The organism is Sphingomonas telluris (assembly GCF_022568775.1).
GTDB classification, from domain to species: domain Bacteria; phylum Pseudomonadota; class Alphaproteobacteria; order Sphingomonadales; family Sphingomonadaceae; genus Sphingomicrobium; species Sphingomicrobium telluris.
This window is the reverse complement of sequence record NZ_JAKZHW010000001.1, coordinates 2,016,849-2,125,363: the sequence shown is the minus strand read 5'-3', so window position 1 is coordinate 2,125,363 and position 108,515 is coordinate 2,016,849. Positions and strand designations below refer to the sequence as shown.

122 protein-coding genes, 1 tRNA gene and 2 pseudogenes (2 of these 125 cut by a window edge) are annotated in these 108,515 nt (G+C 63.0%); 59 read left to right on the top strand and 66 right to left on the bottom strand.

Going from position 1 to position 108,515, the window contains the following annotated elements; translation table 11 throughout:
• On the top strand, positions 1-273 hold the 3' portion of the coding sequence (locus LZ016_RS10810) for a potassium channel family protein (RefSeq protein WP_241447381.1). 411 nt of this gene lie to the left of the window's left edge; 273 of the gene's 684 nt are visible here — the last part of the coding sequence; the start codon falls outside the window, past its left edge; it ends in the stop codon at positions 271-273.
• Positions 274-277: 4 nt separating this feature from the next.
• On the opposite strand, the gene LZ016_RS10805 is transcribed toward LZ016_RS10810, so the two are convergent.
• Positions 278-1,381: an AI-2E family transporter gene (locus LZ016_RS10805; RefSeq protein ID WP_241447380.1), complete on the bottom strand. Its 1,104-nt coding sequence runs from the start codon at positions 1,379-1,381 to the stop codon at positions 278-280.
• 159 nt (positions 1,382-1,540) lie between these two features.
• On the opposite strand from LZ016_RS10805, the gene LZ016_RS10800 reads away from it, so the two are divergent.
• A complete protein-coding gene (locus tag LZ016_RS10800) occupies positions 1,541-2,635 on the top strand; it encodes an AraC family transcriptional regulator (RefSeq protein WP_241447379.1) in 1,095 nt (364 codons plus the stop codon).
• Here the strand turns inward: LZ016_RS10800 and LZ016_RS10795 are convergent.
• Together LZ016_RS10795 and LZ016_RS10790 are read right to left on the bottom strand one after the other, a co-directional pair.
• On the bottom strand, positions 2,625-2,822 hold the full coding sequence (locus tag LZ016_RS10795) for a hypothetical protein (protein ID WP_241447378.1): 198 nt from the start codon (positions 2,820-2,822) through the stop codon (positions 2,625-2,627). The genes LZ016_RS10800 and LZ016_RS10795 overlap by 11 nt on opposite strands.
• 28 nt (positions 2,823-2,850) lie before the next feature.
• On the bottom strand, positions 2,851-3,525 hold the full coding sequence (locus tag LZ016_RS10790; RefSeq protein WP_241447377.1) for a DUF3313 family protein: 675 nt from the start codon (positions 3,523-3,525) through the stop codon (positions 2,851-2,853).
• Between the two features lie 611 nt (positions 3,526-4,136).
• Between LZ016_RS10790 and LZ016_RS10785 the strand changes: the two genes are divergently transcribed.
• Positions 4,137-4,919 carry an OmpA family protein gene (locus LZ016_RS10785; protein WP_241447376.1) on the top strand — a complete coding sequence of 261 codons (783 nt, stop codon included), beginning with the start codon at positions 4,137-4,139 and terminating at the stop codon, positions 4,917-4,919.
• Positions 4,920-5,304: 385 nt separating this feature from the next.
• On the opposite strand, the gene LZ016_RS10780 is transcribed toward LZ016_RS10785, so the two are convergent.
• The 3 genes from LZ016_RS10780 to LZ016_RS10770 all read right to left on the bottom strand — a co-directional run bounded on the left by LZ016_RS10780 (position 5,305) and on the right by LZ016_RS10770 (position 6,938).
• Positions 5,305-6,078, bottom strand: a complete 774-nt coding sequence (locus tag LZ016_RS10780) for a hypothetical protein (RefSeq protein ID WP_241447375.1) — start codon at positions 6,076-6,078, stop codon at positions 5,305-5,307.
• Between the two features lie 79 nt (positions 6,079-6,157).
• Positions 6,158-6,451 carry a hypothetical protein gene (locus tag LZ016_RS10775; protein WP_241447374.1) on the bottom strand — a complete coding sequence of 98 codons (294 nt, stop codon included), beginning with the start codon at positions 6,449-6,451 and terminating at the stop codon, positions 6,158-6,160.
• A gap of 157 nt (positions 6,452-6,608) precedes the next feature.
• Positions 6,609-6,938, bottom strand: a complete 330-nt coding sequence (locus LZ016_RS10770) for a hypothetical protein (protein ID WP_241447373.1) — start codon at positions 6,936-6,938, stop codon at positions 6,609-6,611.
• An 88-nt stretch (positions 6,939-7,026) separates the two neighbouring features.
• Between LZ016_RS10770 and LZ016_RS10765 the strand changes: the two genes are divergently transcribed.
• Together LZ016_RS10765 and LZ016_RS10760 are read left to right on the top strand one after the other, a co-directional pair.
• Complete coding sequence (locus LZ016_RS10765) at positions 7,027-9,381, top strand: PAS domain S-box protein (protein ID WP_241447372.1); 2,355 nt, start codon at positions 7,027-7,029, stop codon at positions 9,379-9,381.
• A 29-nt stretch (positions 9,382-9,410) separates the two neighbouring features.
• The gene (locus tag LZ016_RS10760; protein ID WP_241447371.1) at positions 9,411-9,713 is read left to right on the top strand and encodes an EF-hand domain-containing protein; all 303 of its coding nucleotides are present in this window, start codon (positions 9,411-9,413) and stop codon (positions 9,711-9,713) included.
• 6 nt (positions 9,714-9,719) lie between these two features.
• Here LZ016_RS10760 and LZ016_RS10755 read toward each other — a convergent pair whose 3' ends face one another.
• From LZ016_RS10755 to LZ016_RS10745, 3 genes are all read right to left on the bottom strand, one after another.
• Positions 9,720-12,056, bottom strand: a complete 2,337-nt coding sequence (locus tag LZ016_RS10755) for a putative bifunctional diguanylate cyclase/phosphodiesterase (protein WP_241447370.1) — start codon at positions 12,054-12,056, stop codon at positions 9,720-9,722.
• Positions 12,057-12,127: 71 nt separating this feature from the next.
• Entirely contained in the window at positions 12,128-14,050 is a 1,923-nt protein-coding gene (locus LZ016_RS10750; RefSeq protein WP_241447369.1) for a M1 family metallopeptidase, read from the bottom strand.
• A 9-nt stretch (positions 14,051-14,059) separates the two neighbouring features.
• Entirely contained in the window at positions 14,060-14,641 is a 582-nt protein-coding gene (locus LZ016_RS10745; RefSeq protein WP_241447368.1) for an HD domain-containing protein, read from the bottom strand.
• A gap of 84 nt (positions 14,642-14,725) precedes the next feature.
• On the opposite strand from LZ016_RS10745, the gene LZ016_RS10740 reads away from it, so the two are divergent.
• Together LZ016_RS10740 and LZ016_RS10735 are read left to right on the top strand one after the other, a co-directional pair.
• On the top strand, positions 14,726-15,907 hold the full coding sequence (locus tag LZ016_RS10740; protein ID WP_241447367.1) for a sensor histidine kinase: 1,182 nt from the start codon (positions 14,726-14,728) through the stop codon (positions 15,905-15,907).
• Positions 15,904-16,707: a LytR/AlgR family response regulator transcription factor gene (locus LZ016_RS10735; protein ID WP_241447366.1), complete on the top strand. Its 804-nt coding sequence runs from the start codon at positions 15,904-15,906 to the stop codon at positions 16,705-16,707. Before LZ016_RS10740 ends, LZ016_RS10735 begins: the two co-directional genes overlap by 4 nt.
• Positions 16,708-16,797: 90 nt before the next feature.
• Here LZ016_RS10735 and LZ016_RS10730 read toward each other — a convergent pair whose 3' ends face one another.
• The 3 genes from LZ016_RS10730 to LZ016_RS10720 all read right to left on the bottom strand — a co-directional run bounded on the left by LZ016_RS10730 (position 16,798) and on the right by LZ016_RS10720 (position 18,248).
• Positions 16,798-17,067 carry a hypothetical protein gene (locus LZ016_RS10730; protein ID WP_241447365.1) on the bottom strand — a complete coding sequence of 90 codons (270 nt, stop codon included), beginning with the start codon at positions 17,065-17,067 and terminating at the stop codon, positions 16,798-16,800.
• A 119-nt stretch (positions 17,068-17,186) separates the two neighbouring features.
• Positions 17,187-17,687, bottom strand: coding sequence for a hypothetical protein (locus LZ016_RS10725; RefSeq protein ID WP_241447364.1), 501 nt, complete (start codon positions 17,685-17,687; stop codon positions 17,187-17,189).
• Between the two features lie 18 nt (positions 17,688-17,705).
• Positions 17,706-18,248 carry a hypothetical protein gene (locus LZ016_RS10720; RefSeq protein ID WP_241447363.1) on the bottom strand — a complete coding sequence of 181 codons (543 nt, stop codon included), beginning with the start codon at positions 18,246-18,248 and terminating at the stop codon, positions 17,706-17,708.
• Positions 18,249-18,332: 84 nt separating this feature from the next.
• Between LZ016_RS10720 and LZ016_RS10715 the strand changes: the two genes are divergently transcribed.
• Together LZ016_RS10715 and LZ016_RS10710 are read left to right on the top strand one after the other, a co-directional pair.
• Entirely contained in the window at positions 18,333-19,076 is a 744-nt protein-coding gene (locus LZ016_RS10715; protein WP_241447362.1) for an isocitrate lyase/PEP mutase family protein, read from the top strand.
• Between the two features lie 80 nt (positions 19,077-19,156).
• Positions 19,157-19,675 (top strand): PilZ domain-containing protein, encoded by a 519-nt coding sequence (locus LZ016_RS10710; RefSeq protein ID WP_241447361.1) that lies wholly within the window; start codon positions 19,157-19,159, stop codon positions 19,673-19,675.
• 8 nt (positions 19,676-19,683) lie between these two features.
• Here the strand turns inward: LZ016_RS10710 and LZ016_RS10705 are convergent, their stop codons facing one another.
• Positions 19,684-20,886 (bottom strand): ABC transporter permease, encoded by a 1,203-nt coding sequence (locus LZ016_RS10705; protein WP_241447360.1) that lies wholly within the window; start codon positions 20,884-20,886, stop codon positions 19,684-19,686.
• A complete protein-coding gene (locus LZ016_RS10700; RefSeq protein WP_241447359.1) occupies positions 20,883-21,851 on the bottom strand; it encodes an ABC transporter ATP-binding protein in 969 nt (322 codons plus the stop codon). The genes LZ016_RS10705 and LZ016_RS10700 overlap by 4 nt, the downstream gene beginning before the upstream one ends.
• Positions 21,852-21,886: 35 nt before the next feature.
• Here LZ016_RS10700 and queG point away from each other — a divergent pair, with 35 nt between their 5' ends.
• Positions 21,887-22,975 (top strand): tRNA epoxyqueuosine(34) reductase QueG, encoded by a 1,089-nt coding sequence (gene queG, locus LZ016_RS10695; protein ID WP_241447358.1) that lies wholly within the window; start codon positions 21,887-21,889, stop codon positions 22,973-22,975.
• Here the strand turns inward: queG and LZ016_RS10690 are convergent.
• Positions 22,939-23,289 carry a hypothetical protein gene (locus tag LZ016_RS10690; protein WP_241447357.1) on the bottom strand — a complete coding sequence of 117 codons (351 nt, stop codon included), beginning with the start codon at positions 23,287-23,289 and terminating at the stop codon, positions 22,939-22,941. The genes queG and LZ016_RS10690 overlap by 37 nt on opposite strands.
• Positions 23,290-23,386: 97 nt before the next feature.
• Here LZ016_RS10690 and LZ016_RS10685 point away from each other — a divergent pair, with 97 nt between their 5' ends.
• Positions 23,387-24,382: an adenosine kinase gene (locus LZ016_RS10685; RefSeq protein WP_241447356.1), complete on the top strand. Its 996-nt coding sequence runs from the start codon at positions 23,387-23,389 to the stop codon at positions 24,380-24,382.
• A gap of 50 nt (positions 24,383-24,432) precedes the next feature.
• On the opposite strand, the gene LZ016_RS10680 is transcribed toward LZ016_RS10685, so the two are convergent.
• Together LZ016_RS10680 and LZ016_RS10675 are read right to left on the bottom strand one after the other, a co-directional pair.
• Complete coding sequence (locus LZ016_RS10680; protein WP_241447355.1) at positions 24,433-26,007, bottom strand: amino acid permease; 1,575 nt, start codon at positions 26,005-26,007, stop codon at positions 24,433-24,435.
• 70 nt (positions 26,008-26,077) lie between these two features.
• A complete protein-coding gene (locus LZ016_RS10675; RefSeq protein ID WP_241447354.1) occupies positions 26,078-26,455 on the bottom strand; it encodes a histidine triad nucleotide-binding protein in 378 nt (125 codons plus the stop codon).
• Between the two features lie 49 nt (positions 26,456-26,504).
• Between LZ016_RS10675 and LZ016_RS10670 the strand changes: the two genes are divergently transcribed.
• From LZ016_RS10670 to LZ016_RS10660, 3 genes are all read left to right on the top strand, one after another.
• Positions 26,505-26,987: an SspB family protein gene (locus tag LZ016_RS10670; RefSeq protein ID WP_241447353.1), complete on the top strand. Its 483-nt coding sequence runs from the start codon at positions 26,505-26,507 to the stop codon at positions 26,985-26,987.
• A gap of 98 nt (positions 26,988-27,085) precedes the next feature.
• Positions 27,086-28,477 (top strand): class II fumarate hydratase, encoded by a 1,392-nt coding sequence (fumC, locus tag LZ016_RS10665; protein ID WP_241447352.1) that lies wholly within the window; start codon positions 27,086-27,088, stop codon positions 28,475-28,477.
• Positions 28,477-28,881, top strand: a complete 405-nt coding sequence (locus LZ016_RS10660; RefSeq protein WP_241447351.1) for a hypothetical protein — start codon at positions 28,477-28,479, stop codon at positions 28,879-28,881. The genes fumC and LZ016_RS10660 overlap by 1 nt, the downstream gene beginning before the upstream one ends.
• Here the strand turns inward: LZ016_RS10660 and LZ016_RS10655 are convergent, their stop codons facing one another.
• Together LZ016_RS10655 and LZ016_RS10650 are read right to left on the bottom strand one after the other, a co-directional pair.
• Positions 28,882-29,406: an acyloxyacyl hydrolase gene (locus LZ016_RS10655; protein ID WP_241447350.1), complete on the bottom strand. Its 525-nt coding sequence runs from the start codon at positions 29,404-29,406 to the stop codon at positions 28,882-28,884. It lies immediately after the preceding gene.
• Between the two features lie 30 nt (positions 29,407-29,436).
• A complete protein-coding gene (locus LZ016_RS10650) occupies positions 29,437-30,030 on the bottom strand; it encodes a DUF2585 family protein (protein ID WP_241447349.1) in 594 nt (197 codons plus the stop codon).
• Positions 30,031-30,096: 66 nt separating this feature from the next.
• Between LZ016_RS10650 and LZ016_RS10645 the strand changes: the two genes are divergently transcribed.
• The 3 genes from LZ016_RS10645 (at position 30,097) to LZ016_RS10635 (ending at position 34,113) form a co-directional block, all read left to right on the top strand.
• Positions 30,097-31,077, top strand: coding sequence for a magnesium transporter CorA family protein (locus LZ016_RS10645; protein ID WP_241447348.1), 981 nt, complete (start codon positions 30,097-30,099; stop codon positions 31,075-31,077).
• 94 nt (positions 31,078-31,171) lie between these two features.
• Positions 31,172-33,850, top strand: coding sequence for an aconitate hydratase AcnA (gene acnA, locus LZ016_RS10640; protein WP_241447347.1), 2,679 nt, complete (start codon positions 31,172-31,174; stop codon positions 33,848-33,850).
• A 17-nt stretch (positions 33,851-33,867) separates the two neighbouring features.
• Entirely contained in the window at positions 33,868-34,113 is a 246-nt protein-coding gene (locus tag LZ016_RS10635; protein WP_241447346.1) for a CBU_0592 family membrane protein, read from the top strand.
• Here LZ016_RS10635 and ygfZ read toward each other — a convergent pair.
• Entirely contained in the window at positions 34,073-34,777 is a 705-nt protein-coding gene (ygfZ, locus tag LZ016_RS10630; protein ID WP_241447345.1) for a CAF17-like 4Fe-4S cluster assembly/insertion protein YgfZ, read from the bottom strand. The genes LZ016_RS10635 and ygfZ overlap by 41 nt on opposite strands.
• A 29-nt stretch (positions 34,778-34,806) precedes the next feature.
• On the opposite strand from ygfZ, the gene pyrC reads away from it, so the two are divergent.
• Complete coding sequence (gene pyrC, locus LZ016_RS10625; RefSeq protein WP_241447513.1) at positions 34,807-35,835, top strand: dihydroorotase; 1,029 nt, start codon at positions 34,807-34,809, stop codon at positions 35,833-35,835.
• A gap of 11 nt (positions 35,836-35,846) precedes the next feature.
• Here the strand turns inward: pyrC and LZ016_RS10620 are convergent, their stop codons facing one another.
• The 4 genes from LZ016_RS10620 to LZ016_RS10605 all read right to left on the bottom strand — a co-directional run bounded on the left by LZ016_RS10620 (position 35,847) and on the right by LZ016_RS10605 (position 39,157).
• A complete protein-coding gene (locus tag LZ016_RS10620) occupies positions 35,847-36,599 on the bottom strand; it encodes a Crp/Fnr family transcriptional regulator (RefSeq protein ID WP_241447512.1) in 753 nt (250 codons plus the stop codon).
• 86 nt (positions 36,600-36,685) lie between these two features.
• Complete coding sequence (locus LZ016_RS10615; RefSeq protein ID WP_241447344.1) at positions 36,686-37,615, bottom strand: Gfo/Idh/MocA family protein; 930 nt, start codon at positions 37,613-37,615, stop codon at positions 36,686-36,688.
• Positions 37,615-38,244: a 2-dehydro-3-deoxy-6-phosphogalactonate aldolase gene (locus LZ016_RS10610; RefSeq protein WP_241447343.1), complete on the bottom strand. Its 630-nt coding sequence runs from the start codon at positions 38,242-38,244 to the stop codon at positions 37,615-37,617. The genes LZ016_RS10615 and LZ016_RS10610 overlap by 1 nt, the downstream gene beginning before the upstream one ends.
• Complete coding sequence (locus LZ016_RS10605) at positions 38,231-39,157, bottom strand: 2-dehydro-3-deoxygalactonokinase (protein WP_241447342.1); 927 nt, start codon at positions 39,155-39,157, stop codon at positions 38,231-38,233. Before LZ016_RS10605 ends, LZ016_RS10610 begins: the two co-directional genes overlap by 14 nt.
• 146 nt (positions 39,158-39,303) lie before the next feature.
• Here LZ016_RS10605 and LZ016_RS10600 point away from each other — a divergent pair, with 146 nt between their 5' ends.
• Together LZ016_RS10600 and dgoD are read left to right on the top strand one after the other, a co-directional pair.
• Entirely contained in the window at positions 39,304-40,611 is a 1,308-nt protein-coding gene (locus tag LZ016_RS10600) for a family 1 glycosylhydrolase (RefSeq protein ID WP_241447341.1), read from the top strand.
• Complete coding sequence (gene dgoD / locus LZ016_RS10595; protein ID WP_241447340.1) at positions 40,608-41,750, top strand: galactonate dehydratase; 1,143 nt, start codon at positions 40,608-40,610, stop codon at positions 41,748-41,750. The genes LZ016_RS10600 and dgoD overlap by 4 nt, the downstream gene beginning before the upstream one ends.
• A gap of 27 nt (positions 41,751-41,777) precedes the next feature.
• Here the strand turns inward: dgoD and LZ016_RS10590 are convergent, their stop codons facing one another.
• Positions 41,778-42,107, bottom strand: coding sequence for a hypothetical protein (locus LZ016_RS10590; RefSeq protein ID WP_241447339.1), 330 nt, complete (start codon positions 42,105-42,107; stop codon positions 41,778-41,780).
• A 129-nt stretch (positions 42,108-42,236) separates the two neighbouring features.
• On the opposite strand from LZ016_RS10590, the gene LZ016_RS10585 reads away from it, so the two are divergent.
• The 7 genes from LZ016_RS10585 to LZ016_RS10560 all read left to right on the top strand — a co-directional run bounded on the left by LZ016_RS10585 (position 42,237) and on the right by LZ016_RS10560 (position 47,456).
• The gene (locus tag LZ016_RS10585; protein WP_241447338.1) at positions 42,237-43,124 is read left to right on the top strand and encodes an aldose 1-epimerase; all 888 of its coding nucleotides are present in this window, start codon (positions 42,237-42,239) and stop codon (positions 43,122-43,124) included.
• A gap of 85 nt (positions 43,125-43,209) precedes the next feature.
• A tRNA-Ser gene (locus tag LZ016_RS10580) sits at positions 43,210-43,302 on the top strand.
• Positions 43,303-43,434: 132 nt separating this feature from the next.
• Positions 43,435-44,667 carry a tyrosine-type recombinase/integrase gene (locus tag LZ016_RS10575; RefSeq protein ID WP_366512904.1) on the top strand — a complete coding sequence of 411 codons (1,233 nt, stop codon included), beginning with the start codon at positions 43,435-43,437 and terminating at the stop codon, positions 44,665-44,667.
• Positions 44,664-45,410 (top strand): hypothetical protein, encoded by a 747-nt coding sequence (locus LZ016_RS10570; RefSeq protein WP_241447336.1) that lies wholly within the window; start codon positions 44,664-44,666, stop codon positions 45,408-45,410. The genes LZ016_RS10575 and LZ016_RS10570 overlap by 4 nt, the downstream gene beginning before the upstream one ends.
• 626 nt (positions 45,411-46,036) lie before the next feature.
• Positions 46,037-46,810: a hypothetical protein gene (locus LZ016_RS10565; protein WP_241447335.1), complete on the top strand. Its 774-nt coding sequence runs from the start codon at positions 46,037-46,039 to the stop codon at positions 46,808-46,810.
• On the top strand, positions 46,740-46,913 hold the full coding sequence (locus tag LZ016_RS15710; protein ID WP_366512912.1) for a hypothetical protein: 174 nt from the start codon (positions 46,740-46,742) through the stop codon (positions 46,911-46,913). Before LZ016_RS10565 ends, LZ016_RS15710 begins: the two co-directional genes overlap by 71 nt.
• A gap of 360 nt (positions 46,914-47,273) precedes the next feature.
• Entirely contained in the window at positions 47,274-47,456 is a 183-nt protein-coding gene (locus LZ016_RS10560; protein WP_241447334.1) for a hypothetical protein, read from the top strand.
• Positions 47,457-47,928: 472 nt separating this feature from the next.
• On the opposite strand, the gene LZ016_RS10555 is transcribed toward LZ016_RS10560, so the two are convergent.
• The 3 genes from LZ016_RS10555 to LZ016_RS10545 all read right to left on the bottom strand — a co-directional run bounded on the left by LZ016_RS10555 (position 47,929) and on the right by LZ016_RS10545 (position 49,086).
• The gene (locus tag LZ016_RS10555; RefSeq protein WP_241447333.1) at positions 47,929-48,117 is read right to left on the bottom strand and encodes a hypothetical protein; all 189 of its coding nucleotides are present in this window, start codon (positions 48,115-48,117) and stop codon (positions 47,929-47,931) included.
• Positions 48,118-48,286: 169 nt separating this feature from the next.
• The gene (locus tag LZ016_RS10550; RefSeq protein WP_241447332.1) at positions 48,287-48,520 is read right to left on the bottom strand and encodes a hypothetical protein; all 234 of its coding nucleotides are present in this window, start codon (positions 48,518-48,520) and stop codon (positions 48,287-48,289) included.
• Between the two features lie 257 nt (positions 48,521-48,777).
• The gene (locus LZ016_RS10545) at positions 48,778-49,086 is read right to left on the bottom strand and encodes a hypothetical protein (RefSeq protein ID WP_241447331.1); all 309 of its coding nucleotides are present in this window, start codon (positions 49,084-49,086) and stop codon (positions 48,778-48,780) included.
• A gap of 724 nt (positions 49,087-49,810) precedes the next feature.
• Here LZ016_RS10545 and LZ016_RS10540 point away from each other — a divergent pair.
• The 4 genes and pseudogenes from LZ016_RS10540 to LZ016_RS10525 form a co-directional block, all read left to right on the top strand.
• Positions 49,811-50,011 (top strand): annotated as a pseudogene (locus LZ016_RS10540) (cold-shock protein); the annotation flags it as partial.
• Between the two features lie 581 nt (positions 50,012-50,592).
• Entirely contained in the window at positions 50,593-51,111 is a 519-nt protein-coding gene (locus LZ016_RS10535; protein WP_241447330.1) for a hemerythrin domain-containing protein, read from the top strand.
• 730 nt (positions 51,112-51,841) lie between these two features.
• The gene (locus tag LZ016_RS10530) at positions 51,842-52,051 is read left to right on the top strand and encodes a hypothetical protein (protein ID WP_241447329.1); all 210 of its coding nucleotides are present in this window, start codon (positions 51,842-51,844) and stop codon (positions 52,049-52,051) included.
• A 108-nt stretch (positions 52,052-52,159) separates the two neighbouring features.
• The gene (locus tag LZ016_RS10525) at positions 52,160-52,801 is read left to right on the top strand and encodes a hypothetical protein (protein WP_241447328.1); all 642 of its coding nucleotides are present in this window, start codon (positions 52,160-52,162) and stop codon (positions 52,799-52,801) included.
• 54 nt (positions 52,802-52,855) lie between these two features.
• Here the strand turns inward: LZ016_RS10525 and LZ016_RS10520 are convergent, their stop codons facing one another.
• Entirely contained in the window at positions 52,856-53,929 is a 1,074-nt protein-coding gene (locus LZ016_RS10520; protein ID WP_241447327.1) for a sensor histidine kinase, read from the bottom strand.
• Between the two features lie 217 nt (positions 53,930-54,146).
• Here LZ016_RS10520 and LZ016_RS10515 point away from each other — a divergent pair, with 217 nt between their 5' ends.
• On the top strand, positions 54,147-54,494 hold the full coding sequence (locus LZ016_RS10515) for a response regulator (protein WP_241447326.1): 348 nt from the start codon (positions 54,147-54,149) through the stop codon (positions 54,492-54,494).
• A 254-nt stretch (positions 54,495-54,748) separates the two neighbouring features.
• Positions 54,749-55,117 (top strand): PilZ domain-containing protein, encoded by a 369-nt coding sequence (locus LZ016_RS10510; protein WP_241447511.1) that lies wholly within the window; start codon positions 54,749-54,751, stop codon positions 55,115-55,117.
• 622 nt (positions 55,118-55,739) lie between these two features.
• Here the strand turns inward: LZ016_RS10510 and LZ016_RS10505 are convergent.
• Genes LZ016_RS10505 through LZ016_RS10495 form a run of 3 tightly spaced genes read right to left on the bottom strand, consistent with a single transcriptional unit; the run spans position 55,740 to position 57,690 of the window.
• Entirely contained in the window at positions 55,740-56,549 is an 810-nt protein-coding gene (locus tag LZ016_RS10505) for an alpha/beta fold hydrolase (protein WP_241447325.1), read from the bottom strand.
• Positions 56,550-56,575: 26 nt separating this feature from the next.
• Positions 56,576-57,364 carry an SDR family oxidoreductase gene (locus tag LZ016_RS10500; protein ID WP_241447324.1) on the bottom strand — a complete coding sequence of 263 codons (789 nt, stop codon included), beginning with the start codon at positions 57,362-57,364 and terminating at the stop codon, positions 56,576-56,578.
• The gene (locus tag LZ016_RS10495; protein ID WP_241447323.1) at positions 57,361-57,690 is read right to left on the bottom strand and encodes a nuclear transport factor 2 family protein; all 330 of its coding nucleotides are present in this window, start codon (positions 57,688-57,690) and stop codon (positions 57,361-57,363) included. Before LZ016_RS10495 ends, LZ016_RS10500 begins: the two co-directional genes overlap by 4 nt.
• Before the next feature lie 97 nt (positions 57,691-57,787).
• On the opposite strand from LZ016_RS10495, the gene LZ016_RS10490 reads away from it, so the two are divergent.
• The gene (locus tag LZ016_RS10490) at positions 57,788-58,711 is read left to right on the top strand and encodes a LysR family transcriptional regulator (protein WP_241447322.1); all 924 of its coding nucleotides are present in this window, start codon (positions 57,788-57,790) and stop codon (positions 58,709-58,711) included.
• Between the two features lie 542 nt (positions 58,712-59,253).
• On the opposite strand, the gene LZ016_RS10485 is transcribed toward LZ016_RS10490, so the two are convergent.
• On the bottom strand, positions 59,254-59,613 hold the full coding sequence (locus LZ016_RS10485; protein ID WP_241447321.1) for a hypothetical protein: 360 nt from the start codon (positions 59,611-59,613) through the stop codon (positions 59,254-59,256).
• A 208-nt stretch (positions 59,614-59,821) separates the two neighbouring features.
• On the opposite strand from LZ016_RS10485, the pseudogene LZ016_RS10480 reads away from it, so the two are divergent.
• Positions 59,822-60,246: pseudogene (locus tag LZ016_RS10480) on the top strand (class I SAM-dependent methyltransferase); the annotation flags it as partial.
• Between the two features lie 71 nt (positions 60,247-60,317).
• Here the strand turns inward: LZ016_RS10480 and LZ016_RS10475 are convergent.
• From LZ016_RS10475 to LZ016_RS10445, 7 genes are all read right to left on the bottom strand, one after another.
• Positions 60,318-60,482 (bottom strand): hypothetical protein, encoded by a 165-nt coding sequence (locus tag LZ016_RS10475; protein ID WP_241447320.1) that lies wholly within the window; start codon positions 60,480-60,482, stop codon positions 60,318-60,320.
• Positions 60,483-61,384: 902 nt separating this feature from the next.
• On the bottom strand, positions 61,385-62,185 hold the full coding sequence (locus LZ016_RS10470) for a GAF domain-containing protein (protein WP_241447319.1): 801 nt from the start codon (positions 62,183-62,185) through the stop codon (positions 61,385-61,387).
• A 168-nt stretch (positions 62,186-62,353) separates the two neighbouring features.
• On the bottom strand, positions 62,354-62,689 hold the full coding sequence (locus LZ016_RS10465; RefSeq protein WP_241447318.1) for a histidine kinase: 336 nt from the start codon (positions 62,687-62,689) through the stop codon (positions 62,354-62,356).
• A gap of 493 nt (positions 62,690-63,182) precedes the next feature.
• Positions 63,183-63,383 carry a hypothetical protein gene (locus tag LZ016_RS10460; protein WP_241447317.1) on the bottom strand — a complete coding sequence of 67 codons (201 nt, stop codon included), beginning with the start codon at positions 63,381-63,383 and terminating at the stop codon, positions 63,183-63,185.
• A gap of 151 nt (positions 63,384-63,534) precedes the next feature.
• Entirely contained in the window at positions 63,535-64,086 is a 552-nt protein-coding gene (locus tag LZ016_RS10455) for a hypothetical protein (RefSeq protein ID WP_241447316.1), read from the bottom strand.
• Positions 64,087-64,209: 123 nt separating this feature from the next.
• Positions 64,210-64,878: a response regulator gene (locus LZ016_RS10450; RefSeq protein WP_241447315.1), complete on the bottom strand. Its 669-nt coding sequence runs from the start codon at positions 64,876-64,878 to the stop codon at positions 64,210-64,212.
• Positions 64,875-65,063 (bottom strand): hypothetical protein, encoded by a 189-nt coding sequence (locus LZ016_RS10445; RefSeq protein ID WP_241447314.1) that lies wholly within the window; start codon positions 65,061-65,063, stop codon positions 64,875-64,877. Before LZ016_RS10445 ends, LZ016_RS10450 begins: the two co-directional genes overlap by 4 nt.
• A gap of 819 nt (positions 65,064-65,882) precedes the next feature.
• On the opposite strand from LZ016_RS10445, the gene LZ016_RS10440 reads away from it, so the two are divergent.
• From LZ016_RS10440 to LZ016_RS10400, 9 genes are all read left to right on the top strand, one after another.
• Positions 65,883-66,083: a hypothetical protein gene (locus LZ016_RS10440; protein ID WP_241447313.1), complete on the top strand. Its 201-nt coding sequence runs from the start codon at positions 65,883-65,885 to the stop codon at positions 66,081-66,083.
• Between the two features lie 428 nt (positions 66,084-66,511).
• Positions 66,512-66,988 (top strand): nuclear transport factor 2 family protein, encoded by a 477-nt coding sequence (locus LZ016_RS10435; RefSeq protein ID WP_241447312.1) that lies wholly within the window; start codon positions 66,512-66,514, stop codon positions 66,986-66,988.
• A gap of 383 nt (positions 66,989-67,371) precedes the next feature.
• Positions 67,372-68,268 carry a DUF2092 domain-containing protein gene (locus tag LZ016_RS10430; protein ID WP_277622539.1) on the top strand — a complete coding sequence of 299 codons (897 nt, stop codon included), beginning with the start codon at positions 67,372-67,374 and terminating at the stop codon, positions 68,266-68,268.
• On the top strand, positions 68,265-68,480 hold the full coding sequence (locus tag LZ016_RS10425) for a hypothetical protein (RefSeq protein ID WP_241447310.1): 216 nt from the start codon (positions 68,265-68,267) through the stop codon (positions 68,478-68,480). Before LZ016_RS10430 ends, LZ016_RS10425 begins: the two co-directional genes overlap by 4 nt.
• Before the next feature lie 40 nt (positions 68,481-68,520).
• Positions 68,521-68,925 carry a DUF2147 domain-containing protein gene (locus tag LZ016_RS10420; RefSeq protein WP_241447309.1) on the top strand — a complete coding sequence of 135 codons (405 nt, stop codon included), beginning with the start codon at positions 68,521-68,523 and terminating at the stop codon, positions 68,923-68,925.
• A gap of 107 nt (positions 68,926-69,032) precedes the next feature.
• Complete coding sequence (locus tag LZ016_RS10415) at positions 69,033-69,455, top strand: YidH family protein (protein WP_241447308.1); 423 nt, start codon at positions 69,033-69,035, stop codon at positions 69,453-69,455.
• A 7-nt stretch (positions 69,456-69,462) separates the two neighbouring features.
• Positions 69,463-70,233, top strand: a complete 771-nt coding sequence (locus tag LZ016_RS10410; protein ID WP_241447307.1) for a bestrophin-like domain — start codon at positions 69,463-69,465, stop codon at positions 70,231-70,233.
• 102 nt (positions 70,234-70,335) lie between these two features.
• Positions 70,336-71,886: an arylsulfatase gene (locus LZ016_RS10405; RefSeq protein ID WP_241447306.1), complete on the top strand. Its 1,551-nt coding sequence runs from the start codon at positions 70,336-70,338 to the stop codon at positions 71,884-71,886.
• Positions 71,887-71,953: 67 nt separating this feature from the next.
• The gene (locus LZ016_RS10400; protein ID WP_494546176.1) at positions 71,954-72,910 is read left to right on the top strand and encodes a formylglycine-generating enzyme family protein; all 957 of its coding nucleotides are present in this window, start codon (positions 71,954-71,956) and stop codon (positions 72,908-72,910) included.
• On the opposite strand, the gene LZ016_RS10395 is transcribed toward LZ016_RS10400, so the two are convergent.
• The 4 genes from LZ016_RS10395 to LZ016_RS10380 form a co-directional block, all read right to left on the bottom strand.
• Positions 72,907-73,452, bottom strand: coding sequence for a DUF4136 domain-containing protein (locus tag LZ016_RS10395; protein WP_241447305.1), 546 nt, complete (start codon positions 73,450-73,452; stop codon positions 72,907-72,909). The genes LZ016_RS10400 and LZ016_RS10395 overlap by 4 nt on opposite strands.
• Before the next feature lie 86 nt (positions 73,453-73,538).
• Positions 73,539-74,381 (bottom strand): acid phosphatase, encoded by an 843-nt coding sequence (locus tag LZ016_RS10390; RefSeq protein ID WP_241447304.1) that lies wholly within the window; start codon positions 74,379-74,381, stop codon positions 73,539-73,541.
• Between the two features lie 5 nt (positions 74,382-74,386).
• Entirely contained in the window at positions 74,387-75,196 is an 810-nt protein-coding gene (locus tag LZ016_RS10385; protein ID WP_241447303.1) for a hypothetical protein, read from the bottom strand.
• A gap of 62 nt (positions 75,197-75,258) precedes the next feature.
• Positions 75,259-76,797, bottom strand: coding sequence for an arylsulfatase (locus LZ016_RS10380; RefSeq protein ID WP_241447302.1), 1,539 nt, complete (start codon positions 76,795-76,797; stop codon positions 75,259-75,261).
• Positions 76,798-77,046: 249 nt separating this feature from the next.
• Here LZ016_RS10380 and LZ016_RS10375 point away from each other — a divergent pair, with 249 nt between their 5' ends.
• Complete coding sequence (locus LZ016_RS10375; RefSeq protein WP_241447301.1) at positions 77,047-77,265, top strand: hypothetical protein; 219 nt, start codon at positions 77,047-77,049, stop codon at positions 77,263-77,265.
• On the opposite strand, the gene LZ016_RS10370 is transcribed toward LZ016_RS10375, so the two are convergent.
• Together LZ016_RS10370 and LZ016_RS10365 are read right to left on the bottom strand one after the other, a co-directional pair.
• On the bottom strand, positions 77,262-77,615 hold the full coding sequence (locus LZ016_RS10370) for a DUF1622 domain-containing protein (protein ID WP_241447300.1): 354 nt from the start codon (positions 77,613-77,615) through the stop codon (positions 77,262-77,264). The genes LZ016_RS10375 and LZ016_RS10370 overlap by 4 nt on opposite strands.
• A gap of 5 nt (positions 77,616-77,620) precedes the next feature.
• Positions 77,621-78,628 (bottom strand): SphA family protein, encoded by a 1,008-nt coding sequence (locus tag LZ016_RS10365; protein WP_241447299.1) that lies wholly within the window; start codon positions 78,626-78,628, stop codon positions 77,621-77,623.
• A 115-nt stretch (positions 78,629-78,743) separates the two neighbouring features.
• Between LZ016_RS10365 and LZ016_RS10360 the strand changes: the two genes are divergently transcribed.
• On the top strand, positions 78,744-79,214 hold the full coding sequence (locus tag LZ016_RS10360) for a YidH family protein (RefSeq protein WP_241447298.1): 471 nt from the start codon (positions 78,744-78,746) through the stop codon (positions 79,212-79,214).
• A 14-nt stretch (positions 79,215-79,228) separates the two neighbouring features.
• The gene (locus LZ016_RS10355; RefSeq protein ID WP_241447297.1) at positions 79,229-80,080 is read left to right on the top strand and encodes a bile acid:sodium symporter family protein; all 852 of its coding nucleotides are present in this window, start codon (positions 79,229-79,231) and stop codon (positions 80,078-80,080) included.
• On the opposite strand, the gene LZ016_RS10350 is transcribed toward LZ016_RS10355, so the two are convergent.
• Complete coding sequence (locus LZ016_RS10350; RefSeq protein WP_241447296.1) at positions 80,077-82,380, bottom strand: bifunctional salicylyl-CoA 5-hydroxylase/oxidoreductase; 2,304 nt, start codon at positions 82,378-82,380, stop codon at positions 80,077-80,079. The genes LZ016_RS10355 and LZ016_RS10350 overlap by 4 nt on opposite strands.
• Before the next feature lie 260 nt (positions 82,381-82,640).
• On the opposite strand from LZ016_RS10350, the gene LZ016_RS10345 reads away from it, so the two are divergent.
• The gene (locus LZ016_RS10345) at positions 82,641-82,946 is read left to right on the top strand and encodes a hypothetical protein (protein WP_241447295.1); all 306 of its coding nucleotides are present in this window, start codon (positions 82,641-82,643) and stop codon (positions 82,944-82,946) included.
• A gap of 39 nt (positions 82,947-82,985) precedes the next feature.
• Here the strand turns inward: LZ016_RS10345 and LZ016_RS10340 are convergent, their stop codons facing one another.
• A complete protein-coding gene (locus LZ016_RS10340) occupies positions 82,986-83,168 on the bottom strand; it encodes a hypothetical protein (RefSeq protein WP_241447294.1) in 183 nt (60 codons plus the stop codon).
• A gap of 154 nt (positions 83,169-83,322) precedes the next feature.
• Between LZ016_RS10340 and LZ016_RS10335 the strand changes: the two genes are divergently transcribed.
• Complete coding sequence (locus LZ016_RS10335; protein WP_241447293.1) at positions 83,323-83,502, top strand: hypothetical protein; 180 nt, start codon at positions 83,323-83,325, stop codon at positions 83,500-83,502.
• 244 nt (positions 83,503-83,746) lie between these two features.
• Here the strand turns inward: LZ016_RS10335 and LZ016_RS10330 are convergent, their stop codons facing one another.
• Genes LZ016_RS10330 through LZ016_RS10315 form a run of 4 tightly spaced genes read right to left on the bottom strand, consistent with a single transcriptional unit; the run spans position 83,747 to position 86,815 of the window.
• Complete coding sequence (locus LZ016_RS10330) at positions 83,747-84,511, bottom strand: isocitrate lyase/PEP mutase family protein (protein WP_241447292.1); 765 nt, start codon at positions 84,509-84,511, stop codon at positions 83,747-83,749.
• Between the two features lie 18 nt (positions 84,512-84,529).
• Positions 84,530-84,841: a 2Fe-2S iron-sulfur cluster-binding protein gene (locus LZ016_RS10325; RefSeq protein WP_241447291.1), complete on the bottom strand. Its 312-nt coding sequence runs from the start codon at positions 84,839-84,841 to the stop codon at positions 84,530-84,532.
• A gap of 3 nt (positions 84,842-84,844) precedes the next feature.
• On the bottom strand, positions 84,845-86,005 hold the full coding sequence (locus LZ016_RS10320) for an acetyl-CoA C-acetyltransferase (protein ID WP_241447290.1): 1,161 nt from the start codon (positions 86,003-86,005) through the stop codon (positions 84,845-84,847).
• A gap of 33 nt (positions 86,006-86,038) precedes the next feature.
• Positions 86,039-86,815, bottom strand: coding sequence for an alpha/beta fold hydrolase (locus tag LZ016_RS10315; protein ID WP_241447289.1), 777 nt, complete (start codon positions 86,813-86,815; stop codon positions 86,039-86,041).
• 126 nt (positions 86,816-86,941) lie between these two features.
• Between LZ016_RS10315 and LZ016_RS10310 the strand changes: the two genes are divergently transcribed.
• Both LZ016_RS10310 and LZ016_RS10305 read left to right on the top strand, forming a co-directional pair.
• The gene (locus LZ016_RS10310; RefSeq protein ID WP_241447288.1) at positions 86,942-87,934 is read left to right on the top strand and encodes an RcnB family protein; all 993 of its coding nucleotides are present in this window, start codon (positions 86,942-86,944) and stop codon (positions 87,932-87,934) included.
• Between the two features lie 83 nt (positions 87,935-88,017).
• The gene (locus tag LZ016_RS10305; RefSeq protein ID WP_241447287.1) at positions 88,018-89,877 is read left to right on the top strand and encodes a DUF885 domain-containing protein; all 1,860 of its coding nucleotides are present in this window, start codon (positions 88,018-88,020) and stop codon (positions 89,875-89,877) included.
• Here LZ016_RS10305 and LZ016_RS10300 read toward each other — a convergent pair whose 3' ends face one another.
• Positions 89,878-90,357, bottom strand: a complete 480-nt coding sequence (locus tag LZ016_RS10300) for an Lrp/AsnC family transcriptional regulator (RefSeq protein WP_241447286.1) — start codon at positions 90,355-90,357, stop codon at positions 89,878-89,880.
• Between the two features lie 105 nt (positions 90,358-90,462).
• On the opposite strand from LZ016_RS10300, the gene LZ016_RS10295 reads away from it, so the two are divergent.
• On the top strand, positions 90,463-91,575 hold the full coding sequence (locus LZ016_RS10295; protein WP_241447285.1) for a S41 family peptidase: 1,113 nt from the start codon (positions 90,463-90,465) through the stop codon (positions 91,573-91,575).
• A 96-nt stretch (positions 91,576-91,671) separates the two neighbouring features.
• Positions 91,672-91,917 (top strand): hypothetical protein, encoded by a 246-nt coding sequence (locus LZ016_RS10290; RefSeq protein ID WP_241447284.1) that lies wholly within the window; start codon positions 91,672-91,674, stop codon positions 91,915-91,917.
• Here the strand turns inward: LZ016_RS10290 and LZ016_RS10285 are convergent.
• The gene (locus LZ016_RS10285; RefSeq protein ID WP_241447283.1) at positions 91,914-93,500 is read right to left on the bottom strand and encodes a lysine--tRNA ligase; all 1,587 of its coding nucleotides are present in this window, start codon (positions 93,498-93,500) and stop codon (positions 91,914-91,916) included. The two genes, LZ016_RS10290 and LZ016_RS10285, sit on opposite strands and share 4 nt — an antisense overlap.
• Positions 93,501-93,547: 47 nt before the next feature.
• Between LZ016_RS10285 and LZ016_RS10280 the strand changes: the two genes are divergently transcribed.
• Genes LZ016_RS10280 through LZ016_RS10270 form a run of 3 tightly spaced genes read left to right on the top strand, consistent with a single transcriptional unit; the run spans position 93,548 to position 97,802 of the window.
• Positions 93,548-94,555, top strand: a complete 1,008-nt coding sequence (locus LZ016_RS10280; protein WP_241447282.1) for a cupin-like domain-containing protein — start codon at positions 93,548-93,550, stop codon at positions 94,553-94,555.
• Positions 94,556-94,599: 44 nt separating this feature from the next.
• Complete coding sequence (locus LZ016_RS10275) at positions 94,600-97,299, top strand: ATP-dependent DNA helicase (RefSeq protein WP_241447281.1); 2,700 nt, start codon at positions 94,600-94,602, stop codon at positions 97,297-97,299.
• The gene (locus LZ016_RS10270) at positions 97,296-97,802 is read left to right on the top strand and encodes a SixA phosphatase family protein (protein WP_241447280.1); all 507 of its coding nucleotides are present in this window, start codon (positions 97,296-97,298) and stop codon (positions 97,800-97,802) included. The genes LZ016_RS10275 and LZ016_RS10270 overlap by 4 nt, the downstream gene beginning before the upstream one ends.
• On the opposite strand, the gene LZ016_RS10265 is transcribed toward LZ016_RS10270, so the two are convergent.
• From LZ016_RS10265 to rpmF, 5 genes are all read right to left on the bottom strand, one after another.
• On the bottom strand, positions 97,799-98,194 hold the full coding sequence (locus LZ016_RS10265; protein WP_241447279.1) for a MerR family transcriptional regulator: 396 nt from the start codon (positions 98,192-98,194) through the stop codon (positions 97,799-97,801). The two genes, LZ016_RS10270 and LZ016_RS10265, sit on opposite strands and share 4 nt — an antisense overlap.
• A 7-nt stretch (positions 98,195-98,201) precedes the next feature.
• Complete coding sequence (locus tag LZ016_RS10260; RefSeq protein WP_241447278.1) at positions 98,202-98,531, bottom strand: integration host factor subunit alpha; 330 nt, start codon at positions 98,529-98,531, stop codon at positions 98,202-98,204.
• A gap of 114 nt (positions 98,532-98,645) precedes the next feature.
• Positions 98,646-99,605, bottom strand: a complete 960-nt coding sequence (locus LZ016_RS10255) for a beta-ketoacyl-ACP synthase III (RefSeq protein WP_366512902.1) — start codon at positions 99,603-99,605, stop codon at positions 98,646-98,648.
• Positions 99,602-100,648: a phosphate acyltransferase PlsX gene (gene plsX / locus LZ016_RS10250; protein ID WP_241447277.1), complete on the bottom strand. Its 1,047-nt coding sequence runs from the start codon at positions 100,646-100,648 to the stop codon at positions 99,602-99,604. Before plsX ends, LZ016_RS10255 begins: the two co-directional genes overlap by 4 nt.
• A gap of 29 nt (positions 100,649-100,677) precedes the next feature.
• A complete protein-coding gene (gene rpmF, locus LZ016_RS10245) occupies positions 100,678-100,857 on the bottom strand; it encodes a 50S ribosomal protein L32 (protein WP_187708782.1) in 180 nt (59 codons plus the stop codon).
• Positions 100,858-101,056: 199 nt separating this feature from the next.
• Here rpmF and LZ016_RS10240 point away from each other — a divergent pair, with 199 nt between their 5' ends.
• Positions 101,057-101,311: a YdeI/OmpD-associated family protein gene (locus LZ016_RS10240; RefSeq protein ID WP_241447276.1), complete on the top strand. Its 255-nt coding sequence runs from the start codon at positions 101,057-101,059 to the stop codon at positions 101,309-101,311.
• 12 nt (positions 101,312-101,323) lie between these two features.
• Here the strand turns inward: LZ016_RS10240 and LZ016_RS10235 are convergent, their stop codons facing one another.
• From LZ016_RS10235 to LZ016_RS10225, 3 genes are read right to left on the bottom strand one after another with little or no spacing between them, the layout of a single operon-like run.
• Positions 101,324-101,854, bottom strand: a complete 531-nt coding sequence (locus LZ016_RS10235; protein ID WP_241447275.1) for a dihydrofolate reductase family protein — start codon at positions 101,852-101,854, stop codon at positions 101,324-101,326.
• Positions 101,855-101,879: 25 nt separating this feature from the next.
• Positions 101,880-102,539, bottom strand: coding sequence for an MBL fold metallo-hydrolase (locus LZ016_RS10230; protein ID WP_241447274.1), 660 nt, complete (start codon positions 102,537-102,539; stop codon positions 101,880-101,882).
• Entirely contained in the window at positions 102,536-103,822 is a 1,287-nt protein-coding gene (locus LZ016_RS10225; RefSeq protein WP_241447273.1) for a dipeptidase, read from the bottom strand. Before LZ016_RS10225 ends, LZ016_RS10230 begins: the two co-directional genes overlap by 4 nt.
• A 60-nt stretch (positions 103,823-103,882) precedes the next feature.
• Between LZ016_RS10225 and LZ016_RS10220 the strand changes: the two genes are divergently transcribed.
• Positions 103,883-104,146, top strand: a complete 264-nt coding sequence (locus LZ016_RS10220) for an aminotransferase class IV (protein WP_241447272.1) — start codon at positions 103,883-103,885, stop codon at positions 104,144-104,146.
• On the opposite strand, the gene pdeM is transcribed toward LZ016_RS10220, so the two are convergent.
• On the bottom strand, positions 104,143-104,805 hold the full coding sequence (pdeM, locus tag LZ016_RS10215; protein ID WP_241447271.1) for a ligase-associated DNA damage response endonuclease PdeM: 663 nt from the start codon (positions 104,803-104,805) through the stop codon (positions 104,143-104,145). The two genes, LZ016_RS10220 and pdeM, sit on opposite strands and share 4 nt — an antisense overlap.
• A gap of 23 nt (positions 104,806-104,828) precedes the next feature.
• The gene (locus LZ016_RS10210; RefSeq protein WP_241447270.1) at positions 104,829-105,281 is read right to left on the bottom strand and encodes a 3'-5' exoribonuclease; all 453 of its coding nucleotides are present in this window, start codon (positions 105,279-105,281) and stop codon (positions 104,829-104,831) included.
• Between the two features lie 102 nt (positions 105,282-105,383).
• On the opposite strand from LZ016_RS10210, the gene LZ016_RS10205 reads away from it, so the two are divergent.
• Entirely contained in the window at positions 105,384-106,880 is a 1,497-nt protein-coding gene (locus LZ016_RS10205; protein ID WP_241447269.1) for a M20/M25/M40 family metallo-hydrolase, read from the top strand.
• On the opposite strand, the gene LZ016_RS10200 is transcribed toward LZ016_RS10205, so the two are convergent.
• Together LZ016_RS10200 and LZ016_RS10195 are read right to left on the bottom strand one after the other, a co-directional pair.
• Entirely contained in the window at positions 106,877-107,158 is a 282-nt protein-coding gene (locus tag LZ016_RS10200; protein WP_241447268.1) for a hypothetical protein, read from the bottom strand. The genes LZ016_RS10205 and LZ016_RS10200 overlap by 4 nt on opposite strands.
• A 46-nt stretch (positions 107,159-107,204) precedes the next feature.
• Positions 107,205-108,515: the 3' portion of a ligase-associated DNA damage response DEXH box helicase gene (locus LZ016_RS10195; protein ID WP_277622757.1), read on the bottom strand. Its footprint extends 1,107 nt past the window's final position; only the last 1,311 of its 2,418 coding nucleotides appear in the window; its start codon lies off the right edge, out of view — the gene reads right to left on this strand; its stop codon occupies positions 107,205-107,207.

The following is a 108,515-nucleotide window of genomic DNA, read 5'->3' as shown; positions in this document are numbered from 1 at the left end:
TACCTTCTCGCCGGCATATTCTTTGGACAACTCCACCTATCCGTCGAGTCATATTGGCCGGGAAGCTACAGCGGCCCAAGTGCCTTCACAGAGGTTAGCGCCCTCTACTTCAGCTTCGTCACCCTTGCGACGCTGGGATACGGCGACTTTCTTCCGAAGAGCGATCTCGCGCGCGGACTAACCATTTTCGAGGTCATCGGCGGACAGCTTTATCTCGCGGTCATGGTCGCCCGGCTGATCGGACTCTTCCCGACCATCAAGGACGAGCTTTGATCCGCTATTCGGCTGCCTGGAGCGTCGACTTCTCCGAACCGGTCTCCGCAGCGGGCGAGCCCAGCCACTCGCGGAAGAGGACGTATCCGACGGCCAGCAGGACCGCGCCAATGAAGAGGCCCACGAGCCCATAGGCGATCACGCCGCCGATGACGCCGAGGAGGATGATGGGCATCGGCACTTCAAGGCCGTGACCAATCATCAGCGGCTTGAGCACCGCGTCGCTCAGCCCTGAAATGATGAACCAGACCGTGAAGAGCAGGGCCACTGTGGTCGACTTCACGGCGAACGCGAAAACAATCGCCGGCAGAGTGACGAGCAGCACTGGCACCTGAAGGACGCCGAGCACCATTGCGAGTAGCGACAGGATGCCGGCGCCCGGGATGCCGACAAGGAAGAAACCGATCCCGCACAGGAGTGCCTGGACGAAGGCCACGCCGATGACGCCGTTCGCAACGGAGCGCACCGTCGCACCGATCACGTCCATATAGTGCTGGCCCCGCTCACGGCTTCCGGTCAGGCGCGCCATGATCGAGAGCATGAACGCGCGCGCGCTGTCGGCGTACGCGAGTGTGATCGCCGCGAAGATGACGGCTAGGACAAGTGCCAGCACGGCGCCGATCATCCCGCCGGCGACGCCAAGCAGCCACTTGGTGAAGCTGGTGAGTTGCGGCCCGAACTGCTTTGCGAACGCCGGCATGTCGTTGGATGCCTGCGCCCAGATCGCATGGGCTTTCGCGCCGATGACCGGAACTTCCTTAAGGCGGTCCGGTGGAGGCCGGAGGTGCTGCTGACCGGACATCAAACCGCTCGCGAGCTCAGGAATGGAGCTTGCAGCGTGGATTGCGGCGATCGCCGTCGGTACGAGGATCAGGGCGGCTAGTCCGACACCAATGATGATGGCGGACATGCGGTTGCTCGTGCCCCGACCGACCAGCTTTCGATGCACCGGGTAGAAGCAGATCGTGAGGATCAAGGTCCACAGCAGTAGCCCCACGAACGGGATGAGCAGCTGCACGCACAATGCGATGAGGATTGCGAGCAGAAGTAGCGGCAGGCCGACGTCGACAATCTTGCCGGTGATCTTCGCGTTGGTTTCGAGTGCCATGTTCGCCACCTTCAGATCCGCGCGGTCGCGGCGCGCAGGAGCGTAGATGCTTCCCCCAGAAGTCGCGCATCCTAGGACAGGCGAGCGCGGAGCATATCGGGTGTTCCCCTAAGAGCGGACCGCGATTGACTTCAGTACTGATTGCGAAGGAGGCGCACCTTGCTGGCACGTGCTCGCGCGGTCATGCTGACCAACTACACCGAAGTCGCGAAGCACTTCGGGCTGGATCCTTACGCCATGCTCGGCCGCGCCGGCCTGCATCCGAGCTCACTGCGCGACCCTGAGAACTGGCTTCCCGCCAGCCGCATTCTCAGCCTGCTCGAGGACAGCGCCGCGCAATCGGGCCGGGACGATTTCAGCGTAGTGCTTGGCGAATTCCGGACGTTCGCCAGCCTGGGACCCGTCAGCCTGCTGCTGCGTCACGAAGCGACGATGCGCGATATCATCGACGCGGCGATCGAATATCGCCGCCTGATCAATGAAATCGTCCATACGACGCTTCGCGACGACGGCGAGCATGCGACGCTTGAATGGAATCTCATTCCAGGATTGCGTGGCATGCAGGGCGTGAATCTGCTCGCGACGATCGCTTACCGGGTTCTCGTCGACGGCGCGGGATGCAACTGGCAGCCCGACTGCATCCACTTTCGGCATTCGGCGCCGGAGCACATTGCCACGTTCAAACGCGTGTTCCGTTGCCCACTGGAGTTCGACAGCAGCTTCGACGGTATGTCATGCAGCTCGGCTAGCCTCGATGCCCCGAACGAGTTCGCGGACCCAGAACTCATCGTGCACGCGCGCAGGCTCCTGAACCTGATGCCGGGCGTTCGGCACGACGACACGATGACGGAGCGTGTGCGCAGTGCGATCCCGTTTCTGATGTCGGACGGGCAGGCACATGCGGAAGGCGTAGCGAGATATCTCGGGATTCCGCTGCGCACGCTGCAACGCAGGCTCATCAGCGAGGGGCAGCCGTTCAGCACCTTGCTCAACGATGCGCGGCGCGAACTCGCGGCCCGCTATCTCAGCAATTCGAACCAGCCGATCACGGCGGTGGCGCACCTCACCGGCTACTCGGCGTTGAGCTCGTTCACGCGCTGGTTCACGACCGAGTTCGGAATGTCACCGGCACGGTGGCGCCGGATGATGCGCGAGCGCGACGCGCTGCATCTCAGGGCGAGCGTCGTCGCGCCGATCGAACGCAGGTTCAGCGGCGGCTCGCCGGAGCAGCCGCTTCAACGGCTCAGCCGCTGACGCGTCCGCTGCCGCGGAACAGGATGAGGGCGAGCGCGGCGCAGATCACGAACGCGAAGAAAGTCGCCACCTGACCGATCTCGACGCCCCCGATAACCACCGGGAAACCGACGAGCAGCCGGTAGAGGCTGCCCAGCGCAAGCGCCAGGAACACGATTGCGGCGATGAGGGATGCTGACCTGTGCATGGATTCGTCCTCGCTCTCGGTAGGATGTTTAGGGTTTGATTGGCGACAGCGCCTTGAGTTCGGTCATTCCGCGAACGCCGGCCTTGGCCCAGTCCTCCACCAGGTACCGGAAGTCCGCACGGTTGCTGACGCTCGTCCGCCAGGCTGCCGAATTGTCCCCGGCTACGCCCTGATCCACGGCCCGGCCAAGCAGTGCACCGGTCATGGAGTCGCGCGCTTCCACAAACAGGGTTGCGTATCCGGCCTCGCCGGAAAAGGAATAGCTGCGCCCGGCGGTGGGCTGATCGGGCGCATTCACGGTGATGTTCACGATGCCCGTCTGGACTCGCAACACGTCGGGGCCTGGCTCCGTCACGACCATGTAGCCGCCCTTCGTCCACGCTTCGGTGAAGATGTCGTCGGCCGCCTTTACGGCTTTCGTCAGCGCCTGCTGCACGTCGCTGTCGGACACCCGCCCGCTGAGAGATGATGCGGTCCGGTTGTAGTCGCGCTGCCAATTCTTCGCGAAAGCAACCTCGGTCGGTTCAATCATGACCTTGGTGTAGACACGGAAGTCCGCTCCCGGCTGCAGGTAGACCAGGTTCAGACGCTTCGATTTGACTTGGACGAGCCCGTCCCACGTGGTTGGCGCCTTGGCGGCGGCCGGCCCTCCAAACAGTAACGCCGCGACGAGTACGAGCGTGAAATGCCGGTGGCGTTTCACCTGAGCCTCCTGACTTCGAAGTCAGCCCCGTTGTTCCGGCTCAGGGGGGCATCAAGTCTATCGGAGGAAACCCTTAGGAGTTCGCGGTCGCCCCGCTCGCTCCGCTTGGAGCGCGCATCAGATCCAGAAGCGATTCGCTCAGTTCGAGCCCTCTTGCCGCAGCCGCTCTGGCCTGAAGCAAATGGGAGCGACTTTCGGCGTCGGTCAACTGCTCGAGCTGCCGATCGAAGATGTCGAGAAGGCTCGTGAAGTCGGCTCGAACCGATTGCGCGGTAGACCTCGGGTCAACTTGCGGATCTGTCTCTGAAACGTCGGTGAAACGCCTGTACTCGTCCATCATGCCTCACTGCCAACGCCGCGCCGTGTTCCAAATATCCAAATACGCATGCCCGAAGGTTTGCCTTATGCGAGCGAGCCTTAACGCAGGTGAAACGAGGGATCGGGACCTCACCGCGCTTGTGTGGCGCAACGGATGCCGAGCCAATTGCACCTCCTGATTTCTGGTCAGGGCGGGAAGGGTTTTCACGGATGGAAGGTCTCCGCCACCGGGCCCTACCTCGGCTCTTCGACCGGGTCCGCATCCGGCGTGACAGGATCGAAGGAGATCGAAGATGGCAGGACTCGCATTCCGCATTCTCGCCGTCGGCGCCTGCGCCGCGGCACTTTACGTAACTCCGGCCTCGGCGGAGCCCCGTGAAATTCAGGGCATCGTTGTCACCAACCAGAACGGTCAGCTGACCATCAAGACGCCGGCCGGCAACCAGACCTATTCGCTCCCGGCGGATGCGCGAATTCGCTCGGTTTCCGGTCCGCTCGGCGGCCAGAAGGAAACCGTTCCGGCGGCGTCGCTACTGCCGGGCCTCCCAGTCGTCCTCGACGGCGACGATGCGGGCGGCCAGTTCGTGATCAAGGACATCGAGTACAAGGCGAAGGACTACAAGACGGCGGCCCAGATCCAGGCCGGTGTCGAAGAGACCGCACGCCGCAGCGATGAGCTCCGGTCGGCCTATTCGAAGATGGGCGAGTGGGACATCCGCGCCGAAGAGAACATCTACTTCAAGAGCGGCAGCGCGGTAGTCTCCGCGTCCGACAAGCAGAAGCTCTCGGCCCTCGCCGGCAACGCGGCGAGCATGAAGGGCTACGTGATTTCCGTACTCGGCTACGCCGATCCGACGGGGAATGCCGCCGCGAACCAGAAGCTGAGCGATCGCCGCGCGCAGACAGTGATCAACTATCTGAAGCAGAGCGGGAAGGTGCTTCCAGGCCGCGTCCTTGGCGCGTCGGCCATGGGCCAGATGAACATCCCGGTTGAGAAGGCCAACTCGGCTTCGATGCAAGGAGCTCGCAAGGTAACGGTTCGCGTCCTGACCAGCGCAGCGCATCTGCAGAACTGACGGCAAAGCCAAAAAAGAAGGCCCGCTCGATCCGTACGTCCGAGCGGGCCTTCCTTTTAACCCGGGCATTTACACGCCCACGTAACCCGACCGGCTTGGGGGCTCCGGTCGACTTGCGCGGGCCGTAGTCGTTCGCCGCCAAACAAACTTTTCCATATGAACCATGTGATTAGCACTTCTGGCCAATTGGCCCCGTGCGGAACGACGAGGCCCGCAAACGTGCTTCAGAGGGGGTTTCGCAGGATTGCGGGCCTCGCGCGAGTCCTGAACCCAATCGGGAGGTTGGGCTCCTAGGATCTCTGAGGTTTTAAATACTTCGAGTTGGCGCCGTGAAATATCCGGACAAGTTCCTAGTTGTTTCCAAACGCTTCCCGGCGATGAGGAGTCAGAAGGATCCCGGTGCCCGCGCTGGCGTCAACCGAGCGTTAAAGGCCAGGAAGACTTCCTGAAGCGGCCGGGTTTCGGGAAGGATGTAGACGACCCCGCTGGTGCCGGTGAAAAGCGGCTCGACAACGCTCCTGTAGAACTTCCGCGGCACGTTGATGCATCCATAGGTGATCCGGTTGTCGTCCGGCGTGACGGACTCGAGGCGCTGGCGCCTGTGCTCTTTCTTGTTCGACGTGATCACGGGATGCATCGAGATCGACGTGTGATAGTCGACCCACAGCACCTTCTGGTTGCCGTAGGCGTGACCGAACTTCGCGACGAAGCGGCCCGCCGGGGTCGTCCGATCTTCTGGAGCGATGTTGGAAAGCTCGCGATCGCCCACGCCCGGCGATGAATCGTCCCCAACTGCCGATCCGACCAATGCGGCCGTCTTGCCTACGAATTCGCCTTTCGCATCGAAGACGAAGACTTCGGCCGCGACCTTGTCGATGACCATGAAGGGCACTTCGCCGTTGTCGCGGGAGGCGAGGACCCAATTGATGATTTGGACGGCCTCTGCAGATGGACCATCCGGCTTGGCGTCAGCGTCGGCAAGCGGCGCAAGCGGATCCACCTGCGGGAGCTCCGGGCTCGAAACGCTTGCGGAAGCGGGCAGAGGAGCAAGCGTGTCGACGGGCGGTCCCATGTCGACCGGCTGCGCCGCGCTTGCCGAGCACAATCCGACGTTCGCAGCCGCGACTGCGGCCAGGAAAGCCGTCGCGCGAAGGCGCATTCTCAAACTCAGTACCTCAATCGAAAATCTTCACCGCGGAGTCCGCCATGCGACAGTGACGAACCCCGCGGGTGTAAGATCAGTTCCGCGGCTTCTTGGAAGCCAGTTGCTGCTCGATGCCGTCCACACGGGCCGTCAGCTGGTCAAGCCGCTGATTGGCGGTCTGTGCAGCACCTGCGGCAGCCTGAGCCGCAGCGTTTGCCTGCTGGGCCGACTGATCGACGGTGTTCACTCTCGCTTCCAGCGCGCTGATGCGGTCGTTCACCGTCGCGATGTGCTTGTCGACATAGTCTTCGGTCGCGCACGCGCTCAGGCTTAGCCCGCTCGCAATGATCAATCCGGCCGATGCGATGCTCTTACCTAGCAAGGGCATTATCCTCCTCCTCTGTTTTAGAGCTTGCCGGGCGAAGCCAGGCACGCCTGAGATGCAACGGAAACAACACGAGGCCGCAAAAATGCGACCGTTGGCCATTGTGGTGCCCGCGCAGCCATTTTCATTAGGAAGAAGTCCGGAGGGGAAGGGCGGGTTTTTACGGAGCCGCGTCACCTGAACGAAGTCCGGATTTCCGCCGTTTCTGGAAACGTCGACCAATCAGTGCGGCGAGGATGACGGCCAGTGTGGGCACTATCCAGTCGAGCCACGGATCGGCGCGGGTCCACACCTTCGGATCGAGACCGCCCCACCAAGGCATATTCGCCCGCAGGCCGTTTCCCAAATGCTCGATCCAACGGTACTCGGCCTGGGTGATCTCGCGTGAGATGACCCAGGCCGCAGCGGTGAACGCGCCGGCTGCCCAACTGCGTATCACCGCAACGACTAGCAGTTGAAGGACGAGGGCCAGGAGAACGTGCTGGATCATCGCGCCTAATCCTTGTTTATGAATTTCGTCAGCATGCCTGCCTCTAACACATCGACTTGCGGGCATTTTTGGGCAAGCATGAGCATCCATGAATGACGGTGGCGAGGTGAAGAGAGCGGCAAAGACGCCGCGAGCGGCCGCCCGGCCCTTTGCGGGAGGTTTCGACTTCTCCAGCATGCTGGCGGTCGCCGACATGCTGCCCGTCATGGTCATCTATTTCGACCAGGATCTCGTCTACCGTTTCGTCAACAAGCCCTATGCCGACTGGTTCGAACGCCCACGCGCCGAGGTCCTGGGCCGCCACATATCTGAGGTCATCGGCGAAGAAGCATACGAGTTTCGCAAGACAATGCTCGCTGGCGCCCTGGCCGGCGAGCCGCAATTCTTCGTCACCGACTTCGATCACCCGACGCGCGGCAAGGTCGCCGTCCAGACGAACTACATGCCGTGGTCCGATGAACGGACCGGCGTGCGCGGAATCATTGCGCTCATCACCGACATCACCGAACAGAGGGTAGCTGAGCGAGCGCTGAAAGAGAGCGAAGAGCGGTTCCGCCGTATCGCCAATCAGGCGCCGGTGATGATGTGGGTGACGCGGCTCGACCGCACCCGCGACTTCGTGAACGAAGCCTATGTCGCATTCACGGGTGTCAGCCGGGAGAAGGCTCGGACACTCGACTGGCGCGAGCGCATCCATCCCGAAGACCACGACCGCATCGTCCAGGAATCGGTCGCGGGCGAAGCGGCGCGCGAGACCTTCACGCTGGAGGGGCGGTACAAACGGGGCGATGGCGAGTGGCGCTGGTTGAAGAGCACGAGCTCACCGCGCTTCGGCGCGGATGGCGAGCTTGCCGGCTTTATCGGAGCGGCGACGGACATCACTGTCGCCAAGGAAGCGGAACTCGATCTGAAACGGCAGGTCGAGGAGCGCACGGCCGAACTCGCGAAGCGGGAGGCGCAGTTCCGCGCAGTCTTTGAAGCGGCGTTGGAAGTCATGGTCCTGCTTGCGCCGGATGGGACCGTGCTCGCCGTGAACAATCGCCGGGAAATGTGGCGCGATCCGACACCCGAGAACGCGATCGGGCAAAAGCTGTGGGACGCGCCCACGATGCGCGCTTACCCGCAGCACATTGAGGTGATGAAGAAGGGCATCGCCAAGGCGGCCAAGGGCGAGATCTTCATCACCGAAGTCCGAATGGAGCGTGAAGGCATTCCAACGGCCTATCTCGACGTTTCGGTCCAGCCGGTGAAGGCCGAGGACGGCGAGATCATCTATCTGTTGTTCGAAGCCCGCGACATAACCGAGCTCAAGGCGGCGCAGGAGCAGCTTCGTCAAAGCCAGAAGATGGAAGCGCTCGGCCAGCTCACCGGCGGCATCGCGCACGACTTCAACAACTTGCTGACCGTGGTCGTCGGCGGCCTGGACCTGCTCGCCAAGCGCATCGAAGACGCGAAGTTGAAGCGCTACGCCTCCAACGCCTTGACCGCTGCAGAGCGTGGAGCGCGACTGACCGGACAGCTGCTCGCCTTCAGCCGCGTCCAGCGGCTGGAGCTTCGCACGACGAAGATAGCGCCGCTGATCCAGAACATGCGCCCGCTGCTAAGAAACGTGCTCGGCCCCGGCATCGAAAAGAAATTCGACCTCGATGAGGAATTGCTCCCGGTCCTCGCCGACCCGACGCAGGTCGAAGTCGCCGTCCTCAATCTCGCCATCAACGCCCGCGACGCCATGCCCGAGGGAGGCGTCCTGACTTTCGCGACCCGGCCCGTCGAACTGGACGACGATCCGGATCTCGAGGCAGGCCGCTATGTCGAATTGTGCATCAGCGACACCGGGGTCGGAATGACCCGCGACGTTGTTGAACGAGCGTTCGAGCCGTTCTTCACGACGAAGGAAGTCGGGAAAGGCACCGGCCTAGGTCTCTCGATGGTCTACGGCATGGCGCGCCAATCCGGAGGTGTGGCGAGGATCGACAGCGAGCCCGGCAAGGGCACCACGGTGCGGCTCTATTTCAAGGTCGCCGCGGACGCTGCGGAGCAGGTTGCGGGGAACGCAGAGGACCAGGAGCCGACGGATGAGCCCTCCGCCGAGAAGGTCCTCGTGATCGACGACGATCCCGACGTCCGCGAGTTCATCGCCGAAGCCCTGAAGGACCAGGGCTATGAGGTGAGCCAAGCGGTCGACGGCAAAACTGGCCTGTCGGCCTTTGCATCCGAAAGGCCGGACCTCGTAGTGCTCGACTTCATCATGCCGGGCCTGTCGGGTGCCGACGTCGCCAGCAAAATCCTAGCGACGCACCCACATCAGGCGATCCTGTTCGTGTCCGGTTATAGCGAAACGGAATCGATCAAACGCATCGCGCCCAACGCTCCGCTGCTGACCAAGCCGTTTCGTGCGGAGGCCTTGAGCAAGGCCGTAAGGGGCGCCCTAGCAAGCACCTGATTGAAACAGCCGCAACGTCGGGTGGCGACGTGCGTTCTGGCGTCGTGCTCTACGCCGTCCTTATGCTTGCTGCCGCAGCCGACCCCGCAGTCGCGCCGTCCGCGGCGAGCGCTACGGTCAATCCTCGCGCGGTCGAGCTGTTCGATCGCGACTGGGTGCTGAACCAGTGGGCGCGGCGCATGTTCGACGCGGACGGTGACGGCATCATTTCCGTCTCGGAGGCTCAGCCCGCCGCGCGCGCCTTCAAGGAAATCGCGGACGCTGATGGCGACGGTCGGGTGACGCCCTACGAATATGATCGCGCGCGGGAGTTCATCCTCGCGCGCTACTAGCGCTGGTCAGCCGGCCATCCGCTTCGCGCCGAGGCCGACCACCATCTGGTTCGCCCGCTCGTAGGACAGCGGCTTGCCGAACAGATAGCCCTGGATCGTGTCGCAACCGAGCTCGCGCATGCGCTCGAAATCCTCGGCCGTTTCGACGCCCTCGGCGGTTACCGACATGCGGAAGCTCTTCGCCAGCTGCACGATCGACTTGATGATGGCGACGTTTTCGGGACGCGAGCCGCAATCGCGGACGAAGCTGCCGTCGATCTTCAGCTTGTGGAAGATCGCCTTGTTCAGATAGCCGATGGACGAATAGCCCGTGCCGAAGTCGTCGAGCGCGATACCCACGCCGAGTGCACGCAGACGGCCGAGGACGTCGACGGTCTTGCCGCTGTCGCCCAGGAACACGCCCTCCGTGACTTCCAGCTCCAGCCTGTTGCCCGGGATCTTGTGGCGGGCGAGCGCTTCGCTGACGACGTTCGGGAGCGCCGGGACGAGGATCTGCTTCGGGCTGATGTTCACCGCGACGGTGACGGCTTCCGGCCAGGTCGCGAGCGCCCGGCACGCCTCGTCGATGATCCAATTGCCGAGCTGCGGCATTAGGCCGTTTTCTTCGGCCACCGGGATGAACACGTTCGGCGGGATGAAGCCGCGCTGCGGGTGGTTCCAGCGGATCAGCGCCTCGAACCCGATCAGCTTCTGCGACTTCGCGCTGACCAGCGGCTGGAAGACGAGATGGAACTGCTGCGCAGTGATCGCCTGCCTCAGATCCGTCTCGAGGCGGACGCGGTCTTCCTGCTCGGACTGAAGTTCCGACGAGAAGTAGCGAGCGACACCGCGCCCGGCATCCTTCGCCTGGTAAAGTGCGAGGTCGGCCTTCAGGATCAAATCATCGACGGTGGCCCCGTCGATCGGACCGAACGAGGCACCGATTGAAACGCCGATGCGGATCTCGGTCTGGTCGATCATGTACGGCTCTTTGATCGACTTGATGATCCGTTCGGACATCTGCTCGACCTTCTTGCGGCTCTGCGCATCGGTCACGACGATCGCGAACTCGTCGCCGCCCATGCGGCCGACATGGCCGTCCGCACCGACTTCATCGACGAGGCGCTTGGCCACTGCGCGAAGGACGGCATCGCCCTTCGGGTGCCCGAACGTGTCGTTGACCGGCTTGAACCCATCCAGGTCGAGGAAGAGGATCGCGCAGGGCACGTTCGTCGATGTTGCGGTGCGTAGCGCTTCGCCGAGCAGCTGACGGACACGGCCGCGGTTCGGCAGCCCCGAAAGCACATCCATGTTCGCCAGGTGGGTCAGCCGCTCCTGCGTCTGCCGCATCTCGGTGATGTCGCTGCCGACGCCGCGGAAGCCTTCGAAACGGCCAGCGGTGTCGATGATCGGGTCGCCGGCGATCGAGATCCAGCGGGGGCCACGAGCCGTCTGAAGCTCCATTTCGAGCGCGTTGAACGGCTGCTTCTCAAGGAGCTTGCGGCCGAGTTCGGCATTGCCGCCGAGCAGGGAGGGCATTGAATGGCCGACGAGCTGGCTCGCCGGGCGGCCGAGCAGGGCGGTCATTCGCGAGCTGATGTAGGTTACGCGGTTCTCGCCATCGACCTGCCACAGCCAACCCACGCCGCGTTGCTCATATTCCTGCAAAAGCAGTGCCGCGCTCTCGCTCTGGGCGCTGAAATCGGCGTTGGTCTTGAGCTGCTCGAAAGCCCAGCGGGCGACATTGAGGACGCCGAAGATGGCCACGCCCAACGTGAACAGGATCGACAGCATGTGCTGGAAGGGCACCGTGTCGCGGCCGAGCAACAGCACTCCGACCAGGCCGCCAGTGAAGGACGACATCCAGGCAATGGCGGCTCGCGGGACCACGACGAGGCCAAGCCCGGCCACGCCAAGGCCAGCCGCGATCGAGGCGACGATGACCTGCGAGCCTGGGTCGATCGAGGTGAAGACCCAGAGCGGCAGCGAGAGCCACACGACGGCGCGGACGATGACTTCGCCGATCATCTGCCACGGTGGGACCCTGCGTCCCGAACGGCCGATGTGGGTGATCGCCTGCATGCGCGCGAGCTGCATGGCGCCGAAATTGACCAGCGCGACGGCGCCCAGCCATGGGAAGAGGAGGATGGTGCTGACCACGCCCCAAAGCGGCGCGATGGTCATGATCGCGGCAACGACGTTGGCCGCCGCGAAGAAGGGCGCAAGCTGGGCGCGGGACGTGAGCTGCACGTCCTTGAGCGGAGTGCTCGAAATATCCACCGGTTCGCTGGCCAGCCCGAGGGACTCACCATCGGGCAGTCGAGCGGCGGTTATCCGCTTAAATCGGTCGGGAGCTTCGTACATTCCCACTCGCTAAATCTGGTCTCAGCGAGCGGTAGCCGAAGAGGGTTGAGAGGCGGTTAAGGGGCCACCGACTATTCGGCTAACTTGAGTTTATCCAAATCGCGCTGGGTTACCGGGTGATAGGACGCCCGGGCCTCTCCATAAACGCGCGCTGCGATGGGCCTTCCCCACTGCCGATCCTCGGCAAGTGATTGAATTAGCGGCTTTACGAACTTGCGGCGGCCCTGTGTCGTCAGGAAGTGCTCAAGCGCGGGTACGGCAGGATCGAAGCGATTGGCGACGGCGAGATTGAGCCAGGCGAACAATACTTCCTGGTTGCCAGCCTCGTTGAGCTTCAGCTTGTTTTCGAGCTCCGTCAGGCGCGCCGTCGACAATTTCCGCGGTAATTTGTTAATGAATCGCAACTTCTCGGCCGTCGTCCAGCCGCTGAAGGCTGCGGGGGCCGGGCTTCCGCCGGCAAAGGCCTTCACGGCCCTATCCACCGTCGCGAAGGCCTTCGGGTCCGGCAACGCGGCGTTCGAGGGCAGGCCTGGCTTGTAGATCCAATTGTCGAGCTGAAGCTTCTGCTCGAGCGCCTTGTCGCCCTTCACCAGGTTTTGCCGCACGTCCGCCAGGAACAGCGCGGATGTCATCGGCTGGAAGGCATGGCGGTCGAAATAGGAGCGGAGATACGCATCCCACTTCTCGCGCCCGACAATCCTTTCGATGGTGCGCAGGAAATCGGCGCCCTTGTCGTAGATGATTCCGCCTGCGCCGCCGTCCGGTCGTGCTTCCTTCGGGGGCAAGTGCAGGGATGTGATCGGCGCGTTGCGGCCCTCTTCGGCGAAGGCTTTCTCCATATCATCGAAGCTGAGCGCTGCTTCCTGTGATGCGCGCTTGGGACCGTAGAGCTCCTCCATGATCCGGTTCTCGAAGTACGAGGTTACGCCTTCGTTGAGCCAGCTGTCGGCCCAGTTCGCATTGGTGACGAGATTGCCTGACCAGCTGTGCGCCAGCTCATGCGCGACTAGGCCGTTGAGGCTCTTGTCGCCGGCGATGAAGGTCGGCGTGAGGAAGGTCAGCGTCGGGTTCTCCATCCCGCCGAACGGGAAGGAAGGAGGCAGGACGAGCAGGTCATAGCGGCCCCAGCGATAGGGTCCATAGAGCTTCTCGGCCGCGCTCACCATCTTCTCGGTGTCGGACAACTCCTTCGCGGCGGCGTCGAGCATGACCGGCTCGGTCCACACGCCCGTGCGCGGCCCGAGCGACTTGAACGCGAGATCGCCGACGCCGATCGCGATCATGTAGGGCGCGACGCTGTGCTCCATGCGGAAGCTGAAGATGCTCTCTCCGCCCTGGGTCATCGGCTCGGATGAACGGGGCGCACTCATCACAGCGGTCAGGCCGGCGGGGACGCGGATCGTCGCGTCCCATGCCTGTCGGATACCCGGCGAATCCTGCGTCGGAATCCAGCTACGGTTCTCGATCGCCTGACCTTGGCTGAAGAGGTATGGCTTCTTCTTTCCGGCTGTCTGCTCGGGCGTGAGCCACTGGAGCGCTCCTGCGTCCGGCGCACTCTTGTACTTGATGACGAGTTGCTTCGTGTCCGGCTTCAGCGCGACGATGAGCGGCGCGCCTAGACTGGGATCGCCGGTGCCCACCTTCCAGGTCAACGGCTCGCCGGACCCGTCTGTGATGCTTTCGATCTCCAGACCCTTGTCGTCGAGGACGATCTCCTTGGCATCGGGCTTGCGGTCGATGTCCAGCTTCGCCGTCCCACCGATGCGCTTGGTGTCGAAGTCGACACTGAGATCGAGACCGACGTGATAGACCCGCGCCTCCAGCGGCTTCGCGTAGCTCGCGGGATCAAGCGCGTCCGGCGTGGTCAAAACCGGGGCGATCTGCACCTCCTTCGGCTCCGCAGCATTCGACGAGGCGGTCGTGTTGTCTTCCGAGGACTGGCAGGCACTCAGCAGCAGAGCGGCCGCCGCAACGGCGGTTCGGAACGAAATCATTGAGGATCCTTATTCGGCGGTAACGTAGATCGAGCGCTTCGGTGCCGCGAAGACGCGGCGGACCATCGGCTCGAAGAAGTCCAGCGGCGCGCTTTGATAGTCCGGATCGAACGCCGTCTGGTCATAGATCTCGCAGAACCGCGCCGTGTCTTCAAAGTGGGGGTGACCCCGGAACGCCTCCCGCATGTCGCGGTCGAGGCCGATGTAGTGGAAGAAGTAATAGCCCTGGAACACGCCGTGATGCTCGACCATCCAGTGCAGCCGCTCGTCCATGAACGGCTTGAGGATCGCCGCCGCGATGTCGGGATGATTGTAGCTGCCGAGCGTGTCGCCGATGTCGTGGAGCAGCGCCATTACGACATAATCCTCGCTTTCGCCTCCGCGGTGGGCGCGCGTCGCGGTCTGCAGGGAGTGCTGCAGGCGATCGACCGGGAAGCCGCCGTAATCCCCATCGAGCAGCTTCAAATGCCCCAGGACGCGATCGGCGAGGCCTTGTGCGTAAGGGAAGAAATGGCTGCCGATGATGGCCCAGTCGGCTTGCGTGCCTTCGTCCATGCTGCGGAAGCTCGCGCGTGAAGCTTCTTCGTTCATCCGTGTTTCTCCCGTGGCGGAAGGGAATGCCGCGAGCGGCCATCGCTCGCAATGGCCGAATTGCCTGCTTATATCGGATCGCGAATGGCCACCGATAGCGCGGCATTGAAGGCTCGGGCTCCCTTGCGGAGCGGACGAAGGACGTCGGACACGGCGGCAGTTCGCTCGCCTGCGGCGCCGATCGCGCGCGGAATCGGGCTCGATCAGCCCTTCTTCGACGACAAGAACCGCGCATTTTGGATCCTGCAGAGCGCGGGCTGGACCGGCTACTTCATCCTACGCTCGCTGTCGGGCTTCGCCAACAGCATGGGCGCGATCTGGATCATCCACACCGCGCTGCTGACGGCGACCGGCTATTCGCTGACCCTGTTGATGGGGTCGCTGTTCCGGCGCCTCATCGCCATGCGACCGCTCTTCACCCTGGTCCTGTCCCTTGCTGTCGTGATTTTGGCGTCGGCGATCTTCTCGATCATCGAGACGTGGAGCGTTGCGACATTCCTGAAGCCGGGCCTGAGGCCGACGGGCGTCGCTTACTTCGGCGCCATCCTACTGAACTTCGCACTTCTCGCCGCCTGGGCAGCGCTCTACTATGGCATCAATTACTTCCTGCTGCTTGAAGGGGAGATCAAGCAGCGCGAGCGGCTGGAAAGCCAGGCCTCGACGGCGCAGCTCGCGATGCTGCGCTATCAGCTCAACCCGCACTTCCTGTTCAACACGCTGAACTCGATCTCGACTTTGGTGCTGCTGAAGCAGACGGAGCGGGCGAACGCGATGCTGGCCCGTCTTTCCTCCTTCCTGCGTTACACGCTCGCCAACGAGCCGACCGCGAAGGTGACGCTGGCGCAGGAGGTCGAGACCCTGAAGCTCTATCTCGAAATCGAGAAGATGCGGTTCGAGGATCGGCTGCGGCCCCATTTCCGCATCGATGCGGACACGATCGGGGCCCGCCTGCCCTCGCTGCTGCTGCAGCCGCTGATCGAAAATGCGATCAAATATGCCGTGACCCCGAGCGAGAATGGGGCGGACATTTGGATCACCGCTAGCCGCGAGGGACAGGCTGTGCGTCTCGAAGTCGCGGATAATGGCAGCGGCGAAGGGTCGGACCTTGCGGCCTCGCCATCGACCGGGGTCGGACTGGCGAACATTCGCGACCGTCTGGCGCAGGCCTATGGCGCGACGCACGGCTTTACGACCAGACAGAACGACCAGGGGGGCTTCAGCGTTATCTTAGAAATTCCCTACGAAACCGGAGACAGAGACTCATGACCATCCGCACCGTGCTCGTCGACGACGAGCCGCTTGCGACCCAGGGACTTCAGCTGCGGCTTGAAGCCCACGACGATGTCGAAGTGGTCGCGACCGCGGCCAATGGGCGGGAGGCGATCCGGGCCATCAAGACCCACAAGCCTGATCTCGTTTTCCTCGACATCCAGATGCCGGGTTTCGACGGCTTTTCCGTCATCCAGGGGCTGATGGACGTCGAACCGCCGCTGTTCGTCTTCGTCACGGCCTACGGCGACCATGCCTTGCGCGCGTTCGAAGCGCAGGCTGTCGACTATCTGATGAAGCCCGTTGACGAGGACCGCTTGTCGGCGACCCTGGAACGGGTGCGCCAGCGGCTATCCGAGAAGCGCAGCGCCGGCGAAAACGAGCGGTTGAAGGAAGTGCTTGCCGAACATGCTCCGGCCGCGGCCGAGGAATTGGCGGACGCTGCGCCTGAGGGGCCGGCTCCCGAGCGTTTCGAGAAGATGATCAACATCAAGGATCAGGGCCAGATCTTCCGGGTCGATGTCGACACGATCGAGCGGATCGATGCCGCCGGCGACTACATGTGCATCCAGACTGGCGACAACACGCTCATCCTGCGCGAGACGATGAAGGATCTGGAGAAGCGCCTCGATCCGCGCCGCTTCCAGCGAGTGCACCGTTCGACCATCGTCAATCTGGATCTGGTTCGGCAGGTGAAGCCGCACACCAACGGCGAATGCTTCCTGGTGCTTGATTCAGGTGCGCAGGTGAAAGTCAGCCGGTCGTACCGCGACGTGGTCGCCCGCTTCGTTCACTAAGCCGGACTGATTGCCCAAAAAAGATAAGGGGCGCTCCCGCGAGGGAGCGCCCCTTCTCGAACCACCTGCGTGCGAGTGGTTCGATTGGACTTAGTTGGTGCTGTTGCCGTCGGCGTCCGCACCGTTGCGAACTGCGTCGGCAGCATTCTCACCCTCGGCGCGAACTGCGTCGGCAGCGTTGTCGGCAGTGTCGTTGAGCGTCACGCCGGGTACGTTGTCGGCATTCGCTTCGATCGCGTCGGCCGTGTTCTCGGCATTCGCCTCGATGTTGTCGGCAGCCTGCTCCTGCGGGCTTTGCTTGCACGCCGACAGAGAAACAACACCCACGGCGATTGCGATGGCGGTCGAAATTTTCTTCATGAATACTCTTCCCCGTTATGGTGAGAGCCGCACCGAGGCGGCTAAGCTCTCGGAGACAGCAATACGCTTACTGCCGTCCTCTGTTCCAGAAACGCAACGTTTTTCTTCGCCTGCCAGGCTCAGTTGCCCGGCGGAGGCGGGACATTCGTGTTCTGATCGCCGCCAGTTACGGAGCCGCCGGTTGAGATTTGCTGCTGAACGACCTGGGTGAGCTGAGGGCTCGAGGTGGTGGCGGTGCAGGTCGCATTGCCGCTGGCGACGGAGGCGGCCAGCGCATCGACGGAAACGCCGCACACGGTCGCCGCGACGTCGACCGGGACCTGCGCAGTCACTGGAATGCTGTCGCGGTTCACCTGCAGCGACACGGACAAATCGTTGAGCACGTTCTGAAGGTTCACGTTGACGAGGGTCGGGATGCTTCCCGACCCCGAACCGCTGCCGGTGCCGGTGCTGCCGCCTGTCGATCCCGCGGTGCCGCCAGTGGTCGTGCCAGTGCTGCCCGAAGTGCTTGCGGAGCCCGCGCCGCTCGCGCTCGCGGGGGCGGTATCACCCGTCGTCTTGCACGCCGACACCATCGCAACGGACGCCACGAGGGCGGCAAACTTCCATGCCTTGGTCATTCTGATTCCTCCCGAAAATTACTGGGGCGGTTGGGTGTTGGGATCCGGCTGACTCGTCGTCGTACCGGTCGTCGTGCCGGTGCCGGTCGTTGTGCCCGTGCTGGTCGTCGTTCCGGTCGTAGTGCCCGTAGTCGTGCCCGTGCTGGAGCCTGTCGTCGTCTGAGCGCCACCACCGACCGAACCGTTCGCGGCGAGCTGCTGCTGGACGGCCTGGGTCAGCTCGGGCGACGTCGTGGTCGCGGTGCAGCCCTTGCTCGAACCGCCGCCGGCGCCGATCGATAGAATGTTGATCGATACGCCGCACACATTCGCGGCGACAGTGATCGGGATCTGCGCGTTGATTGGGATGTTGGCCTTGTCGATCTTGAGGTCGAGCGCCAGATCGTTGAGGACGTTGCTGAGGTTGACGTTGATGAGCGAGGTTCCGGCGCTTGCGACGTCGGACACGCCGTCCGCAACAGCGCTTCCCGCGCTCTTTACTCCATCGGTCATGTCGTTGGTTTTGCAGCCAGCGAGCAGCGCGAGCGCCGCCAGCGGAATTGCCACATGTACGCGTGTCATAACTTTCCCCTGTCTGTCCGCTCGCTAACGCTTCAAAGAGCGGCTTTGTTTCGACCTCGCAGGATTGCTGGTATGGGCCCGGCCATGGCTTCCAAATTCGAGACGTTCGCCGCGCTGCACGTGCCCGGCCACCCCGTGATTCTCTATAATATCTGGGACGTCGGAAGCGCTGCCGCGGTCGTGAAAGCGGGCGCCAAGGCTCTCGCGACCGGCAGCCACCCGGTTGCGGATGCCGCTGGCTGGCCGGACGGCCAAGGCGTTCCCATCGAATTCGTCTTCGCCAATGCGAAGCGCATTGCCGACTCCACTGACTTACCGCTGACCGTCGACTTCGAGGGAGCCTATTCCGACGACCCCGATCAGGGAGCCGCAAACGTCGTTCGCCTGGCGGCGACCGGCGCGATCGGCTGCAACTTCGAGGACCAGGTAATCGGCGGTGAGGGCCTTCACCCGCTCGACCTGCAGGTGCGCCGCATCCAGGCGATCCGCAGCGCCGTGGGCGACGCCTTCTTCATCAATGCCCGCACCGACGCCTTCCTGAAGACGCAGACCTACGACGACGCGCTGATCGACGAGGTGGTCCGCCGCGGGAAGGCCTTCGCCGACGCAGGCGCGAGCGGCTTCTTCGTTCCTCGGATGGCCGACAGCCGTCACATCGAGCGAGTCGTTCGCGAGGTTCCTCTGCCGCTCAACCTCATCGCGTTCCCCGGCGCTCCGCCGAAGCAGGAATGGGCGGATGCGGGTGTTGCGCGCATCAGCCATGGGCCGTTCCCGCATCGCGCGCTGATGACGAAGCTCGAAGAAATGGCCCGCGAGGCAATCGCTTAATTCCACCTCGCGGTAATCTCTCGGCAATTCCCTGAGCGTACACACTGAGCTTTGACGCTCGCTTGGGGAGGGCACGAAGGATGGCACAGGTAATGGTCTTCGAACGGGCTTCGGTCCCGTTTTCGGCGACCCTGGCTAATCGTGGCCATCACATCGTCTATCGAGCGAACGCGTCCAACCATTGCCCCGGCTGCGGGCGGTCGCAATGGTTCGTCGGTCGCGTCAGCGCCGAGTGCGGCTTCTGCGGAACGGCAGTTCCACTTGCCGAAGCGCGCCACGACGATTCCGGGGGTGTGAGCGTCGGCAGGCGTCCCGCCGGCACGGCCAATCAACGCCGCCACGAGCGGATGCCGGCCAAGGGCCGCAACCTGCAACTCCTGATCGACGGTTCTCCAACCAGCTTCGCGCTGCACAACATCTCGGAGGGCGGCGCGATGGGCGGCGGCGTTCCGGATCTGGGTCCGGGCGCGGACGTCTTCGTCCGCTTCGAGGGCGGCATTCTCGTGCCGGCAGTCGTGAAGTGGGCTGAGGACGGCCTCGTCGGACTCGCCTTCTCCGCGCCGGTCATGCTCGACAGGTCGACCGACCCGGCGAATTGAGGATTCGCCTAGGCCCTCGCGGGCTTGCGCGGCTTTACCTTCACGCGGCCGGACTTGAGCACGCTCTTGCGGAAGACGCCCGAGGCAACCCGCAGGAACAGGGCAACCCAGAGCAATTGCCAAGCGACTGCCACAAGGTGCGGCCAAAGCCCCGGCACTTCGGCGGCTCGCGCGATCATCACGTAGGGCGAGGACAGCGGGAACGCCGCGGCCGCCATCGCCTTCGTGCTGTCCGGCTGGCCCACCGCCACCGACGCCAAAGCGAAGATGACGACCTGAGCCATGGTCACGGGCATCGACAAGGTCTGGACCTCACGGGCGCTCGACGCGTGCGCGCCGATGCCAAGGAAGATGGCGCCAAGCAGAAGGTAGCTCATGGCGAAATAGACGAGGCCAAGCAGGATGAACGCGGGCCATCCCACCGCTGGCACCGGCAGGTTCTGCAGCCCATGGCTGGAAACTGCGGCGATCACCGCTGCGCCGACCGATGTCCAGACAGCGATGCCGACGAGCGATGCCGTGAGCATCGCCAGCAGCTTGCCGAGGAAGATCGAGTCGACGGGCACGGCGGCCGCGAGCACCTCGATGACCTTGTTCGATTTCTCTTCGATCAGCTGGGACAGCAGCATGCCCGCGAGCAGCAGCGTCAGCAGGAACAGCAACGACTGGCCGCCTCTCGCGGTCATGGCCTGCGCTCCCGCCGGAACGGCTGGCGCTTGCTCCGTCCGGAGCACAGGGAGGTTCACCGGTCCGTTCGATTCCCTGTGCCGCCGGGCCTCGGCGATGAAGACGCGCATTTGCCTCGCGGTCCCGCTGGCGGCTCCGACGCTGCCGACAAGCCGCGGGTCATCGAGACCGCCGACAAGGACAGCGACATAGCCTGGCTTCCTCGCCTGCAACACGTTTGCCGCCTGCTGCGGGTCGCCGGTCGGCTCGACGTGCGCGATGTTGACCAGGGTCGCCGGACTGATTGCCTCATCCAGCCGTTGCCGCGCCTGCTCCAGCGCCTCGAACTCCGCAGCCGACGAGATGACTGCAACGGTCGGCTTCTCGTTGACGTCGCCCATCGGCGCGGTCGCCGCGCCGAAGACAAGGATCATCAGGACGGGAAAGAAGGGTCCGAGCAGGAACAGCAGGAAGGCGCGCGACAGGACCGTCGCCGTGAAGTCGCGGCGGGCGATCACGAAGGCGGCGCGAAGAAGCTCTCTCATGGCGCGACCTCCGGTGGCGGCTCATCCATCGCCCGGGCGGTCGCATCGCCCGCGATGGCGACAAAGGCCTCGTGCAGTCCTGGCCGCTCGATCGCCAGCGTTTCGATACCCGCGTTGCCGTCGATCAGCGCTTTCAGGAGGGGCTCGGGCCCGGACTCGGGAAGTTCGAAGACCCATTCGCCGCGATCGCAGCGCGCAGTTTCGGGAAAGGAGGAGCGCCATGCGCCCTCGCTCGCTCGCGTGCGCAGGCGGACGATCGGACGGAGCCGGGCTCTCGCCTCGTCCACCCGGCCCTCGAAGGCGACCTTGCCGGCGGCGATGATGGCGATTCGCTCGCACAGCCGCTCGGCGTGAGCGATGACGTGGGTCGAAAAGATGATGGTCGTGCCGTTCTCGGCACGGTCGCGGATGATCCGTTCAAGCTTGCCCTGGTTCATCGGGTCGAGACCCGAGAAGGGCTCGTCGAGAACGATGAGCTGTGGCTCGTGGATGAGGGTGCCGAGCACCTGCACGGTCTGCGCCATGCCCTTCGACAAGGTGCGGATCGGCTTCCGCGCCCAGTCCGAAAGACCATTTTCATTGAGCAGTTCGTCGGCGCGCCGCCGCGCATCGGACAAGCGCATGCCCCGCAGCGCGCCGAGGAAGGCGATCGCCTCCCGCGCGTGCATCGACGGATAAAGGCCGCGCTCCTCCGGCAGATAGCCGATCTGATGAGCAGCCTCGATCGGCCGTGTGTGGCCGAGAACGCAGCGCTCGCCCTCCGACGGTTCGATGATTCCCAGCAGCATCCGGAGCGTGGTCGTCTTGCCCGCGCCGTTCGGTCCGAGGAGTCCGAAGATGGTTCCGGTCGGCACTTCCAGGCTGACCCCGTCGACCGCGCGTTTCTCGGCGAAATCCTTGACGAGGTGACGGGCTTCGACGGCGAGATCGCCAGACCAGATTTTGGCCGAAACCTGTCGAAGCACCGGAATTCCCTACAGAAAGCCACAATATGCAGTGTATGGCGCCGCCTGTGGATAGGGGCCAAACCCTCAAGGACGCAATACGCGCCGAAGCCGAACGCCTCGGCTTCGTTGCCTGCGGTTTTGCGCGTGCCGATGGGGCGGACGTCGCGGGCATCGACCTGAGGCGCTGGCTGGAGGCCGGCCATCACGGAACCATGGGCTGGATGGAGGAGCGGGCGCACCATCGCGTCTCGCCCCAAGCGCTGTGGCCCGAAGCGAAGTCGGCGATCGCGCTGGGCATGAGCTACGCGCCTGCGAGGAACCCGTTGGCGCTTGCTGATCAGGCGGATCGAGCCCGGATTTCGGTCTATGCGCAGGGCGGCGACTATCACAAGACGGTCAAGAATGCGCTGAAGGCGCTCGCGCGCTTCATCGTCGATGCCGCTCCGAGCGAGCTGAAGGTCTTCGTCGACACGGCGCCGGTGATGGAGAAGCCGCTGGCGCAGGCGGCGGGCATCGGGTGGCAGGGCAAGCACACGAACGTCGTCAGCCGCGAGCACGGAAGCTGGCTGTTCCTCGGGGTGATCCTGACCGAGCTGGAGCTGGAGCCCGACGCCCCGGCGGAGCAGGGCGTGCATTGCGGAAGCTGCACCCGCTGCCTCGATGCCTGCCCCACGCAAGCCATCGGGCCGGAGCATCGCATCGATGCCCGGCGCTGCATCTCCTACCTGACGATCGAGCATGACGGGCCGATCCCGCTCGAATTCCGTGAAGCGCTGGGCAACCGCATCTACGGCTGCGACGACTGCCTCGCAGTCTGTCCGTGGAATCGGTTCGCTGAAGCAGCCGCCGCGAATCGCGCCTTCGTCCCGAGGGCGGAGCTGGTCGCACCCAGCCTGGCCGATCTGCTGAAGCTCGATGACGCGGCGTTCCGCGAAATGTTCGCGGGATCGCCAATCAAGCGGATCGGCCGCAACCGGTTGATCCGCAATTGCCTCATCTCCGCGGGGAACAGCCGGGACGCGGCCTTAGCGCCGTCGGTTGCCAATCATCTCGGCGACGCCGACCCGGTCATCGCCGAGGCCGCCGCCTGGGCGATGGAGCGGCTTCACCCGCGAGTCAGCGAGGCAATGCACGCCGCCTGAGGCGTGTCGCTCCCGTTCGAAAGGCGCGTATCGACGGACAGGACCTTCTCGACGCCAACGCTTCCGACGGGCGGATAGAGATAGGCGTCCAGGATGCAGGTCCGACCGCGAAATTGCAGCTTGAGGCTCTGGCCTTCGCGCACCTGCAGCGCCGGCTGACCGAAACGCTGGATGAGCTCGCCGGAAGTGAGCCCCATGATATCGGTCTTCACCTCTGGTTTCGGCGGAGGGGCCTGAGGCTCGGGGGTGGGCTCGGGAGCAGTGGCGCAGCCGGCAAGCAGCATAGCGGCGGCGAATGGAAGAATGCGGCGCATGGCCGTTTCATGACCGCGGCGAGCGTGCGAGGCAAGCTTGCCGCTGGCCCTTCGCGCGGCTAGGCGCGCGCTTTCTCCGACAGATTTGGATCTCAGAATGACCGAACGCCGCCTCGACGTGCTCTGCATCGGCAATGCCATCGTCGACGTGATTTCCGACACGACCGACGCCTTCCTGGAAAAGGAGGGGCTGACCAAGGGATCGATGCGGCTGATCGACGCCGAAGAGGCCGAGCGGCTCTATTCGCACATGGGTCGGGCGCGCGAGATCAGCGGCGGATCGGCTGCGAACACGGCCGCCGGCATCGCGGCATTTGGCGCTCGCGCTGGCTTCATCGGACAGGTCGCGCCCGACCAGCTCGGCCAGTTCTATCGCCACGACCTGACGGCGGCAGGCGTCGAGTTCACGACGCCGGAAGCAAACTTCGGCGTTCCTACGGCGCGCTCGATGGTGCTGGTGACACCCGACGGCCACCGTACGATGAACACCTTCCTCGGCGCTGCGCAGCACCTGCCGCCAACGGCGCTCGACGAGCAGCAGATTGCCTCCGCGGCGATCCTCTACCTCGAAGGATATCTCTGGGACCCAGAGGTTCCGCGGAACGCGATGGTCCGCGCAATCGAGGTCGCCCACGCAGCGGGGCGCAAGGTCGCCTTCACCTTGTCGGATACCTTCTGCGTAGACCGCCACCGCGACGGCTTCACCCAGCTGATCGACGGCGGACACATCGACATCCTCTTTGCGAACGAGGCGGAGATCCTCGCCATGGGGGGGGTCCCGCACCTCGACACCGCGATCGGCGCGATCAAGGACAAGGTCGAAACCCTCGTCGTCACGCGCAGCGAGCATGGCGCCGTCGCCACCCAGCGCGGCGACAGGGCACATGTGCCTGCGCAGCCGATCGACAAGCTGGTCGATACGACCGGAGCCGGCGATCTGTTCGCAGCCGGCTTCCTGACCGGGCAGGCCAAGGGCCTCAGCCTCGAACAGTCGCTGACGCTCGGCGCCATCGCCGCCGCCGAGGTCATCCAGCACTACGGAGCCCGTCCAGAAGCGGACCTCAAGGCGCTCGCAGGCGCGGTTCTCGCATAAGAAAAGGGCGGCCCCGAAGGACCGCCCTCAACTCACGACCCCCGTCGCCCTTACGGGCGAACGGTAGGCTGTCCGCTTTCGTCCCGAGGAGCATCCTCCGGGAACAGCGGGAACTTGCCTTCGCCAGCTTCGAAGCGGCCCTTCGCCAGCTCGGAATTACGCATGCCGTAGACGAAATAGAGAATGATCATCGCGCCCGTGTACCAGGCGAAGAAGATCAACACGCGTGTCTCCACCGTGAAGATCAGCGCGAAGCAGCTGAGGATGCCGAGCGCCGGAAGCACCGGATACAGCGGCACGCGGTAGCCGCGCGGAATGTCCGGATGGGTACGGCGCAGCCAGATCACCGTCAGGCAGACGATGCCGAAAGCTGCGAGCGTTCCGACCGAGGTCATGTCGCCCAGCGTGTTGATGTCGAAGAAGCCGGCCGCGCATGCGACGATCACGCCGACCAGCATCGTGTTGATGTAGGGCGTGCGGAACTTCGGGTGGACCTTGGCGAACGGCTTCGGAAGGAGGCCGTCGCGGGCCATCGTGTAGAAGATGCGGGTCTGGCCGTACATCAGCACGAGGATGACCGAGGTGAGGCCGATGATCGCGCCGACCTTGATGGTCTTGGCGAACCATGCCCACTGCGGACCGAAGGCATCGACGGCTACCGCGACCGGATCCGGCACGTTCAGCATCTTGTAGTTTACGACCATCGTCAGGACGATCGAGACGAGGATGTAGATCACCGTGCAGGCCAGCAGCGAGCCGATGATGCCGATCGGCATGTCCTTGCCCGGATCCTTGGCTTCCTGGCCGGCGGTCGAGACGGCTTCGAACCCGATGTAAGCGAAGAACACGATCGACGCGGCGCGAAGGATTCCGCTCCAGCCGAACTCGCCCTTCTCACCCGTCGGCGCGGGGATGAACGGGTCCCAGTTTACCGTGTAGGTGGGCAGGTCCTTCAGGATGATGAAGCCGCCGACAATGATGAAGGCGACCAGCACCGTCACCTTGATGGCGACGATGACGTTGTTGAACTTCGCCGATTCCGAAACGCCGATGCAGAGCAGTAGAGCAAGCGCCCCGCACACCAGGAACGCCGGAAGGTTGAAGAGATAGGTGCCGCCGGTGGCGACGCCGTCGACCATGATCGGATGGCCGCTTGGGCCCGTCAAATCGACCGGAATGTGAAGGCCCATGTCGCCGAGAAGGCTGACCATGTAGCCCGACCAGCCCACCGCCACGACCGATGCCGCGAGACCATATTCGAGGAGCAGGAGGGCGCCCATCACCCACGCCGCGAACTCACCGATGGTGGTATAGCTATAGGTATAGGCGGAGCCGGAGACCGGCAGCGTCGAGGCGAGCTCGGCGTAGCAGAGGCCCGCGAACGCGCAGACGACGCCGGCGATGAGGTAGGAAATCAGGACAGCCGGGCCTGCATGCAGCGCGGCGGCATTGCCCGTGCGGACGAAGATGCCGGCGCCGATGATGCAGCCGATGCCGAGGAACACGAGGTTCCATGGACCGAGCGACCTCTTGAGCTCGCTGGTCCGCGTTTCTTCCTGTACCTGGGCAACGCTCTTGCGCAGCATCATGCGCCCGAGCACACCCTTTGGTGCGGCAGTCGCCATTATGACTCCCCTATGATGGCGGTGTGTGTTTGGGCGGAGCCTAGCGCCTCCGCCTAGGAGGGCAATCCCCCTAGCGCGCCAGCATCGGGCCGAGCGGCTCGCCTCCGAAGATGTGCGCGTGAAGGTGCGGGACCTCCTGGCCTCCGCGCATGCCGATGTTGGCGAGCACCCGGTACCCCTGCGCGACAAGTCCCTCTTCGCGCGCGACCTTGCCGACGGCGCGGATGAAGCCCGCGATTTCCGCGTCCGATGCCTTCTGCGAGAAATCGTCCCAGGACACGTAGGACCCTTTCGGGATCACCAGGATGTGGACCGGTGCGAGCGGATTGATGTCGTGGAAGGCGAGCGCGGAGTCGTCTTCGTAAACCGTCTTTGACGGCAGCTCTCCGCGAAGGATGCGGGCAAAGATATTATTGTCGTCATAGGGTTGGGTCGGATCGATCGGCATGCGCTGACTCCGCTTGACCGGGGGCGCTGCCTCGCTACCACCTTTGAATATGAGCGACGAGACTCCGGAAAGCCTCATTCCGTACGACGAGATCGTGCAGGAAGCTTTGCGCGACGTCGTCGGCCGCGTGCTGCGGGAAGTGGAAGCGACGGGCGCCCTGCCGGGCGAGCATCATTTCTACATCACGTTCAAGACGAAGATGCCGGACGTCAGCATTCCGAAGCATTTGATCGAACGTTTTCCGGACGAGATGACCATCGTCCTTCAGCATCGCTTCTGGGACCTCAAGGTCGGGGACGACTGGTTCAGCGTCGGCCTTTCGTTCGGAGGCGTGCCTTCGACGCTTCACGTTCCCTTCGCGGCCGTAACCGATTTCGTCGACCCGGCGGTCGACTTCAGCCTGAAATTCCAGGCGAATAGCGGCGACGAGCTTCACGAGGAGCATGAGGAAGCGGAGAACGACGCTCCGGTCAGCGAGCCAAGCGAAGACGGCTCCAACGTCGTCAATGTCGACTTCACGCGCAAGAAGTAGCCGCGGCGGCCAGCGGGCCGCGCTTGTTTCCCCATACCTTTAGGCGCTAGGCGCGCCCTCGAAACGTCCCGGCATTCGGGCCTCGAGCGAGGGATTCCATGAAGACGACGCGCACCGAAACGGACAGCTTTGGCCCGATCGAGGTTCCGGCGGATTCCTATTGGGGGGCACAGACCGAGCGATCGATCGAGAACTTCCCCTTCGGCCCCCGCGAGCAGATGCCGCTGGAGATCGTCCACGCCCTCGGCTTCATCAAGCAGGCGGCCGCGAGGGTGAACGCCCGCATCGGCGGGCTCGACCCGAACATCGCGGAGGCGATTCAGCAGGCCGCGGCGGAGGTCGCGCGCGGCGATCTCGACAACCAGTTCCCGCTGGTCATCTGGCAAACCGGTTCCGGCACGCAGTCCAACATGAACGCCAACGAGGTGATTGCCGGCCGCGCCAACGAAAAGCTGACCGGCAATCGTGGCGGCAAGGAGCCGGTTCACCCCAACGATCACGTCAACAAGGGGCAGTCGTCGAACGATAGCTTCCCGACGGCGCTCCACGTAGCAGCGGCCTGTTCGGTCAATTCACGGCTTTTGCCGGCCCTTCGGACGATACAGGCGAAGCTGTCGGAGCTTTCCCAGCGCTGGGATGGCATCGTGAAGATCGGCCGCACCCACCTTCAGGATGCAACCCCGCTGACGCTCGGCCAGGAGTTCTCCGGTTACGCCCAGCAGGTCGCGGACGACATCGATCGTGTCGAGGGCGTCATGCCGCGCGTCTATCGGCTGGCGCAGGGCGGTACCGCTGTGGGCACCGGCCTCAACGCGCCGAAGGGTTTCGGAGAGGAGTTCGCCAAGGAAATCGCGAACCTGACGCGCCTTCCCTTCACCAGCGCGCCGAACAAGTTCGCCGAAATGGCGGCTCACGACACGATGGTCGAGCTGTCCGGAGTGCTGAACGTCATCGCCGTCTCGCTGACGAAGATCGCCAATGACATTCGCCTACTCGGCTCCGGGCCTCGCTCAGGCCTTGGCGAGCTGATCCTTCCGGAGAACGAGCCGGGCAGCTCGATCATGCCGGGGAAGGTCAACCCGACCCAGGCGGAGATGCTGACGATGGTCGCGGCGCAGGTGATGGGCAATCACGTCGCCGTGACGGTCGGCGGCATGCAGGGCCATTTCGAGCTCAACGTGTTCAAGCCTTTGATTGGCGCGAACGTCATTCGCTCGATCAACCTGCTCAGCGTCGGCGCCGAGAGCTTCACCAAGCGGACGCTCGACGGGCTCGAAGCCAACGAGAACCGTATCAGCGAGCTAATGGGCCGCTCGCTCATGCTCGTCACGGCTCTTGCGCCGGAGATCGGCTACGACAATGCTGCAGCCATCGCGAAGCATGCGCACAAGACGGGCAAGACCTTGAAGGAGGCGGGCTTGGAACTGGGGCTGGTGGACGAACAGACCTTCGACCGTGTGGTGAAGGCCGAAAACATGATCGGCCGCTGATGCGCCGAGGGTTCGCTCTCGTGGCGCTGCCGTTGGCTTTGGCGGCGTGCGATACGATCGCGCCCGACCTGAAACCCGCCTACGGCCATTTTGGGGGCCCGCAGGTTGGCGTCGTGCTGGAAGGCGGCAGTGGCAAGGTCGACTTCGACTGCGCTTCCGGCACGGTCGACGAGCCGATTTTCGATGCCAAGGAAGGCGTTTTCAGCGTCAAGGGCACCTACCGGACCGGCCATAGCGGCCAAATCAAGGTGGGGCAGATCTTCCGCTCTCAGCCGGCGACCTATTCGGGCACGCTGGTGAAGGACGACATGATGCTGACCGTCACGCTTGAGGACGGCGAGGTGCTGGGGCCTTACAAGCTGCAGCGCGGCGTGCCGCCGCAGCTGACGCGCTGCCCCGACTAGCTATCGCAGCTTGTAGGCGAAGCGGATCCCGAGGTTGTCGATGCCGGGGTTCTGGTCGGTGAATAGCTGGCCGTGGCTCATGTGGACCCAGCTCGCCTCCACCGTCAGGCGGTCGTTCACCCGGGCGCCAATCCCGAGTTCCGGCTCGATCAGAACGCGGGTGCCGAACTCCAGCTCGTCATTCCCTTCGATCTGGTAGTCCTTGGTCGATCCGTTGTGAATCGCCAGGCCGACGCCAGGCCGGATGAAAACCTTGTCGCCGAACTTCATTGAGAAGCCGGCCGCAGCGTAGCTTGTGGCGCCGGACGAGTTCAGGGCCACGAAGACGTGCGGCTGGAGCGGCGTCTTCCCAATGCGGCCGCCGCGATAGCCAAGCTGGAAGTCCACTCCTGGCTCGACGCCGGCAATGGTGACGAACGTGTCGACGTCATGGACGTAAAGTCCGCCGATGATCTCGCCCGCATGTGCCGGCGTTGCGAAGGCGAGTCCGATCCCGATCGGAATCGCGACGCGTATAAATTTCAAAGTCATGCTCCCAAGGCGTGTGTCAGGGCCTCAATGCGCAAAGGCCGAGAAGAGTGCCGAAGCCGATCCTCCGGACTGCCACGCCTTAATTGCATCATTCGGCGCGAGAAGCATCCATACATTGAGCGTCAGATTGTCGCGAATCACGAAAAGGGGGATCAGCTCCAGCGCAAGGACGATGGCGATAGACCAGCGTACGGACAGTCTCCGCGCGAGCGAGAAGCCGAGCACCATCATGGCGATGTCCGACATCGAATTGATGACGCTGTCTCCGGTATAGCCGAGGGCGGCCGTCTCCTCCCGATAGCGGTTGATGACCATCGGCGTGTTCTCGACCACCTCCCACGCTGCCTCGATCGCCAGCGCCACGAGGAAGCGACGTTCCAGCGGCCATTTGCGGAACGCCAGCCAGAGGATCGCGAAGAATAGGAACCCGTGAACGACGTGGCTGAGGCTGTACCAGTCGCTCAGCATCTGGCTCGTGCGCGAGCTGTTCGCCTGGGCAACCCACAGGCCGATCTTGCCGCACGTGCAGATGGGTGGCCGCCCCATCAGGAACAGGAGCGCGGCCGTCGCTGCGAGGATGAGGAGCGCGGCGACTGCCGTGCGCGTGGTTCGGTTCATTCCGTCTAGGCTTAGCAGAGCGAAGCGGCTTGCAAAGCACTGCTGCAGGGTCGATCAATCGCTGCCATGCTGCGTGCCTACGGCCCCAATTGCGATGGAAGCATCATCGATCCGAACAAGGGCCAGCTGATCCCGGACGACGCCACCTGGATCGATCTCGAAGAGCCCACGCGGGAAGAGGACAAACTCGTCGAGCAATGCGTCCGCGTCCAGGTTCCCACTCGGGAGGACATGAGCGAGATCGAGCCGTCGAGCAGGCTCTACGAGCAGAATGGCGCGCTCTACATGACCTTGGCGGCCCTTTACGGCGTCGAGGAGGGACACCCCAAGAGCGATCCGATCGGCTTGGTCCTGACCTCCGATCGGCTGGTCACCGTTCGCTACGTCACGCCTAAGCCGATCCGCGCGTTCCAGCACCATGCGCGGCAGGACAAGTCCCTCGTCCGGGACGCTCTGACAGCCACATACCATCTGCTGGACTCGATCATTGACCGTCTTGCCGATGAGATTGAAGAAGTGAGCCGTGAGGTCGAGAAGATTTCCACGCACATCTTCATCCGTCAGCCGAACGCACGGCGGATTCCCGCGGACCGCTTGACTGCTCTGCTGAGTCGGATCGGCCGGGCTCAGTCGCTTCTGGCGCATATTCGTGTGACGGGGCTCAGCACGGCCAGACTGCTGAGCTTCTTCCTCGCCTCCGATAGGCTCCACTCGGCAGATGCGAATGGCATTCGGGGCCACATCGAGGCGCTTCTCAGCGACACCAAGGCTCTAGCCGATCACAGCGCGTTCCTCGGCGACAACCTCACCTTCCTGCTGGACGCCTCGCTCGGCCTGATCAGTATCGAACAGAACGCCGCGATGAAGCTCTTCTCCTGGGCGGCGCTGATTTTCCTTCCGCCGACCCTGATTGCTGGCGTCTACGGAATGAATTTCGAGCATATGCCGGAACTCAAGTGGATCTTCGGCTATCCGATGGCTCTGCTGCTGATGCTCGCCAGCGCTGTTCTGCCTCTCTGGTACCTGAAGCGCCGCGGCTGGATTTAGGCGCGTTTGCCGCTTGCCTGTGTGATTGCTAAGGGCCTCCCCGCTGCCCATCTAGCGGGCGCCCCCACCTAAACACGCACACAGGACCCCTTCGATGATTCCGACTGGACAGGACAGCCTCAAAACTCGCTCAAGCCTGGCCATCGGGGACCGAACTTACTTCTATTACTCGCTGCCGAAGGCGGCGGCGCAGCTCGGCGACGTCAGCCATCTGCCCTTCTCGATGAAGGTGCTGCTCGAGAACCTGCTCCGCTTTGAGGATGGCGCGACCGTCACACGCGACGACCTCCAGGCGATGGTTGACTGGCAGAAGGAGCGGACGATCTCCCGCGAGATCCAGTACCGCCCGGCGCGCGTGCTGATGCAGGACTTCACCGGCGTTCCCGCAGTGGTGGACCTCGCCGCGATGCGCGATGCGATGAAGCACCTCGGCGGCGATCCGCAGAAGATCAATCCGCTGGTCCCCGTTCACCTCGTCATCGACCACAGCGTGATGGTCGACGAATTCGGCACGCCAAAGGCGTTCGACCGCAACGTGGAGCTGGAATATGCCCGCAATGGCGAGCGCTACGAGTTCCTGAAGTGGGGCAGCCAGGCGTTCGACAACTTCAAGGTCGTCCCGCCGGGCACGGGCATCTGCCACCAGGTCAACCTGGAGCACATCGCCCGCGGCGTCTGGTCGGATCAGGACGACAATGGCGAGACGGTCGCGTTCCCCGACACGCTCGTCGGGACCGACAGCCACACGACCATGGTCAACGGTCTTGGCGTTCTCGGCTGGGGTGTGGGCGGCATCGAGGCGGAAGCTGCCATGCTGGGCCAGCCCGTTTCCATGCTCATCCCGGACGTCGTCGGCTTCCGCCTGTCAGGCGCCCTCAACGAGGGCATCACGGCGACCGACCTCGTTCTGACCGTGACCCAGATGCTGCGCGCCAAGGGCGTCGTCGGACGTTTCGTGGAATTCTACGGTCCGGGCCTCGACACCATGAGCGTCGCTGATCGCGCGACCATCGCCAACATGGCGCCGGAATATGGTGCGACCTGCGGCTTCTTCCCGATCGACGACCGCACCATCGAATATATGCGCCTGACCGGTCGTCCCGAGGAGGACATCGAGCTGACGCGCGCCTACTGCCAGGCGCAGGGCCTCTGGCGCGACAGCTCCAGCCCGGATCCGGTCTTCACCGACACGCTTGAGCTCGACATGAGCACGATCGAGCCGTCGCTCGCGGGCCCGAAGCGTCCGCAGGACCGCGTCGTGCTTTCCGACGTCGACGACCAGTTCAACGCTGAGCTGGAGGGGACTTACAAGAAGCATAACGACCCGCGCGTTGCGGTCGAGGGTGAGGAATTCGAGGTCGGCAATGGCGACGTAGTCATCGCCGCGATCACGAGCTGCACGAACACCTCCAACCCGTCAGTGCTGGTTGCGGCCGGTCTCGTTGCCCGCAAGGCGCGCGAGTTCGGCCTCGAGCCGAAGCCGTGGGTAAAGACCAGCCTCGCTCCGGGAAGTCAGGTGGTGACGGATTACCTGAAGGCGAGCGGTCTGCAGGAAGACCTCGACGCCATCGGCTTCGACCTTGTCGGCTACGGCTGCACGACGTGCATCGGCAACTCGGGTCCCCTGCCGGAAGCGATCAGCAAGGCAATCAACGAAAACGACCTGGTTGCGGTCAGCGTCCTGTCGGGCAACCGCAACTTCGAGGGTCGGGTGTCGCCGGACTGCCGCGCGAACTACCTCGCTTCGCCGCCGCTGGTCGTCGCCTACGCCCTGAAGGGCACGGTTCGTGCGGATCTGGCTCACGAGCCGATCGGAAAGGCTCGCAACGGGCAGGACGTGTTCCTCAAGGACATCTGGCCGTCCAACGAGGAAATCCGTGCGCTGATCGATGCGCACGTCCATTCCGACATGTTCCGTAATCGCTACGCCGACGTCTATCGCGGCGACGAGCGCTGGCAGAAAATTCCGGTCTCGGGTGGCGACACTTACGGCTGGCCGGCGAGCTCCACCTACATCCAGAACCCGCCGTACTTCACGGGCATGACGATGGAGCCGGTTCCGCCAGGCGATATCGAACGCGCCCGGCCGCTTGCGGTGTTCGGCGACTCGATCACGACCGACCACATCTCGCCGGCGGGCGCGATCAAGCCGGACAGCCCTGCGGGCCGATACCTGCTGGAGCGCCAAGTCAGCCGCGGCGAGTTCAACAGCTACGGCTCACGCCGCGGCAACCATGAAGTGATGATGCGCGGCACCTTCGCCAACATCCGCATCCGCAACCGCATGCTCGACGGCGTAGAGGGCGGCTTCACCCGGTATGCGCCGAGTGGCGAAACCATGGCGATCTATGATGCCGCAATGCTGTACAAGCAGGACGGCCGTCCGCTCGTGATCATTGCCGGCAAGGAATATGGCACCGGCAGCTCGCGGGACTGGGCGGCCAAGGGCACGGTCCTGCTCGGCGTCCGGGCCGTGATTGCCGAGAGCTTCGAGCGTATTCACCGCTCGAACCTCGTCGGCATGGGCGTCCTCCCGCTTCAGTTCCAGCCGGGTGAGAGTGCGGACAGCCTCGGCCTCGACGGCACCGAGAAGTATACGATCGATGGGATCGGCGAGCTGAGGCCGCGCCAGGACGTCACGGTGCAGGTCATCAAGGACGACAGCCGCGAGTTCACGTTCACGGCTCGGTGCCGCATCGATACCTACAACGAGCTGGAGTATTTCAAGTCGGGCGGCATCCTGCCCTACGTGCTGCGGAAGCTGGCGGCCTGAGCGCCGTCGAGATCGCGGTGGAGGTCGCCGGCTGGTCCGGCGCCATCCTCATCCTTCTCGCCTATCTGCTGCTTTCGATGGGCAAGCTGACGGGTCAGTCGCTTGCCTATCAGGCCATGAATATCGTCGGAGCGGCCGGGTTCGCCATCAATGGATGGTGGCATCGTGCGCTGCCGTCCGCTGCCTTGAACGTGATCTGGATGCTGATCGGCGCCATCGCCTTCAGTCGGCTGTGGCGGCGAGGTCGAGCCACGGCGGAATGATCGCATCGCCGAGGTCCTCTACCCGGCGATGCTCCACGGCTAGCCCGAGGTTCTCGTAAAACACGCGGGTGCGGGGACCTGCTTCGGTGGCGGGCACGACCACTAGACGGCGATTTACCTTTTGCCGCCAATTCATGCGAGCCGTGTTTTCCTGCCCGACGAAGCAGCCCTTGGTGAAGCTGACGCCGTTCAGCTCGGCGGCGTTGCATTCGAGCCAGAGGATGTCGCCTAGCTCCGCCCGCCCTTCGCAGACGCCGAGGCGGAGGCGATGCTCCAGCCATCCCGATGCAGGCTCGCCTTGCGAGGCAAGCCAGCGGCGGCCGAGGTTTTGCAACCTCGGATCGGGAACGCCTTCGTTGTCATCCAGGGACCAATGCATGGCCAGTGACGGATCGGGCTCGATGCGGATCGGACGGCGCAAGCGGTACACCGTCAGCCGCTTTACGAGGTCGTCGGCCGCCTTCGCCTCGCAGTCGAGCAGCAGGTCGTCGCCATCGGCCCAGACGAGGAAGTCGAACAGGCACTTACCCTGCGGCGTCAGCAGCCCCGTCCACACCGGCAAATCGGCGGCGACGTCACTGGTGACTAGGCCTTGCAGGAAACCGCGAACGTCATCGCCGGAGAGGCGGATGAGGGCGCGGTCGGTGAGGGTGGTCGCGGGCATGGGCTTCAGTTAGGGAGCCCGCAGTGACGATGCAAAGCCTCACCATCCGCCGCCCCGACGATTGGCACGTTCACCTGCGCGACGGCGACATGCTGCGCGTGGTCGCTCCATTCACCGCCCGGCAGTTCGCGCGGGCGATCGTGATGCCGAACCTTGTCCCGCCCATCACCACACTCGGAGCCGCCGTCGATTATCGCGAGCGGATTTGGGACGCGGCGGGCCGGGAGTTCACGCCACTCCTGACCTATTACCTGACGGACGACGCGGACGCCGAGGTCATCGACCATGGCTTCAATGACAATGTCTGGACAGCGGCGAAGCTTTATCCCGCCAACGCGACCACCAACTCCGCCTTCGGAGTGACGGACCTTCGCAATATCTATCCAGCGCTTGAGCGGATGCAGACGATCGGCATGGTGCTGTGCATCCATGGCGAGGTCACCGACCCCGACGTGGACGTGTTCGACCGAGAGTCGGTCTTCATCGACCGCATCCTGACCGGGTTGGTGAGGGACTTCCCGAACCTCAAGATCGTGCTCGAGCACATCACGACGGCCGAAGCCGCTCAGTTCGTCCGGGATGCGTCCGAGAATGTCGCGGCGACCATCACTCCGCAGCACCTTCACCTCAACCGTAACGCGCTCTTTCACGGCGGGCTCAGGCCGCACGCCTACTGTCTGCCGGTCGTGAAGCGGGAGAAGCATCGGCTTGCGGTTCGCGCGGCCGCGACCTCCGGCTCACCCAAATTCTTCCTCGGCACGGACAGCGCTCCCCATCCACGTCACGCGAAGGAATCCGCGTGCGGATGCGCGGGGATCTTCAACGCGCCGTACGCTCTCGAAAGTTACGTGGAGGTGTTCGAGGAGGAGGGCGCGCTGGACAAGCTGGAGGGCTTCGCGTCCGAGCATGGCGCTCGCTTCTACGGCCTGCCGCTGAACGAGGGGACAGTGACGCTTAACCGGGAAGCGAATGACGTGCCCGATCGCTTGGGCGTTGGGGACATCGATCTGACGCCATTTCACGCGGGCTCGGAGCTGCGCTGGACTTTCGTCGACTAACTCAGTCGCATTTACCCGCTATTGCCTGAACCGGACTCGCCGATCACCGCAGCGAAATGTTTCTCGACAGCTGCGTAACATTCGCAGGCGTTCCGTTCGAGGCCGCGACGGTCGAGCACGATGATGCGGCCACGCTTGATCGTGATCAGTCCCTCATCCTGCAACGTCCTGACGACCGCGTTCAGGGTCGTCCGCTGGACCCCTAGCAGTCCCGCAAGTGCTTCCTGCGTCAGTTCGATCCGATCGCCTGCGCGATCCTGCGCGGTCAGCAGCCATCGCGCGGCACGCTGGTTGATGGGGTGCAACGCGTTGCAGGCAGCCGACTGTTGAACCTGCGCGAGGAGGTAGTCCGAGTAGCGGCAGAAGATGTTGGAGATGAACCCCGACTGCCGCTTCGCCCGCTCGATGGCTTCCATGGGCACGCGCATCGCAGAGCCGGAAACCTGGACTCGCGCATCGCCGAACGCCGGTGCGTGACCGCAGCTGATGATTCCCCCGACCGCCCCTTCACGGCCGATCGAAGCGACTTCAATGGAACGACCATCCGACAGCTGGACGACCAGTGAGATCATGGTCGACCCGAACGGGAAGTAGCTCCATTCAACGTCCTGCCCGCGCGTCTGCACGCGCTCGCCGACCGGAAGCTCGACCCGTTCACCGACGGCCAGAAGGAGTTCGCGGATTTCCTGAGAAACGGTCTTCAGCAGGAGATTGCCCGCAAAAGCCTCTTCGAGCGGATTTAGCTCGGCTACGGAATCGAGCATTTTCAACTGGTGCCCCATCGACTCACACGCAGGTCATTACGCCTGCGGTATGTCTTATAACAGGGGTTATTCACGAATGTCATAACCTACATCGTAATGGGCTCGACCTTTCGCTGGCTCGCGGTCAGGTAGCAGTCTGCGACCAAGCGCAGTGGTCGGACATCAACGGAACTCCTGCGCTCGTCGATCAGGTCCACGAATTCGCGATAAATATCCGGATATTCGCCCGCTCCTGCGAGATTTTGCTCCTCGCCGTCGATGAACAGCCGGGCTCCGCCGTCCTCCAGCAAGACCGTCCGCCCGTCGCTTGTGCGGATGTCGATCGTCCATTCCTCGCCCTCGGTGCGGCGGAAATCGAGGCTGGCGTGGAGAGCCCCGTCGGCAACCTCACTCGCAAAGTCGATTTCTGCGGCAATGGGCGTCTGAGCGTTGGACGGGACGCTTAGGTCCGCCGAGCGAACGAACAGCGCACCCGGGAAGATGGCGGTGACGATGGAGAAGGCGTTGATGCCGGGATCGAACACACCGAACCCGCCGGCCTCCCAAATCCACTGCTGGCCGGGATGCCACTTGTGGACGTCTTCTTGCCAACTGATCTGCATGCTCGCGATCCGCTTGCCGGCGAGTGCCTCGGCGGCGACCGGCACCGACGGATTGTGCCGTGAGTGCCAGGTTGCATAGAGCGTCACGCCTTTAGCTTCCGCCAGCGAGGCCAGATCGTCGATCTCGCTGAGCGTGACTGCAGGCGGCTTTTCCAGGAGGACGTGCAGCCCCTTCTCGATGCAGGTGGCAGCGATCTCGTGGCGGACCGACGGTGGCGTGGTGATGGCGACCGCCTCGAGGCCCTCGGCCTTGTCCAGCAGCTCGCGCCAGTCGACAAAGATCGGTTCGACCCCCTGTCCGGAGCGGCTCGACGTGGCGACCAATTCGAAGCGCGGATTGCCGGCTAGGGACGGGACGTGCTGGTCGGCGGCAATCTTGCCGTACCCGATAATGGCGATCTTGATCGGTTTCATCAGCCTCTCACTGCAGTGACGTAAGCGCGGGCCTTTTCGAGAGTGGCTGCGGCGTCCTGGCCGGGCTTGTAGAGCCCACCTCCTAGACCGAAGCCGTCGGCTCCTGCGGCCAGCCATTCGGGCACGGATTCGGGCGTGACTCCGCCGACGACGATGAGCGGCACGTCCTTGGGAAGCACCGCCTTCTGCGCCTTCACGACGGCGGGAGACGCTGCCTCGGCGGGGAATAGCTTGATCGATTGCGCTCCGGCGCGGATGGCGGCGAACGCCTCCGACGGGGTGAAATAACCCGGTGAGGACACCATTCCTGCGGCCACCGTCGCTTCGATGACGGGGGCGCTGGTGTTGGGGGACACCACGAGCCGCCCGCCGGCCTCCGCGACCCTTGGAACGTCCGCTGCGTCAAGCACCGTACCCGCGCCAACGAGGGCGCGATCGCCGTAGGCTTGCGAGATGATCCGGATGCTCTCGAAGGGATCGGGCGAATTGAGCGGAACCTCGATGATTCGGATACCGCCCTCGTAGAGCGCTCCCGCAATCGCCTCCGCATCTACCGGGGTGACGCCGCGGATGATCGCGACGAGCGGGCATTCGGCGAAGTAGCGACGGAAGTCTTCAGCTGCGCTCATCGATCAGCTCCACGATCTTTCTTGCCCCCGCCAGGAATGCCCTCTCGCCATCGACCTCACGCGGCTGTCGGCCTGCAATGCGCAGCGCCTCGGCATAAAGCCGCGTCAGCTCAGGACGGCCCATTACGACGATCTCGCTGTCGGAGCCCTCACGAAGGCCTGTCCGGACATCGGTACCGATCAGCAGCCCGCTTCCGTACGACGATGCATCCTCGGCATTTGCCTGCCCTAGAAGGACCCGCGCGCGGATCTTGAACAATTCGGCGGTCAGGCAATCGTTGGCCAAGGCGTGGCGAACCCCGTGCGCGAAGGCCTCGTCGGGTTCGACCGGCCTCGAAAGCAGGTCGGACAGGATGCTGTGCCCCTTGAGGAGATTGAACAGCTCGCCCGTCATCACGGTCATGAAACGCGCGATCTTGCCGCCCAGAAGCCGCGCCCATTTGTTGTGGGTGCCCGGGTGGCAGACCAGCGCATCGGGTGAGACCAGTCCCGCGGCGAACGCGCCGAGCAGCTGGACCTCTTCGCCGCGCATGACATCGGCTTCATCCGGATCCACTAAGGAAACGCCTGGCACGATCGCGGTGCGGCCTTCCTCCGGCCAGACCAGGGCGGCCGTCAGGTCGTCGAGACCCGCTGGGCATGGGACGTACGGAGCCTCGATCCAGCCACGGTTGGATCCGACCATCCCCGCGAGCAGCAATGGCTTGTCGCCAAGGCGCTCGCGAATCTGGCCCACGGCCTTGCCGAAGCCATCCTTGCCGAAGCCATCCTTGCCGAAGCCATCCTTGCCGACGGACAAGATGCCCTTGTCATCCTCGAACTCGTCGACGCAATTGCCGTCGCCATCGAGGAGGTAGGCGCGGCGGTTCGTGGTGCCCCAGTCGGCCGCGATAAATGCATCTGCCCAGCGCATGAACTTGTCCCGATAGCGAAAAACCGCGGGAACGCGACATAGCTCCCACGGTTTTCTTTTCGGACCACGAAGCTATCGGGACGCGGGGCGAACGCGAATCGTAACCGCCGGCGGGCGGCCAAGGAGAGTGGACAATCGCAAACTTCATGTTCGCGACCGGGATCGAAAACAGCATCCCGACGATCAACAATGGAAAGACCCGTGTCGACCAGATGGAGCTCTGCGGGCACTACGAACGCTGGCGGGACGATTTCGACTGCGTCCAGGATATCGGGATCGAATATCTCCGCTACGGACCGCCGATCCACAAGACGTACCTAGGGCCCGGCAAGTATGACTGGGAATTCGCGGACATCACCTTCGCGGAGCTGAGGAAGCGCGACATCACGCCGATCGTGGACCTCTGCCACTTCGGCGTTCCCGATTGGATCGGCAATTTCCAGAACCCGGATTTTCCGCTGCTCTTCGCGCGCTACGCCTCGGCGTTCGCCGAACGCTACCCCTGGGTGCAGCTGTACACGCCGGTGAACGAGATGTTCATCTGCGCCATCTTCTCGGCCAAGTACGGCTGGTGGAACGAGCAGATGAAGACGGACAAGTCGTTCGTCACGGCGCTCAAGCACATCGTCAAAGCCAATGTCCTGGCGATGCTCGAGATCCTGAAGCATCGCGCGGACGCGATCTTCATCCAGTCAGAATCGTCAGAATATTTCCACGCCGACAGCCCCGCCGCGATCCACGGGGCGGAGCTGATGAACGCCCGCCGTTTTCTCAGCCTCGACCTCAACTACGGCCGTCGCGTCGACAGCGACATGTACGAATATCTGATGGATAATGGGATGACCCGGGAAGAGTACCACTTCTTCCTGAGCAACCGGCTGAAGCAGCACTGCATCCTCGGCAACGACTACTACCGCACCAATGAGCACCGCGTGTTCGAGAACGGCCACACGACGGCGTCGGGCGAGGTGTTCGGCTACACCGAGATTACGCGGCAATATTACAACCGCTACCGCCTTCCGATCATGCACACGGAGACGAACCTGGTCGAAGGGCCGGTGGGCGACGAGGCCGTGCACTGGCTCTGGAAGGAATGGGCGAACGTCCTCCGCCTGCGCAACGTCGGCATCCCGACCGTCGGCTTCACCTGGTACTCGCTGACCGACCAGGTCGATTGGGATACCGCGCTTCGTGAGCAGAACGGCAACGTCAACGCGCTTGGCCTGTTCGACCTCGACCGCAACATCCGCAACGTCGGCCGCGCCTACAAGCGCCTGATCCGCGACTGGCGCGAGGTCCTTCCGGCCTCGAGCCTCTGCCTGACCGTCCCCATCGTTCCGCCGTCGCATTACGACATGGCGCATGCGCGCGAGCAGGAAGAAGCGGCCCGCCGTCGCCTGAGCAAGGAACAGATCGACCTCGGCGCGCGCAACAGCTCGGCGGACTACGCATGAAGATCGGCAAGATCGAAACCTTCTACGCTCCGCCCCGGTGGCTGTTCGTCCGCGTGGAGTCGGACGACGGCTCGTTCGGCTGGGGCGAAGCCAGCCTCGAAGGCTGGGCGGAAGCCGTGGACGGCGCCTTCGCCGCCTTTCGCGACCGCTTCATCGGCGCCGATCCGTTCCGTATCGAGGACATCTGGCAGGTCGGCTATCGCGGCGGCTTCTACCGCGGCGGCGCCGTGCTGATGTCGGCACTGGCCGGGCTGGAGCAGGCGCTGTGGGACCTGAAGGGCCGTGCGCTCGGCCTGCCGGCGTGGCAGATGCTTGGTGGCAAGGTCCGCGATCGGGTGCGCTCGTACGCGTGGATCGGCGGCGATCGTCCGCACGAGATCGCGGAGGCCGCGGAGGTCCGGAAGAAGCAGGGCTTCAACGCGGTCAAGATGAACGCGACCGCCGAGCTCGACTGGATAGGCACGCCCAAGGCGTTCGACGAAGTGGTGAGGCGCGTCGAAGCGGCGCAGGCGCAGGGCATGGACGTCGGTCTCGACTTCCACGGCCGCGTCCACCGGCCTCTCGCGAAGCAGCTCGCCAAAGCGCTGGAGCCGCTTGGACTGCTCTTTATCGAAGAGCCTCTGCTCTCGGAAAATCCCGAAGGCCTGGCGGAAATCGCAGCCCATACGGCGACGCCGATTGCGCTCGGGGAGCGGCTCTACAGCCGTTGGGACTTCAAACCCTTCTTCGAATCGCGGGCCGTAGACATCATCCAGCCCGACCTCAGCCACGCGGGCGGGATTCTAGAAGTGCGCAAAATCGCTGCGATGGCGGAGGCATACGACATCGCCGTCGCGCCGCACTGCCCGCTCGGTCCGCTGGCGCTGGGCGCATGCCTGCAGATAGCAGCGTGCACGCCGAACCATGCGATCCAGGAGATCAGCCTCGGCATCCACTACAATACCGGCGGGCACGATCTCCTGAACTTCTGCACGAACAAGGAAGCGCTGACGCCGATCGACGGCTACCTGCCAGTTCCCGAAGGTCCGGGCCTGGGAGTCGACATTGACGAGGCCGCGGTGCGCGAAGCCGACAAGGACCGCCATCGATGGCGCAATCCCATCTTCCGTACGAAGGACGGCAGTTTCGCGGAGTGGTGAGCCGGCGCTGTGGTCACGCCCGGGTGCTCAGGCTACGCGGCGAATCCGGCGCTTGGCGACATGGTCCTCGCGTTCGAACTCGACGTCGTCGAGCTTGCCGCGCAGCTTCTCGATCTCCGGATCCGGTGCCGGCAACGTCGTGCTTGAATAGCGCTGCTCGCACTCGGCCTCCTCGGGCGTCAGCTCGCGGAAGTAGCTGACGGAAAGACGACGGCCGAACACATCGTCGCCTTTCATGCGAAGCTCAGGATCGGATTCCGGCGGAAGATTGTCGCGGATGGCCGTGAGCGTGTTGATCAGCTGATCGAGCGAGGTGTACTCGCTGATCTCGATAAAGTCCTTGACGCGTCTACCCATTTTCCTCTCCCCGGACCCCGGGGCCTCAATTACCGTTTGCCTGAATTGCGGCGCAACATTTGATGCGGATTTATCCCCAACGAAGTTGCCGCTCTGTGAATGTTTTCTTTGGGTTAGGTTTAGATTGCCATGTCCTCAGACCTGCTGATCCTGAATTCGACGGACCTCGAACTTGGGCTTAGTCCTTCAATTGGCGGCGCAATTTCGCATTTCCGCTACAAAGGCCCATCGGGCCAAACCCCAATATTGCGCGAGGGCCACAGTCAGCTGGAAAACGTCCTCGAGGCGGGGAGTTTTCCGCTCGTGCCCTTCGTTAACCGAATTCGGGGCGGCACGTTTTCCTTTCGCGGCCAGCAGGTTACCCTTTCGCCCAACATGGCCGGCGACCCTAGCCCGCTTCATGGCGACGGCTGGCTCAACCCATGGTCGGTCGACCGGGCTGACGAAGGATCGGCCACGCTCAGCTACCGTCACGAGCCCGCGGAATGGCCCTGGGCCTACGAAGCGACGCAGGAGTTTCGGCTCGACGGGCCGGTGCTCGATGCGCGACTGACCTGCCGCAATGTCTCGGACAGGCCGATGCCGTGCGGGCTGGGCCATCACCCCTACTTCTTCTGCACGTCGCAGACGCGGCTACTCACGCAGGCGAGCCATGTCTGGACGATCGACGAAAGGGTGCTCCCCGTTGCGCAAGTGCCCGCTACCGGCCGATACGATCTGACGGACCGGCTGATCTGCGGGCAGGATCTCGACAACGGCTGGGGCGGATGGTGCGGCGAGGCGCTGATCACCGATCCGTCCTGGCCGTTCGAGGTTCAGATGAGCTCTCCGCAGGCCCGCTTCTTCCAGGTTTACTCGCCGCCGACCGGCGGAATCTTCGTTGCAGAGCCGGTGAGCCACGCGAACGCCGCGCTCAACGCGCCGGAAGGCGACTGGGCGATGCTGGGGCTGAGGATTCTCGAACCCGGAGAGGCGATGGAACTCGATATGCGCCTCGAGATTCGCGCTACGGCGTAGTTTGGCGCCTAAGCCGAACTGAGAGCGGCAAGCGGTTGAAGCTTCGCGAAGCGCCCTATATAGCCGCGCCGCTAGCGCCGCTTCCGGAGACGTGGGTGAGTGGCTGAAACCAGCGGTTTGCTAAACCGCCGTACGGGGGATTCCCGTACCGAGGGTTCGAATCCCTCCGTCTCCGCCACGACGTCATCCGTCGCCATTCGCGGCAGTTCAGATTAGCCCGGTAATCCGCCAACGTTCTAGCGATGTTCCGCCACTGGGGTTCGTTGACCTTCGCCTATAGCCGCTGCATATTGGGGTAATAGGCGAGGGAATGCGGATGGCCCTAACCGTAAAGCAAGTTCTGAACGCTAAGCCCGGCCGGCATTCTGATGGGAAAGGGCTCTATCTCCTCGTTAAGCCGAGTGGATCGAGGTCATGGGTGCTCCGAGTTCAACACCGGGGTCGTCGACAGGACTTCGGCTTGGGATCGGTGGCTATGGCGCCGATTGATGTGGCGATACCTCTTCACAAGCGACGTTCACTGACGCTTGGAGAGGCGAGGGAAAAGGCCCGGATCGGTCGGGAACTCGCAAAAGCCGGCATCAACCCGTCCGCCGAGTGGCGTCAAGAAGAAGAGCGAATCCCGACTTTCACAGACGTCGCGGAGGAGTATCACGCACAAGTCTCAAAGTCTTGGCGAAACGGAAAGCATGGCGATCAGTGGCTCAACACACTTCGAGCCTATGCCTTTCCCACGATGGGTAAACTGAAGGTCGATGAGATCGATGCAGCCACGGTGCACCGGGCGCTACTTCCAATCTGGCTTTCCAAAGGCGAGACCGCCCGACGCGTCCGTCAGAGAATTGGCGTGGTTCTGGATTACGCGCACGGGAAAGGCTGGCGATCGTCGGAAGCGCCGATGCGCGCACTCGCTCAATTAATGAGCGGCATCAAGCAGCCTAAGGGCAATAACTTTGCTGCCATGCCCTACAGGGATGTGCCCACTTTCATGAGCAAGCTGGAAGCGAGCGACTTTTCGGTAGGACGCAAGGCTTTGCACTTCCTCATTTTGACCGCGGCGCGCTCAGGCGAGGTTCGCAAGGCACGGTGGCGCGATGTAGACCTGGAAGCGCGCGAGTGGCGGATACCCCCAGAGAATTCGAAGACCGCCCGTCTACACATCGTCCCGTTAGTTCCAGCCGCAGCCGCAGTTCTGCAAGACCTTCGGGAAGCATTTCCTGGCAAGCCGAACGACTTGGTTTTCCCCGGGTTGAACGGGCTCATGAGCGATGCCACGCTCGCCAAAGCGCTTCGAGTTGCGGGCGGAGATCAATTCACTGTGCACGGTTTCCGCTCGGCGTTTCGCGATTGGGCCGCGGAAACGGGTTTCGCCGATGCTTGGGCTGAAGCCGCACTGGCACACACCAACCCCAACCGCACCGAGAGCGCCTACAAGCGGACGACTTTTTTCGAACAACGTAGAGACAAGCTCATGCCTGCGTGGGCGTCCTTCGTGACGAACAAATCGTCAAACATCATTTCGTTGGCGGAGAGTCGTGCGTGACATCCAGCACGCGAGAAGATGATCTGTTCACGCAGCTCCTCCTTACCGAACCGCGCATCGCGAGACTCACCCAGACAGCCGTAGCGACCGCCTTGGCCGGATTTCGTTTGGACCCGCTCCGCGAGCTCAAATGGGTTGCCCGAGCTATTCAGGGGGCGCTGTACACCAGTCTTAGGTCGGCCGACGAAAGTGCGGAGCGCCCCTCCAACGCTGATACGCGAGACGAATTGCTCAAGCTATCCACTCAGGCCGCCAAGCTATGGGCCGCACTCGTCGAGCGATCGGATGCCGCTGATAGCGCCATATGGGACCATGCCTTCGGGCGCTGGACCGGCGAAGGGGGCGTCGAGGTCGACGGAATAAGCATCGGTGAGCCGACGGAATATGGAAAATTCAGGGAAGCCGTTTCTCATGTCGAGGCACTGGCGGGACTGTTGCGACGGTCAGCCGATGAGTTGAAACCCCAAGTCCCAAACTGGAGACGTGCCGAGCAACGGGAGGAAAGGATATTCCGAGCGCAGTGCCTCTCACCAATTTATCAGTCAGCGTTCGGTCAGGAGCCAACCGTGAATACCTGGCCCGGAACGAAGTCATTGGGGCCATGGCCAGACTTTTACCAACGCATTGTCTCCATGGCCTTTGGGGAGCAAGCAACGCCCGATTTGGAAGGCGTGCTCGATGAGGCTCGTCGACGCGATAAGATGTTCAGGGTGACATTCGCAGCAGGCGTGATCCCCGACTAACCCCTTTAGAGGCGACCGGCGAGATACCGTATAATTCGCTCTAGTTCGAAGGGCTTTGGCCCTGCGTCTGAACTGGAGGGAATATTGATTGAGGAGCCTCTTGCCGTCCCGCCCAAAGTCGCATTCGCCGCTATCGGCGTAGGCAACACGCGCGGATACGAACTCATCAATGAAGGCTTGCTTGAAGCCTTCAAGATTGGCCGGTCGACAAGGATCACGTGGGTAAGCGTGAAACGCCTAGTCGAAGGCTCACCTCGCGTGGCGCGCAGCATGTGAAATCGTGAGGTTCCTGCTGGGAGGCTAGAAACGCTGGCAGCAGGAACGACACGCCATACCAGCGGGGTCCGGTCATAGTGGCAAGCCCAGTCCGAAAGGTGGAGGGGCGGCCGGCGGCGCGAAGGACAGCGTCGAAAGCAACCACCGAGTTTCTGGCTACCTTCAGACCAGAAGCGCCTTTGTCGCTCGTCCCGGCTCCGAAGCCATGAACGAAGTGGGCATAGGCCGGACTGCCTTCGCCAAATGGCGGGGGTAGTCGTCCTATGCCCGGAGCGCTGAGCCCTTCCAAAGCCATGAATACTGGGGAGTAGTTGATGTTAGACGGTGATGGCGCCCGCGAAAGACCGAGGATGTCGGCGGTCCTGAAGAAGTTGAGCGCGAAGGCAACGGATCGGCTGATGAAGCGTCCGGCAACCCCGGAGATTGAGATCGGACAGACAGACGGTTCCTGGGAGTTTCAGTCGCCATACCATATCGAGGACCATGACGACTGGGAGGCATTGTTGTTCGATGCCTTCGCAACTCGATCCGCTCCTGCGTTCCACGCATTCACGACGCAACTCTCGCATCTCTGTTCGACAGAATGGCGAGGGGATCAGCAGACATGGAACCCCGTTCAGTGGGAGTTGAGGGCCGCGATTCAGATTGTTCGGAGCTTGCGCCCACGCAACGAGGCCGAGGCATGTCTCGCGGCTCAGATGGTGGCGGTGCACCTGATGCAGTTAAAACTGAGCGCCCAGGCCCTAAACAACGGATACCCAGAACCACGTAGCTGCGCGATCGCCGGCAAACTCGCGCGCACTTACGCAATGCAACTCGAAACGATGGCGCGGCTCAAGGGTAAGGGGACCCGCCAGCGCATCACCGTCCGCAAGACATCGACGCATGAACACAGGCACATTGATTTGCACCAGGGGGATATCGAAAATGGGGACCAACCCCATGGACCAAGAGGAGCGCAAGCAGCGGAAATCAAAGCGGTTAGCCAACCTGAGAGCTGCGCAGCGCTGCTTAGCCCGCACGCGTCAGGGCACGCCCTGCCAATGCCCAGCGATCACGGGAAAAACGCGGTGTCGTCTTCACGGCGGAGCAGACGGAGCGGGGGCGCCAATCGGCACCGATAACGGGGCATACCGTCACGGGGGGTGGACCAAAGGGGCGGTCCGAGCACGCCGGCAAGCTGCGAGGCTTCTGAAGGCCTTGCAGGCAGCAGGCCCCTCATGCTGATTGTGCCGACAGGCGAGTTCGCGAGGATTCGGACTTCGCCAAGGGGGTTCCGCGTGTTTGAACAGACTTTCCGAAATATTGATGACGTCCTCTGGAAAGAGGAAGGCTGCACCACAGAGCTGGACTACGTCGAACAAACCGCTGGCTTCTGTTTCTCAAGTACCTGGATGACCTCGAGAACGAGCGGGCGCTAGAAGCAGACCTCGCTGGACGAACGTACTCGCCGATCATCGATGCAGCACACCGCTGGGGTCGTTGGACTGCTTCGGGGTCGCATTTACGACGGCGCATGTGGATCGGCCGGTTTCCTTTGCGAGGCATCTCTTCCTGACCGTCGGACATCAACCATTTGGCATCCTGATGCGGGCGTCGACGTGGTGCTCGCTAACCCGCCATTCGGCGGCAAAGAGCGGCCCGAGATCACTGTTCTTCGAGAAGGGCGAGGCCACACGGCAGGTCTGGTATCTCGATCCGGGCCGCACCCTGGGCAAGACCAATCCACTCAACGATGCGGAGGATCAAATAGGGGGTGGGCAGACATAGAGGCGGCAAGCTACGGCCCTGAATGGGGACGGCTTCGTCTGGATCTGCTCGCCGCAGGTCGCCAGATGTGGTGCCACAACCTAGGGCCCAGTGAGCAGGTCGCGGAGATCCTTGCGCAATGGCTCGGATCGATCGACTGCGGAGAGCAGGAGATGGACATGTCGGAGCGCAAACCTCACGGCGCAGTGCCGCGCGAAATGAGAGAGAAGCGCGTTGAGGAGCGGGAACAGAAGCGCGACGAGGATGCGAGGGCTGAAGATGAGGCTTTGGATGACGCTGTGAGACGCAGCATTAAGGACCATGGAGCCTGAAATGAATGAGGCTCTCCGCCAATATGGATATTTGATCGCGCTAGTCGCAGTTGGCGCGGTTCTCGTTGCCTACATCGCCCGGCACCGACAGCGCCCCTGACGGGCCGCGCTGGGATGCGGCGCCAGCAGACAGAGCGGTTGGCAGCGGCCGCAGTCCCCGGCTAAGCCGCAACGTGAAGACTGGGTCGCATGTGCGCCTCGAGGAGCGCGTCGTATCGCTGAGCCATTTCTTCATGGGCCGCGATTGCACGGGGGTGCATGGCGGCCTTCGCCATCTGGCGCTCCGTGATCGCGCGCTCGAGGAAATACTCGCTGTCATTCGGGAACATGGCGCTCTCATGCGGGAACATTGCACATACCCCTGAGATCGGGCGGGAGCGCGACGACTTGTCTCTCAGGCGCTGCATTGCCCAGTCGGGAGCAGCGATGCCGTCTGCCTAGCACCTAGTTCATTGCTCTACGCTGATGTGGGTTACATCGTGCTCGTCGGCTATAGCTCATGGCCCGTCGCTCGCGCTCTCAGGCGTTGGACACAAAATCGCCTCCCGGCCCGTGCCGTTCTGTGGCGAGATCGGCTTTCATCAGGCGGGACTTCAGCTCGCGGCGTATCTGCCCGGCACCCGCGACGCTCATGCACACCAGCCGCGTCCCGCCCATCGGCAATCTGCCGATGGCGGAAACGCCGATTTTCGCGCTTTCGCAGTGCAGAATGATATCCCGTTCGCTCATGTTGAGGAAAACTGCGCGGCTCATTAAGACGCTGCCCGTTTCGCGGCGGCGATGGCGTCGTGGGCATTCGTGTATCGATAGCCGCTCCATTCGAAAGTTCTGGTCTGAATGCATGAGATGCCGAGCGCAGCGAGTTCGTCGTTGATGCTGGCCTCGCTTGATCGCCGTGCGGGAGGCGGTCCGCCCTCGTTTTCCATTCGCGCGCGGCCTGATTCTTCGGAACCACTCATTTCTGTTCTCCTGCAGTGCAAACGCCCCCGAAGACCGGCCTGCCAGCGCTCCTAAAGCCGAACTTGATCGTTCTCATACTGTTCGTGCGCGCGGTCGATCGCATCCCGCTTGTCGAAACTCTTGTTCACCCGGTCCAAAAAGGCAGCCCGGACCGTCCAGCTTTCGGCGCTGCGCTCGAGGCGCCGGCGTTGGTTCGCCGTCACCACAGTCACCGCTTCCAGAAGGTCCGCGCTTGCTCTGTCGCGGCAACCCTGGACCGTGTTCTCCGGAAGTTTGAGTGTTCGCCTTCTGGCGGGGATGGATTTCACGTTGCGTGGCGGCGCCGAATCAGTGGCGGGAGGCAGGTCACTGGGGGTCACGATGAAGATACCTTTCGGCGATAATGGATGCGATCAATCATCTGAACGCGACGGCTAATGCCGAACCAATGATGACGAGCGTCAGCAAGGAGGCGACGATGGCAGTTCGAGCGCTTTCGCGGGCGGTGAGGTCGGTCATGAAAAAACTCCAAAACGGGGCTGAGCATCACGCTCGCCGCCGGGCACGCCTGCTTAGATTGTTGCGACGTTCGCAGCGTTTGGCTGCCCGCTCGCGTGGTGAAGGTCATATGACAGGCGCTGACCGACACGGGGCGGCGCAACTCGGTTCCAGGACCCTACCTGCGCGAAGCTCAGATCGGGGCCGTCTGTGTCCGGCGAGATCGAACCGTGGCCACTTGTCTCGTCAAATGACTTGACGGTGCCGAAATATTTCATGGATTTTGTCCTACTTGCCGAGAGGTTCTTGATCGAACTTCCGGGGCTGGGAGGCGCTAAAGATGGAAAAAGCGAAACAAACCCTCCGCTTACAACCGTCGATACCGACCGTAGCAAAATATATATACGCGGAGTGCAAAGATTTACCAGTAAGCATTCTTAAGAAATATTTAGCGCAACCACTTTTCAACTACCTACCGACAGCCTACGGAAGCCTAGCTATCAGTCGAATATTGAAAGTTTCCAGCGCTTCTCGGCGCTGCTTTTCCTTCTCGCACTCCTAGCCGCCTCGGGCCGAAACCCGGCTCAAAATAGAAGGAAAAGTGACATGCCCATTGGCACCGTAAAGTTCTTCAATGACTCCAAAGGCTACGGCTTCATCCAGCAGGATGGCGGCGGTAGCGACGCGTTCGTGCACGTCAGCGCGGTGGAACGCGCCGGAATGCGCAGCCTGCGCGAAAACCAGCGCCTCTCGTTCGATCTGGAGCAGGACAACCGCGGCAAGAGCAGCGCCGTGAACCTTCAGTCGGTCGAGACTGAGCCAGCGGCACAACCCATCGAAGGGGCCGAGTATTCCACACAATTGGCGCAAGCGGCTGATCAGGCCGAGCGGGCTCTCTAGCGCGATGTTCCGGCAGGGGCGTGACACGCTCCTGCCCCTTCAAAGGATGGCCCATGGCAATCACCCACAGAATCTTGGATGCGTTCCGAGCTAATCCGCGAACTCGGCATTCCGCGCAGCTCGTACGGGAGGATGGTTCAGAGGATCCCGTCACAGTCACCGAATGTACCGACCGCGGCTTCCGCCTCTTAGTTACTCTGAGGCCGAACCTGGGCGAACGAGTCCTGATCCGGCTGGATGGCGTCAGCGACCTGCCAGCCCGGATTCGGTGGGCCCATGGATCAGAAGCGGGTGGCTCGTTCTAATGTCTGCAACGTGTCGAAGGCTGCCACTCGTCGCCTAGCGGCAGGAATGGGTGGAAAGCTGACACGAAGCAGACGTTGATAGGGGCCGGAGCACTTCCTGGTCCGCGGCGTGTGCCCTGCGAACGACTCTTAAGAGGAACGGCTAGCAGCCCAACTGGTTCAGATTCCGAAGGGAATTTCAATATGCCGGATTATAAGCCCAAGGACGCGATTGCCTTGCTGAAGGCGGATCACCGCAGTGTCGAAGACCTGTTCGAGCAATTCGAAAAATCAAGCGGCGATGGGAAGAAGCAGAAACTGGCGCTGCAAATTTGTGCTGAGCTGACTGTGCACGCGAAGATCGAAGAAGAGATTTTCTATCCGGCATGTGAGGGAAAGGTCGAAGAGGACCTAATGCGTGAGGCCTACGTCGAGCATGACGGAGCTAAGGTCCTGATCGCCGAGATTGAAGGCGGTGAGCCGTCCGACGAGTACTACGACGCTAAGGTAAAAGTTTTGCAGGAGCAGATCGAACATCACGTAGAAGAGGAAGAACAGCGCTTGGAGGGCATGTTTGCCCAGGCTCGTAAAGCCGGTCTGGATATGGACGCGCTGGGGAGTGAGCTGGCTGCCCGAAAGGAGCAGTTGATGACAGAGATTCAGGCCACCGGCCTACCGAAACCGGAGCTCGCGACCCTCACCGAAACTACGATCTCATCCTAAAATTAGTTTGGAAACCAGCGGGGCGGCTTTCGGGTCGCCCTAGATTTCAAAGCTATGTGTCGATGCACCGACGACTGCCGGCGGGCTCATCAGCCTGCGGAGTAATCAATTGATGAATTACTTGAAACGGCTCCTGAGAAAATGGTCGAATGGCCTAAGTGGAAGAGGCTTACCCCGACGAGTGACCGCTCCGGACGGAAGCGCTCGCTGGCAGGATTCCACTGGTAAGAGCTTCGACACATACAAAGAGGCCTGTCACGCCTGAGCATCGGACGCCCTCCGAAACGAAAGGCACTGGCCCGGACCCGCGGCCGCGCATAGGTCTCATAAACACCTTAAACCGATATGATCTCGCTCTCTTGTTGCTGACGCTCGCCTTCGTGCCACTCTTCTACATCAGCAGCTGGCAAGGCGCGCTCGCTGTGGCTGCGATTTATTGTCTCACCGCAGATGCTGAAAGAGATCACTATTCTCCTTCGCAAATCACGAAATGAGACAACGGTTAATTACCGTTTACTAATCATTCTAATCGCGGTTATTTCAGACTTTCAGAAGAGCTGCGCGAGTTATATTTAGTCAAGGGCTTGTTTACCTGACCAATAGCGTCTATTTCTTCGCTGCTACCAGTCGCAATCGACGGTTTCGGGCGCTAAGCCGCACCTCTCTCCATCCTTGACGTCTCCTAGCGGCAGAGCGCCATTTCCGGCGCGTGCCAACAAAGGAACTCACCATGAAGTATTTTGGAACCGTCAGCTCGTTCGACACTGTTGAGGGCCACGGCGAGATCAAGCCGGAAACCGGTGGCGACATGCTCCGCTTTGAGCGCGGCGCCTTCTCCTCGGAAAAGAATACCGTCCCCACCGTCGGTCAGCGCCTCTCGTATGATGTTGGCACGAATAGCCAGCGCCAGCGCTGCGCGCTGAACCTGCAAACCATCTAACGAGGACTGGGGCGGAGGCGATCGTCGCCTCCGCTCTGCGTTCAATGCTGCGGCAGTTCGATCTGCTTACCAGCCGCGCCCCCACGAGGGGACCCAAGGAGAAATTCAATGCGACCGATCTACATGACTATGGCAGCCGTCGCCGGCCTTTCCGTGGCCGCGCCTGGCTCCGCACAGTGGGCACATGAACCGACTTACAGCAATACACCGGAAGCGCCTTACGCCGCGCAGTGGGGCCATAGCCGCACCTACAGCCGCGAGCTTCAGCTTCAGCTTGAAGCGGGCATCAGCCAGGGCACGATCTCAAAGCGCGAAAGCATCAGCCTTCGCGAGGAGCTGAGGCGACTGGTGCGCCTTGAGCGACGGCTCAGCCCGAACGGGATAAGCGGTGGCGAGCACGCTGAGCTGCTGCGGCGCAGCACTGCCCTCGACAATGACATCCGAGATGCGAGCCGGCCTCATAACGGTTTCCGCAATGAGACGGCAAATTGGGAAAGTGGGAGTGTCAACGGCCATTGGGCGCCAGATGCTCGGTTTGCCGGCTTGCATTCCGGCGATCGTTTCGACGGCGACGCGAGGATCGGCCAGCACATTGCCCCCAGCATGGTCAGTCTGCCCCCCGAGTACCGCACCCAGTATATCGACGACGCTCGGGTCTATTACGGTTACGACAACGGCCGGATCTATCAGATCGATCGGCAGTCGCAGATGATCCTAGCCCTCTTGGACCTACCGCCCTCAGCAAGATAATTTGTCGCGTGAGAGACGCCTGGCTTCGGCCGGGCGTCTTTTGGTTACGAGCGCCTAGGCCACCTTTGGCAAGCGGGATTCAAAGGTCGCTTTCGTCACCGAGACAGCCAAACCCTTGTTTGAGGAGGTTTCCGAGACCTGAGCCTTAAGCTGCTTAGCCAAGGCAGCGACGAGAGCCGTTCCCAGCCCCGTCACAGCGCTCGGCTCGTTTGCCTGCTGACGGCCTGAGCCATTGTCCGCGACCGTTAACTTCCAGTCTGACTTTGCGATCTCGAACGTCACTAAGATACTCGCTGATGAACGGGCGTGTGGAAAAGCGTATTTTACCGCGTTGATGATGAGTTCGGTGACGATCAGACCGATGCTCACCGCGTGACTGGTGGGAAGCACGCCCGGATCTGCACTGACGGCAATGGCAATGTGTTGCCGTGGATCCACCATCGATGAGGCGAGGCCGGAACTCAACTTCGTAAGATAGGGCCCCATCTCGATCTGCTCTATGCCGTCTGACGCCTGCAGGTGGCTCTGCACCGCAGCCACCGACATCACCCTCTGATGAGCCGCACGAAGCTCGTTCTTGGTTTCTTCGGATGTTACTGCCCCGGCTTTCAGCAGGAGGATGCTGGCAATAATCTGGAGGCTGTTGGCGATCCGATGTCGCATCTCGCGCAGAAGCGTTGTTTGCTGCTCAAGTAGTTCTTCGGCGTGCTCCAGCAATTGCTGCTTTTCTTGTTCGGCAACGCGACGCTCCGTTATGTCCTTGATGGCGACGAGCACCATCCGTCCCAATCCGCTTTCATCACGAATGGGCAGGGCGTTTAGATGGAGCGTGCGCTTGCCGAGCCCAGTAAAAACGCGCTCGAACTCGAACCCTTCAATGCTCGTCCGATCGTCCACAACTGCCGTTAGCAGTTGCCGCAGGCCAGGGATGTCCCATTGTCCTCCCGACAGCTCGAACATTGAGCGGCCGCGGGCGTGAGCGGGGTTTTCGCCGTAGACCTCATAAAAGCACCGGCTGCCGGCGAGCAGCAGCAACGAGTCGTCGAGGACGAGGAACGGCTCAGGCAAGGTATCGACGATAGCCAGCGCAAGCGCCTGCGCCTGGGCAAGATCGGAAAACTCTTTCATGGATTTGCTCCGTTCGGCGGGAGCGTCGCACTTCTCTCAGCCACCGCCGCGCCTGCGATTGTCCGGTGGTCCGGCCACCTTACACCGTTCCGCGACAAAGCTAACCTAAATAAAGTTGGCCTGTTCGCCGCTGCGGGGAGTTTAGCTATCACCATCGGCGCCACCGAGAACCGCTGCTGGCGTGCAATCGCACCCCTCGTCCTCGGCGGAGCGACGCATGCACGCCCTAATCATCGAGGACGAGGACCTGATCGCGATCGCGATCGAGGAGGTCCTTCGGGAGTGCGGGTTCACTTCCTTTCATTTCGCAGTGTCATTCGACGAGGCAGTCGCCGCGGCTCGAGAAAGGTGCCCCCAATTGATCACGGCAGACGTGGAGTTGAGGCCCGGTTCGGGGATCGACGCGGTCCAGACTATCTGCACGGACAATCCTATACCCGTCATCTTCATCACGGGGCGAGTGGACGCGGCGCGTTCGCGCATGCCTCAACACCCCGTCATGAGCAAACCTTTCCGCATCAGCGATGTTGAGTCCGCCGTGCGGCAGATCATGAGCCAGCAGTAGGAGCTCAGTCGGGATTGACCCCCAGGAGAGATCCACGCGAACGGCGACGCGAACGCAAGAGGTACGTGCCAGTCAGCCATCGGAGTGCACGTTGTCGGAGTTGCAAGAGAGGGGTGACGGAAGCGGCAGAGGCAATCCGCTAACCAATCTGAGGCAAATAACGACTTCTGAACCATGTCCAGCAAATCGGACTTAAGCACGATCGGGCTAACCCGAGCTTGGCGTGGGGGCCTGTTGTAAAAGGGCCTTGAGTGATGAGTACATTTGGTAAAAGCGAAGGTGGCGGCCGTCGCTTTGCCCCGCGTTCAGCGGCTCCGTTGGTCGGCTTGCTAACGACCATGCAAGGAACCCGCTCAGCGGTCATAGTTGATGTCTCTGCGACAGGGGCTCGCCTGCGCGGCAAGGACTTGCCCGGCAAATGGTCGGACTTCTTCATCAGCCTCGATGGCGTTGTGACGTTTGGCACCGTTCAGTGGGAAGATGGAGACGAACGAGGTGTTGAATTTGATGCGCGCCTAGATCCTGGCGACGAGAAAATTCTCCTGGACAAAATACGAGACGCAAGAGGCATCCCCGAGTTTAAGGCTGCGTTCGAGGACTGGACGTCGGGACTCGCGCATTGAGACAACAAGGCGGTCCCGCTCGCTCCGGATGGGTCGCCTTCTTCCTCACTTATCGCCGCGTCAACGAACGTTGGCGCACGTTAATTCACCAGTCATAACAAAGGCATAGTCTAAATCAGCTGCGCCACGCGTCGCTCGGCGCAGTGGCGGCCTGGATTTTGGTTACCCCCTCTGTCCAGGCCGCCTTTCGCGACTGCGACGGAGGAGCCATGGAACGACCCGGGACGCGATACAGGGCCTTGGCAACACGATGCCGGCAGTCGGCAGCCATCACGCCGGACCCGCGCGACAGGGCTGCACTGCTCCAAATGGCCACGGCCTATGATCGCCGAGCTGCGGAAATTGAAGAAGACTGGAAGTCGCGAAAGGTGTTCGTCGAGGGCGGTTTGGACACCTGATGCAATCTCCGCTTTGGGTCGAAACCTGCCGCTAGCGGAAGACGTCCTACGTCCTTCGCAGCCTCCACGCCCGCGGGCACCAAAGAGGCGTCGTTCTCCCGGGCAGAGAGTCAGGAGGCGTCGATCCTAAACCGGAATGGCAAAAATGGGTCGAAACCTGCCATCACGCTACCGCCAGGAATGGGTGGAAAGCCGACAATATCGGAAGGTCGCGAGCGGCCACTTCATCTGGATGGAGTCGTGGCGAAAGCTCCCCGAGCGGCCGCATCGATAACATCAGCGACGATCTCGTGCTGCGTCAGGAAGACGGCATGGCTGGCTTTCACTTTCGTGACTCGCGCGCCAATCCGCTTGGCCATAGCGTCTAGCATGCGCTGATCAAAAGCCTTGTCGTCAGTTGCAATGACTGCCCAGCTCGGGCGCGATCGCCAGGCAGCGGTTGTCAGCTTCTCCCCAAAGGCGCTCATTCGGATGGGTACCTGCGAATCACGAAGAAAGGCTGCGTCGGCATTGTTGGCGTCGCCGGCAAAGCCCGCTTTGAAACCATCCGGCTTAATGTAACCAAAGCCGTCTGCGGCAGTCTCGATGACGAACTCGGGCGGATTGGTATAGCCGTCGTATTGCTGAGCAGTCGTTTCGCCGGCATCCGGCGACAGTGCCGCCACGTAGACCAAGCCCGCGACGAGATGATGTTCACCGGCCTCAGTGATCACCGTACCGCCCCAGCTGTGGCCGACAAGAATGGCGGGACCGTCCTGCCGATCGAGCGCGCGCCGGGTGGCCGCAACGTCATCGGCCAGTGAGGTAAGCGGGTTCTGGACCACCGTGACCCGGTAACCTCGCTCGGTCAGATCGTTGTACACGCCGCGCCAGCCGGAGCCGTCGGCGAAGGCACCGTGAACGAGGACGACATTACGGACGGCGGCCGCCTTGCTGGCGGGCTCCGTCGCGCCACGGGCAACCGCAGGACCGGCCGAGACGGCAGATGCAGCGGCGAGAAGACCGGCGGCTATATTGGTAAGAGTCCTGCGCATTGTTGGCTCTCCTGGGGAGTTCTCGATCACACCGTCGGCACGGTGCCGCCGTCGATCACAAATTCGGCGCCGTGGACTGCGGTGGCACGATTCGAGGCGAGGTAGGCTATGAGGTCCGCAACCTCGGATGGCTCGGCTCCGCGTCCGATCGAGATTCCGCCCAAGCCGTCCAGAACCGCTTGTCGCGCCTCTTCGATCGTGCCGCCGTTTGCCGCCTGTAGCCGCTTCAGAAACTCACCGATCGATTCTGTCATGATCCAGCCCGGCGACACGGAATTTACCCGGACGCCCTTTGGGCCCAGTTCTTTAGAGATCGATTTGCTGTAGGTCCGGAGCGCAGCCTTGGCGCTGGCGTATGCAGTTGTGGCCTCGTGCAGAGGCAGCACAGACTGGATCGACGTGACGTGGATGACCGCGCCCGTGCCCCGTTCGACCATCTGTGGGATCAAGAGACGATCGAGACGAACCGCGGCCAAGAGGTTGAGGTTCAATTCGGAGAGCCAGTGTTCGTCAGTCAACGCAACGAAGCCGCCGCCAGGCGTCGTTGAGCCGCCGACCACATGAGCGAGGATGTCGACGCCGCCCATCCGGTCCATTGCAGCATCAGCGAGGGCCTTTCCGCCCTCGGCCGTAGTCAGATCAGCCTGGACAAACTCGACGCCCTCGATCGGCTCCAGCGTCCGGCGCGCAGCAGTGATAACCTGAGCGCCTCCGGCTAGGAAGCGATCGACTGTCGCGCGGCCCAGACCCTTGCTGCCACCGCTTACTAGGACGCGCTTGCCTGCGAACTCGTTCGGATAAGCCTCGGCGCTCATAGCGAGATCTCCAAAGCCTTGATGGAGTCGTGGACGAGCGTGAACCGGTAGGTGAAGCGGAGCGGACTTCCCTTGAAGTCTCCGTGGGCGGGACCTTCAACCACGACTTGCCCATTCTCATTTCGGAGGGTGTCCGGCGAGAAGATCGCCTTTACGGGCAGCACGGACTCCTCGAACAAACGTCGCAGCCCAGATTGGCCCTCGAAGCGATGCCCATTGTCGATGATGACCGCATCGGCCTCGAAGGGACTCAGCATCGCCTCAAGATCCAGCTTTGCGTTCGCGTCGACGAATTGGGCGATGGGCTTTGGCAGTTCAACGGACATTTCGAATGCTCCTCGAAGATGAGGACATCCATTTAGCGATAGACAGCGTCTCGATAATCTGGACAAATCGTGATGCGGTATTGCGAGAAGCAGAATTATGTCGCGCCCAGCGGTGATTGAACTAGAGGCCGTGCTGGAGATTATCAGGCGCAGATCATTTCGTGCCGCCGCGCTCCAGCTGGGCATGTCCACGACGGCATTGAGCAACGCGATCGCCAAGCTCGAGCGGCAGCTAGGCGTCCGCCTGTTCAATCGAACTACCCGCAGCGTTTCTCCAACCGAAGCCGGGCGAGCTTTCGCCGAGCAGGTCGGTCCTGCCATCGAAGCCATTCAAGCGGCGATGACCACGGCTCGCGCGCAGCAAGAGACGCCCTCAGGCACGTTGCGAATCAATGCCTTCGCAACAGCGGCACGTGAGATCATGGCGCCACTGATCCTCCAGTGCCTGAAACGGTACCCCCAAATTCACATCGACTTGGTCACCGAGGGCCGGCTTGTCGATGTCGTCGCGGCCGGGTTCGATTTGGGCGTACGTAGCGTGGACCTGGTACCCAGCGATACGATCGCGATCTCGCTCGGTCGTCCGCGGCCCATCGCTGTCGTGGGATCGCCTGACTATTTTAAGACCAATGGCGTGCCGAAGGTCCCGCAGGATCTCCTTTCACACTCCTGCATTCGAGTCCGCATGCCCAATGGCGCTTTGTATCGTTGGCCATTTGAAAGGGGCGGCGAGACCGTACAGGTCGACGTGCAGGGTCAGATCACGCTTGATGAAGCCACACTGTCGCGGATGGCCGTTTTGAATAATGTCGGCATCGGCTACTTCATGGAGGCCGACGTGCGAGAGGACATCGCAGATGGCCGACTAGTTCGAGTGCTTGAAGATTGGGCGCCGTCGCTTGCCCCTCTTTGCCTTTACTATCCTAACAGACGACATTCTTCCGCAGCGTTCCAAGCCTTCATCGCATTGGCACGCGAGTACGCGGCGCAGGATCGAAGCAGCCGTAATTCGATTGCCTGACGCGCCTCAGACCTGGGCCAAGCAGTGACGAGCCGAATGTCCGCAATGGGGGTCGAAGGCTGCCATCGTAACGTAGCGGCAGGGAGAATTGGAACAACCCGCCCGTCGGAACAGTGCCGGCGACCAGCAGTTCACAAGCGCATCACCGGCCACTTTCTTGGGGCGCCGGCGGCTGAGAGACAACCGTGCTCCCGCCTCGTCGCAGGAGCGCAGAATGAAGCTTCATCGTCGCATGCGGTGGACGACCATCGCCTTGGAGAAACTTCGGCGATTGGCTTGGAGCGGAATGCCAGTCCGAGAGATCGCGAAGCAACTGCGAGTGAGCGAGACGGAAGTCCAAACTAAAGCCATGTTGGAAGGCATAAGGCTCGGTCGACGGGTGAAGCGATCAGGGATGCCGTCCATACCTTTCGACCAAGCGTGCGACTTACCTCTCTCATAGATTTCCGACCTTGAACGCCCTCCATCGCTAGCGGCAGGAATGGGTCGAAAGCTGCCATTAGCGCGAGTGGCAGGAATGGGTCGAAAGCTGCCACTCGGGCCTAGGGCTGGGTTTCCACGATCTGCGTGTCCGATATGACCAGCCCATTCGCCTGTGCGGCTTGAACAAGCGCGACGATTGAGCCGACGTCGCTAGGCCCAGGCCGGTTGGGCCATTGCAGGCGGACAGCCTGGGTGCCGTCCGACTTCGACCACCGCTTCTCGACTGTCCATTTCTCTGGCCTGCCTTTGGCAGCAGCGAGAAACGCGCTGATGGAAGAAGAGGAGCCGCTGAGAGTTAGGCCGGTCGTCGGGTCATCTGAAGCTGACGCCGTTTTCGTCGTGCAGCCGAGCGTCAGCATTACCAACAGCGCCGCACCCATAGTCGCCCTGAAGTTCATGCCGGAGTTCTGCCGCTCCACGCTAATGTCCGCAATGGGTCGAAAGCTGCCACTAAGCCGCTAGCGGCAGCTTTGGGTGGAAATCTGCCACTAGCGCCAGCCCGAGCAGAGTGAATCTAGCTCACCTCGATTTGGGCTTCCGCATATCGGATGATGCTCTGATTCTGAACGCTCACGATCAGGTCGTTTGCACGAGTAAGAAGTCGCCGAAGAGGTCGCCGACTTCCCCGCGTTCGATGCCAATGCCCGGCAGGTGCCCGACGGCAGCGCCGATGTCGTCGTCACTTTCCGCAATGTCCACAACTGGCGGATGGGCTACCGCCGTGACGACAAGAAGGATTACAGCGCAGAAGCCTTCCGGCAGGCCTACGCCATGCTGAAGCCCGGCGGAGTACTCGGCGTCGTTGACCATCGCTTGCCGGAAAGCGCTACCGCCGAGCTCGAGCGCACCAGCGGCTACATCAAGGTTTCAACGGTGATGGCGCTGGCCGAGGCCGCGGGGTTCCGGCTTGCCGCGACATCCGAGGTCAACGCCAATCCGCGTGACACAACCGATTGCCGCCTTCCCTAGCCCTCAAGGACAAGGATCGGGACCGCTATCTCGCAATTGGCGAAAGCGACCGCATGACCCTGAAGTTCGTCAAACCGCGGTAAGTTTTGCAGGGCATGCCTGCATGAGGCCCAAGGGGCGTTCGAAGTACCTCTGGCAATGTCAGCTTGGGGTCCTAGGACCCCTTTGGGCGACCCAGCTCCGCTTGTGCCGCAAGCCAATCATATTGCTTTGCGACGTCGAACAAGTGGGACTTCGTGGCCTCGTCGTCGAGGCGGACGGCCAACTCCCGAGACCTTTCAGCCATGTCCCTGAAATACTTCGGCAGAGGCAGGTTCACGACATTCTCCCGGCGTGCGAGCAGAGCGCTTGGCAGAGGATTTGGATCCCCGCCGAACCATCATCCTGACGAAGCTGAGTTAGTGCCCAATTGCTAACATTTGTTGGTGCACGCAGACACCATAGCCGTGCTATGCACTTGAGATAGCTTAGCTTTGGGGGGGGCGGAATTGACTGAGTATCGGCGTGGCTTGCCGGGCGTCCGGAAGAACGGTCTCTGGCACTGGCGCGAACAATGTCCGTCGTTCCCGCATGCGCTCACAGCGGCACGACCGAAAAGCCGTCCGATGACGAACTTTGTTCGAGATGCGCGGCCCTCGCCGCCGGCAACCGACATTGAGGACGAACCATCGACAGCCATGGAATCCGGAAGCTGTCGAGGAGCTTAAGCGCCTCGCGAATGAGGGCCTGACAGCTCGTGAGATCGCGAAGACGATTGGCCGCAGCGAAGATGCAACTCGCCTACGGTTGCGACTTGAAGGGCTGGCTTTGCCACGTGCGTCGAGATGGGGAGATGCCCGCTAGAATCGCGCACGGGCCGCGTGGTCCGAGCAACCATCCGACACGTATGGAGAGTGGCTCCCCCAATGGGCGAGCTACGGAAGACGCTTACTTACAAGTGCTGCCGTTGCTGATGCAGTGCTGGTTTCGTTGAGGGCCGGGGAAATCGTGCCACCCAGGAAGATCGCCGCCAGCGCCGAAGTCATCTTCGAGCTAGGTTTGGCGCTCTGCTAACAAATGTAATTGCGAATTGGATTATAGTCCGTTTTTACAACCGGCGGGTCACGTGCCGAGCTATCCCGCAGCGCCTGACCCATTTCCCCGTCGGGGCTCGTGCTTGGGGGCGCGGGCCCTGACCATCCGAGATGGAAGCTAGCACAGTGCGTCGGGGTGGAGTTGTGCTCACCGGGCTGAGTTTCGGGAACTGATAAGCTCGATTTGCAACATAATGTTGGCGATCAGCATCCGGCTGAGTTCGGCCGTCTTTTTTAGAGCGTGCGCATCGGCGTCGGACTCCGCGCGATTTGCGCAACGATCAAGATCCGCTGCCTTCGAGTGGAGATTTTCGACAAGAGTCACCAACTGAGTGGCGGGATCGCAAGCTTCTTGATTGTTGGAGACGAGCTTTAGCTTGGGCGCGTCGGACTGATGCCGGTCGGGTCTAGCTATGAACTCCGAACCCCGGGACCACATTATGGCTTCGGCGACGTGCCCGGTAATCATTTCGATGGCTTCAATCTCTTCGTGCGTCGGCATGCCCACCGTTCGATGGAGGATGGCGAACGTCCCGACGATAGCGCCGTTCGGATTTCGGATCGGCGTCGACCAGCACGATCTGTAGCCGTGCTGAAGCGCGACCTCGCCAAAGTCTGCCCATATTGGGTCCGTCTCAATGTCCACCGAATAGACGGGGCGACCGAGGTAAGCCGCTGCTGCGCAAGACCCATGGGATAGACCAATCTCAAAGCTGTCACCGGGGCGGCAATAGGACGCAGGAAGGGTCGGAGCTGCACCAACCGACAAGCGCTTCCCATCAGGACTCAGCAGGAGAATGCATGTAGACACGTCATCCCCACCCATCTGCTCGACGGTCCTGAGATGCCTATTGAGGACGTCCTCCAGGCTATCCCCACGCTCGAACTCCGCAGGAATTTCCCTGCCGCGCTCCTGCAATGATTCACGAAGTGCCGCGGCGAAAGGCATGGGCCTCTCCTAAGAAGGGCAACAAATCATAGTCCCAAGGCGCGTTAAAGGGACATGGGCATAATCAGGTACCCCCGGGGCGACTAAATCCGGACTCACCCTAGCGGACCGATCGTTACCAATTTCGCGGCGGCTCCCGCTAATAGCAGCTTCGGGTGGAGGCTGATTCTAGCGAGTTGGTCGGTGGGGCAGGTCGAGCGAATAGAAGAGGCCCGCGATGCGCGTTCGCGTCCGCTCGATCTCAACGTAGTCACCGCTCTCCCGGCAGACTTGCCTGATGCTCTCATGAATGTCGTGAAGGACCTGCTCCATCTCTTCTAACAGTGACTCGACCTCGGGCAGGCGGCTATGCCTGAGGTGGCCTAGTTGCAGTTGAAGAGCGACCAAGAGTTGGGATGTCGTGTCGTGAAGCTCACGCGCGATGCGGCGCCGCTCGTCCGACCGGACCGAGTTGCCCGTCGAGGCTTCTTGCCTTGGCGGATCGCCGATTTCGTTCGAGAACATAATGCCCTCCCTACGCAACCAGCACTTTGTCTACGCAGTATATCACGAATGCGCGTACACGATCTACGTGAACCATCCGAGGCAGCGAAGTGGCCAGGATGACTCACAATGCGTGAGCACGGCGGGCGGGGCCAATGGCAGGAATGGGTCGGAAACTGCCACTAGGGATGTAGCGGCCGGTTTGGGTGGGAAGCTGCCATTCGCCCGCGCTCGCCTTTACGATTGAGATACCACAACGTGCCACGATGCAGTTGCGTGGGGCCTTAGGTTCTGGAGGAACCGATAGCGTACTATCGACTCTATCTCATGCACCCCTTCGATGGGCGCATTGACCGCTTTATTCAATTCCAGGTCGAGAACGACGAAGCAGCAATCAGCTTTGCCCGGGATTGGGCGGGGCCGCTGACCATGGACCTCTGCCACGGCGTGCGATGTGTGAAGCATTGGGCGCCTGTTCCACCCGCGCCATCCCGATGAGGATGCTCATAAGAGCCTAAGTCCGCTTGGCCTCGAGGCCGGCTTGTCCCTCATCCCAGCGCTTGAGCAGCGTTTGGTCGCGCCAAAGCTCTCGTCTGAAGCCGCGAGACATGCGGTCGGCCCTCCCTATGGCCTGCGCGTCACCGTGCGCTTCAATCTCTCGAACGCCACTGAAGTGGCCCTCGCCGTCGCTGAAATACAGTCGATAAAAGGACACCCCACACCTCCGTCCGTATCGCTAACCGTCTGATGGACCGCGAGGAATCAGGATCGACCCGCAAAAACCCATGTGCTGGACCGGAGGGACCAGTTCGATTGATCGAGAGCATTTCTCGTCGAGCTCCGTGGGAATGGTCGTCCAGCGCGGCCTAGAGGCCTTGCGCCTGCAGCACGTTCGGGTCTCTGGCTAGCCCGTGAAGATACAGGTGGCGCCTTGCCGATCGGAGCGGCAGCTTCTTCAGGCGCTCGCGCTGTTCGCTAGTGAGGCGAAACTGCCGATAGCCAAGCCGGAGAAGGCACGCGTCCATCGTCTTTTGCAGCATGGCCCTCACATCCTGGATATTGTCCTCGACGGCGAACGACCGGGAAACTCGGAGGGCAGCGTTTCCGGGATTGGACACGCTGCTGACGATACCCGTCGGAGATGCCATGCCCGCGGCGGCCGCCGGATAAGCCATCCAGGCCGATGCATAGACGTTGTCGAGCGCTCTCGACGCCTTGACCAGCTCCCTGACCTCGGGAGTGCCGGCGATCTCGGTCGACGCGGCCTCCTTCTCGCAGGCAGCGGCGTCGGAACGATACTCAGCGTAGGTTACGCCGGACCTGCCCCAGCTCGTTTCGATGTCTCGGATGCTAGCCGCCTCGCTGGCCGTGGCCTCAAAAAATGCCGCTGCTGAAAGAAGGCAAATGCTCAGTCGCACGGTGTCCTCCCTGTGCCGTCTAGTAGACTCCAATACCGTCGGACGAAGCACGAGTAGCATCGGTTTTTGACCGTATGGCACCCTAAGGGGAGCTAATGTCGGCGAGAGTCGAGCCAGACATCTTCAGGCTTGGACGATGCTGTTGCGTATCGCCCAGCGCACGACGTCCGGAGTTGTGCGCATCTTGAGCTTGCGCATGGCGGTGCTTCGATGGGTCTCCACGGTTTTGATAGCGACCCCGAGGCGGAGAGCGATCTCTTTGTTGATCAATCCTTCGCTCATAAGCTGCACGACCTCACGCTCGCGAGGAGTGAGGCCTCCGGCAATCTGCTTTGGCTGGCTTTCCAGACACTGATCGAGCACCGCGTCAGACACGGCTGGGGAGAAATAGGGCCGACGGACAGCAAGCGCATCCAAGGCTGCAAGTATGTGATGATCAGGGTCCGTCTTCACGACGAAGCCTCTCACCCCCGCTCTCAGCGCATCCGATATGATGTCCCCGCGGTCATGCATGGTGTACATGAGAATTTCAGTTCCGGGGCAGTCACGTCTTATTGCTGCGGACAGGTCGCGCCCGTTCAGTTCGGGAAGCGAGTAATCCAGGACGGCGATCTGCGGTTCAAGCTCGCGGACAAGCTCGAGCGCTTTGCGTCCATCCTGCGCCATTCCAACGATCTCAAAGCGGCCGGAACTCTCAATGAGTGCGCGCAAACCAGCCAGGATCGAATGATGATCGTCTGCCAGCACGATCGGAACGGCTGGCCTCGTCCCGCGGACCGAAGCCGACTTCATCGGCTTTCGCCGTGTGGGAGGTGGCGAATGGCGGAAAGGATTAGGAGGGCTACGACTGCGCCCATGTATGCCGCGGCGAGATTGTCAAAGACGCCGCTGTTCGCCAGCAGGAGCTCGAGCGCGAGCGCTCCGAAAAGCCCCGCCATCACGTCCAGCAGGATGTTTTCCGAGGTGGAGGATCCCATCACCAGACTGCCGATCCAGCGATCAATGCTCCTAAGAGGGCCCCCCAGACTAAACCCACGACGAGATGCTCCCAACCGATTGGAGAAGGAGGAAACGACCCACACCGGGCCTAAAGGGGCCTAATGTGGGTCGTTTTTGTCGCGGACTTAAAAGGGGAATCCAAATCCGCGACGTCAAGGCACCGGTCCTGCCTAAGAGGGGGCAGGCAAGACGCAGGGTCCGCATGCTATCTTGCATCACTGGCGCGGGTTCTAAATCGTTGAAAACACCTAGCAACGCTCGTCGTGATTACCGACCTCGATAAAGGTGCCGGCGAATGCCGGTCGAGAGTGGCTGGCTGCATCGGCGTTGTTTTCGCAAGTTCGAATGCAGCAGCGGTCGGGTCAGCTTTCCCCTGACGAGGGGCCGCCCTTCCTCAGATCGGGGACAACTGCCGCACCTCTTCTCGCCGCAGCTTTGGGTAAAGCGTGTCCTCTTAGTGGAAACGGTCCGCATCGCATCGGGGGGACGGATGCGGACCATTCCTGCTCGCGGAGCGGTCGAGTCTTCCGACCTTGGCAGGTCATAGCTCGCGAGGTTCAAGGACCCAGACGACGCGTGGCTGGGGAGGGTGGTAAACGCGACTCCTTTGGGTCCTCCGCTCTGGTGCGCATCTCCGAGCGCGGGTTCGTAATCGCTGAAAGCACCTACAAAGGCGGAAGGGCGAATACCGTCAGGCTCTCATGGAGCACCGTCGGGGGAATATCCGATTTGCGGTCCATTGGGATTTGATAAGGCGTCCGGCTCATCCTGTTGAATTGACTGGCCGTGAGGTTGCCGTGCGGGACGACAGCTCTGCAGACGGGATTTACACCTTCGTTAAATCATTCGAAGCGCTAGTCGCAAACCTCGAAGAATTGATAGAGATTCAAAAGTCAGAGGGTGCAACTGCAGAAGCGATTGCCCGCTCGGAGAATGCGCTGGCTTTAGCTTCTCATGGTGCGGCTCTCGCACGACAAGTGATCCAATCGCCGCGCTAGACCGCTCATTTGTTATAGGACTCGGCTACCCAATCCATGTTAAGTTGCGTAATAGATAGGCGACTGCGGCCTGTGTGGAGGCGCGAGTGTCGACAGGGATACAACGAGGCCCGCTTCATTCCGAGCTGACGGGGGAAATTGCGGACCTTTTGACCCGTATCCAAAATGAACTTCAGTGGCTTCACCGGACCAACACCCCAGCACTTGCCGGCACCTTCGATGAGCTACAGCAGTTAGTCATCGATATTCGGGCTTCGATGCCAGGGTCCTAACCATCGAATGACCGCAATGGGTCGAAGGCTGCCACTCGTCGCCTAGCGGCAGGAATGGGTCGAAAGTAGACATTAGCGAGCCTCATTCTTACCGGCCGCCACCCCATAGTTGGCACGCTCTTTATTTTAGGAAAGAATGGGATTGAGGGGGCTGCCATGAGACTTGCCTTACTGCCATTCGTTCTGGTTATTTCCGCACCGGTCGAAGCGAGCACTGCCCCTGCTGAGGCGCCAGCTTGCCCAGCTCCCGAGCTCATCACTCAGCAGGACGTTGAGCGCTACATCGTCGAAAGCGAGGACGCGTGGGCCGAGTCCGTCGCGACGAACGATGCCTCAGTCGTGAAGCGAATACTTGCCGACGATTTCATCTGGGTGCTGGATGGAAAAGTGGTGGACAAGAAGACCGCCGTGAAGTGGGCCGCCGCCGGCCCTGGCGAGTTTCTCAGCAATAAGCCAGACTACGTCCATGTCCGTTTCTTTGGGGACACGGCAGTAGCCCAAGGCAGCGAGACCTGGACAAAGAAGGGCGGAAAGCTTGGCAAGTTCGTTTGGACTGATACCTGGGTAAAGCGGGCAGACTGCTGGCAGATCGTGAACGCTCAGGACACAGTGGTGCCTCTTCCCGCGAAATAGAGCAGCGAGGGCGGCACACCATTAATGGCAGCTTTGGGTCGAAAGCTGCCATTAAAACCCGAATTCGGGAGCCGGGGTAAGTTCTGAGGGAACAAGCGTTCGCTAGTGTTCGCTTCCCTAGGAAGTCGGGCAGCCTCCGTCTCCGCCATTATCCTGTGATTGGCGTCCGTTCTCCTCCTAATGGCGCTTGCTTGGCTTGCGGACCTAGCGGCAGCCCTCGACCTACTCCTGCCATTAGCGAGTGACGCCTTACGTGAGCCGTTACTGCGGGTGATGACCCGTTATACCTCCGGGTTCCGCCTAATTGATCGGGGGCGGCAACAGCAGTTGTTGAGGCCTATCGCGCGGACGTGCGGAGTTCCCAGGGGCAAGGAGGAATTCGAATGCACCGCTTGCAACTCGTCGACCTGCGCAGAGGACTAGTTTCCGCTGCCGCAATAGTCCTGGCAATCGGGCCGGTCCTCTCCTCATGCTCCAAACCGACGGAGCAAAATACGCCCCAGACCAATGCGAGCGGACAGGCGGCTACGGGCCAGGCGCCAGCTGAACCAACTGCGCCTGCCAGCGACCAAAGCACGCAAAATGCGAAAGCCTTGCTCAAGGCGATGTCCGACTACCTGGCATCGCAGAAGAACATTTCGCTGAGCTACGATTCCGTGTTCGAGGTTGTCACGGATCAGAAGCAGAAGCTGCAGGTCGCGACGTCTGGAACCGTTGACCTGAGCCGTCCGGACAAGCTCCGCACTACCCGCAAGTCCGGCTTCTCTGACACCGAGACCGTCTTCGACGGGAAGACATTGTCCATCTACGGGAAGGGCAAGAATGCCTATGTCCAGGCAGAGGTGCCTGGCACGGTCGACAATTTGATCGACCAGTTGCGCGACAAGTTCCATCGGCAGCTACCCGGTGCCGATCTGCTGGGTTCCAATGTCTACGAGGCGCTCATGACGGACGTCACGGACGTAAAGGATCTCGGCAGCGGCGTGATCGACGGCAAGGAGTGCGATCACCTCGCGTTCCGCGCGAAGGACACCGACTGGCAAATCTGGATCGCGCAGGGCGCAGCGCCCTACCCGTGCCGCTACGTTATCACGAGCAAGACGGTCGATCAGGCTCCAGAGTTTTCGATGACCATCCGCGACTGGAAGGCTGGGGGTGGAGCGGGTGACTTCAGCTTCAAGCCCCCGGCGGGTGCCACCAAGCTGGATGCAAAGGATCTCGAGACTCTGAAGGAAACGAGCGATCTGCCCGAGAATTACAGAATAGGAGCAGCGGAATGAGCACGCCGAGGAAACTGAGGATCGTGCTTCTGGCGGCAATCGTCGCGATCATTGGCTCGGAGGCAGCAAATGACGTTACCGGGAGTGAGGTCTTCAGCCTGATCTCCTCCCCCGCTGAAGCCAGGGTCGGGCGTCCCCTGACACCGGTCAGCGTGGCCGGCGTGGCACGCCGCACGGCGCGGCGTTGCGCGGCCGGCGTTTACTACTGCTGACCTTGAGCCCGGGGGACGGTGCCCCGATAGCGGAAGGGCAATGTACGGCTTCAGCAGCCTAACGGGTGTCGGCCGTGCGGCAGTCGTCCTGGTAACGCCTGCCCCGGCGCTATCGCAGAAGCCTGCGGAGGATATCGTGCTCCGCAATCCCTCGAATAGCGTGCATGTGCGCATCCATCCGTGCGGCAAAACCCGGTGCGGCACGGTCGTGTGGGCGAATGACAAAGCCAAAGCGGATTCGGCACGTGGAGGCACCCGCAATCTCGTCGGCACCGAGCTGTTCCGAAAGTTCCGGGAGGTGAGCCCAAAGGTGTGGAAGGGGAAGGTCTTCGTCCCCGATCTCAACAAGGTTTTCACGGTCACGGATGAGAATACCGTCGTCGCCCGCGGCTGTCTGTTTGCCGGCGTTGGCTGCAAGTCGCAGATTTGGACGCGAGTGCGCTAGTCGAGAACGGCAGCGTTCGAGCCATTCCTGCGGCTGTCACCGGTGTTCCGCCCTCTCGGTAGAACCCCTGATACCTTGCCGTGCTGGAGGCAAGCTAACGCGACGGCATGCCGGAGCCGAGCTTCGATGTATCGCCGAGCGTCGGCAATCATTTCGCTTGGATGCGGACTCTCATTGCCCTCCAGCGCACATTGATGGCGGCCGTCCGGACAGCGGTGTCGCTCATCGGCTTCGGCTTCACGGTCGCACAATTCTTTCAGAAGATGGCAGTCAAGGGGCCCAGCCAATTCGATATGGTCAACCCGGCCATGCCCCGAAACGTCGGCCTGATCCTGATCGGCACCGGAGTGATCTCGCTGCTGATCTTCACGATCCAGTATCATCAGGCCGTCCGCTATCTCAGAAGCGAACCATTCGCCCCGATCGCCGGGACCGGCGGCAGCTATATGCATCAGCCGACTTATCTCGTCGCTTACGCGGTCATGTTCATCGGCGTGATTTCATTCGGCTCCGTCTTCCTGCGGTTCTGACCGGACCGTGATACTGATCGACCTGCTTCCCGCCTGGCTGATCGGCATTCTCACGCTGCTCGTTCTCGCTGGCGCGACTTTCGTCGGAGAACGGCTCAAGGCTCGATACCCCGCGCCTTCGGATGAGGATACGGCCACTCAGGAAGGCTACATCATCTCAGGCGTCGTGGGCCTGCTGGCGCTGCTACTCGGCTTCACCTTCTCGCTCGCCGTCGACCGGTTCGAGACCCGCCGCGTTCTCGTGGTCGAAGAGGCGAACGCTATTCACACTGCCTACCTGAGGGCGCAGACCTTCGGGGAGCCCCATAGAGCAACCCTCGATGGACTATTGCTCCGTTATCTCGACGTGCGAATCCGGCTGGGCGGGGTGACGCGGCACGAAGACGTACCGCAACTTCTGGCCGAGACTCACCGCCTCCAACGCCAGCTGTGGGACGCGACGCTTGCCGCCATCGCCAACCAGCGCGACGACATCAGCTCCGCGGCGATGGATTCGATGAACCAGGTCATCGAAACGGCCTCGACGCGGCGATCGGCTCGCGAGGCCCACGTCCCGCGCCGCGTGTTCGTCGTCGTGTTCTTCTACATGGTCGGAACTGCAATCTCGTTGGGCTACGTGATGGGACCGCGCCGACGCCGAGCGATTGGCGTCCTCCTGGTGCTTACCGTCATCTCCTATGCGGTGATCTTCGACATCGACGATGCGGGCGGAGGGATACGCGAAAGCCAAAGCCCCATGCTCGAATTGAAGGCGGACCTGAGCGCGACGAACAGCTGAACTCGGGCGCAGCGAGCTGCATTATCTACTCCGCAAAAGCCCTGATGGAGGAAGCGTCGCTGGACGCTCAATGGATGCCCTCCTGCCCTGAGGGAGCGACTCATGTCCAAGGGTAAACCCAACATCCTCGTGATCTTCGGTGACGATATCGGCCTATGGAACGTGGGCGCCTACACCCACGGGATGATGGGCGAGACGCCCAACATCGACCGCATCGCCAAGGAAGGCGTGATCTTCACCGATCATTATGGCGAGCCGAGCTGCACCGCCGGCCGCGCATCCTTCATCATGGGCCAGCTGCCCGTGCGCACCGGGATGACGACGGTTGGCGTTCCCGGGTCCAAGCTAGGGATACAAAAGGAAGACCCGACCCTTGCCGAAGTCCTCAAGTCGGCCGGCTATGCTACCGGCCAGTTCGGCAAGAACCATCTTGGTGACCGCAACGAATTCTTCCCCACCGTCCACGGTTTCGATGAGTGGTTCGGGAACCTCTACCACCTGAATGCGGAGGAGGAGCCGGAAGAGCTCGATTATCCGGGACAGAAAGATCCAGCCTACACGAAGACCTACGGCCCTCGCGGCGTCTTCCACGCCTGGGCGACGGAGAAAGATGATCCGACGGAGGATCCTGTGTTCGGCCGTGTCGGCAAGCAGAAGTTCGAGAACACCGGAATGCTCACGCGCAAGCGAATGGAGACCTTCGACAAGGAGGTTCTCGACAAGACGATCGACTGGCTGAACCGCAACAAGGACAAGCCGTTCTTCTGCTGGTTCAACACGACCGCGATCCACATCTGGTCGCACCCCCAGGAAAAATACGTGAAGCAGGCGGTGGCGGAAGGACGTGCCGAGGAGGATGTCGTCCGCGCCAAGATGCTCGAGCACGACGAATATGTGGGCGTCCTTCTGAAGTGGCTCGATGACAACAAGCTCACGGACGATACGATCGTCATTTACACGACGGACAATGGTTACGAGCTGCTCTTCTGGCCGGACGGCGGCTATGCCCCGTTCAGAGGCGAGAAGGGTACGACCTGGGAAGGCGGCGTCCGCGTTCCTTGCCTTGCACGTTGGCCAGGCCATATCCCGGCAGGCAGCCACTCGAACGCCTTACAGAATCACCAGGATCTGTACGTCACCCTTGCAGCGGCGGCCGGGCTCGGCACCGTGAAGGAAGACCTGGCCAAGGGCACCAAGCTCAACGGCATGAGCTACAAGGTCCACCTCGACGGCTACAACCAGCTCGATCACTGGCTCGGCAAAACCAGGGAGTCAGCGCGCAAGGCCTATTTCTATTACGACGAGAACGAGCTCACCGCGGTTCGCGTCGGCAACTGGAAGATGCACATCGGCGTCAAAAAGGAAGGCAGCTGGTGGAACGAGCGGAGCTATCCGAGCGTGCCCTACCTCTTCAACCTGCGCATGGATCCGATGGAGAAGATGGATCCGGAGAGCCACGAATGGGGCTACATCGGACGCATGTTCTTCGCGAAGAAGATGTGGGCCCCGCAAGCCGCGAAGCCATATCTCGCCGAGCATCTGAAAAGCCTGCAGGCATTCCCACCGCGTCAGGCCGCGGACACGCTCAGCCTGCACAAGGCGCTGGAGAGCGTCATGGCGAAACTCGAAAACCCGGGCGCGAGCAGCAACTAAGGCCGGCGGGCTAGCCGTAGGGTAAACCCTGATTTACGGCCGGCTCGCCGATTGGTGATCTCCAAGCGTGGCGACGACGGCACCAGTGGATGCGTTGAAGCAGGCCAATGGCATGGTCCGGCTCGAAGGCGGGACCTTCCACATGGGCTCGGACAATCATTATCCGGAAGAAGTGCCGCGCCATCCCGTACGCGTGCACGGTTTCTGGATCGATCCGGCCCCGGTGACCAACCGCGAGTTCGCGGAGTTCGTCGAAGCGACCGGCCACGTCACCGCTGCGGAGATCGCGCCAGACCCGAAGGACTATCCGGGCGCCCTTCCCGAGATGTGCCAGCCGGGGTCGCTGCTCTTCACGCCGACCGAGGGTCCCGTCGACCTGCGTGTCTGGTCGCAATGGTGGCGGTTCGAGTTCGGCGTGACCTGGCGCAATCCGCAGGGACCCGGAAGCGACTGGCAGGATATGGCCGACCACCCCGTCGTCCACGTCGCGTTCGCCGATGCCCACGCCTACGCGAAGTGGGCGGGCAAGAGCCTGCCCACCGAAGCCGAGTGGGAATATGCGGCATGGGGCGGTGCGGACGGCACTGAATTTGCCTGGGGCACCGAACTGGAGCCGGGCGGCGAACATCATGCCAACGTCTGGCAGGGCCAGTTCCCCTGGGATAACACGTGCGCGGACGGCTTTGCGCGGACTTCTCCCATCGGGTCCTACCCGCCTAACGGCTTCGGCCTGTCTGACATGATCGGAAACGTGTGGGAGTGGACCGACGACTGGTTCCGCGCGCGCCATCCCGATGTCGCGGACAAGCCCTGCTGCGTGCCAGAGAACCCGCGCGGCGGGCCGAAGTCCGACAGTCACGACCGCTGCGGGGGCCCACCCATTCCGCGAAAGGTGGTGAAGGGCGGATCGCACTTGTGCGCGCCCAGCTATTGCCGGCGCTACCGCCCTGCCGCCCGCCATCCGCAGCCAATCGACACGTCGACCAGCCACATCGGATTCCGCTGCGTGAAGCGCGACGCCTAGCGCGGCGGTGCGGTAGTCGGCGGGAACTTCGCCAGCGTAGCGTCGACTGCCGTATCGATCAGCGCCTGATCGACTTTTCCGGGCGTCACTTCCTGTGTCGCGACGCCGTGCCAGATCGGCCGCTTCGTCGTCGTGTCGTAGAAGTCGATGGCGAGCGAACCTTCCGTCACGTTACGGACGTCGACGTCGCGATAGGCCGGCGCCCAGCCGCCCCAGCGATATCCCCAGCCCCAGCCCGGATAATAGGGTCCATAGGGTCCAAAGTCGGTGACCTGCACCTTGTCGCGACGACCGAGAGTGAAGGCCACGGCGAAATCACCCGGGTTTGCCTGAGTGTAGCCGCGCGCCGCGAGCGAACGATCGATCGACGCGTGCACGCGCTCGTACGTCAATGGATTCATGCCTTCCGGCGGGGCCGTGTAGATCCAGCTGTAGGTTCGATACTTCGCGAAGTTCACCGAAGGATCGAAGTCGCTCGAGATGTCGGGGCCGGTCGTGCAGGCAGTGAGCATCAGCGCAGAAGCTAGGACAAGGCACCGCATATTCGTTCTCCCAACGGATGACTGCCGCATTCGTCTAATCCCCGCGATCGTGGTTGTTGTTCCGTAGAAACCCTGGGACCGCGCCATCAGTGAGCGTTGCTCGCGGCGAGCGCTGATGCCTCCGCGGCGCACTGATCATTGGCAGGCGCGGGCTTCGATAATGCCGCGGTAACTTCTGCGCGCGCAGCTTCGAGGTCGGTGCGGAACGCGGGATCGGCGTGCAGGCGCGCAACCGTCGCGGCGGCGATGACTCGGCCGGCATCGATGTCGCTCTGCCAGTGCGCGTCGCAAACGAGCCGGCTCTGCCCGAATTCGCGTCCACGCTGAAGGATGGCGTCGGCGTGCGAAGGGTTGAGCTCGGCGAGCACCAACGCGAAGCCCCAGCCGATCGCGCTATGGCCCGACGGATAGGACCCGTCCTGGCGCAGCAGAGCCTCGTCCTTCGGGTAGCAGGTGCCTTCATGATGGGCGACGAACGGTCGCGTCCGCTTGTAATGGTCCTTGGCGCCATAGGTCGAAAGCCCGACGTCAATGAGCATTCTGGCGAGCAGCCCGTAGAGCCGCGGCCTCGCTCCCTTGTTGATGGAAAAGCCCATGGCGCAGGCGAAATCGTTGGGGATTTCCGGGAAACCGATCACGGCGTCCTCAGTAGCCAGTTGATAGCGCGCCGAACCCTTGAGGCGAGCCGCGGCCTTCCGTGCCTCCTCGTCCCGCTGCATCGCGGCAGAGCCTTTCCCCGGGGGCGGCGGGAGCAGCGCCAAGCTGTCGGGCAGCGCCTCGCGTGGCAGATAGCTCGGCGGGAGCTTACGCGGATCGGCCATGCGCGGATTGGCGGGCATCGCGGCTGGGGGAGTCTGCGCGAGGGAAAGCCCGGCAGCGAGGCCGATGAAGGCCGCCGGAATGATCGCGATCCTTCTCATTCTCGTCATGCTCGTCACTTCTTCGGGAACAGGAGGGTGAAGATCAGGCGTACGCCCCAGTTCGGGCCGTTCTGCGGAGCGGCCGCATAGTAGCGCACTCCGCCGCCGAAGCTGACTGGCTGCTTGCCCATGTGGGTGAGCTGCGTGACGGTGACGTTCACGGGCACCGTCCACTGCTTGCCCTTCCAGTCGTACGTCGATTCCGAGTTGAGTCCGAACGTCAGCGCCGAGGACGTGGTGTAGGAATAGAAGGGCTGCAGGAAAGTCGCGCTGACGTCGGCGCGATCATCGTCGCCGGCAACCGACCAGACGTGGTTCGCCAGCACCCCAAACGTGTGCTTGCCCGACTGCTTGAGCACGAGGCCGGTCACGCCAGCGCCCCACTTGCCGCTGCCGAGATTGCGGTTGGTCTCCGTGCGGTAGCTGAGCACCGGTCCGACCGCCCAGATGATGCCGCTCGGGCCCGGATGCTTCGGCGAGAAGAAGAAGCTTTGGACCGTGTCTCCGAGACCGAACTGGCTTTCGCCGGGAACGACGTCGTTCTGGTAGACGACCGGCACGATCGTGCGCAGGATCAGATTCCAGTTGTCGTTTAATCCGATCGGCACGACCGGCTGGATGTTCAGCGTCGATCTCGTGCCCTCGCCAGGCCCGACGCTGAAGTCGATATTCTCCTGGAACGGCACGCTGATCAGGCTCGCGACGGGATTGTTCAGCTGCTTGGCGAGCTCGTGCGCATCGGATCCCGCCGGTTCGGGGGGCGGGGCGTCCTGTGCATGGGCGACGGAACCGAGCACCGCCAGCGGCAGAAGCAGATACTTCACATCGGCCTCAGCGTTGAAGGGGCGGCGTGGCAGCGTGCGACGGCGCCGCCACGCCACAAGGGTCAACTCGCGCCGGCGCCGGCGCCTGCCATCTTCGCGACCGCGTCGTCGATCGTGAAGCTCCCCGGCCGCTGAACAGGCGGGAATTCCCTGAACGTTTCCGCGAATTTCGCCGCGCCCGCCTGAGCCGCGAAAATGAAGAAGTCGTTGTGCAGGATCCAATCATAATAAGTGTTTGAGGTAATATCTGCGAACTCGTAGGGATCAGTGCGGAGGTTGAAGACCTTCGGCAGGCGGAGCCTGGTAAACGGTTCTGCCCACACCTGCAGCGTCCCCTGACAGCGCTGTTCCATGAATACGACCTTCCAGTTGTCGTAGCGCATCCCCAGGATGTCGCCGTCATCACTGATGTAGAAGAAGAAGTTCCGTGGGCTCTTCTCCTTGCCGGTGATGTGACCGACCAGGCTGAACCCGTCGATATGGTTCTTGTAGGTTCGCCCGCAGGCCTTGTAGCCGGTCTTGAGCTTGTCGATTACGTCGGGCGCACCTGCCATCTCGAGGAACGTCGGCATCCAGTCGTGATGCTGGACGATCCCGTTCGAAACCGATCCGGCCTCGACCTTGCCCGGCCAGCGCACCAGCATCGGGATGCGAAAGGCCCCTTCCCAGTTGGTGTTCTTCTCGCTGCGGAACGGGGTCATTCCGCCGTCCGGCCAGGTATTGCGGTGCGGCCCGTTGTCGGTCGAATATTGCACGAAAGTATCATCGGCGATTCCGAGCTCGTCGAGCAGGTCGAGCATTTGACCGACGTTCTTGTCATGATCGATCATGGTGTCGTGGTAGTTAGACTGCCAGCGTCCCGCCTGACCCTTGCTCTTGGGCTTGGTGTGCGTGAACAGGTGCATATGGGTGGTGTTGAGCCACACGAAGAACGGCTTCCCGTCGGCCTGCGCCTTCTTGATAAACGCCGTGGCCTTCTCGACGAAGTCGTCGTCGCAGGTTTCCATCCGCTTTGTCGTCAGTGGGCCGGTATCCTCTATCTTTTGCTTGCCGACCTTGCCCCAGCGCTCCTGCTCGGTGGGATCGTCTTTGTCGCTCGCGAAACTGTGGATCACGCCGCGCGGACCGAAGCGTTCGCGGAAGTTCGGAATATCTTCATCCGTCGGATAGCTTTCCATCTCCGGCTCTTCTTCGGCATTGAGGTGATAAAGGTTGCCGTAGAACTCGTCGAAGCCGTGGTTGGTCGGCAACATGTGATTCAAATCGCCGAGATGGTTCTTGCCGAATTGCCCCGTGGCGTAGCCCTGTTCTTTGAGCAGCGCTGCGATGGTGACGATCTTGTCGTGCATTCCGATGGGAGAGGCGGGGATGCCGACCTTACTGAGGCCGGTGCGCAGTACGCTCTGCCCGGTGATGAACGACGAGCGGCCGGCGGTGCAGCTCTGCTCGCCGTAGCAGTCGGTGAACAGCATGCCTTCCCTGGCGATGCGGTCGATGTTGGGCGTCTGATAGCCCATCAAGCCATGAGTGTAGCAGCTGAGGTTCGACTGACCGATGTCGTCGCCCCAGATCACGAGAATATTGGGTTGCCTCTGCGGCATGAGTCGCTCCGGTGGGGTGGAGCGCAAACCATTCGCCGCCCGAGCAATCTAATTACATCGGGATTTCTATTGATTCAGGTCAAAGAAAATTGTCGCCGTTTCGCCCGTGAAATCTTCGCGGCATCGAGTGGTTAAGCCTATGTTAGTTTTGAAAACCTAGTTTACGTCGAATGGCTCAAAAGGGTGGGTGAGACGACGGCATTTCAGCAGGAATCATCGCGTTGTGTCGTCTGAAGAGGGTGGAAGACGATGTTTTTGGACCTGAAGTCGGGTGACCATTGGGGTGACCCTGTGTGCAAGAGCTGCAAGCTGGTGATCGCTCCGGCGGAACCAACGGAAGTTCTGAAGTTTGACGGTCATAACGACCAGCAGCTGGATGAGATGACCGGCCTCTATCATGCGCACTGCGCGAAGCCGTACCTCTCGATCCTCCGCGCCCTCAACGCACTGGGACGGTTCGGGCTCTAGGTTTCTTCCGCCTTGCCGGTTTCGACCCCGAATTCGGCAAGGTCGCGGCCCAGGAACCAGGCGAGGGCCGTGCGGATCGCCGCGATTGCTGCGAGCTGCCCGATCTCGCGCCAGCTTGGCGCGATCACCGTTCGGATTAGATCGGCCGCCAGCGCAAACTCCAGCGCGAGCAGGATCCAGCCCGCATAGTGCAGCCAGATTTCGCGCACCGCCGGCGCGAGCATGTGTCTACTGGCGATGATTTTGAGGACGGTCCAAAGCGCCCGGATCGACCCGATGGCGATAATCGCCACCATCGCCAGCTCGACTGCAAGCGCGACGATGGCGGCGATCTGCTCGACGGTTTCCATCGAAATTAACCCGCCGGAGCAGCCGCGGGTGGCGCGGCCGGCAGGTTCACGTGCAACGGGAAGTCGAGCGAGAAGAAGAAGGCGCGCCCGTCGAGGCGGTTCTTGGCTCCGAACTCCTCGAAATAGCGAACCCGAGCACTGACCGGCAGCTTCCCGAGGTTGAAGTTGTAGGCCGCGGTTGGTCCAACGCCTGTGACGCGACCCTTGAATGAACCCAGCCGCGCGCCGGCGCCGCTGTCGCCGGTAATCTGCTCAAGCATGTAGGACTGGATGCCGAGCGAGAATTTCTTGCTCAGCTTTCGCTCGACGGACGCCTCCAGGTGCAGGTCGGTGCCGGAGTTGTAATCCGTGAAATGGTTCTTGCCGTTGAACGTCAGGCCGGCCTTGCCGGAGACGTCCCACTTGCCGTCCGACCACGTGATCGCCGCCGACGTGTCGACGATCCAGCGATGGAAGGCGAGGTTCGACAACTCACCTTCGCGATAGGTCCCGACCGGGATGTTCACAGTCCCAATGACTGCGGCGTGGGTCTTGGGGTCGACCTTCCACGACAGCTCGGTCGTCGCCACCGGATCGCCGACGATCCACGCGGCGTCGCGCCGGCTGATATCGATGGTGCCGCCGTTCGGTCCGGTCAGGACGACATCGACCCCGACCTTCGGATGTCCGACGGGAACCGCGAATCCGATTCCGAGCGTGCCGCCCAGGGCATTTGTGCTGGGGACCCAAAGAACCGTCGCGAAGTCCGCGAACAGCTTCGCGTCGAGTCCTGCAACCACGTTTCCGCCCACGACGAACTCGCGGTCGCCTCCTGCTTTGCCGGGATAGTAGTAGGCGGTGTTGTCGAAGAAGATGCCGGTGAGAGGCGGCAGGTCCGCGGCGCCGGGACCTCCGGAACCGAGGAGATAGAAGCTCGCACCTCCTTCCCCGGCAAGCGCCGCGGAGGCAGTGAAGAGAGCCGAGGTTGTAAACGCGACGACACTCAAGTGCCGGAGATGCGTCGATTTTCGCATCGGCAATCCTTGCTCTGCTTAGCTGATAAATGTTCCGATACGCAGGCGTTTGCCGCACCATCATTCGGGTTAACCCCGATGTTTGGCCGGGCGAGACGGGACCTATTTGATGCGGATGGCTGAAACCGAGTCCGCTGGCGCGAACCTTAGCGCCGACGAGAAATCCGTCCTCCTGTCATCCAACAGAACCGCCATGTCGTTCGAGCGGACGATGATGAGCAGCGACCGCACCTTGATGTCCGTCGTGAGGACGTCGCTCAGCCTGATTGGCTTCGGATTCACGATCTTTCAGTTCTTCCACACGCTCAACAAGGACTTCCTGACCAGCCAGTTGCCCGTGGGCGCTCCTCGACGCTTCGGCGCCGCGCTGGTGGCGCTCGGGATCGTGCTGCTCGTGAACGGCATGTGGTACCACCACCAAGAGGTCAGCGCGCTCCGTCTCCGCCGGAAGGCGCTCCATGATCAAGGCCTGATCCGCCATCCGGAGATCCACAGTACGTCTTCGGCCGTGCTGATCGCGTTCCTTCTGCTGCTCGTCGGGTCGATGGCGATGTTCAGCATCCTCACCCGCAGCGGCCCCTTCTAGAAGGCGCGCGCCCCGTGAAGCAGCTGGTCCCTCTATTCGTGCAGATCAGCCTCCTGCTGATCGTCATGTCGATCGGTCTCCGCGCGCGGTGGAGTGACATCACCTATGTGCTGAAGCAGCCGCGGCACCTGGTGCGGGCGTTCGTTGCAGTGAACGTTGTCGTGCCGCTCGTCGCGTGGACATTGTGCCGCATGCTGCCTGTGGACCATCAAACCGCCGTCGGTCTGGTCATCATGGCAGCCTCGCCACTGGCGCCCTTCGCACCCGGCAAGATGCTGAAGGCGGGGGCCGACAGGCCCTATGTTGATGGCGTCTACCTGGTGATGCTGATCGCGGCAGTCTTCATCGTTCCCGCGACGGTCGCGATCCTCAGTGCAATTTCGGTGCACGGTCACGCCACGATCTCCGTCGGCGCCGTCGCACTGTTCGTCGCCAAGTCGGTCCTCGTTCCGATGGTCGTCGCGCTGACGATCAGCCAGCTCTGGCCGGAGTTTGCGAAGAAGGCAGAGCCGATCGCGCGCATCGTGGGTTACCTGCTGCTTCTGCCCATCGCCCTCCTTGTGATCCTGAAGTCAGGCGTGGGACTCATGTCGCTTATCGGCGACGGCACACTCGTCGTCATCACGGCCACCTGCCTTGCGGGAATAATCGCAGGTCATCTTCTCGGCGGTCGCCAGCAGGTGCACCGCATCGCCCTGGCGCAGGCCGCGGCGACACGCCATCCGGGCATCGCCGCGCTAATCGCGCATCAGAATACAAGCGATCCGAAAGTGACCCTCGCGATCATGCTGTTCCTGCTCGTGAGCATCGTCATCACGATGATCTACGCGCGCTGGATTCAGCACCGCGTGCCCGCCGAAGCCTAGACCTTCAGCGCTGCCGCCGCTTCGGCATCGCGTTTCAGGTTGCGCGCGAGTTGGGCCATTCCGTTAAGGTACTGCGGCGGCACGTGCACGTGGCGATATTCGAGTTGAGCCGCGGCGCGCAGGGTCCAGAACGGATCGATGAGGTGCGGCCGTGCTAACGCCACGAGATCCGCACGGCCCGCGGCGAGGATCGAATTGGCATGATCCGGCTCGTAGATGTTGCCGACCGCCATCGTCGCGAGCCGCGCTTCGTTGCGCAGCTTGTCGCTGAACGGTGTTTGGAACATGCGGCCATAGACAGGCTTTGCGCCAGTCCATGTCTGCCCGGCCGACACGTCGATCAGGTCCGCGCCTTCCCGCGCAAACGCTTCCGCGATCTCGACCGCATCTTCCGGCGTGATGCCCTGGTCGCCCGCCCAGTCGGTTGCGGAAATGCGCACGGACATCGGCTTTTCGGACGGCCACGCTGCCCGCATCGCCGCGAAGACTTCGAGGGGATAGCGCAAGCGGTTCTCGAGCGATCCTCCATATTCGTCGGTGCGCTTGTTCTGGAGCGGAGTCAGGAATCCGGACAGCAGGTAGCCGTGCGCGGAGTGCAGCTCGATCATGTCGAAACTCGCTTCCGCGCCCATGCGCACCGCGGTGACGAACTGGTCGCGAACCACGTCCATGTCCGCGCGCGTCATTGGCGTCGGCACCTGGTTGACGGGCGACCAGGCGACGTCGCTCGCCGCCATCACCGGCCAGTTGCCGTCGGGCAGCGGCGCATTGTCTTCTTCCCAGCCGACGCGCGTCGAACCCTTCGCGCCGGAATGCCCGAGCTGCAGGCAGATCTTCGCTTTCGAATTGGCGTGAACGAAGCCGACGATGCGCTTCCATGCCGCGACCTGCTCACCGTTCCACATACCGGTACAGCCGGGGCTGATCCGGCCTTCCGGCGACACGCAGGTCATCTCGGTAAAGACGAGGCCCGCACCACCCATCGCGCGTTCGCCGTAATGGACGAAGTGGAAGTCGTTCGGCGTTCCGTCGACAGCCGAATACATGGCCATGGGGGACACGGTGATGCGGTTCTCGAGTTGCATCTCGCGCAGCTTGAACGGCGCGAACATCGGGGGCGCGGTCTTGTTCGAACGGCCGTCGGTTGCGCGCTTCCAGAACCAGCGCTCGACGCTTTCCAGCCATTCGCGATCACGCAGCCGCAAATTCTCGTGGCTGATGCGCTGGCTACGGGTCAGCAATGAGTAGGCGAACTGCAGCGGCTCGAAATGCGTATAGCGCTCCAGCGTCTCGAACCACTCCGTGGAGTTGCGTGCGCTGTTCTGAAGCTTGAGGACTTCGAGGTTCCGCTCCGCGACGTATTCGTCCATGGCGGCTTCGAGGCTGAGACCGGGGCGGTTGAGCACCTCGGCCAGCTTGATGGCGTCTTCGAGCGCGAGCTTCGTGCCCGATCCGACCGAGAAATGCGCCGTATGCGCGGCGTCGCCGAGCAGGATGACGTTGCCGGTCGACCAGCGCTCGCATTTGATGCGGCGGAAGTTCAGCCAAGCGGCCGAACCGCGCAGATGCGCCGCGTTCGTCATGAGCTTGTGACGGTCGAGATATTTTGCGAACAGCTTCTCGCAGGCGGCGATGGCTTCGGCCTGCTCCATCTTGTCGAAGCCGAAATTGCGCCAGGTCTCCTCCGAACATTCAACGATGAAGGTCGAGCAATCCGCCGCGAAGCGATAGGCGTGCGCCCAGATCCACCCGTGCTCAGTCTTCTCGAACGCGAAGGTGAAGGCGTCGAAGACTTTCGACGTGCCGAGCCAGACGAACTTGTTCGCGCGCACGTCGACGTCGACGCCGAACGCATCTTCGTATGCGTCGCGAAAGCGCGAGTTGATGCCGTCGGACGCGATGACGAGGTCGTACTCGCGCCACTTCGGATCGGCGGGATCGCATTCCGCGTTGAACTCGATCGCGACGCCAAGCTCGCGCGCTCTGTCCTGAAGGATTTCGAGCAGACGCTTGCGCCCGATGCCGATGAATCCGTGCCCCGACGAGGTGATCGTCTCGCCGCCAAACTGGACGTCGATGTCGTCCCAGTGCGCGAATTCGTCGGCGATGATCTTCGCGGATTTGGGATCGTTCGCCTGCAGGTTCTCGACCGTCTGATCCGAGAAGACGACGCCCCATCCGAACGTCACGCCCGGCGCGTTGCGCTCGAAGACAGTGATGTCGTGCGAGGGGTCGCGCAGCTTCATCGAGATGGCGAAATAGAGTCCGGCGGGACCGGCGCCGACGCAGGCGATCTTCATCGAACGATGGCCCGAAGTTCGCCAAGTTCACTCCTCAACGCGCGAGCGCACGACCTTCCCGCATCGGCGGCGAGAGGGTCGGCGCAGGCATCAAGTCTATGAAGCGTCATGGCCGCAGCATGGCACAGCACCCCCGCCGTAGGACAGCAGGAACATCCGCAGGGGGACACGCGCTAGGATATGGATACAATGGCGTTTATAGACGCGGGTTGCGGCACCGCTTCTCCGATGAGACGAAGGTGTAATTGCAGGAGAGCGGAATGACTTTCCTCCTGATGGCTGCATTGCAGACCGTTAGCCCCGCGATGTCGGAGAGGATCGACCTGACGATCCCGCAGCCTTGCGCGAGCCCGAACGCGAGCGACGGTGAAGTGGTGGTCTGCGCTAATCCGAACGGAGAAAGCCCATACCGGCTGAACCAGCCGGAGCAGCCGGCTCGGAAAGCGATACCGTCGGCTCAGGCGCAGGTCGCGAAAGGCGTCAGCGTCGCGGCGGAGACTGAAAGGGCGGATGTCGGTGGGTTCGCCTCGAACCGAGCGATGGTCCGGCTGAAGATCAAGTTCTGAAGCTCACCCATCTCGGGATACACCCGTCCTGGCATGACCTTAGTCGCGGGGCTCGTCTCCGAAATCGGTCGAACGCTCCTGCTCCAGCTTGCGGAGGTCGGCTTCGCCCTCGTCGGCCATGATTTCCAAAAGGCGGGCCACCTCACGGTCCGTTGTGGATCGTGCAAGGCGACGTGCCAGCTCGATTCTTTCGCGAATGTGCGCGAGAACATCTTCCGACATGCGCGCTTCTTAGCGACTGATATCAATTGCCTGAAGCAACTTATGTAAGCCGCGGGTCGCCGCGGGGCTATCATTTGGGCCGTATGGCGTAGCCGCCGGTTTCGGTGTTAGTCTACGGCGTTCCGGGGCGGAGCGTGTTTGGCCGGGGGGCTCAATGCCTGCATATCGAGTGTATCGTCTGGATGGCCGCGGCAAGGTCGAAGCGGCGGAGTGGATCGAAGCGGAAACGGACGCGGAGGCGCTGCAGATCGCCGGCGATCGCGACTACTGCCCGCCGTGCGAGGTCTGGGAGCGCGACCGGTTCGTCGGAAAGGTCGGCCGCGAGACCGGCTGACCTCAGCGGTGAGGGCGCGGGAGTATCCTCGTGGAGACCCTCCCACTGACATCCCTGTTGATCTCGCAACGGCCAAGCACATGGGTGCTAGAGGACCTCGAGGGCAGGGTTGAAACCACGTAGGCGTCGCGCATCTGCCGGTACGACGCCCCGCAGAACTCCGCCGCTTGCGCAATCTCGGGAATCTTCTGTTCCCTGCAGGCGACCAACAAGAGGGCGGAGGCTGTTACCGCCAGAGGCCGCCTCAAGCCCGGTTCTCGCGGGCTGCGCGTTCCAGGGCGTCCATCGCCAGGATGTAGGGATAGGGGCCATGGCTGATGCGGGCCACGCCGGTGGCCGCGAGCTCTGAAATGGATGGTTCCGGCGACATGCGCATGACGTTCAGCGGCAAGGGCGAACGTTTCGCCAGGGCCCGGATTAGGTTCAGGTCCGTGACGAAGGGCACGAACAGCCCGTCGGCGCCCGCCTCCGCATAAGCCCGGCCGCGTTCGAGTGCTTCTTCGACCATCTCCATTGAATGCTCCTCGGCCGGCTTCTGAAAGAACACGTCCGTACGCGCATTGATGAAGAAGCCGGGAAGAGCCGCGTCCGCGGCGGCGCGCGCCGCTCTGTATCTTTCGACCGCATCTTCGGCCGGCCGAAGACTTCCGTCGGCGGGAAAGCTGTCCTCGAGATTGCAACCGATCGCACCCGCTTCGATCGCCAGCCTGACCGTTTCGCCGACGCCCTCCGGCTGCTGGCTGAAGCCGCTTTCAAGGTCGCCGGTTACCGGAAGATCGACCGCACCCGCGATGCTTTCGATAGTCTTGAGATGAAGCGATCGATCGACCTTCTCGCCGTCGGGAAGCCCATTGGCCGCGGCGATCGACCAGCTGCCCGTTGCGATCGCGGCCGCTTCGGACTTGGCGACCGCCTTCGCGCTGCCGGCATCCCACGCGTTGAAGAGAACTAGAGGCGTGCCGGGAACGTGGAGCGCGCGGAATGCGGCGGCCTTGTCTTGCTGGGTCATGCGGATCGATCCTCTCGCTCAGTCCTCGGGCGCTACGGTTACGCACAGGCCGTCGAGGTCGTCCGTCACTTTGATCTGGCACGACAGGCGGCTGTTCGGCTCGCGCCAGTCGGAAAGGGCGAGGATGGTTTCTTCTTCGGGCTGGATTGGGGGCAGGCGCTCGACCCAGTCCTCCGCGATGTAGACGTGACACGTCCCGCAGCTCGCGCAGCCGCCGCAGATCGCCTGGATCTGGCCGGGCTTGCGGATGTTGAGCATGAGCGACCGGCCGGTGCGCGCGTCGACCGGTTCCTGGCTCCCATCCCGTCGCGTAAGCCAGACCCGCGGCATGGTTCAGTTCAGCGCTTCGACGATGGTGACGTTGGCGATGCCGCCGCCTTCGCACATCGTCTGCAGGCCGAAGCGCTTGCCGTGACGGCTAAGCGCGTGGACGAGCGTCGCCATCAGCTTGGCGCCTGATGCTCCCAGCGGATGGCCAAGCGCGATGGCACCGCCGTGAACATTGAGCCGCAACGGGTCGGCTTCGAGCTGTTGGAGCCATGCGAGCGGCACCGGGGCGAAGGCCTCGTTGACCTCGTACAGGTCGAGCTCGCTCATGCTGCGGCCGGAGCGATCCAGCGCGACGCGCGTGGCGCGGATCGGCTCGTCGAGCATGATGACCGGATCGCCGGCCGTAACGGTCAGATGGTCGATGCGCGCCAGCGGCGTCAGGTTGTGCGCCTTCAATGCGCGCTCGTTGACGATCAGCACGCCGGATGCGCCGTCGCAGATCTGCGAGGCATTGCCGGCCGTGATGACGCCGTCGGGAACGAGGGTCTTCAAACCGCCAAGGCCTTCCAGCGAGGCATCGTAGCGGATGCCTTCGTCGGTTCGGTGCATGTCCCCGTTGACCGGCAGCGGAACGATCTCGCTTTCGAAGGCTCCGGCTTGGGTCGCGGCGGCCGCCTTCCGGTGGCTTTCGAGCGCGAAGGCGTCGCAATCCTCACGGCCGAATCCGTACTTCTTCGCCATCATCTCAGCGCCGCGGAACTGGGTGAATTCGGTGACGCCGTGTCGGTCCTTGATCGACTGCGGCCACGGGCCGGTGCCGATCCCGGCCTGCATCGGCAGGATCACCGGCAATCCCATGGGTACGCGCGTCATGCTCTCGACGCCCGCGGCGATGACCATGTCCTGCGTGCCGCTCATCACCGCCTGCGCGGCAAAGTGGACCGACTGCTGGGAGCTTCCGCATTGGCGGTCGATGGAGACCGCGGGAACGCTGTCGGGCAGCTTCGAGGCCATCACCATGTTGCGGCCGATGTGGAAGGACTGCTCGCCGATCTGGCCCACGCAGCCGACGATCACGTCGTCGATGGCCGCGGGATCGACGCCGGTACGCTCGACGAGTGCGTTTAGCACTGCCGCGCCGAGATCGGCCGGATGCCAGTTCTTCAGCGCGCCTTCGCGCTTGCCTCCAGCGGTCCGTGCGGCGTCGACGATATAGGCTTCCAAGCTCGTCCTCCTGAGTTCGGAGGCTTCCTACGCTTACCCGCCGATTGCGGAAAGGAAGTCGTCGATGGCGCCGTTGAATTCGGCCGGATTGTCGAGGTTCGCGAGGTGCGACGCGCCCCGCATGATGTGAAGCCTTGCGCCTGAAATGAGCGCTGCCAATTCCTCGGAAAGAGCGGGCGGAGTGATCGCGTCCTGGTCGCCGCAGATGATGAGGGTCGACACGCGGATTGCGGCAGCCCGCTCGCGTTGATTGGCTTGCCAGACGGCTCGTGCCCCAACGCGGTAGGCGGCTGGATCGATGCGGCCCATGGTGTCGATCACGTCGGCTCGGATCTGCGCATCTTCTGAGGCCATGAGAGCACCGACGCGAGCTTCGGCCAACTTGCGCATCCCGCCGCGGCTGGCGGCGACGCCGCGCTGGTAGATTGCCTCGCCCTCCGGGTGCACGGCGAAGCTGTCGGCTATGATCAGCGAGGCGCATCGATCGGGCGCCGCAGCGTGCAGCGCGATGGCCACGACTCCGCCGAGCGAGAGCCCGCAGACGTGCGCGCGGTCGATGCCGAGCGAGTCCATCCCTGCAAGCACCGCAGCTGCATAATCGTCGCGTGTAGCGTCCGCGTTGGAGGCGCTTTCGCCGTAGCCGGGGTAGTCGAACGCGACTGCGCGGCGCGCCTTGCCGAAATGGTCGAGCTGCGGCCGCCAAACGCTTTTGTCGGATCCGACGCCGTGAAGGAAAACGACAGGGGTCGCGCCGCCTGAACCCTGCTCAGAATAGCCGACACGACCGACTGCGGTTTCGATTGCTGCCATGGCCGCGGGGGTGAACGCCGGTGACGGGCTTGGCAAGATTACGATTCGCTGGCGAAACGGTTAAGCCGCCGCTCATCTCGACAGGTGCAAGGATGGTTCAACATCATTCGTGCCGAGGTTTGGCCAATGCGTAGTCTCCTATTTGCGGTGCTTGTCGCGAGCGCTGCCGCTCCCGCTTTTGCCGCGGGGCAAGACCAGGACTTTGGCGGCCGTCACCGCGGCCTTACCGTCCGCAACGCCGACCGGATCGAGTCTCGCAACGAGAGCCGTCGCGAAGAACGATCCTCGAACGCGCCGCAGCGGAGCGCCCAGCCGCAGCACGAGGCCGTCAGCCGGCCGCCGCCCGTCACGATGGACCGCCCCGCTCGCATGGACGTGCAGCGTCAGCCGCCGGCGCTCGATCGCCCACAGCACCGGGCAGCCGAGACCACGCGCGACGTCCCGGCCCAGCCGCCTGCGGCGGTCGAGCACCGCAACTTCGAACCACGCATGGTGCGACCGCCGCGCGAGGGTGAAGGCTCTCCGGTCCAGCGCAGCCCGGCTGGGAGCCATGTGCGCGAATGGCGAGGATCGGGCCGCCAGCAGGTCGAAAGTCCGACCTCCACCGTCGAGCATCGCGCTCCCGGCACCACGATCGAGGAACGCAACCTTCGGCGCGCGCCGCCGACGAGCGAGCATGGCGAGCTCGTTCAGCAGCGCCGGCCGATTCCGGGCGTTCTCGAACGTGAGCGGCGGATCAGCCGTACGCCGGTCCTCGGCACCGAACCGCCCGTGCCGCGCACGGCGACCAACCGCGCTGCGCGGCCCGAACGTCATTGGCGAACTGACTGGCGCAGCGATCATCGCTACAATTGGAACAATTGGCGGCACCACCATCGCTCGCACTTCCATCTGGGGCTCTACTCCGACCCGTTCGGATGGGATTACTTTCGCTACAATGTCGGGTGGCGGCTGTGGCCGAGCTATTACCGGAGCAGCTATTGGCTGAGCGACCCGTGGCAGTATCGCCTGCCGCCGGCCTACGGTCCGTATCGCTGGGTGCGTTATTATGACGATGCGGTTCTAGTGAACATCTACACCGGCGAAGTGGCCGACATCGTCTATAACTTCTTCTGGTAGACAGCGCGCGCCGGTTGGCCGAAGGGGCGTTGCGCGTCGCACCTGCGCGATGACCGTCGCCTCGATCGAATCACGGGAGCCTCATGAAACTCGCACTTCGTACCGCGCTTCTCTGCGCCACCGTCTCTGCTTTGGCCGCCTGCGCGACCGCGCCTACGCTGGCGCCTGCCGCTCCCGCAGAAGTCGCTCCGCCGGCTGAGCCTGCCGCTGCACCGGCGCCGGAGAAGAGCGCGCACGATCGGCTGTTCGAGCTGTTCAAGGCGAGCGACGAAGCCTCGCTCAAGCGCAATCCGATCAACGCGATCTTCCGCGGCGACCTGCGCTACGCGGACCGGCTCGGCGATAATATCACCGACGAATATTATGCAGCGGAGAAGGCGGCCGGAGAGGCGGACCTGGCCGCGCTTCACGCCATCCCGCGCGACCAGCTCAACGAGACCGACCAGCTCGCCTACGACACGTTCGAATATGCGACGAAGGACACGCTGCGCAGCTACGATCCGGCCATCCTCAACCTGACCAAAGTTCGGCCGATCAACCACTTCTTCGGCATCCACACCTTCTACCCGACGTTCGCGAGCGGGAAGGGCGGAGCGCCGTTCAACACACTCGAGGACTATGAGAACAACCTGAAGCGTCACAAGGATTTCGTGGTCTACATCGACCGCGCGATCGGCCGCTTCAAGGAAGGCGAGCAGGCCGGTGTCGTCGACACCAAGCTGACCGTTCGCAACATGGTCGAGCAGCTCGATACGCAGCTGAAGCAGAAGCCGGAGGACTCGCCTTACTTTGGGCCGGTGAAGCAGTTCCCGGCGGCCATTGGCGCGGCGGACCGCGAGCGGCTGACAAAGGAATATCGCACGGCGATCAGCGACGAGATCTATCCGGTCCTGACGCGCCTGCGCGACTTTCTGAAGAACGAATATCTCGGCCATGCACGCGAGGGCGTCGGCCTCATGTACATGAAGGGCGGCGACGCGTTGTACCGGTACCAGGTGCAGTCGACGACGACGCTGCCGATGACCCCGGACGAGATCCACAACCTCGGCCTCAGCGAGGTCGCCCGGATCACCAAAGGCTTCGAGAAGGTGCGTCAGGAGGTCGGCTTCAAGGGCAACCTCGCGCAGTTCTTCGACTACATCCGGACGGACAAGAAATTCCAGCCGAAGAGCCGCGAGTCCTACACGCAGGCCTTCTACGACGTTCAGAAGAAGGTCGAGCCGAAGCTTCCGGAGCTCTTTTCGACCATGCCCAAGGCGGGGCTGGTGATCACGCCCTACCCACCTTTCCGCGAGAAGTTCGAGGCTGGCGGATCGTACGAGCCGGGCACTCCCGACGGGAAGCGTCCGGGCACCTTCTACTTCAACGCCTACGACCTGCCGTCGCGCAACCTGACCGAGGACACCACCCTGTTCCTCCACGAGGGCGAGCCGGGCCATCACTTCCAGATCAGCATTGCGCAGGAGAATGAGGCGCTGCCGAGCTTCATGCGCTTCGGCGGAAACACTGCCTATGTCGAGGGCTGGGCGCTTTACGCCGAGACCCTTGGCTACGGCATGGGCCTCTACACCGATCCGTATCAGCGCTTCGGGACGCTCAACGACGAGATGCTGCGTGCGATGCGGCTGGTGGTCGACACTGGCATCCACGCAAAAGGTTGGACCCGCGATCAGGCGATCAAGTACATGCTCGACCATTCGGGGATGAGCCGCACGGACGCGACCGCCGAAGTCGAGCGCTACATCGCCATCCCGAGCCAGGCGACCGCCTACAAGATCGGCGCGCTGACCATCCAGCGGCTGCGCGCGAAGGCCGAGGCAGAGCTCGGGCCGAAGTTCGACATCCGCGAGTTCCACGCCGAGGTGCTGAACACGGGCGCTCTTCCGCTGCAGATCCTGGAACAGAAGATCGACCGCTGGATCGCGGCCAAGAAGGGCAGCTGATCAGCCGGCGAGATCGCCGGCGTCCAGCTCGGCGAATGGAGCGAACTTCACTTCGCGTTTGACGAAGTGCGTCTCGTACCGGCGCACCGTCGGCGAAGAGGCGAGCAGTTCATCTGCGACGGCGTTGAACTGCGACATGCTTTCGCAGTCGAACAGCGCGATCATGTCGTGGGGCCCGGCGATCTCGTAGCAATATTGCACGCAGGGCGAGGCGCTCAGGCGCTTCTCCAGCGCGTCCTTCCCTTTAAGATCGGCATGCTCGCTGAGCTGCAGCAGGACGATCGCGCGCAGCCTCCTTTCAGTCAGCCGGGGCGAAAGCAGCGCTATGGTCCTCGCGATGAAGCCGCTGGAACGAAGCCGGCGCAACCGACGGGCGATCGCCGAGGGCGACAGCGGAATCCGCTCCGCCAGCGAATCGGCTGTCTGTCCATCATCGCGCTGCACCTCGTTGAGGAGCGCCAGATCGAACCTGTCGAGCATCGTGCCTCTCTTGCCAAAATTTGGCAGCAGTCGCAGCAAAATTGCACACATCTTGCGCATCGATTGCGATACTGTATTAGTCATACAACACAGTGGAGCGTATCGATGCTGTTAAAGTCCTTGTTCCTGGCCGGCGCCGCATGCTGCGCCGCTGCACCTTTGCTTGCGCAGGCGCCCGCCGCACCCTCGACGCTTTCGGCAGACCAGCTTCGCGCTGCTGTCCTTGAGCCCGGCGAGGGTCGAAAAGTCGCTGACACGCTCGCCGACGAGCTGACCGGCAAGTTCGTTATTCCCGAGCAGGGCAGGCAATATGCCGAAATGCTTCGCGCCAATGCTGCAGCGGGCCGCTATGACAAGGGCACGCGCGGGGATCTGGCCAAGCTCATCACCGACGATCTCATGGCCACGCACAAGGATGGGCACTTGCACCTGTCGGTGACCGAACCCGAGCCTGCTGGCGGCAACAGCGGCCCACCGAGCGATTTCCCCAAGCTCATCCAGTCCGCGAAATGGCTTGCTCCGGGCGTTGCCTACATCCGGCCGAGCGCCTTCTTCTCGACCGATGATGAGATTGCGGCCTTCAAGGCCTTCATGCGCGATCACAGCACCGCGAAGGCCATGATCTTCGATCTGCGCAACCATCACGGCGGCCGGCTCGGTGAGATGGACGTGATCTTCCCGTACCTGTTCGCGGAGAAGACTCCGCTCGTGCGGATGGAGATGTCGCGGGCAATCTACGACAAGTTCGGGTCGCCGTTCGGCGAGGCGCCGACGCTGGAGTTCGCGAAGGACGACGCGCGCATCACGGCCACGCATTACGCGGTGCCGGGTCAGGCAACGCCGCTGCGCGACGCGAAGATCTATGTGCTGACGTCGAACGCCACGGCCTCTGCGGGCGAACATTTTGCGCTGGCCTTCAAGAGCACGGGCCGGGCGACCCTGATCGGCGAGGCAACCGCTGGCGCCAATCACTTCGGCGGTCCCGGACCCGTCGGCGATCATTTCACCGTCTGGATGCCGGTCGGCCGAACCTACGACATCAAGACGGGCCAGGATTGGGAGGGTGCGGGTGTTGCGCCGGACCTCGCCGTCGACCCGAAGCAGGCGCTCGTCGTCGCCCTGGAGAAGGCCGGCCTGTCGCATGCCGACGCCGTCCGGATCGACGCGACCGAAGTTCCGCTGGAGCCTGTACACAAGGACAAGGTGCGTGCCCGTTGATCCTGCGCCTTGCCAAATTCTGGCAGGCCGTTGGTCGAATTTGCCGATAATTCGTCCGCCGGGCAGCGTATACTCGGGCCATCGAGGAGAAGGGTGATGTCTACGCTTCCGCGTAAGTTGCTTCTTCTGATCGCACTCTGCTGGGTCGCTCCCCTCGCGGCCCAGCAGCGTCCGGTCGCGTCCACGCAGACCCACGCGAAGGGCTGCCCCTATGCAGAGGCGAGGGCCAGGGCGGCAGCGCAGTCGCACGTCAAGGCGTCGACCGTCATTGTCGTGACCGACAGCGGAGCCTTCGGCGACGTACCGATGCTCGGTGCCGCGCGCCGCGCTTTCCAGCCCTAGGCGGGCTTCGCCAGCGCTTCCGCGATCAGCCGGCGGCTGTTGTCGATTCCATAGAGCGCAATGAAGCTGCCCATGCGCGGGCCCTGGCTCGATCCGAGAAGCGTCTCGTAAAGCGCCTGGAACCAGCCGCGCAGGCTCTCGAACGGATGGCGCTTGCCGACCTCGAACACGATGTTCTGGATGGCTTCTCCGTCGGCGTCGCCCGGTAGCTTCGCCAACTCGGCGTCGAGATCCTTGAGCGCGGCGACCTCGACCTCGTTCGGGGGTCGGCGCTTCAGAGTCGGGACCACGAAGTCGCGGGCATAGTTGACGGCAAGGCCGATCAGCTCGTCGAGCTCGGCGTGCGTGTCGGGCGACGTATCCGGCGCGTAGCGCTGCACGAACCGCCACGCCGTTTCCTTGTCGTGCACGCCCGGCAGGCTGACGAGGTTCAGCAGCAGGCCGTAGGTGAGGGGCAGGCTTTCCGGCGCGGGTATGCGGCCATTGTGAATGTGATGCACCGGGTTGCCGAGCCGCTGCTCGGTCGGCTGGCCGGCGTAATTGCCGCGGAACTGCCAGTACTCGTCTACCGCGCGCGGGATCAGGCCGAGGTGCAGGCTCTTCGCCTTCTTCGGCTCGCGATAGATGTAGAAGGCGAGGCTCGGCTCGCTGCCGTAGCGAAGCCACTCCTCGAGGCTGAGCCCGTTGCCCTTCGATTTGGAGATCTTCTCGCCCTTCTCGTCGAGGAACATCTCATAGTTGAAGCCCTCAGGGGGCCGTCCGCCCAGCACGCGGGCGATCTTCGACGACTGGGTGACGCTGTCGATCAGGTCTTTGCCGGCCATTTCATAATCCACGCCGAGCGCGACCCAGCGGGCGGCCCAGTCGACCTTCCACTGGAGCTTGGCGTTTCCGCCGAGTGCGGACTGCTGAACGCGCCCCTCTTCATCTTCGAACGCGATCAATCCCTCCTCGGCATCGATCACCTGAACCGGGACCTGCAGCACCTTGCCCGAAGAGGGCGAGACGGGGAGGATCGGCGAATAGGTCTGACGCCGCTCCTCGCGAAGGGTCGGGAGCATGACGCCCATGACACCGTCCCAGTTACGCAGGACCTGGCGGATGATCTCGTCGAAGCGGCCGCTCGAATAGCATTCGGTCGCCGACAGGAAGTCGTAGTCGAACCCGAAGCGGTCGAGGAAGTGACGCAGCATCGCATTATTGTGATGCGCAAAGCTCTCGTGGCTGCCGAACGGATCCGGAATCTGCGTGAGCGGCTTGCCGAGATGCTGCGCGAGCATCTCCTGCTCCGGCACATTGTCCGGCACCTTGCGCAGGCCGTCCATGTCGTCGGTGAAGGCGATCAGCCGCGTCGGCGCTCCGCCGGTCAATTCCTCATACGCCTGGCGGACGAAGGTCGTGCGCGCGACCTCGTTGAACGTGCCGATGTGCGGGAGGCCCGACGGACCGTATCCAGTCTCGAAGATCATCGGCTCGCCGTTGGGCTTGCCGTCGGGCCAGCGCTTCAGCAACTTGCGCGCTTCTTCGTAAGGCCACGCCTTCGAGACGAGTGCCGCCTCGCGGATTGCATCCATTTCGGTCATCGGGCCGCTCCTAGCGAAGCAATACCCCCGCTGCTACCTCTCGCACGGTGCAGCCCGTCGCCGAATTCCACGACGTGAACCGCGAACGGTTCGACACTATGGTCGTGCCGCGCGGCAGGCCGGCGGTGCTCCGCGGCCTCGTCGCCGATTGGCCGGCGGTGCAGGCCGCGCGTCAAGGCTACGAAGCGCTGGCCGACTATCTTCGCGGCGTCGCCAGCGAGGAGCCGTTCGAGGCGTGGTTCGGAGCGCCCGAGATCGGCGGCCGCTTCGGCTACAACGAGGCGTTCGACGGCTACAATCACGAGCGGCGGCTCGCGACGGTCGGGCAATTGCTCGATCTGCTGATGCGCCAGCGCGGGCATGATGCGCCTTATTCGATGTACGCGGGCGGCATTCCTATCCGGAAGCATCTGCCGGGGCTGATGCCCGACATCGGAGTGCCGCTGCTCGACAAGAGCCGGGAGACATTGATCTCGCTTTGGCTCGGCAACCGCACGCGGGTCGCGCCGCACTGGGACCTGCCGCAGAACCTCGCCTGCGTGATCGCCGGGCGACGGCGATTCACTTTGTTTCCGACGGAGCAGCTCAAGAACCTGTACGTCGGCCCGCTCGACTTCACGCTGGCGGGACAGCCGACGAGCCTGGTCGATCTGGACAATCCCGATTTCGAGCGGCACCCGCGATTCCGGGAGGCGTTGCAGGTGGCCGAAACGGTCGAGCTCGCGCCCGGAGACGCGCTCTATCTTCCGAGCCTGTGGTGGCATGCGGTCTCGTCGCTCGACGAGATCGGAGCGATGGTGAATTTCTGGTGGCGAGCGGGCGATCCGCCGCATCTGTCGCCGCGCAACGCGCTCTATCATGCGGTGATTACGCTGAAGGATCTGCCGCCAAAAGAACGCGAGCGGTGGCGGATTTTCTTCAATCACTACGTCTTCGGCGATGACGGCGACCCGGTCGAGCATTTGCCCGAGCAGGCGCGCGGGATTCTCGGCCGGCGGACGCCGGAGCTGGTCGCGCGGGTCAAGGCGTTGCTCGTTCAAGCCCTTTCGCGCTGACCGACCCGTTCCACTTTCGTTCGCACGCCTTATAGTCGGCCGCAATGGCTCCGCTCCCTCTTCCAGCGCTTCACGCGACGCATGCCGGCATCTGGATTGCCGGCCGAGAAGGAGAGTCGCGCGAGGCAAGCCGGGGGGAGGCGATCGCTCGAGCTGCGGAGACCCCGCACATCATCCTCAATGCGCCTCTGGTCGGGCAGCGGCTCGGCTATCCGGAGCTGTCGGGCCTCGATTTGCTGGAGCTGTTCGCCTTCATTCATCCGGCAAGGTTCGCCGTGCCGACTGTCGCCGGTATGTGCCGCGCCGTCGGACTGGAGCCACCAAAGTGCGAGGCAGAAGCGGGCGACTCCTTGCGCGCAATCGCGGGCGCACTTCTCGACGTGCTCGAGCGAGACGATTGGAGGGAACGGGAAGGCGCGTGGACCTCCAACCAGTCGCTCGCCCGCATGGGCTGGGGCTGGGCGCCGTTGATCAACGCCCGATTGCAGCGGCCGGAACGTGGCGAGCGCATGCTCTTCTCGCGGTTGAAGCAATGGGAAGAAGCGGCGGACCGCCCGCCGCCCCGAACGATCCTCGTCGATCCTGCCGCGGCTCGCGACCGGTTGCGCAGCCTGACCGGGGCAAGGTCCGAGCCACGGGCCGGGCAGACTGCGATGGCCGAGGAGTCGGTGTCCGTCTTCGCTCCGCGCCGCCAGAAAGACGCGCCGAACATGCTGCTGGCGGAGGCGGGGACGGGCATCGGTAAGACGCTTGCTTACCTGGCTCCGGCATCGCTCTGGTCCGAGGCGTCGGGCGGAACGGTGTGGGTGTCGACATTCACCAAGGCGCTGCAGCGGCAGCTAGATGCCGAGGGTCCGCGCCTCTTCGCCGACCCTGAAGAGCGGGCACGCAAGATCGTCGTTCGCAAGGGTCGCGAGAATTACCTGTGCCTGCTCAACCTGGAGGACGCTCTGCAGGGCGCCTTTTCCGGGCGCGCCGCTATTCTTGCGCAGCTGGTGGGACGCTGGGCTGCTTACTCGAAGGACGGCGACATGGTCGGCGGGGATTTGCCCGGCTGGCTGCCGAGCCTGTTCCGCCGCGCCGGCGCGACTGCGCTGACCGACCGCCGCGGGGAGTGCGTCTATGCCGGCTGCCCGCACTACCGCCGCTGCTTCATCGAGAAGGCGGAGCGCGCGGGGCGAGAAGCGGACATCGTCATCGCCAACCATGCGTTGGTCATGATCAATGCCGCACGCGCTCGCGAAGACGCGCCGCAGCGGATCGTATTCGACGAGGGTCACCACCTGTTCGATGCGGCAGACTCGACCTTCGCGGTGACCTTCGGCGGCCAGGACGCGATCGAGATGCGGCGCTGGATCGTCGGTCCGGAAGGCAAGTCGCGCGGACGACGCCGGGGTCTCGCCGCGCGGCTCATGGACGTCGCATCCTACGACGACGAGGGCGCTCAAGCCCTTGACGCGGCTGTCGAGGCGGCACGGTCGCTGCCGTCCGACGGATGGCTCCAGCGTATCATCGAAGGCTCGCCGTTCGGGCCCGTCGAAGCCTTGCTCGGCGAAGTGCGCGGCATGGTCTACGCGCGGGCCAAGGCGCAGGACGCGGGCTACGGACTGGAGACGGAGCTGGCCGAGCCCGACGGTGCGCTGGTCGCTGCGGCGGTCAGAGCGATGGAGGGATTGGAAGCGCTGCAGAAGCCGCTCGCGGCGCTGACCCGCCGGCTGGAAGCCGTGCTCGAAGACGCGCCCGACTGGCTGGATTCCCAGGCGCGGGCGCGCGTCGACGGGGCGATCAACGGGCTGACCTGGCGGCGGGAAATCCTGTCCGCGTGGATCGCGCTACTCGGGCGAGTTGGTGGTGCGGTCGATCCCGAGTTTGTCGATTGGCTTGCGATCGAGCGCGTGGAAGGGCGCGAGTTCGATGTAGCCATCCACCGCCGCTGGCTCGATCCCTCGAAGCCGCTCGCGGGGGCAGTGCTGAAGCAGGCGCACGGCGTGCTTGTCACATCGGCAACCTTGCGCGGTGGCGATGGATCCTGGGCGCGGGCCGAGGCTAGGACCGGCGCCGCGCATCTCGACTGCAGCATCGGCCGCTTCGAGGCGGACAGCCCGTTCGATTACGCGTCCTGCTCCGAAGTGTTGGTCGTCAAGGACGTAAAGCCAGGCGACATTGCCGGCCTTGCGGGCGCCTACGCTCGGCTCATCGAGGCGGCGGGCGGTGGGACTCTCGGCTTATTCACGGCCATCCAGCGGCTGAAGACTGTTCACTCGAGAATCGCCGACCGGCTCGCGCGGGCCGGACTGCCGTTGCTCGCGCAGCACGTGGATCCGATCGATCCGGGGACGCTCGTCGACATCTTCCGCGACGATCCGCGCGCGTCCTTGCTTGGAACGGATGCGCTGCGCGACGGCGTCGACGTGCCGGGAGAATCGCTGCGTCTCGTCGTGATGGAGCGCGTGCCCTGGCCCCGACCGACGGTGCTGCACGCGGCACGCCGCATGGCGGGGGGCGGCAGCGCCTATGATGACGCCGTCGTTCGAGCCCGGCTGGCGCAGGCGTTCGGACGGCTGATCCGCCGCGAAGGCGATCGCGGAACTTTCATAATTTTGTCAGCTGCCATGCCATCCCGGCTGCTAACGGCATTCCCGGCGGACGTGCCGATCCGGCGCGTTCCGCTCGACGAGGCGATCGCGCACGTCGCGGCAGCGAGGGCGCTGGCGCCCGCGCCGGTTCGGGAGCTGGTGGAATGAGAACTCTCTACGTGCTTCGACACGCGAAGTCGGATTGGGGCGAATCATCGCTGGAGGACTTCGACCGTCCGCTGAACGATCGCGGGCGGAAGGCGGCCAAGGCCATCGGCAAGGAGCTGCGCAAGCGGAAGATCAAACCGGACCTCGTGCTCGCGAGTCCCGCCGAACGGGCGAAGCAGACGCTGAGGCGGGTGCAGGACGCCCATGGCACGCCATTCGAGGTGACCGAGGACGCGCGCATCTATCTGGCCGAACCGGACGTCTTGATCGACGCGATCAGGAACGCGCCCGACGACGCCACGCATCTAATGATCGTCGGGCACAATCCGGGACTGCAGGAGCTCGTACTAGCGCTGGCGACGCCAGGCGAGCTTCGGGACGAGGCCGAGGAGAAGTTTCCAACCGCGGCGCTGGCCCAGATTCGCTTCGACGCGGATCGCTGGAGCGACGTCGCGCCGGGCGGCGGTACCCTCGATATGCTTCTAAGGCCGAGCGACCTTTAGTCTTCGATCAGGCTCGCGAGCTGATGGCGGAGGGCCTTGAGACGCTCGACATCCAGGCCATTGCTTGGTCTCGACACCGGTTGTTCCAGCGCAATAGCCGCATCGCCGATGGCGACTATTTCGCCCGCAGCCGCTGGCGGCACGTCCTTGGTCCGCAACAGCTTCTGTACACCACGGACGGTGTAGCCTTCGTTGTTCAACAGCCGGTGGATCGTCCGCGCGAGCTCGACGTCTGCTGGGCGATAGTAGCGGCGGTTGCCCGCACGCTGCAGCGGGCGCAGTTGCGGGAACTTCGTCTCCCAATAGCGCAGGATGTGCTGAGCAACGCCGAGCTCGGTAGAGAGCTCGCCGATGGTCCTGAAGGCGGCCGGGTCCTTTTCCCCCGTCGCCATCGCTAGATTATCTCGCGATCCGGTCGCGCATGATCTGGCTGGCGCGGAACGTCATCACACGCCGCGGAGCGATCGCGACCTCGATACCGGTCTTCGGGTTCCGGCCAACGCGCTGACCCTTGTCGCGCAGGATGAAGCTGCCGAATCCGGAGATCTTCACGTTCTGTCCTTCCGACAGAGCGTGGCACATGTGGTGAAGAACGCGCTCGACGAGCTGGGCGGATTCGGCACGCGACAGGCCGAGCCGATTATGGACGACGTCCGCCAAGTCGGCACGCGTCAAAGTCCCGCCCAATCCTGCTTCCTTGCTCATCCGAGCGATGCCGAGGTCGGCCATCTACTGCTTCTCCCGCCCTAAACCGCCGCTTCCCCCGATGCGGCACATTACATCTGCGTAACGGAATTCACTCGTGTCGGCAATGCGACATTGTCGGCTAATTTCCATTACTTTTCAATACCTGAGGACCGCAGCCCCCCACGTGAAACCGCCACCCATCGCTTCCAGGACGACGATATCTCCTCGCTTGATTCGTCCATCCTTCACCGCCGTGTCCAATGCAAGCGGCACGGATGCCGCCGACGTGTTGGCATGCTTGTCGACAGTAACGACCACTTTTCCTGACGGAAGGCTTAATTTCTTCGCGGTGGCATCAAGAATTCGCGCATTCGCCTGATGGGGCACCACCCAGTCCACGTCGCCGGATGTCAAACCGGCCTTGTCGAGAACCTCGTTCATTACCTCAGCCAGGTTCACGACCGCGTGCCGGAACACCTCGCGGCCCTTCATTCGAAGCTTGCCCACTGTTCCGGTGCTGGAAGGTCCGCCGTCGACGAACAACAGGTCGTTGTGGCGGCCGTCCGCGTGGAGCTTGGTCGCGAGGATTCCGCGATCGCCATCCTCTGCACGGAGCACGAGCGCGCCCGCGCCGTCGCCGAACAGCACGCAGGTCGTGCGGTCTTCCCAGTCGAGCAGGCGGCTGAACGTCTCCGCGCCGATCACGAGAGCTGTCCGCCCCGTTCCGGCGCGGAGCATCGAATCCGCAACGGTCACTGCGTAGAGGAAGCCGGTGCATACGGCGTGGACGTCGAACGCCACGCAATCGTCGATCCCCAGCGCGGCCTGAACCTTGGTCGCTGACGACGGGAAGGTCTGGTCGGGCGTGGCGGTTGCGAGGACGATCAGGTCGACTTCGGAAGCACTGATGCCGGCATTTTCGAGAGCAAGCCGCGCAGCCTCGGTCGCGAGGGTCGCGGTCGTTTCGCCTTCGCCGGCGATGTAGCGGCTGCGGATTCCCGTGCGCTCGACGATCCACTGGTCGGACGTGTCGACCTGCTGGGCCAGTTCTTCATTGTCGACGCGGCGCTTGGGAAGGCTGGAACCGGTTCCAGCAATGACGGAACGCAAAGTCACTGAGCAGCCTCGTTGAACGCGTGCGCGCGGAAGTTGTCGAGATCGTCGCCGATCTTACGCGTAATGTCGTTGCGAACCATGCTAGCCGCGACCGCGATGGCGTTGGCGACGCCCTTCGCATTCGCGCCGCCATGGCTCTTCACGATCAGGCCGTTGAGTCCGAGGAAGACCGCGCCGTTGTGGTTGTTCGGGTCGAGATGCACCTTGAGAAGGTTCAGCGCGGGCTTCGACAGAGCGAAGCCGGCCTTCGAGCGGAGCGAGCTCTTGAAGGCACGGCGCAGCAGGTCGGTGACGAACCGAGCCGTGCCTTCCGCGGTCTTCAGCGCGATGTTGCCCGAAAAGCCGTCGGTGACGACCACGTCGAGATTGCCGCGCGAGAGCTGGTCGCCCTCCACGAAGCCGTCGAATCGTAGCGGCAAATAGTCGGCCTCCCGCAGGAGCGCCGCCGCCTCCTTGAGCTCGTCGGTGCCCTTGAGCTCCTCGGTGCCGATGTTGAGCAGCTTCACTCGCGGCTTCGAGATGCTGAGGACTGTGCGCGCATAAGCGGAGCCCATGACCGCGAACTGGACGAGGTTCTGCGCATCGCACTCGGTGTTGGCGCCAAGGTCGAGCATCACGCAATCCTGGTCGCCAAGCGTCGGCAGCAGCGCTGCCAGGGCCGGGCGGTCGATGCCGGGCATCGTCCGTAGTGCCAGCTTGGCCATCGCCATCAGTGCGCCGGTGTTACCGCCGGATACGGCCGCGTCGGCCTGGCCGTCCTTCACGGCCGCGATGGCGACGCCCATGGATGTCGTCTTGGCCCGGCGGATCGCCTGGCTCGGCTTTTCGGTGGAGGCGATGGATTCCGGCGTGTGACAGACGGTCACTGCGGGCTTCAGCTTCGGGTGAGTCTTCAGCTCGGCCCGAATGAGTTTCTCATCGCCATAGAGGAGGAAGTGAAGGGACGAATCTTTGCGGCGTGCACGCTCGATCCCGGCGATTACCACCGCCGGGCCAGTGTCACCCCCCATTGCGTCGATCGCGATACGCGGGCCTGCGTCCATCGCTTACAGCCCCGCGCCTCCCGTCCGGCTCAGGCCTCGGTCGAGACGATCTCGCGGCCGTTGTAGTGGCCGCAAGCCTGGCACAGGTTGTGCGGCAGCTTCAGCTCACCGCAGTTCGGGCATTCCTGGAACGTCGTCGCCTTCAGCGCGTGATGGCTGCGGCGCATGTTGCGCTTGGACGGCGAAGTTTTTCTCTTAGGGACAGCCATTCCGGCACCTTCAAATTAGCAATAAAAATTGCGACGATCTCCGCCTCGTCCTGGCGGGGAGGCCCCGCGGCGGCGGCTGGATCGTCGCGAACGACGGCTCCTATAGCGAAATGCCTCGCCAGCGCAAGACGTTCGGCAGGGGTTGGCGAAGGGGGTTTCCACCGCGCCGGATTCATCAGCTATACGGTCGCCCTAGCCGATGACGGACTTGCGAAACATCCCGGGCGGTGTCGTCCATGAACTTCCTGACGATCTGCTCCAGGCGCTGACGCACGACGCGGAAGCGCTGCGGACGTGGGAAGACATTACGCCGCTGGCTCGCAACGAATGGATCTGCTGGGTCGAGTCTGCGAAGAAGGACGAGACCCGGCGCAAGCGCATCGACTGGGGCTGCTCGAACCTCCGCGAAGGCAAGCGCCGTCCCTGCTGCTGGCCCGGCTGCCCGCATCGCTGATCTCGCAAGAACTCAGGCGGGAACGTAGGTCAGCCTGATCACATCCTTGTCGATTCGTTCACTGTCCACGAAGCGAAGCGGCGGCCGCGGCCCAGCGAAATAGGGATTGCCCCCGCCGGTCACCGCGGGATGCAAGTAGATGCGATACTCATCGATAAGGCCGAGATCGCCCAGGCTTCGTGCCAGGACCGGTCCACCCACCTGGATCTCTCCAGCTACCTCGGCCTTCAGCTTGCGGACTGTAGCCTCGAGATCGTCCGCGATGAGGGTAGCGTTGGGACCGACCTCCTTCAGTGAGCGCGAGACGACCCACTTCGGCTGGCGACGCCACGCGTCGGCGAACTCGCGGTCGGCGTCGCTCCATTCGGGATGATCCTCGTCCCAGTAGCGCATGATCTCGTAGAGCTTGCGCCCGTACAGACTGCCGGCCTGGTCGCGCGCCTGCTCGATGAAATGCCGGAAAAGCGTGGCGCTCGGACCGAACGCCGTGTGGTCGACATAGCCGTCGAGCGATTGGTTCATCCCAAAGACGAGCTTCGCCACTGCATCCTCCGGCCTTAGGAAAAAGTTACGCTGCTAGTGCCGCATCGCCCACGAGCGGATTGGTCGCGCGCTCATGCGCGAAGGTGGACATCGGGCCGTGGCCGGGAACGAACGCGGTGTCGCCGCCCATTGGCCAGAGGCGCTGCGTGATCGAGTCGATGAGCTGCTGATGATTGCCCATCGGGAAGTCCCAGCGGCCGATCGAGCCCTTGAACAAGACGTCACCGACGATTGCCAGCTTCGACTCCGGATGGTGGAAGACGACGTGGCCCGGCGTATGGCCTGGGCAGTGACGGACGTTGAAGGTCAGCTCGCCGACGGTCACCGTGTCGCCGTCCTCCAGCCAACGGGCCGGGACGAACGGCTTGCCCGGAATCCCCCAGCGCTGCCCGTCTTCGTCCAGCTTGGCGATCCAGTACATGTCGGCTTCGTGCGGCCCTTCGATCTCCACGCCCAGCTCCTCGGCAAAGATGCCGGCAGAGCCGCAATGGTCGATATGGCCGTGGGTCAGCAGGATCTTCTCGATCGTAACGCCTGCTTGCCCGGCAGCGGCCTTCAGCCGGGGGAGGTCTCCGCCCGGATCGACGAAAGCGCCGCGCATCGTCTTCGTGCACCACAGCAGGGTGCAGTTCTGCTGCAGCGGCGTGACGGGGACGATCGTCGCTTTGAGCGGCGGGTTCATCACTCCGATTTGGGCGCGGGCGTCGCCGCAGGCAAGGTCGCGAGCGACGGCGGCACGTCCTTCATCGACGCGGAAACGGCCTCCGCCTGCCGAAGCACGCGCAGGATGTTGCCGCCAGCGAGCTTGGCCAGATCCTTGTCGTTCCAACCGCGACGGATCAGCTCGGCAAAGATCAAAGGATAGCCGCTGACGCTGTTCATGCCGGCGGGCGATTGGTCGTAGGGAATTCCGTCGAGGTCGCCGCCGAGGCCGACATGATCGTGGCCGGCCACCTTCACGATATGCTCGATGTGGTCGGCGATCAGGCCGACGTCTGCCGTCGGCGCGGGATGGGCTGCGTCCCACGCCTTCATCGCCGCTTCACGCTTGTCGGGCTGGCCGGTGAGCAGGGTCTTCTGCCGCGCTTCCTCAGCCGCGCGGGTCGCGTTCCACTGGCGGAACGGCTCGGACAGATAGCCCGTGTAGAAGTTGACCATTACCACGCCTCCGTTCGAGGGAAGCATGGCAAGGACGTCGTCCGGCACGTTGCGCGGATGGTCGGACAGCGCTCGCGCATTGCTGTGCGAGAAGATGACCGGCGCCTTCGACGCCTCGATCGCGTCCTTCATCGTGTCGGGCGACACGTGGGCGAGATCGACCAACATGCCGATGCGGTTCATTTCCTTGACCACTTCGACGCCGAACGGGCTGAGGCCGCCGTACTTGGGATCGTCGGTCGCGCTGTCCGCCCAGTCGTTAGTCGCGAAGTGCGTGAGCGTCATGTAGCGCGCGCCCAGACGATAGTACTGGCGCAGCGCGGCCATCGACCCGCCGATCTGGTGCCCGCCCTCGACGCCCATGACCGAGGCGATCTTGCCCTTGCGGTGGATGCGCTCGAAGTCGTCTGCCGTCGACGCCAGCTCGAGGTCGTTCGGATAGGCCTTCACCAGCCGCGTCACGATGTCGATCTGCTCCAGCGTCTGCCGGATCGCCTCGTCGCCGTGCACGGCGGCGTCGATGTAGACCGACCAGAACTGCCCGCCGACATGGCCCTGATGGAGCCGCTCCATGTCAGTCATCATCGGGTTGGGCTGGCGCTTGTCGGAGCCGCTGGCGAGGCCCTCGACGCTCATCTTCCAATTCTCGCGGACCTGCTCCGGAACGTCGTTGTGGCCGTCGATCAGCGGGGTCTTCTTGAGGATGCGGTCGATGCGCTTCTGCACGTCCGGCAGGATCGATTGAGACAATGCGGGGCTGGCAACGAGCAGCAGGGCTGCGGCGGCGACGGAGCGACAAGCAAGTTTCATGGACGAAACGTCTATGGGCAGCGGAGGCGGCGCGCAATTGCGGGCTTGTCGGCGGGCCCGATGCTGTGGATGAAGGACCCAATGACCACGCACCGCCCGGACCTTTCGGTCACCATGCGCTTCGATCCTGAAGAGGGGATCGCCGACCTCGAAAGCCACCTGGATCAGCTGAAGCAGCAGGCGGATGAGCATGGCTTCAAGTTCGACCACCATGCCGCCCGCAACGAGCTTCAGGCGGCGACGTTCGGCAAGCGGCGGCTAGCGACGGCCCGGTTGGTGCTCTCGCCCACCGGTGCAATGGCGATCGAGGTGAAGGCCGACTAGGCCGCGATCGGGAAGCGCAGCATCCGGTCCTGAACGGGGACCAGTGCGGAGGCCCGACCGCCGACGCTCTTCATGATTTCCGGATGCGAGGCGTCGAGGCCGCCCGTGAGCGAACCGAACGCCGGCAGTATCAGCTTGGTCGAAGTGGCGACGAAGCAGCGCCGCGAGACGTGCCGGCCGCGCACGTTGACTCGAAACTTTGGGTGGAAATGGCCTGAGATTTCCGGGCGCAGGTCGTCGCGGATCGCCTCGTGGCGAAGGACGATTCCCGACACTTCCGCTTCCTCGACGAGCGTGCCTCCACAATGGTCGGCGAATCCCGGGTCATGGTTCCCGAGGATCCAGGTCCAATCGAGGCTTTCCGTCATCTCCAGCAGAAGCTCCCGCGCCTGCTCCGGCAGACGGTCGCAGCCGAAGCGGTCGTGGAAGCTGTCGCCCAGGCAATAGAGCCGCCGAACGCCCGTTGCCGCGACGACCTCCTTCAGCGCCGTCAGGGTCGCGACCGAATCATAGGGCGGGAGGAACTGGCCAAGGCGGGCGAACCAGCTCGCCTTTTCGAGATGCAGGTCAGCCACGAGTAGCGCCTCTTGGGCGGGCCAATGAAGCGCGCCTTGCGGCGACGCGACGAACGTTTCGCCTGCGAACGAAAAGGGAACCATGACCCCGGTTTAGACGAGCCGCGTCAGGGCTCAAGTGCCAGAATGTGATCCCTGAGCGCCCGAGCGTCGTGAAGCGCATTGTGCGGCACCTTGCTATTCGCCGCCGTGCTGAAATTGCTCATCGGGACGAGCCTGAAGGTAACGTCCCGAACTTCAACCATATCCCCTTCGCCGGTGATCATCAGGTTGCAGAACTGGGCGATATCCTCTGGCCAGTCGGCGTAGATCAAAGGCTTCTCGTCATGGCGGAGATAGCGCTCCAGCGCGTGCGCGGCGTCGCGCTGGGTGAGCCGGGGGCATGAAAGCTGCTCCGGCACCATGTCGAGATAGGGGACCACGTGCCGCTGAACCCATTGCACGATCGGTTGGTCGGTCTGGAGCGTCAGGTAAAGCTCGTCGCCGTCGTCCGGCACCAGCGCCAGGCTGAGTAGGGCACCGCCAACGCCATTATACTCGGTGTCGAGGAAGTAACGCACCGCTTCGCGTTAGCGCGCTCCCCGTTTGAGTCCAGTGGCTGGACAGTTGCCGATATTGCCGCAATTCTCCGATCGGAAAATTGTACAGGGGAGAGTCTCACGATGCGTTTCGCTTGCGCGGCCGTTGCCGCTTTGATGACCTGCACCGCGCTTCCGGCGCTTGCCGAAACGCCGAATCGGGCACAGCTCGCGGCGTCGGTAAAGGGGAGTCACGACGCCAACCTGAAGCGGCTGCAGGACTGGATCGCGAATCCTACCATCGCGGCCGAGAAGACCAACGTCGACGGCGGCGCCGAATACATGCGCAAGCGCCTGCTCGACGCGGGCTTCCAGCAGGCGCGCGTCGTGAAAACCGACGGCGTTCCGGGCGTTTTCGCGACACTCGATGCGGGCGCTCCGACGACGCTCGGCATCTACTTCATGTACGACGTGAAGCAGTATGACCCGAAGGAATGGTCGTCGCCGCCTCTCGAAGGCCGCCTGGTCGACCGGGCGGAAGGCAAGGCGATCGTCGGCCGCGGCGCCGTCAACCAGAAGGGACCGGAGACGGCGTTCCTCGCTGCGCTCCATGCGTTCAAGGACACGGGGCGCAAGCTGCCTGTGAACATTGTGCTTGTTGCCGAAGGCGAGGAGGAAATCGCCTCCCCGCACTTCCGCCAGATTGTCAGCGATCCGGAAGCGGCGGCAGCGCTCAAGAAGACGATCGGCGTGATCATCCCGGGCGCGGGGCAGGAGAGCAATGGCGCCACGTCGATCGATCTCGGCGCCAAGGGCGTGATCGAGGTGCAGCTGATCTCGAGCGGCGAACATTGGGGCCGCGGACCGGCAAAGGATGTCCATTCCAGCCTCAAGGCCAATCTCGACAGCCCGGCGTGGCGCCTGGTGAAGGCGCTCAACACGCTCGTCGCCGAAGACGGCCAGACGCCCGCGATCGACGGCTGGTTCGACAATGTGAAGCCGCTCACCGCGCGCCAGAAGGAGCTGATCGCCGCCGGCGTGAAGAACTCCAGCGAAACAGACATCATGAAGCAACTCGGCATCAAGCATTGGTACAAGGATGAGGATTTCCTCACCGCTTCGTACCGGCTGGCATCCCAGCCGACGGTGAACATCGAAGGCCTGGTCAGCGGCTACACGGGTCCCGGGGGCAAGACGGTCCTGCCGGGTCGCGCCGAAGCCAAGATGGATTTCCGCCTGGTCCCCGACATGACGCGTGAGGAAGCCGAGGCGAAGCTGAAGGCGCACCTCGCCAAGCGCGGCTTCGGCGACATCGTCGTCAACGTCAGCGGCGGCTACAGCCCGACCGAGACGGACGAGAACAGCGTCCTCGTGAAGTCGCAGATCGCGTCACTGAAGAAGGCGAAGGTCGACTATTCGCTCAACCCGCGGCTGGCCGGTTCCTGGCCGGGCGTGACCTTCACCGGTCCGCCCCTCAAGCGCCCGGCGGTCGGCTTCGGGCTCGGCACGGGCGGCGGGGCGCATGCTCCGGACGAATGGTACCTGATCGACAGCAAGAACCCGAAGGTCGCGGGGCTCGACGAGTCCGCAATGTTCTACGTCGATTATCTCTACGAGCTGGCGGAGGCCGCGAAGCGCTAGTTCGGCTGTGTGGCGCAAGTGTCGGTCGGCAACGGCCGGCCCTTGCGGCACCGGTCGGCCATGGCGCGCGCTAGCTTGCCGCGCTTTTCATCCTGCTTGCGAAGCTCGCGGCCGCGCTTTTCGTCGGCTTCGGACTGGCTCGTCGTTACCGCGTCCACGCCAGCGGACGCGACCTTGACTGGCAAAGTGACGACATCGACGGCGGCGCCGGCGACGGTTCCGACGACGCAGCCGGATAGGAGGACAGGCAGCACAGCTGCGAATGCGAGCGACTTCATGCGCTTAGCTTGGCAGGCCCAACCCCGCTGCGCAATGAACGCCGTCTCAGACACGCATCGCTTCGTCGGCCAATTCCTGCGCCTGGATGAGAAGGCTGGCGTCGGCTTCCGCGCCGGGCGGCAGTGCCTCGCGGCCGACGATGACCATGAGGGGCACCGCCATGGGCGTGATGCGGCCCGTGTCGACGTGGAGCATGGTGGCGGAGGCGCGGTCGACGAGGCGGACGAGGCGGCCGAGCTCCGTCATCCGGGCGCGGGCGTCGTTCCACGCAGCACGTAGCAACAGGTGCTCCGGCTCGTAGCGGCGCAGCACGTCGTAGATGAGGTCGGTCGAGAAGCTGACCTGGCGGCCACTCTTTTTCTTCCCGGGATGGTGCCGTTCGACGAGCCCGCCGATCACCGCGACTTCGCGGAAGGCGGTCTTCAGCAGCATGCTCTGTTCGACCCAGTCGACGAACTCCTGTTCGAGGATATCGGCCGAAAAGAGGGTCTTGGGATCGCGGATCGGCTCCAACCCGTAGCAGGCAAGTCCGTAATCGTTGGCGACAAAGCCGAGTGGCTTCAGGCCCGCATTCTCCATACGCCGGGTAATCAGCATCCCGAGCGACTGGTGCGCGTTCCAGCCTTCGAAGCTGTAGGCGACCATGTAGTGCAGTTTTTCGTGCTCGAACGTCTCAACGAGCAGTTGGTGAGGTTCGGGGATGACCGACTTGCGGTCCTGCACCTCCAGCCAGTCGCGGACGTCGTCGGGAAAGCGGTGCCACTCGTTCCGGTCGGCCAGCATGTGCCGGACGCGGTTGGCGAGGTGCGTAGACATCGACATGCGCTGCCCGCCGTAGGTGACGATCCGCGCCTGCTTGGATGACGCGCGAACGATGACGTCAGTGTCCTTGAACTGCTCCACTTCCAGGCTGAGGCCGGAGAAGTAGAAGTGATCGCCGACGGTGAGGGTTGAGGCATAGCCTTCCTCGATCGTCCCCAGCTTGCGGCCGTTGCGGAAGCGGACGGTCAGGAGCGGCTGCTCGACGATAACGCCGGCGTTGAGGCGATGCTGCTGTGCAATTTGCGGACGCGCGATGCGCCACTGGCCGTTGCCTTCGTTCACGAGGCGGCGGAAGCGGTCGTACGCCTTAAGCGCATAGCCGCCGGTGGCGATGAAGTTCAGGACTTCGGCGAATGTCTCGTCCTTGAGGCCCGCATAGGGTGCGGCCGAGCGAATCTCCGCCAGCAGTTCCTGCTCCTGGAACGGCGCAGCCACGGCCATGGCCAGAATGTGCTGGGCAAGCACGTCGAGCGTCCCGGGCCGGAACGTCTCCGGATCGAGCTCGCCCTCGTCGATCGCGTCGAGCGCCGCACG

Coding starts and splice junctions, on each gene's coding strand:
- LZ016_RS10805 (WP_241447380.1), bottom strand. CDS start 1,381: ATGGCACTCGAAACCAACGCGAAGATCACCGGCAAGATTGTCGACGTC.
- LZ016_RS10795 (WP_241447378.1), bottom strand. CDS start 2,822: ATGCACAGGTCAGCATCCCTCATCGCCGCAATCGTGTTCCTGGCGCTT.
- LZ016_RS10785 (WP_241447376.1), top strand. CDS start 4,137: ATGGCAGGACTCGCATTCCGCATTCTCGCCGTCGGCGCCTGCGCCGCG.
- LZ016_RS10780 (WP_241447375.1), bottom strand. CDS start 6,078: ATGCGCCTTCGCGCGACGGCTTTCCTGGCCGCAGTCGCGGCTGCGAAC.
- LZ016_RS10775 (WP_241447374.1), bottom strand. CDS start 6,451: ATGCCCTTGCTAGGTAAGAGCATCGCATCGGCCGGATTGATCATTGCG.
- LZ016_RS10770 (WP_241447373.1), bottom strand. CDS start 6,938: ATGATCCAGCACGTTCTCCTGGCCCTCGTCCTTCAACTGCTAGTCGTT.
- LZ016_RS10765 (WP_241447372.1), top strand. CDS start 7,027: ATGAATGACGGTGGCGAGGTGAAGAGAGCGGCAAAGACGCCGCGAGCG.
- LZ016_RS10755 (WP_241447370.1), bottom strand. CDS start 12,056: ATGTACGAAGCTCCCGACCGATTTAAGCGGATAACCGCCGCTCGACTG.
- LZ016_RS10750 (WP_241447369.1), bottom strand. CDS start 14,050: ATGATTTCGTTCCGAACCGCCGTTGCGGCGGCCGCTCTGCTGCTGAGT.
- LZ016_RS10745 (WP_241447368.1), bottom strand. CDS start 14,641: ATGAACGAAGAAGCTTCACGCGCGAGCTTCCGCAGCATGGACGAAGGC.
- LZ016_RS10740 (WP_241447367.1), top strand. CDS start 14,726: ATGGCCACCGATAGCGCGGCATTGAAGGCTCGGGCTCCCTTGCGGAGC.
- LZ016_RS10735 (WP_241447366.1), top strand. CDS start 15,904: ATGACCATCCGCACCGTGCTCGTCGACGACGAGCCGCTTGCGACCCAG.
- LZ016_RS10730 (WP_241447365.1), bottom strand. CDS start 17,067: ATGAAGAAAATTTCGACCGCCATCGCAATCGCCGTGGGTGTTGTTTCT.
- LZ016_RS10725 (WP_241447364.1), bottom strand. CDS start 17,687: ATGACCAAGGCATGGAAGTTTGCCGCCCTCGTGGCGTCCGTTGCGATG.
- LZ016_RS10720 (WP_241447363.1), bottom strand. CDS start 18,248: ATGACACGCGTACATGTGGCAATTCCGCTGGCGGCGCTCGCGCTGCTC.
- LZ016_RS10715 (WP_241447362.1), top strand. CDS start 18,333: ATGGCTTCCAAATTCGAGACGTTCGCCGCGCTGCACGTGCCCGGCCAC.
- LZ016_RS10710 (WP_241447361.1), top strand. CDS start 19,157: ATGGCACAGGTAATGGTCTTCGAACGGGCTTCGGTCCCGTTTTCGGCG.
- LZ016_RS10705 (WP_241447360.1), bottom strand. CDS start 20,886: ATGAGAGAGCTTCTTCGCGCCGCCTTCGTGATCGCCCGCCGCGACTTC.
- queG (WP_241447358.1), top strand. CDS start 21,887: ATGGCGCCGCCTGTGGATAGGGGCCAAACCCTCAAGGACGCAATACGC.
- LZ016_RS10690 (WP_241447357.1), bottom strand. CDS start 23,289: ATGCGCCGCATTCTTCCATTCGCCGCCGCTATGCTGCTTGCCGGCTGC.
- LZ016_RS10685 (WP_241447356.1), top strand. CDS start 23,387: ATGACCGAACGCCGCCTCGACGTGCTCTGCATCGGCAATGCCATCGTC.
- LZ016_RS10680 (WP_241447355.1), bottom strand. CDS start 26,007: ATGGCGACTGCCGCACCAAAGGGTGTGCTCGGGCGCATGATGCTGCGC.
- LZ016_RS10675 (WP_241447354.1), bottom strand. CDS start 26,455: ATGCCGATCGATCCGACCCAACCCTATGACGACAATAATATCTTTGCC.
- LZ016_RS10670 (WP_241447353.1), top strand. CDS start 26,505: ATGAGCGACGAGACTCCGGAAAGCCTCATTCCGTACGACGAGATCGTG.
- fumC (WP_241447352.1), top strand. CDS start 27,086: ATGAAGACGACGCGCACCGAAACGGACAGCTTTGGCCCGATCGAGGTT.
- LZ016_RS10660 (WP_241447351.1), top strand. CDS start 28,477: ATGCGCCGAGGGTTCGCTCTCGTGGCGCTGCCGTTGGCTTTGGCGGCG.
- LZ016_RS10650 (WP_241447349.1), bottom strand. CDS start 30,030: ATGAACCGAACCACGCGCACGGCAGTCGCCGCGCTCCTCATCCTCGCA.
- LZ016_RS10645 (WP_241447348.1), top strand. CDS start 30,097: ATGCTGCGTGCCTACGGCCCCAATTGCGATGGAAGCATCATCGATCCG.
- acnA (WP_241447347.1), top strand. CDS start 31,172: ATGATTCCGACTGGACAGGACAGCCTCAAAACTCGCTCAAGCCTGGCC.
- ygfZ (WP_241447345.1), bottom strand. CDS start 34,777: ATGCCCGCGACCACCCTCACCGACCGCGCCCTCATCCGCCTCTCCGGC.
- pyrC (WP_241447513.1), top strand. CDS start 34,807: ATGCAAAGCCTCACCATCCGCCGCCCCGACGATTGGCACGTTCACCTG.
- LZ016_RS10620 (WP_241447512.1), bottom strand. CDS start 36,599: ATGCTCGATTCCGTAGCCGAGCTAAATCCGCTCGAAGAGGCTTTTGCG.
- LZ016_RS10615 (WP_241447344.1), bottom strand. CDS start 37,615: ATGAAACCGATCAAGATCGCCATTATCGGGTACGGCAAGATTGCCGCC.
- LZ016_RS10610 (WP_241447343.1), bottom strand. CDS start 38,244: ATGAGCGCAGCTGAAGACTTCCGTCGCTACTTCGCCGAATGCCCGCTC.
- LZ016_RS10605 (WP_241447342.1), bottom strand. CDS start 39,157: ATGCGCTGGGCAGATGCATTTATCGCGGCCGACTGGGGCACCACGAAC.
- LZ016_RS10600 (WP_241447341.1), top strand. CDS start 39,304: ATGTTCGCGACCGGGATCGAAAACAGCATCCCGACGATCAACAATGGA.
- dgoD (WP_241447340.1), top strand. CDS start 40,608: ATGAAGATCGGCAAGATCGAAACCTTCTACGCTCCGCCCCGGTGGCTG.
- LZ016_RS10590 (WP_241447339.1), bottom strand. CDS start 42,107: ATGGGTAGACGCGTCAAGGACTTTATCGAGATCAGCGAGTACACCTCG.
- LZ016_RS10585 (WP_241447338.1), top strand. CDS start 42,237: ATGTCCTCAGACCTGCTGATCCTGAATTCGACGGACCTCGAACTTGGG.
- LZ016_RS10575 (WP_366512904.1), top strand. CDS start 43,435: ATGCGGATGGCCCTAACCGTAAAGCAAGTTCTGAACGCTAAGCCCGGC.
- LZ016_RS10565 (WP_241447335.1), top strand. CDS start 46,037: ATGTCGGCGGTCCTGAAGAAGTTGAGCGCGAAGGCAACGGATCGGCTG.
- LZ016_RS10560 (WP_241447334.1), top strand. CDS start 47,274: ATGCGGGCGTCGACGTGGTGCTCGCTAACCCGCCATTCGGCGGCAAAG.
- LZ016_RS10555 (WP_241447333.1), bottom strand. CDS start 48,117: ATGTTCCCGCATGAGAGCGCCATGTTCCCGAATGACAGCGAGTATTTC.
- LZ016_RS10550 (WP_241447332.1), bottom strand. CDS start 48,520: ATGAGCCGCGCAGTTTTCCTCAACATGAGCGAACGGGATATCATTCTG.
- LZ016_RS10535 (WP_241447330.1), top strand. CDS start 50,593: ATGCCGGATTATAAGCCCAAGGACGCGATTGCCTTGCTGAAGGCGGAT.
- LZ016_RS10530 (WP_241447329.1), top strand. CDS start 51,842: ATGAAGTATTTTGGAACCGTCAGCTCGTTCGACACTGTTGAGGGCCAC.
- LZ016_RS10525 (WP_241447328.1), top strand. CDS start 52,160: ATGCGACCGATCTACATGACTATGGCAGCCGTCGCCGGCCTTTCCGTG.
- LZ016_RS10520 (WP_241447327.1), bottom strand. CDS start 53,929: ATGAAAGAGTTTTCCGATCTTGCCCAGGCGCAGGCGCTTGCGCTGGCT.
- LZ016_RS10515 (WP_241447326.1), top strand. CDS start 54,147: ATGCACGCCCTAATCATCGAGGACGAGGACCTGATCGCGATCGCGATC.
- LZ016_RS10510 (WP_241447511.1), top strand. CDS start 54,749: ATGAGTACATTTGGTAAAAGCGAAGGTGGCGGCCGTCGCTTTGCCCCG.
- LZ016_RS10505 (WP_241447325.1), bottom strand. CDS start 56,549: ATGCGCAGGACTCTTACCAATATAGCCGCCGGTCTTCTCGCCGCTGCA.
- LZ016_RS10500 (WP_241447324.1), bottom strand. CDS start 57,364: ATGAGCGCCGAGGCTTATCCGAACGAGTTCGCAGGCAAGCGCGTCCTA.
- LZ016_RS10495 (WP_241447323.1), bottom strand. CDS start 57,690: ATGTCCGTTGAACTGCCAAAGCCCATCGCCCAATTCGTCGACGCGAAC.
- LZ016_RS10490 (WP_241447322.1), top strand. CDS start 57,788: ATGTCGCGCCCAGCGGTGATTGAACTAGAGGCCGTGCTGGAGATTATC.
- LZ016_RS10470 (WP_241447319.1), bottom strand. CDS start 62,185: ATGCCTTTCGCCGCGGCACTTCGTGAATCATTGCAGGAGCGCGGCAGG.
- LZ016_RS10465 (WP_241447318.1), bottom strand. CDS start 62,689: ATGTTCTCGAACGAAATCGGCGATCCGCCAAGGCAAGAAGCCTCGACG.
- LZ016_RS10450 (WP_241447315.1), bottom strand. CDS start 64,878: ATGAAGTCGGCTTCGGTCCGCGGGACGAGGCCAGCCGTTCCGATCGTG.
- LZ016_RS10445 (WP_241447314.1), bottom strand. CDS start 65,063: ATGGGATCCTCCACCTCGGAAAACATCCTGCTGGACGTGATGGCGGGG.
- LZ016_RS10435 (WP_241447312.1), top strand. CDS start 66,512: ATGAGACTTGCCTTACTGCCATTCGTTCTGGTTATTTCCGCACCGGTC.
- LZ016_RS10430 (WP_277622539.1), top strand. CDS start 67,372: ATGCACCGCTTGCAACTCGTCGACCTGCGCAGAGGACTAGTTTCCGCT.
- LZ016_RS10425 (WP_241447310.1), top strand. CDS start 68,265: ATGAGCACGCCGAGGAAACTGAGGATCGTGCTTCTGGCGGCAATCGTC.
- LZ016_RS10420 (WP_241447309.1), top strand. CDS start 68,521: ATGTACGGCTTCAGCAGCCTAACGGGTGTCGGCCGTGCGGCAGTCGTC.
- LZ016_RS10415 (WP_241447308.1), top strand. CDS start 69,033: ATGCCGGAGCCGAGCTTCGATGTATCGCCGAGCGTCGGCAATCATTTC.
- LZ016_RS10405 (WP_241447306.1), top strand. CDS start 70,336: ATGTCCAAGGGTAAACCCAACATCCTCGTGATCTTCGGTGACGATATC.
- LZ016_RS10395 (WP_241447305.1), bottom strand. CDS start 73,452: ATGCGGTGCCTTGTCCTAGCTTCTGCGCTGATGCTCACTGCCTGCACG.
- LZ016_RS10390 (WP_241447304.1), bottom strand. CDS start 74,381: ATGACGAGAATGAGAAGGATCGCGATCATTCCGGCGGCCTTCATCGGC.
- LZ016_RS10380 (WP_241447302.1), bottom strand. CDS start 76,797: ATGCCGCAGAGGCAACCCAATATTCTCGTGATCTGGGGCGACGACATC.
- LZ016_RS10375 (WP_241447301.1), top strand. CDS start 77,047: ATGTTTTTGGACCTGAAGTCGGGTGACCATTGGGGTGACCCTGTGTGC.
- LZ016_RS10370 (WP_241447300.1), bottom strand. CDS start 77,615: ATGGAAACCGTCGAGCAGATCGCCGCCATCGTCGCGCTTGCAGTCGAG.
- LZ016_RS10365 (WP_241447299.1), bottom strand. CDS start 78,628: ATGCGAAAATCGACGCATCTCCGGCACTTGAGTGTCGTCGCGTTTACA.
- LZ016_RS10360 (WP_241447298.1), top strand. CDS start 78,744: ATGGCTGAAACCGAGTCCGCTGGCGCGAACCTTAGCGCCGACGAGAAA.
- LZ016_RS10350 (WP_241447296.1), bottom strand. CDS start 82,380: ATGAAGATCGCCTGCGTCGGCGCCGGTCCCGCCGGACTCTATTTCGCC.
- LZ016_RS10345 (WP_241447295.1), top strand. CDS start 82,641: ATGACTTTCCTCCTGATGGCTGCATTGCAGACCGTTAGCCCCGCGATG.
- LZ016_RS10340 (WP_241447294.1), bottom strand. CDS start 83,168: ATGTCGGAAGATGTTCTCGCGCACATTCGCGAAAGAATCGAGCTGGCA.
- LZ016_RS10335 (WP_241447293.1), top strand. CDS start 83,323: ATGCCTGCATATCGAGTGTATCGTCTGGATGGCCGCGGCAAGGTCGAA.
- LZ016_RS10330 (WP_241447292.1), bottom strand. CDS start 84,511: ATGACCCAGCAAGACAAGGCCGCCGCATTCCGCGCGCTCCACGTTCCC.
- LZ016_RS10325 (WP_241447291.1), bottom strand. CDS start 84,841: ATGCCGCGGGTCTGGCTTACGCGACGGGATGGGAGCCAGGAACCGGTC.
- LZ016_RS10315 (WP_241447289.1), bottom strand. CDS start 86,815: ATGGCAGCAATCGAAACCGCAGTCGGTCGTGTCGGCTATTCTGAGCAG.
- LZ016_RS10310 (WP_241447288.1), top strand. CDS start 86,942: ATGCGTAGTCTCCTATTTGCGGTGCTTGTCGCGAGCGCTGCCGCTCCC.
- LZ016_RS10305 (WP_241447287.1), top strand. CDS start 88,018: ATGAAACTCGCACTTCGTACCGCGCTTCTCTGCGCCACCGTCTCTGCT.
- LZ016_RS10300 (WP_241447286.1), bottom strand. CDS start 90,357: ATGCTCGACAGGTTCGATCTGGCGCTCCTCAACGAGGTGCAGCGCGAT.
- LZ016_RS10295 (WP_241447285.1), top strand. CDS start 90,463: ATGCTGTTAAAGTCCTTGTTCCTGGCCGGCGCCGCATGCTGCGCCGCT.
- LZ016_RS10290 (WP_241447284.1), top strand. CDS start 91,672: ATGTCTACGCTTCCGCGTAAGTTGCTTCTTCTGATCGCACTCTGCTGG.
- LZ016_RS10285 (WP_241447283.1), bottom strand. CDS start 93,500: ATGACCGAAATGGATGCAATCCGCGAGGCGGCACTCGTCTCGAAGGCG.
- LZ016_RS10275 (WP_241447281.1), top strand. CDS start 94,600: ATGGCTCCGCTCCCTCTTCCAGCGCTTCACGCGACGCATGCCGGCATC.
- LZ016_RS10270 (WP_241447280.1), top strand. CDS start 97,296: ATGAGAACTCTCTACGTGCTTCGACACGCGAAGTCGGATTGGGGCGAA.
- LZ016_RS10265 (WP_241447279.1), bottom strand. CDS start 98,194: ATGGCGACGGGGGAAAAGGACCCGGCCGCCTTCAGGACCATCGGCGAG.
- LZ016_RS10260 (WP_241447278.1), bottom strand. CDS start 98,531: ATGGCCGACCTCGGCATCGCTCGGATGAGCAAGGAAGCAGGATTGGGC.
- plsX (WP_241447277.1), bottom strand. CDS start 100,648: ATGGACGCAGGCCCGCGTATCGCGATCGACGCAATGGGGGGTGACACT.
- rpmF (WP_187708782.1), bottom strand. CDS start 100,857: ATGGCTGTCCCTAAGAGAAAAACTTCGCCGTCCAAGCGCAACATGCGC.
- LZ016_RS10240 (WP_241447276.1), top strand. CDS start 101,057: ATGACGGACTTGCGAAACATCCCGGGCGGTGTCGTCCATGAACTTCCT.
- LZ016_RS10225 (WP_241447273.1), bottom strand. CDS start 103,822: ATGAAACTTGCTTGTCGCTCCGTCGCCGCCGCAGCCCTGCTGCTCGTT.
- LZ016_RS10220 (WP_241447272.1), top strand. CDS start 103,883: ATGCTGTGGATGAAGGACCCAATGACCACGCACCGCCCGGACCTTTCG.
- pdeM (WP_241447271.1), bottom strand. CDS start 104,805: ATGGTTCCCTTTTCGTTCGCAGGCGAAACGTTCGTCGCGTCGCCGCAA.
- LZ016_RS10205 (WP_241447269.1), top strand. CDS start 105,384: ATGCGTTTCGCTTGCGCGGCCGTTGCCGCTTTGATGACCTGCACCGCG.
- LZ016_RS10200 (WP_241447268.1), bottom strand. CDS start 107,158: ATGAAGTCGCTCGCATTCGCAGCTGTGCTGCCTGTCCTCCTATCCGGC.